We start from the raw sequence: 108,394 nt of genomic DNA on the forward strand, positions 1-108,394 counted from the left end.
TTTCCTCGGTTCAAGAATGGGGAGGTCGTCATGCGTGCTTTTTTCTTGGGTGTCGCCACCGTCGGCCTGATCTGTTCCGTCGAAGCGCCCGCCGTCTCGAGGCCTGAACACGCGGTCCGAAGCGTCCAGCTCATCGCGATGGGCGCCCCGGTGAAGCAAGACGTCGCGGCGCCGGCTGCGCCAGTTCGGGATCTGCCAGATGCGACACTGTTGCCGCCGGTTGGGGACTTTCGGGTGCATGACCTCAGTCGGCAATGGGTGGAATTCCAGATGGCGAACAATTTCATGGACACAAATCCCCGGTCGGCGCCTGCCGATGCCGAAGATCCGTTCGCCCATGTGGGCGTCGCGCAGTTGGGCGCGATGGCGGTCGAAGCACAGCTCCCGCCTGCATCCAGCGTGCCTGTCCCGCTCTGGATGCGAGGCGGCGCCATGTTCGCGTCGGCGGCTTATCATTATGTGCCTGGCTGCTCTTCGCCGGGTTACCGGCCGACCGGATTTCTGACGTCCGATGCCGAGATGCGCCGGGCTAGTTACTACGACATGATGAGCAACATCGCATGCCAATATGGCATTCCGGTTGGCCTGTTCGATGCCATGATCATCCGGGAAAGCCGGTATCGGCCCGACGCTTTCTCGCGCAAGAACGCATTCGGGCTCACACAGTTGATGCCCGACACGGCAGTTGCACTGGGCGTCAACCGTTACAGCATCAATGAGAACCTGCGCGGGGGCGCGAAATATCTGCGCCAGCAGCTCGACCGTTTCGGCCACTATCATCTCGCGCTCGCCGCCTACAATGCAGGACCGGGGCGGATTCGGAATGGCCTGGTCCCGCAGATCCCTGAAACGCAAGCCTATGTGGACAATGTTCTGCTCAACTGGTCGCGATTGAGCGGGATCGGGCGCCAGGCGACAATCATTTCGACGACAGCCGGCCCTAACACGCAGCTGCGCCCAACAATCGGAAGGAAGGCGTCCGTCTCGACATTCTAGCCGCATGGTTTGCTGATCCATGTCCACGAACAGTTCGGCTAGAGGTCGAAATCGTCGCCATGGGTGAGGCGATTTCTGCGCTCATGAATAGCTTGGACCTCCTCGGTCACCTTCTTGATCAATGCGTTTTGGAGCGACGGGCTCCAGGCCAGCCTGATCTCGGTTCCATCGAAGCCACCCAATTCCTCGAGCACATCAATCATTCGCTCAGGCGCGCGCACGCATATGTCGCAGAGCATGAAGACAGCCGTCGAATAACATTTCTGATAATATTCATCGAGACCTTTGAAGGTTTTCAGGCACACATATGCGTGCACTAGATTCATGCCGAGCGCGTGCAATATTGTTTCAAATTCAGGAAGCGTCATGGTGACGCGTTTTTCGGGCTTGCTGTGCAGCAAAACGCCCAGCCTCGATTTGCTGATACCGGTCAGGTGGGCGAGTTTGCGTTGAGTTGCTTTCTTGCAAGCCATCGCCCGCAGGATCAGAGGCACATAGTCCCTCTGCAGCTCGTCGCCTTGGGCGAGCTCCACAACTTACGCCCCTAACTTGGCAAGAGATGTCATATCGATCCCCCAATGCCGTTCGGATGGGGAAGACAATCATAGCAGAAAAGCCAATGCAAGCGTGGTTTCGACCAGATTTGTCCGAACCGAAAGGCTAACGCATTGGTGACCGCGCTTGTTAGTGCCGGGACCCCTTGAATGGGCCGGTCTCGCGAGGTTGATCGAACTCGTCCAACTGGAGCTTGGAAATCACGCGAGCTGCCCGCTGCTCGACTATATAGTTGAATAAAAGGGCAGAAAGAGCGTCCCCAACAGAAATGTTGGTTTCGAGTCTTGTTTCGAGCAATTCTTTTATTCTCTCAAGATTTTTGGCACTCGTCTCCGTAATCTCTAAATGGATCTGAATGCTTCCGCCTGTAGGGACAGCCACCAGATGGCGCTTTAGGTTCTCCGCATCCTCATCATCTATCTTTTCTATTCCTGGAACGCGGCTGTTCACGAGATTTTCGAGCGTCTGATAGCACTTAGTACTATTAGAATGAAGGCGAAGGCTCTCAGTCGTGAGAGCCCGATCCGAAATTAAGTTGAGTGGTATCAGCGGGTTAGCTTGACGCTTGCCGCAGTCGTTGATTCAGGGGTTTTGCAACAAACTTCCGGAGATCAACGATGTGGACCGATACCACTCGGGCGCAATATGCCCGCGCGGGACTGACTTTGCCAAGCGATTTGACCGATGCCGAATGGTCGGTGCTCGAACCTTTCTTGCCGCCACCCTCCCACGTAGGCCGTCCGCGCAAATGGCCGCTGCGACGGATCGTCGAGGCGATCCTGTATCTGCTGCGTGGGGGGCTGCCGTGGCGAATGCTGCCGCCCTGCTTTCCGCCGGTCTCGACGGTTCGGCGCTGGTTTTACCTGTGGCGCGATAACAAACTGTGGCTCTCGCTCAATCATACCCTGCTGTTGATGGCGCGTGAAGCGACAGGCCGCGAGGCTTCGCCCAGTGCTGGCGTGATCGATAGTCAGAGCGTGAAAACAACGGAAAGTGGCGGCCCTCGCGGCTTTGACGCGGGCAAAAAAATCAAGGGGCGCAAGCGCCACATCCTCACCGACACCGAGGGCCATTTGGTTCATGCGGTGATCCATACCGCCGACATTCAGGACCGCGACGGCGCGCCGCTGGTCCTGCGTGAAATCATCCACCGCTTTCCATGGCTGCGCCATGTCTTTGCCGATGGCGGCTATGCTGGCGACAAGCTCAGGGAAGCCCTCCGGCGTACCGGCAAATGGACTGTCGAGATCGTCAAGCGATCCGATGTTGCAAAAGGCTTCGTGGTTCTTCCGCGCCGCTGGGTCGTCGAGCGAACACTGGCTTGGCTGAACCGCAACCGTCGGCTCGCCAAGGACTTTGAACAGACCATCGCATCGGCAACTGCGTGGCTGTTCATAGCTTCCATCCAGCTATTCGCGCGTCGCATCGCAAGACTATGAAATTTCATCGGATAATTATGAATCAGGCTCTGAGATGAAAGAAGCGTTCGGAGATATCCAGTGTAAAGTCTCGTGAGTCAGCGCCCATAGTGCCCACGTCCTGAACTGCCCTCATCCATTAGAGCCCGATCGATGGTCGGTTGCCTTGCCGGGATTATGAACAGGCAATGGTTAATATCTGACGAGTCTTGCGCCGCGAATCTACCGCGAATGAAGCCTGTCCGCAATTGCAGGGCATAACGCCCCGTCAACCCGGCCAATTTGCCCCATATGACGGGGCAGGATGCCCTGATCACCGGGACACGGTGCCCCATTTTCATCACCGACATCGAACATGATCGAAAATTTTCCCGATTCGGGAGGGGGCTGATCCCATACGTCGTTGCGGTGCGGCGATGTGATTGGCCAGCTTTGTTTGGGCGCGGTTCCGTCGCGTCTCCAATCGAAGGAAATCCACATGCAGTCTGTCCTCCAAAAGAGCGGACACGCGGAGCTGGCGATCCTCGCCCTCGCCGTACTCCTGTTCGCTTTTCTCTTCTTCGCCGGTCCCGCCTTCGCCGGCGCCGACACGACGTTCAACACCGCGCTCACTAAGTTCACCGACTTCCTCGAGGGATCCGGCGGCAAGATCATCACGGTGCTCAGCCTCGCCGGCGGCGTGGTCGCCCTCGCTTCGGGTCGCTTCTCGATGGGGCAGATCGCGATCCCGGTCGGCGTCGGCGTCGGTGCCGGAACCGGCGTGCCGATCGTCACGTCCACCGTGACCGCGACGATCTGAACCGATCCCAGGCCTGTGCGGAGTAGCAGCTCCGCCCAGGTCCAGGAGGGGGTGGTGCAATGGCCGCAGACAAGTACGTCATTCCAACTCATCTCGACGATCCCGAGCTGATCGGGCTGTGGACGCTGGATGAGTTCCTGGCGATGGTTATCCCATTCGTCTGGGGGATCCTGTCTCAGCACATCCTTATCGGCATGCTTCTTTCGGGGGCGGGCTGGTGGGGTCTCAGAAAAGCTAAGGCAGGCCGGGCGACGTCCTGGCTGCTTCACCTGGCCTATTGGCATCTTCCGGCCGGCTTCACCGGCCTGAGAGCCACGCCACCCTCATATCTTCGACTGATGGCGGGGTGATATGGAACTTTCCTACAGCCATACGAACAGCCAGCGGATCCTGCGCCAGCGCAACATTCTGGCCGTCGCCGCGGTGGCGCTCGCCGTGATCACCCTGCTGCTCTGCACGGTCAGCCTGTCGCGCGACCGCGAGGTGGTGCTGCAACCAGTGCTGCGTTCTCCGCTGACGGTCAGCTCTGCCGGCGTCAGCCGCGAATATCTGGAGATGATCACGCGCGACACGGTCGTGCTGACGCTCGATCGCAGCCCGCAGAACCTCGAATACTGGATGAATGCGGTGCTCGACATTGCGAGCCCGCGCACGCAGGGCAAGATCAAGGCCGACCTGCTCAAGATCGTCAGCGAGCAGCGCGGCTCCTCGATCTCGCAGTTCTTCACCATCCAGAAGATGGAGATCGACACCAGGAACCTCCGCTCGGAGGTGACCGGCGAACTGCACACGATCGTCGGCAACAAGGTCATCTCCAGCGAGAACCGCACCTTCCGCTACGACTGGGAATATTCCGGCCTGTCGCTGAAGCTGGTGGGCTTCGGGATGGTGAAGACCGGCTCCGCGAAAGACCAACAGGGGAGCTCATCATGATGCCGGTCTATGCTATCGGGAGTGCCGCGCTCGGCACTGCCTTCCTCTCGCGCGTGACTTGCCACGCGAGCCGCTTCATCGGCGCAAGCCTCGTCGCCCTGGCGGTCTTCCTCATCGCCGAGCCGGCCTTCGCCGATCAGACGATCATGGCGAGCGACAGCGCGCAGGTTGATTGCACCGCGTCGGCCAAGGATCTGACCCGCATCAGCCTCGTCGAGGACGAGTTCGCGAGCGTGTCGAAGATCTCGACCGGCAATCCGCAGGACGACTTCTCGGTCGTCAACGAGCCGGTCCGCGGTGACATCTACCTGTCTGTGCCAGACGGGTTTGGCCGACCCGCGCTTTCCTTCTTCGCGACCAGCAAGCGCGGCTACGTCTACAAGTTCGTGTGCCGGATCAGCGGGGACCAGGCCGCCCAGGTCTTTGTTTCGAACCCTGCGATCGCCAACGAAAAGGCGGCCGAGAATGGTCCCGCCAATCAGCTGGGACCCCAGGATGCCGCCGTCGAGCTTGTCCAGGCCATGTATTCGAATGCCGTCGCCGATGGCTACGAGATGCGCCAGCGCACCCTGCGCCCCGTCTATGTTGGCACTCTCAAGGTCCAGATGATCGCCGAATATCGGGGTTCCGAGCTGACCGGCCGGGTGCTTCGGATCGAGAACAAGGGTGACCAGAGCGTCGAGCTTACCACAAGCATGGTCGCTCCTTCGAGCGCGCTCGCCGTCTCGATCGCCGACACCAAGCTCGCACCGGGCAAGGTCACCACGGCCTACCTCGTCTCGCAAAATGGTCCGAGCCCCTTGGCTGGCCAAAATACTCCTACGGGAAGGTGAGGATATGGCTCTTTCCGATTTCCTGAAGCGCAGTCGCCGTCCTCTCGACGGCGGCAGCGAGGGCGGCACCGAAGAGGGAGTTTCCCCGCTGTCGGGCGATCTCGGTGCCAATGACGCAGTCCGCCGCCGCCAGCGTCTGCTCCTCGCCGGCGTCGCGGGCGTGGGCCTGGTCCTTTCGTCCTTCTGGATCTTCGGCGGCGACGGCGACAAATCGAAGGAGACCGACGACGGCGTCAGCGAGGTCGACGTCTCCACCAAGGATCTCGTCAACCGCAACCTCTCCCAGCAGGAATGGATGGCGCTTTCGGAGAACCGCTTTCAGTCGACAGAAAACCAACTCAAGTCGATCGACGGGCAGAATAGCCGGCTCGAGGCGCTGACCGCGCAGGTCGAGGCGCTGAAGGGCCAGAATCAGGCGATGCAGGCCGATGGCCAGCGGGTCCTGTCCGCCTACCAGGCCGAAAACGAGCAACTTCGCCGGCAGGTCGCTGATCGCCGGACTGCCGCAGCACCGGCGCCCGGCCCGGCCGCAATGTACGGGCCCTATGGTCCGCAGGCCTATCAGCGACCGGGCGCGCAGGGCGGAACGCAAGCGGCGGCTCCGATCGCTTCGGCCGCGGAAGTGAAGCTCGTCAACTTCACGACGACGGATAGCGGCAACGCCTCCCGCATTGCCAAGGGCAACACGGTCTATACCGACAGCGTCAACTATCTGCCGCCCAACAGCTTCGCGCGTGCGAAGGTGATCGTGGGCGTGGATGCGAGCGCGGGGGTCAACAGCCAGAGCGATCCCTTGCCCGTCGTGCTGCGTGTGACGGGTCCGGCGCGCTCGGTCTACCAGAACGGCCGCCTGCTCACGACCAAGATAGAGGGCTGCCTCATCAACGGCGCGGCGCGCGGCGACCTCTCGAGCGAGAAGGTCTACGTCAAGCTTCAGAAGATGACCTGCCCGCAGCCCGGCGGCCGCTACGCGGTCTCCGAGGTCAAGGGCTTCATCGCCTTCGGGGGTAAGACGGGCGTGCGTGGCCGGGTGGTGTCCCGCGAAGGCTCGCTCGTGACCCAGGCCTTCCTGGCGGGCCTTGCTGGCGGCTTCGGCCGTGGCTTCTCGGCGAATGCCAACTCGGTCTTCCAGGGCACCAACATCACGACCAACGGCCAGCGCCAGAAGCTCTCGACGGGCGACATCCTCGAGGGCGGTTTCGGCGAGGGCGTCGCCCAGACTGGCGACATGGTCTCCAAATATCTGATCGAACGCGCCGAGCAATACCAGCCCGTGATTGAGATGCCGACCGGCATCGATGTTGAGATTGTCTTCCTGGAGGGTGTCTATGTTCGCAATTGATCGTCTGCGCGCGCTGGGCCGCCCGTCGCGCCTCGTCCTCACCACGCTCCTCGGGCTGAGCGTCGCCGGCATCGCGCTCGCGGCCGACACGAACAGCCCGGAAGACCGGGTCCGGTTGCTCCTAAAGACGCGGCTGCCCAAGACACCGGTCACCGCTATCGATTGCGGCAAGATCAGCGGCCTTTGCGAGATTACCGCGGGCGCCAACCTGTTCTACGTCGATACGGGCGCGCGTTTCCTCGTCATCGGCCGCGTCTATGACATGCAGACCCGGCAGGACATCACGGCCGCCCGTCTGCTCGAGATGAACCCCGACATGCTCGTCGGCGCAGCCGCGAAGGCCAATGCGGCGGCAAATGCGGGCGGCGAAGACGATACTTCACAGCTCGCTGCGGCAACGCCGGGCCGGGTGGAGAAGCCAGTCCGCCCTGCGACGCCGCAGAAGCTCTCGCTCGCCGAGCTGCCCCGAGACGGTGCGATCGTCTGGGGCAATCCTTCGGGCCAGACGATCACGGTCTTCACCGATTTCCGCTGTGGCTATTGCCGGGCGCTCACCAGTGTCCTGAAGGACATGAACGTGCGGGTCGTCGAACGGCCGATCTCGGTGCTCGGAAGCCGCGATGTCGCCGACCGCGTCTACTGCGCCAGGAACCGGGAGGCCGCGCTGCATGCAGCCTATGCCGGAGAGGAAATCAAGGCAGGACCTTCCTGCAACACCTCGGGGCTCGATGCGAACGAGGCCTTCGCCCACCGCCATGGTCTCAGCGGCACGCCGGTCATCGTGCGCGGCGACGGTGCGGTGATCGAGGGCTACCGGCCGCGCGCCTTCCTCGAGAATTGGCTCAAGGGAGGCCAGTCGTGATCCGGCGGTCCTTGGTTGGGCATGGCGGCGGCCGCCGTCGTCTGTGGCTGCCGGGTGTGCTCGGGTTGACCAGTCTCCTGGCGCTCAATGGCTGCGCCAGTTTCGGCGGCAATGTGCGCGGCAGCTTTTCCTGCGCGGCGCCCGACGGCATCTGCGCGCCGAGTTCGACGATCGACGACAGGGCGCTTGCGCTCATCTCGGCGGACCCTTCGGACGGCGATGCTCTGCCCACCGGCAATATGCGGCAGCCGATGCGCGGGAAAACCAATCGCGTGGCGATGGGCCAATCCGCGCGCCTTGCCTCGACCGATGCCGGACGCAGCCAAGAGAAGGTGCTGCGGATCGTCTTTCAGCCCTATATCGACGAGCGTGGCCGGCTCCACGAGGCCAGTGCGGTCCATGCGGTCGTCGCGAGCGGGGAATGGCGGCAGCAGGCTCTGATGCAGGCGTCCATGCCGGCGCGGGCGTCGGCGGTGGCACCAGACATCCAGGAATCGCTTGGTGATGCGGTCGACCGCATCGATCCGCCGCTGACAGGCTTCGCCGACAGCGATCCGAACGGACCGGACCCGGCGGCCGTTGCGGCTGCCCGGGCGCGCAAGCCTGATCCGGCCCCCGATCCGGTCAGTGCGATCAAAGCGGATGTCAGGGCGCGTCTCGCTCCCAGGGCGCCAGCGACATCCGGTTCGGGAACGGCGGCGGCTTTGAGCCATACTCCGCCGGCTGCCGCTTCGACGGTGCCTCATCCCCCCTCTGATGCACCGGCGAGCGGCAGTCCCGAAGCCAAGGCGGCCTCGGCACCCGCTCCGCAGCCTATGAGCGCGACCGGCGCGGCGGCGGTCGCGCGCGTGAAGGCCGATCCCCACTATCAGGAGGTCGCCAATGGCGCGGCTAAGGATGCCCGGGATGCCGGCGTTGCGCAGACCGGAGCGGCAGCCGCGCCGGCGGCGATCGGCGCGACGGTGAAGGCCGCGAACTTCCCTGCTGCCGTGCCGGAGGACAAGTGAGATGGCGGGGAGCTTCTTCGAGAGCCTGCTGTCCGGGATCCTGGGCGACGCCAAGCGGCCCGACGCCGAGCGGCCGGAGTTTGGCGTGCCGATGCTGGCGCATTGGCTGCCCTATCGCAGCTATGATCCCAAGACCGGGATATTCTACAACAGCGCATCGCGCGGCTTCGTGATCGAAGCAGCGCCGCTCGTCGGCGCGGACGAACGCACGGGCGAGATCCTGACCCAGTTTCTCTCGGAGGCGATTCCTGCCCCCGGCTGTCTGCAGTTCCACCAATGGATGAGTCCGCGGATCGGCGAGCGCCTCTCCAAATGGTATCTCCCGCGCTATTCCGCGCGCGGCGTCTATGAGCGCATGGCCAAGCACCGGGTCGACTTCCTGACCGACGGGGTCTGGAAGTCGCTTTCGGCCGACGCGCCCTTTTCGCTTCGCAATCACCGCGTGGCGATCTCCTATTCGACGCCCGAGAGCTCGAGCGTGACGGCAGAGGAGATCGTCGCCGTCATGGACGGCATCATCTCGGCGCTTGCCTCGATCAATGTGTCGGCCAGGACGATGGATCCGCAGGCACTCATTGCCTGGATCGACGACATTACCTCGCCGACTACTGCTGCCGGCGAGGACGTGGTCAGCTATAATCCGCTCGATCCGATCGCGGACCAGGCAATCCGCCGGGACGTCGAATTGCATATCGAGTCTGACCGGATGCTGCTTCGCACCGAGCGATTCCGGCCCACCGGCAAGACCATCGACGAAGCGCCGGAGATCGGTGAAATTCTGCCGGACGTCTTCGACGTCCGCTCGTTCTCGGTGCGCAACCTGCCGGCACGCTGGGCGCCATGGGACGTCGCCCGGCTGATCGGCGACATGTTTACCGACAAGCTGCGCATGCCGTGCCCGGTCGCGACCAATCTCTGTGTCGAATTCCCCGATCCGATGGCCGCGAGCAACAAGGCCAGCTTCAAGTTCATGCGCACAACGAGCCTGGCCGATTCAAAATCGTCGCGCTTCCTGCCGCAGCTGCGCGATCAGAGCCAGGAATGGCGCTATGTGAACGACGAGCTGCGCCAGGGCCGCAAGCTCGTGCGCGTCTTCTTCAGTGTCACCGCCTTCTCCCCGAAGGGCCGGGGGGACGCGAACGAACGGGTACTCAAATCCGTGTACCGGGCAGCGGGCTGGGATCTTCTCGACGATCGCTACCTGCAGATCATGGGTCTGCTCTGCGCGATGCCGATGACGATGGCCAACGGTCTCGCGCGCGATCTCGAGCGCATGAAGCGGATGCGCACATTGCTGACCACGACCGCCGCTAATCTCGCCCCCATTCAGGGCGAGTTCCTCGGGAGCCAGGTGCCCCATCTGATGCTGATCGGCAGACGTGGTCAGCCCTTCTTCTGGAGCCCGTTCGAGAATGCGGCCGGCAACCACAATGTCGCTGTCTTCGGCAAGTCGGGCTCCGGCAAATCGGTGACGCTGCAGGAGCTGTGCGCGTCATTCTGTGGCGCCGGCGCCCGCGTTGTCGTCATCGACGACGGACGCTCGTTCGAGCATTCCGCCAAGCTCCAGGGCGGCGCTTTCGTCGAGTTCACGATGGCTTCGGGCTTTTGTCTCAACCCGTTCAGCATGATCGACGAGGAACTCGCGGCGACCGATGAGGACTATCTCCTCGACTGCATGGCAATGCTCAAGGCCATCGTGAACCAGATGTCGCGCCACATGGATCGGCTCAACGATACCGAGCGCGGCCTGATCGACGGCGCAGTCAACACGGTCTGGGCGGAGAAGGGGCGGGCTGGTTCGATCGATGATATCATCACCGCCCTGGATGCGACCGGCAACCAGCAGGCCACCGATCTTGGCATAGCTATGCGGCCATTCTCCTCCGCCGGCACTTATGGCCGCTTCTTCCAGGGCGAAGTGTCCTTCGAGTTGTCGGCCCAGCTCACCGTTTTCGAACTCTCCGATCTTTCGTCACGTGAGGAACTGCGCAGCGTAGTGCTGGCCGCGATCATGTTCATGTCACAGCAAATGATGCGTAAGGTCGACCGTTCGATCCCCAAGGCGCTATTCCTGGATGAAGCGTGGCAGATGATGCGCGGCGGGGCGATGGCCGAGTTCATCGAGGCCTTTGCGCGTACCTGCCGTAAATATTATGCGTCGCTCATCACCGCGACCCAGTCGCTCAACGACTATTACAAGTCTGCGGGTTCGATCGCCGCCCTTGAGAACAGCGACTGGTTCGTCATTCTCCAGCAGAAGCCGGAGACCATCGCCGACTTCAAGAAGCATGATCGTTTCGAGATGGACGACTATACCGACGCGCTGCTGCGCTCGCTGAAGATCAACGGCCGCGAATATTCCGACATTCTGATCAAGGGGCCAGAGACGTTGGCGGTCGGCCGCCTGGTGCTCGATCCCTTCTCGTCCACGGTCTATTCCTCCAGTCCGGCCGTCTACGCCGCCATTGAGGATCTCGTCACGCAGGGCCTCACCATGGATGAGGCGATCGAGCGGATCGCCTTCCCGGACAACCCGGAAAAATGGGCCTCTCACGAGGATCCCGAGCTCGCGCAAGCGGCGGAGTGAGCCATGGCCAGCAGCACAGAGCCGAGGGTACAGCCATCCGCGCCGCCGTCGATCGACGCGCGCGCGATGCTTCATTTCACCCTGTATTTCGGCGGCTTCCTCGCATCAACGCTGCTCATGACCTGGGGCCTGTTCGCGCTGTTTTTTCTCGCCCTTGGCGGCTTCTCGCTCGATGGCCTGATGAACCAGCTCAACAACCTCAGCACCCGCTACGTCATCGCGACCCCGGATCGGGTCGCATCGTTCAAGACCATCTTCGCCGTCGCACATCTCATCCTTTCCGTGGGGCTCATGGTCCTGCGGAGAGGCAGGATCCTGCCTTCGGCCCGATCGCAGGGAGACCCCCGCCATGGCTGAGCAACCCGAACTCGACCTTCCCGCGCCACCGGTATCGCCAGCAGCGCCAGCGAAGCCCAGACGAACATTCTTCGCTGGCTTCAGCCGTATGCAGATCCTCGCCGGGCTGATCCTTCTGGCCACTGTGGTCTGGGGCATGTGGGTCACCAAGACACTGGTGACGCCCAAGCAGGATCATATCGTCTCGGCGCGGCTCTCCTCGATCGTCGGGGAATATGTGCAGGCGCAGGCGCGCTCGACATCGCCTCCGGCGCAGGTCGAGGCCGAGATGCGGGGCTTCATGGCGTCGCTCGACAAGGAACTGCAGCGGCGCAGTGCTGGCGGCCAGATCGTGCTCGTCGGCGAAGCCGTGCTCACGAAGAACGTGCCCGATATAACCGACAGCCTCAGACAATCGGTCTACGCCTCGGGCGTCCCGCGGCCGCGCCAAGCTTCGGCCGAGGAGCTGCAGCAGATGAATGCCCAGGCGATGGCGGCCGCGAGACCCCAACTTGCAGCCCCGGCTCAGATGCCGGGCCAGATGCCCGGGGCTGCTCCTCCGATCGATCCCATGATGGCCGCACAGGGCATGGCGGCGCCAGGAATGGTGTCTTCAGGGCAGCAGCAGCCGGTTCCGCAATATGCTCCGCCAGCTGCGCAAGTTTCGACCTTCGGAGGCTCCGATGGCATCGGCGGCCAGTGAGGCGCGCCCAAGCTGGCGGCCACGCACGCGGCTATGGCTGTTGTTCGGCCTGTTCATCGCGGGCAGCGTTCTGCTCAGCGCGATCAGCGCATGGCGCGACGATCATCTGCTGCTGATCAACACGACGGGTTCGCTTCCGAACTGGGCCTTCCTCATCCAGCGCCACAAGCTGCCGGCGCGCGGAGACTATGTTTTCTTCGACCCGCCGCCAAGCACGCTCCTGCGTCGCCACTTCGGCGCGAAGCCGCGGATGTTCGGCAAGATCGTCTACGGCATGCCGGGCGACACGATCAGCCACGTTGGCCGCCAGGTTGCGGTGAACGGCCACCTCGTCGCGCAGATGAAACCGCTCACACGCTTTGGTGAACGCCTGACGCCGGGCGCAACCGGCCCGGTGCCGCAGGGATGCTATTTCGCGGCTACGCCGCACAAGGATGGCTTCGACAGCCGCTATGCCGAAATCGGCTTCGTATGCGCGCGCCAGGTCATAGGAACCGGGGAGCCGATCCTATGAGGGTGCTCATCTCAGGCGGGCTGGCCATCGCCGCAACGGTCGGCGGGTTGATCGTCGTTGGGCCGATGCGGTCGGAGGCCAAGGACTATGGCCAGGCCGCGCAGGCGTTCCCGGTCATCGAGCCCGATCTGCTCTCCACCATTGAAAACCGCCTGCGCCGCGCAGAGGCAAGCGGCGAGCTCGCCCGGACCAACGAGATGTTCGCCAAGCGCGTCGAGGCGAAAGTTCGTCGACCCGATCCCGTCACGGGGGTCACCCCGGCCCGGACCGCCCGGAGCTGGGACTTCGATCCGTCGGTCACGATGGAACGCGACATCCGCGACCAGAAGGGCAACCTGATCGCCCCAGCGGGACAGCGGATCAACCCGCTCGACTTCGTCTCGATCCGTCAGGACCTTGTCTTCATCGACGGTGACGATAGCGAGCAGCTCGCTTGGGCCACGACGCGCTACACGGACCTCAAGGCGAAGATAATCTTCGTGCGTGGATCGCCGGTCGAGCAGATGACCGCGAAGAAGCGGCGTTTCTACTTCGATCAGCAAGGCAAGCTCACTTCCCGCTTCGGCATCGAGCATACGCCAGCCGTGGTCACCCAGGCTGGCAAGGTGATGCGCGTCTCCGAGGTGGTGTTGAAGTCCGGGAGCCCGGGCTGATGCCGCTGTGGCTCGACATGCTCCGAACGCCGATGGCGGCACCCGAGACTCGCGATCTTCGGCGGCTGCGCCGGATCTGGCAGGTTCTTTGCCTGCTACTGGCCGCCAGTGTCGCGGGCTTGCAGCCGTTGATGCGGATCAGCGGTCAGGCGGCGCCCTGTGCGATCGCGTCGCTGCTGGCGGCCACGCTGTTGACCACGGCGCTTTACCTCGCGCGCAAGCATCGCGCGGACACCGCCTTTCTCGAACCTGCCGGGGAGGATCAGTGATGCGCGGCTTTCGATCAGCTCTGCGGCTTCTCGTCATGGCGCTGGCAGCCTTCTTTCTGGCGCCGAGCGCACAGGCGGCAGGGCCGACCTGTCACGGGAAGTTCGTCAATCCGATCACCGACGTGTGTTGGTCTTGCCTGTTCCCACTCTCGGTCGGCGGCCTCAAGATCTGGCCGAGCGGCCGGCCGGATACGAGCAATCCCGCTTCCCCGATCTGCTTTTGTGGCAGCCCGCTTCCCAGGATCGGCATCTCGGTCGGCTTCTGGGAGCCGGTGCGGCTCGCGGACGTCACAATGAAGCCCTGGTGCTTTCCTAATCTCGGGGGTGTGCGCATCGCGCCGGGGTTCGACATCGGCCAGGGCTATCTGGCCGGCCCCTCGATGGTGGGCGGCCGCTCGCAGAGCACGGCCAAATGGCACGTGCACTGGTACGTCTATCCGCTGCTCTACTGGATGGAGATCCTGACCGACTTCGTCTGCTTCGAGCAGGCGAGCTTCGACATCGCCTATATGACCGAGGTCGATCCGCTCTGGCAGGACGATAGTCTGACGGCGCTGATCAATCCGGAAGCCGTCGTCTTCGCTAACCCGATCGCCCAGGTCGCCTGCGCCGGCGACTGCATCGCCGGGACCGTCCACCTGCCGCTCGATCCGCTGTTCTGGTGTGCGGGGTGCCAGGGCAGCATGTATCCGCTCAACGGCAACGTGCCGTCCTCGATCGGCCATGTTCAGTCCTCGCGGCTCGCACTGTCGCGCTTCGCCTACAAGATGCACCGCGAAGCTCTTGCCTGGGGGACGATGGGCTCGGCCGGGCTCTGCAAGAAGTACCTCATGCCGATCATGCGCAAGCAGCAATACCGCTTCCAGATGGTCAATCCGATCCCCACCGTGAGCGGCCGCTTCGCCTGCTCCACGATCGGGGCATCCACCATGCCGCCTGACGCAGGTCGCGCCTATCCCGCCGCCGGCGAGGACATGGGCTACCTCGTCTGGCGCAAACGCAATTGCTGCGTGCTGTAGGGGGCCGTCCAATGCGCAAATACCTCTGGGGCTTCGCAGCGATCCTTGGCTTGGCGAGCGTGACGGCCTTGCTCGCGCAGACCGTCGACGGGATCGACGTCCAGGCGATCAAGCAGCGTTCGGCGGACCTACAGGCGGATGCCGAGGCTTTCGTCAACCATGTGAAGGATAGGGGCGACGCCTTCCGCGAGGACGCGCAGACCGTTCGCGACGCTGGCATGGAGAACATGCAGCGGGTCGCCAAGAGCGATCTGCCCAAGGGACCGGCAGGCCCCGTCGATTTCGACGAGATCGTGGCCGGTGCCGCGTCGAACGCGACGGCAGGGAAGGGCGAGGCGCCCCAGTTCATCGTCTTCGCGAGCCTGTCGATGCCACCGCAGTCGCTGCAGAAGCTGATCGGCGACACGGCCAGGGCCGGCGGGGTGGTCGTGTTCCGCGGCTTCCCCAACAATTCGATGAAGGAGTTCGCCACGAGCCTTGGCAAGATCATCGACCGGCAGGACGATTTCGCCAATGTCGGCATCGATCCGCGGCTGTTCCGCGCTTTCGATGTCCAGGCAGTGCCGACATACGTCAGTGTCTCGTCGGACTTCGATCTTTGCGCCGGCTTCTCCTGCCAGACCAAGCTGCCGCCCTATGATCGGCTCGTCGGCAACGTCTCGGTCGAATATGCGCTCGAGCAGTTCGCGGACGGTAATGGCCCGGGCGCACGGGTCGCAGCGGTTGGCCTCGCCAACATGCGCAAGGCCCATCCATGAGGGCGTATCTCGTCCTGGCTGCGCTCTTCGGCGTCGTTATGGCGAGTTCGCCCGCGCTTGCCCAGATGACGCTCGACGAGGCGCGCCAGGAGGGGAAGGCGCTGGGTACGGAGAAGCGCAACGATTCCACGCTGGTGCCGTCCAGCGATGCGCAAGCCGCCGCGGTCCCCGGCTATTCCGGCACGAGCTTGCCCGAAGGATCCTATTTCGACGATCCCGGTAAGCTTGAGTCCGACGCCCAGGCGGCCAAGTCGTCCAACGAGCAATATCGCATCACCACCGATGCCGATCACAGCCGGGCCACGTTCAGCAATTCCGAGATCCTCGCGACCACGGCGCGCGCGACATCGGTCGAAAACGATCCCTCGACCTATCTCGCTGGCGAGGAAATGGGCGGCACCAAGGGCACATGCGTGCCGCTGCCCGCCGCGCCGGGGAGCGCGGGCTATTATGAGGCGAGTTGCAACGCCGGCAGCAAGGTCACCACGGAAGCCCGGACCTGCAACGTCAGCCTTGACGTTCACACCGAGAAGCGGACGATCTACACCTATTACACGGGTCGGTTGAGCTTCCTGCCGACAGATGGCGGGCCCTATCCCGCCCGCGCGGCTTTTGACGACGAGATCGCCACCGGCATCTGCTGGGAAAGCCGCCCGATCGACTATTGCGACAATATGAGCGCCTATGGATATACTGCGGCGCCGACCTGCAAAAGCCTTGGCCACACCGCCGTCGAGGTCAAATGCACCGCCGAGGCCCAGGGGATCACGCCGGGCGAGTATCATCCGGGCTATGTGCTCTCGACCGGCAATTACTGGCTCACGAAGCAGGAAGAACCGGCCGTGCCGGTCATCACGCGCAACGAGGGGCTATGCGCCGCCAATGCCGGCGACCCGAACTGCACGCTCGAGACCGAAGTGTGCACGTCGAGCGACCCGGTCACCCGGATCGTCGACGGCGTTCCTGTCACCCAGCCCTGCTGGGCCTGGCAGCGGACCTATCAATGCCACCGGATCTCAACAGCCAATGACTGCGGTGATCTCGAGGCGAACGGGAGCTGCACCTATCTGCGCACAGAATGCCTTGACGAGGAGCCTGATGGCGGGCCCTGCAAAGTCGAGAACCGCGTCTACAGGTGCCCGACGCCTTCCGGAGGCACGAGCGATGCGCCGCAATATATCTGCGGCGACGACGTCTATTGCATCAACGGCGACTGCGAGCCGATCGTTCGCGAAGCGTCGACCGAGTTCAAGGACGCGCTCGTTGCGCTGCATGCGATCGACCAGGCGGGCAAGGAGTTCAACGAAGCCGATCTCCGGGTCTTCAGCGGCACGCGCGAGACCTGCCACAAGCGGTGTTCGGCCTTATCAACTGCTGTGCGGGCAAGACGTCGGGTTTGTTGACGGTCGGCGCTGGCGCGGCTGCGCTGGCGGGCGGTCCCGCGGCGATCGCCGCGCTCGCGACCCCCTTCCTGGTCCTTTTCGCATGTTCACAGGACGAGATGAGGCTCGACATCAAGGACCGGATGGGCCTGTGCCATAATCTCGGCACCTATTGCTCGTCGAGTTTCCTCGGCATCTGCAGCACGCGGCGCACCGCTTATTGCTGCTTCGAGAGCAAGCTCTCCCGCATCCTCCAGGAGCAGGGCCGTGTGCAGCTCGGCAAGCCGTGGGGGGCGCCGAAAAAGGAACAGTGCATTGGCTTCACGATCGACGAGTTCTCGCGGCTCGACCTGTCGGTAATGGATTTCACCGAGGTTTATGCGGACTTCATGGATGCGGCCAAGCTGCCGGACGAAGTCCAGACCATGACCGAAATCCAGCAGAAAATTCAGAACTACTACGACCTCCACGGCAAGTGAGATGGGCCGATCCGATCTCCTTGCCGCAGGGGCCGCAGCGCAAACCCAAGGAAAGTGACCATGCCTATCCCTGTTCTCGAGCTGCCCCTCGTCCTGGCATCCCTGGCGCTGCAACCGTCGGCCCCAACGCCCCACCATCGTTGCGGTGGCTCTCCCGCGACCGTGGCCGATTGCTGCGTCCACCCCGCAGCCTGGGACAGTCTGACACCCAACCCACCGCTCGCACTCCCTTCCGCGCAAACCGCCTCAGCCGATGAAAGGACGAAGCGTGATGTCCCCCGTCGCTAAACTCTCGATGCTGCTCGCCCTGTCGATTGGGACTGCTGCTCCCCTGTTGGCGCAGGATGCGCCGCCGTCACGCGACACGATCGAGCAGAACCGGCCGGATGCTTTCTACTGCGGCGAGCGGAAGCTCGGACAATGGTTCTATTGCGACAAGCCCAGACCCTTGCCGCGCGAGGCGCAACCGTCGCCGCCGCCGAGCGCGGTCGACCGGATGGCGGCGATCACGAAGCAGCTCGACGAATTGAAGGCCAAGGCGATCCTGGAGCCGACCGAAGAGAACGTCATCGCCTACGTCCGCTTCCAGCGCGAGCAGCTCGACCGCGCCTCGACTTTCTCCGACGTGTGGCAGCGCGCGCTCTGGCAGAACCCCGACATCGACTACACGTTGCAAAGGCCCGTCTCGACGGTCGGCAAGCGTGCCTGGCTCGACAATCGAAAGGCCGATCGCGACGCGGTCCTGACCAACCTGGGGCAGCGCTACGGGCTGTTCTACTTCTTCGCGCAGAGCTGCGGCGCCTGTGAGCTGTTCGCCCCGATCCTTCGCTCGGTGACCGACAGCCACCGGATGGCGGTCATGGCCGTATCGATGGACGGGGGGCCGAGCCGCGATTTTCCGGAACATGTCGTCGATTCCGGGCAGCGGGCGCGCATGGGCGTGCCGGGCAATGAGACACCGGCGCTGGTCCTCTTCGACACGGTGACCAAACGGACCATTCCGGTTGGATACGGCATCCTGAGCGCCGATGAGATCATGGATCGCATCTTCACGCTCACGAACACGAAAGTGGGGAGCGATTACTGATGGGACAGGATCATCGCAAAGGGCGCGCCCGCCGCTTCTTCCGCTCGGCCGCCGGCTCGATGGCCATGATGGCCGCGCTCAATTTTTCCATCGTCGGGGTCGCGCGCGCCGACGTCGCGTCCGAGATGAACAACTTCTTCTCCGACGCGGGCGGCGCTGCCAACGTGACCGGCCCCTCGGCCTATCAGGGTCAGTCGGCCGGCTATTACTCTCTCGGCAATGTCTGGACGCGTTTCCCGCAGAAGAGCGTGCAGCCGTTCAATCTTCAGCTTCCGAGCGCCCGTGCGGGCTGCGGCGGCATCGACCTGTTTTCTGGAAGCTTCTCCTTCATCAATGCGTCCGAGATCGTGGCGATGCTGAAGGCGACGGCCAACAACGCGCTTGGGTTCGCCTTCAAGCTGGCCATCGATTCCGTCTCGCCCGAGATCGGTAAGGTCATGGACGAGTTCAGCCAGAAGGCGCAGCTCCTCAACCAGATGAACATCTCCAGCTGCGAGACCGCTCAGGCGCTGGTCGGCGGAATCTGGCCCCAGATGGATTCGACCCGGGCGACCATTTGCGAGGCGGTCGGCAACAGCCAGGGCGTCTTTTCCGACTGGGCCGCCTCGCGTCAGGGCTGCAACAACGGCAATCGGCGGGATTCGACAATCGCCGGGAACACCGATGCGTCGATGAAGGACCAGCTGGTCGGCGAACCGCACAACTATACCTGGGAGGCGCTGAAGAAGTCCGCCAAGTTCGGGGCGTTCGACCAGTCCTTCTCCGAATATATCATGACGCTCGTTGGTACGGTCGTGACGACGCCGTCGACGGACCCGAGCGTTGGCGGCAAGGTGGTGATGTTCGGTCCGGCGGAAGACGCCGTCGTCACTGCGCTGCTCGACGGCACGGCGGACGCGCCGCCGGTCAAGATGCTGAAGTGCAACGACGAGAATTGCTACGATGTCGGCGAACAGACCCTGTCGGTCCCGGCATCGTCGGCGCTGCGCCCGCGGATCGCCACGATGATCAAGTCGATGAGCGACAAGATCCGGTCGGACACGCCGCTCAACGCCGCCGAAAAGCAGCTCCTCAACCTCGCGACCGTGCCGATCTACAAGATCCTCGCCGTGCAGGCCTATGCCCACTATGCGCTGACCGACGGCGAGATCCAGACGCTGTCCGAGATTGTGGCCGTCGACCTGCTCTCTGCCATGCTCGACAATATGCTGGACCGGGTCGAGCAGGCGAAGGTTCACTACCAGACCTTCGACCAGGAGACCGCGACGCAGTGGAAGCAACAGATCGCGGCCACGCGCGCCAAGTTCAGCCAGCGGGATGTCCGTCTCAACAACAAACTGCAGGTGACGATGCAGATCATCAACCGCAGCATCATGCTGGAGTCTACCCTGCAGAACTCGATGACGCCGGGGATGGCGTCCGCGCTCAACTTCTCGCGCGGGCTGAACGCCCAAGGTCTGAATTAGTGCGGCTGAACTGAAGCGGGAGCGCGTCGATGCTGGAGGTCTTCACGGTCGGGGGCGGCGAGTATCTCGTAAACGTGTTCAACGCCGTCGCTGCCTGGTCAGGGGGAGGGGGCTACCGCTCGCTCCTGCGGGTCGTGATGGTGATGGGCCTCATCTACTCGCTGCTCGTTGTCGCCTTCACGCTTAACTACAAGGCGTGGATGAACTGGTTCCTCCAGGCGACGGCGATCTATCTTTGCCTGATGGTGCCCACGGTGAGCATCAAGGTGACCGACCGGATCAACCCGAGCCTCGCGCCATCGACTATCGACAATGTGCCGATGGGCCTGGGTGTGCTGGCGAGCTTTACGACGCAGGTCGGGGATTGGCTGACGCGGACGGCCGAGACGGTGTTCGTCATGCCCAGCGAGCTCAATTATTCGAGCAATGGCATGGTCTATGGCGCGCGCCTGTTCGACGCGACCCGCAATTTCGTTGTTCGCGACGCGGAGTTCTCGACCAACCTCGAAAACCATTTCAAGAACTGCGTGTTCGGCGACGTGATGCTCTATCAGAAGTCGCTCACGAACCTCGCCAAGGCGCCCGACCTGTGGGCCGCGATCGGGCCGGGCTCGGAAGCGCGCTCGCAGGAATGGCTGGAGCGCCAGGGCGACGGCACCGTTCAGAACTTCATCATCACCTGCCGCCAGGCCTACCAGGCGCTCGACGCGCAATGGGCGCCGATGATCGAGGCCAATGCTCCGATCTGGGGTAAGGAGGTCTATCCCAGGCTCAGCAACGCCCTGGCCGCCGACAAGCTCAAGCATGACGTGCCGATCGCGAACACGGCGTTCACCGGATCGGGGAGCAATTTCACCGAAACGATGCGGCAGAACACAGCGATCAACGCCTTCATGCAAGCACGCAACAGCATGGCTGGTGGGGCAGGCGCGGCCGCGATAGACACCTTCGCCCAGACGCGCGCCGACATCCAGGCGCGCAACACCTATAATTCGATTGCCCAGCAGGCGATGGCCTGGGTGCCGATCCTCAACATCGTCCTGACCGTCGTCTTCTTCGCGATGTTCCCAGTCATCTTCCCGCTGTTCCTCATGCCCCAGACGGGGGTTGGCACGCTCAAGGGCTATGCCATGGGCTTCTTCTACCTGGCTGCCTGGGGCCCGCTCTATGTCATCCTCCACATGATCTGCATGACAAGGGCGGAATCCGCGGCGAACGGCGTGGCCGGGGGAGGCGTGACGCTTGGAAGTTATGCCGGCATCGGCGCGGTCAACGGCGAGACGGCGACGATCGCCGGCTTCATGCTGATGAGCGTGCCTTTCCTCGCGGCCGGTCTTGCTCGCGGCGCGATGTCGATTGCTGGCCAGTCCATGTCGATGCTGGCGCCGGCGCAGAACGCGGCGGAGGCCGCCGCGCTCGAGCAGACCACCGGAAACTACTCCTATGGCAATGTGAGCTGGGCGAACTCGACTTCGAATATGCGGCAGGCCGATCAGTGGACCACGGCGCCGAGCTATATGAGCGGCGCCCCGAGCATGGGCTGGCGCCAGGATAATGGCGCGATGATCAACGGCTTTGGCAATGGTCAGGACGTCTTCGACACGTCGGGGGCCATTTCGCGCCTCGGCTTCACCCCTACCATGACGACCGGGTCGGTCGCGGAATGGCGGGAGATGGCGAGCGAGGCGCACCGACAGTCGCAGGCTTATGAGAATGCCGCGGCCGAGGTCCTGACCGCTACGCATGCCAACCGCAGTGCATTCGGCACCTCGACCGAGCGGTCGTCCGGCTGGGATTCGAGCAGCGGCCGGCAGGCGAACACGTCCGTCGATCAATTCGACCGGCGGACCGGGAGCAGCACGCAGGGTCTGGAGGAACGGGATACGATCTCTCAAGGTCAGCGAATATCTCAGGGCCATGATCGTCAGGCGCAGACGAGCGACCAGATCTCCGGGGTGGTGTCCGCAGGAACGGGACGGCAGACGGCTGGAGGGTCGGGCGGTCGCGGAGGAATTTTGGGCCGCCTTCCCGGCATTGGCGGCAGCGTATCGAAATCAGGGTCTCAGACAGATGCGCTAAGGCATGCGACTGACGAAACCCGCGGCAGCGACAGCGCCAACACATCCTCGAGTGGCGTGCGTGACGAACATTCGAGCGGAAGCGGCGCCTCGATGTCCGATGGGACCTATTCGCGCAGCGGTAGCTTCAGCCGGGCATCCGCCACATCATCGGCGTCGGCGAGTACGGAGGATTCTCTGGCGCTGGCAAAGTCGTACTCTGAGACGGCCCGGCGCCTTGAGGAGCTTTCCCAGCAGCTGTCACGCGACGCCAGCTATGCCGAGACGCATGGCATGCAGCTCAGCGAGAATCTGAGCCAGGATCTTGCGCAATGGTATCGCCGCCAACAGGTCGAAAATCCGGGGCTTGACGCGCCCGAGCTTTGGGCAACCGATCTCACAGACCAGCAGCGGCTTGTGCGCCAGGAGATGATCACGCGCTGGATGCATGACAAGCAGGATGGCATCCGGGCGGAGATTGCGGGGCGCCTCCACGATCCGGACCTGGTCGATGTCAATCGGCCGAGCGTGGGGAACGAGGCGGATGTCAGGGCCTCCTACCGGCCGCATGGTCCTGGGCGGCTGCCCGCCGGTCCTGGCGGCGGCGGGGATGTCGGCGCCGCTGCGATCATCGAGGCCGGCAAGGCAGAGCTGGGGGGCGACCGCGCTGCGGCGCAGACGATGCGAGGGCAGCGGGTTCAAGGGGCCGCTGATCTTGAGCAGGAGGTGAACCGCGACCACGATCGCGGATTCTTCCAAGACCCCAAGCTTCGCGAATAGAGCTTAGAGGATGTAGAACATCGCTCCCACGAGGCCGGCCATGCAAACGTAGGCGAGGGCGTAGCCTATTAGACCGCCACGAGTGGGGTTCCCGTTTTCGTCGGTGATCATTTCGATCTCAGGAATCTCTTCCTCGACAATCGCGTAGATGGGACCGCCGGACAAATCCTTCGTTCGATTATATGTGTCGAGGTCGAATTTTGGGAAGCGCATGCTTTCTCCTGTGACGGAGAATAGCGGTTGGGGCGCTTTTCCGCAACCCTTGAGACGCGACTTATAGCGAGATTATCAAGTTTACAAAAAAACGATAAACCACCATAACCTCGCTATGGATGCTCGTCGTAACCCCTTCGCGCCTGGCGCCGGCACTCGCCCTCCAGAGTTGGCGGGGCGAGATGCGTTGCTTGAACGCAACGCGGTCGCGCTCGACCGAATCCGCGCGGGGCGCGCGGCACGCCCGAGCGTCCTCTATGGACTGCGCGGTGTAGGCAAGACCGTTCTGCTCACGACGATGCGTGACGCAGCCGAGGGGGAGGGCATGGCTATCGTCGCCATCGAGGCTCCCGAGAACCGTTCGCTCCCCGGCATCCTCGTGCCTGCCCTTCGGGCGACGCTGCTGAGGCTCGATCGCATGAAGCAAGCTTCGGACGGCGTTAAGCGCGCGCTTCGCGCGCTGGCCGGGTTCGCAAAGCTCAAGGTCAAATATGACGATCTCGAAGTGGGACTCGATTTCGACGTCGAGCCGGGCCTGGCCGACAGCGGCGACCTTGAAGCTGATCTCGCCGATCTGTTGGTTGCAATCGGCGAGGCGGCGCGAGAGAAGGGGTCAGCTGTGGTACTCGTCATCGACGAGCTCCAATATGTGCCTGAAGAGCAATTGGCCGCATTGATCAGTGCGCTCCACCGGGCCAGCCAGAAGCAGCTTCCCATTACAATGATCGCCGCTGGCTTGCCGCAACTCGTTGGGCAGATGGGCCGGGCCAAGTCCTATGCGGAGCGACTTTTCGAGTTCGTCTCCGTCGGACCGCTCGATGATCACGCCGCGCGCGATGCCATTCGGCTTCCAATCGAGCGGGAAGGCGAAGCTGTCGATGATGCGGCGTTGGACGCGATCTGCGAGCAGACCCAAGGTTACCCTTATTTCCTCCAGGAGTGGGGAAAGCATAGCTGGGATGCAGCTGAGGCGTCGCCGATCACCCAAGACGATGTTGCGGCGGCAACGCGTAGCGCGCTCGCGGAACTTGACGCCAGCTTTTTCCGCGTTCGGTTCGATCGTCTGACCCCTGCCGAGAAGCGCTATCTGCGCGCCATGGCCACTTTGGGCACTGGACCGCACAGGTCGGGAGATGTTGCCGATGCCTTGCACGTGAAGGTTTCAAGCGTGGCGCCGACGCGAAACAGCCTGATCGCGAAAGGAATGCTCTATAGTCCCGCGCATGGAGATACAGCGTTCACCGTGCCCCTGTTCGATGCATTCATGCGAAGAGTGATGCCGGAAGGATGATTTTTGAAGCACCGCCCCGAACGACCGGGGAAGGGCACCAAGCTATGAGTCATCGTTCCCTTTTGTGTCTTGGTTAACGTCAAGAGTGGATTTGACCGCCGCCAAGGAGCGACGTTTGGTGCGAAAATGAACGGGGCTATCTTCATCATCACGAGGTTCACGAGCGAAATTCACCAAGAGGAGCTGAGGGCCTGACCCAACTGCGCCCAACCTGTCTTCGGGGTTTCGCAAGGGGCAGTCGGTGAGGGACATACAGCCGCATCCAATGCAGGTTTCGAGGCGGTCACGCAGCCTCATGAGACTAGCTATCCGCTCGTTCAATAGCGTACTCCACTCGGCACTGAGCCGACGCCAATCCGTTGACGTAACCGGCCCCTCTGGAATCCGGTCAAGAAAATCCTTTAGTTCGGAGAGCGAAAGCCCGACATATTGGGCGGTTCTGATAATGGCGATCCGTCTCAATACGGATCGAGGATACCGCCTTTGATTGCCGGCTGTGCGCTCGCCCTTGATGAGGCCTTTCGCCTCGTAGAAATGGATCGTCGAAACCGCGACTCCGCTACGTTGCGCGATGGCGCCAACAGATAGAGGACGTGTTTTGTCAACAGTCATTGCAAAGACTCGTTACCAAATGTCGGTGCTAGAGCACCGGCAAACTACTTCAGGACTCAGGATGTGGTCATTTCTCGACCGCGCAGACCAAGCCCGTGCCGTGCATCCGCCCCTACATCTACGACGGCGACTATAATCCGGTGCGAGGCGTTTGGTCACTCCCGGCTTTACGGTATCGACGTGCCCGAATTCAGCACTTGCTCTGCGTGCGGGACAATCCCTACGATAGCCGCGAGAATTTGCGTACCTTGCTCGCGAGGGGCAATGTCATGTACCGCCAGCTCGACATCGACCGCTACGAACGACCAATCCTGCAATGCTGGAACATGGATGGCGATCTGTCGTGTCAGCAGGTCCAGGCAGGTCACGCCGTTCGCCGATACAGGCCGTTGCAATGTTCTTCCCGGAGATTATCGCGTCGTTCGATCATTAAAGCCGCGAGTGGCGGTCTTGCGGGAAGCCTCTTGCGGGGAAGGGGGACGCCTCGATCTCTTGGTATCGAGGCGTCAAGCCCGCTTTAGCTGTTGAGCCGGTCCTTGACGGCCTTCGCCACGCTGAAGGAGAGTTTTTTCGACGCTGCGATCTTGATGGTTTCGCCGGTGGCCGGGTTCCGGCCTTCGCGGGCGAGAACGTCCTTGACCTTGAACTTGCCGAAGCCGTTGAGGCTCACCTCTTCGCCTTTGGCGGCGGCGTCAGCTATTGCGGCGAAGACGAGATCGACCGCCTTGCGGGCATCAGCCTTGGTGGCCCCGGTCGCACCGGCGAGATGATCGGCAAGGTCGCTATTGTTCATCATGCTGTTCCTTCTGCAATTTTTCGGGATTCCTCTAATAGTGGCGAGGAGCGTGCGGCGCTATCTCAATGCTCGACCTTATTGAAGGATTCCGGCTTATTGGCCGGACAGGCCATGAGCGATAGTTTTTGCCGGCACCTAGTGGCAAACGCCGGTATCAGGCGTGTCCATAGTTGCGAATTTCGCAGTTGCAATATTCTATGATGCAATGCACAAGAGACGGGCCTTTCAGGCATCCTCTCCCAACTATCAAGCCGCCTCCTTGTGGGCGGCTTTTTTCTACCCGAAACAGAGTCGCCGACTCGACCTGAACGATGTGATCCGGCTGACCATGTCGCAGAACTGCTTCTCGACCTCGAATCGTCTCATCCACGGACCCTATTTGTACATGTCGGGTGGATAGAGCGTCACATACTGAAAATCGCTGTTGCGAAACCGCAAGGCTTCAATCTCCTCGGGATTGCCTGCCTCGTCGACCGCGATCGACATGGCGACGTCGATGGTAAGCTCGATCTCGGTCTCCCCGCTCTCATCCTCGAACGGGATAAGCACCTTGTCCTCGGAATCATACATCGCTTCATCCCAGTTGGGATGAGTGAAAGACACCAATGCTGCGACCTCGATCGTGCCGACCACAAGGATTGATTTACCTGCCTCACTTGGTTTGAAGGCGGTGAGTTTTTTCACTTCGACCGAATTGACGGTGATCTCGTCGATCTCCGCATCCATGACGTCGCTACTGTGCAGTCCCCAATTCGTAAGTTCCTGACTGACGAGGTCGACGATCTGTTCCTCCTGCGTCTCCAGGAAGGGATCGAGTTGCGGCGCGGCCATCTCGAGGCCAAGCGCCGCGAACAGTTCGGGCAACGACTTCACCAGCGAAATATGCTTCGCAGACCCGACCGGGCCATCAAAGTCGCCATCGTTCGAAACGATGATCACCGGGCTATTTCTCGACGCCTCCTTCTTGAGGCACTCGAAGGCAAAGGCGTCGGGGAACTGGTCCTTCTTGCCGTCGCCTGAGAAGAAACCTTCCCCTGCCGCATAGGCGCTGAACACTGCCGACGGCTTCACCTCGTCGATCTGGAGCGTCTTGGCCTCCAGCGCATCGAACATCTGCGTAGTCGACTCATCGTAGATCGATTTCAGCTTTGCGCGAAGCTCCGGCCGCTTGAGCGCGGGAAGCGCAACGCCGGTCGCTCCCTCGACAATCTTCCGGAAATGCGGCTGGCTGATCTCCTTGATCGCGTCGAAATCACTCTGGATGTACTTTTTGGCAACCTCGGTGATGGTGAGATCGGTGGTCAACACCGTTATCAGACCGGCATCGACAAGATCGACGACACGGGCGATTTCAGGCCCGCCTGGTGGTTTGCCGGCACTGATGACGATGTTCGCATCCAGGAAGACCTTCGGCGTTCTTTTGGTCGTTTTCTTCGCCATCGTCAGAGTAGATCCGTGTTGAGGTCATGTTGGGCAGATGCTTGACGGACAGGCAGCATTTTCTGGAACGTAAGGCTTGGTCAGTCCGCCACCCGTCCCCTATCGAAGCATCGCTTTGAACGTGCTGCTCGCCGAGGCTCCCGCATAGGCGTCGCGCGCGAGCTGTCCCAGGATCTCGGCCGCTTTGTCGGTTGCCCGATCGAGCGCAAGTTCCTTCTGCTGCTGGAGCGAAGGCACCCTATCGATGCGGACGTAGCTCGAGCCCAGGACGGACTGCACGAGGTCGAGCGACAGGCTCTCCTGCGCCTTCATCGTCCTCGACACGAGCTCGTCTTTTGCGATCAGCATCACACCGCCGCGGCGCCTGGGCGCACGCGGCACATCCCATCGCAGCTCTCCTGCGGTCCCGACGCTGATGAGGTCGATTTCCTGGGGCGTGCGCCCATAGCGCCCAAGCGCCCGCATCAGGGCGATACTATCCGGAGCGTTCGCGATCAGTCCGCCGTCGACATAGGAATGCCCGTCGATCACATGGTCGGGGAAATAGGTTGGCGCCGCGGAGGTGGCGAGGGCAATGTCCCGTAGCGAGGTTCCTTCGAGCTTCGGTGACATGCCAGTGGTTTCGTATATTGCCGGCGCCCAGGCGCCGAAATCGACCGCGGTCACGATCAGGGGTGTCTTCAGGCCGGACAGGGGCGTCTTTCCCGCTTCGCCAAGAACGGCGTCGATCGTCTGCGCGAGGCCAGCCGCGTCATAGCGCGAGCGCGCCAGCCCCCAGCGACCGAGTAAACCCCGCTTCGGGAAGATCGCCTGGCCGTGCTTCTCAAACGCGGCGCCGATCACGGCTGGGCGAATGCCTTGGGCCAGGCCGATGGCCACGATGCCGCCGATCGAAGTGCCGGCGATGATATCGAAATGGTCTTTGATCGGCTTTCCGATCGTCCGCTCGATCTGTTCGAGGATCCGAACGGTAAAGAGGCCACGATACCCACCTCCGGTCAGCGCCAGAATGCGGAACCGTTTGGCCGGCTGCGCGCGCGCACCTTCCCTGATCCCGACGTCGCTCTCGGTCATATCAAGGGTTCACCACCGTCAGCCCGCTGACGCCGCTATGGTAGGGCTGCGGATAGTCGACGAAGACAAGATTGGTAGCGAGAGCCGAGGCAACGACCATCGTCGTCGCCTCGCTGACCGGGATCACGGCACCGGCCGGGTTGGTGGCGATCAGCTTCTGAGCCCGCAGACCAGGCCACAGCATGGCGGCCTTTTCGTCGAACGGCACGATATTATCGAAGCTGCGCACCATGCCGACATAGCCGCGCAGCGCATCGCGGTGGCCTTGGCGTTCACCCGCCGGGCTTTGCTCGATGGCCAGCAGCGCCTGCCCGAGGGAAACCGCGCTCAGGTGGATCTCTCGGGCAGGCAGCGCATCGATCGAGGCCGGCGCCTGACCCGTGATCCGGTCAAGCAGGCATTGGGTCGAAAGAAGATACATGGCCGCTTAGGCGCTGGCCTGCTGCCAGGAAGCTTCTCCGGATCGGACAGTGAATTCCTGGCTGCTGTCGTCGTCGCTCTCGACATGGACGAGCTTTCCGCGTGACGGCTGGAACTGCGTGGCGGCAAGAAATTCTCCGGCGGAAATACCGCCAGCGGCTGCCTTAATGACATTCGCCAAAGCCGCAACCGAGAGGATCACGGTCTGCTCTCCCTTGTCTTTGCCGACAAGCTGAACCGATCCGTCACGCGCACGCGCAAGCAGCTTGGTGAAGCTGTCACGCGCGGCGCGAATGGTGATAGTGGCCATCGGAGCCCGACCTTCGAGCAGTTTGCCGAGTTCAACCTCTAGCTGATGCTCTGGAAGGGAGCAGATCCTCTCGATTCCGGCTAGAAGCTGCACGTCCATACCAACCAACCTTCGCTGCCAATGACGATGGTTATAGGGCGTGGCCACAAAATGTCAATGATTGTGGCCACGGGGCAGATGCATCGATCAATGACGGCTGCGTCACTTTACCCTTCAGGTACCGGTCGGGTAAAGTGACACGGATGGCAAAACGTCTTTCGGTCGTTTCTGTGAGCGATTGGGGGATTCACAAGAGTCGTGCTTTGTGCTTGATTCGTTCCATGCTTCAGTTCGATCTCTTCGCGCCATCGATCCCAACCCCGGCGCCAGCACCAGTAGTTGGCCTGCCGGATATCGTGCGCATCATCGCGGAGCACTCGGGTCGGCCGCGCTACACCTTCATGGTGCTCGATCTCATCGCCAGGGCCGCCCGGACGAACGGGGAGGCGGGGCCTCTGGTTCGAGAAGGCGAGGTTCTGGTGCCCATCCGCGAATGGCTGGCCGCGGCGATTGCGCCGAGCGGCGCGCGTCACCACCAGCGCCGGGCCACCGCCGATAAGGTCCGGGCTGCGCTCGCAGCCAAAGGAGAATTGCCGGGCGATCCGGTGGAGGCCGCGCGCCGCGTCGACGCGGAACTCAGCGAGCGCATCCGCGAAACCGGCATGACGGCGATCAGCCGGGCGGTGTCGGAGTTGGTGAAGGCAGGACTGATCAGACGGCATTACCAGGGCTTTTTCGTGGACCATGAGAACCGCGGTGCGCAGCGTCATGCGGTCTATACGGTCACGGATGCGGTCCGCGCCGCGCTTCAGCCGAGCATCGTGACCAGCGAAAACCGGCGGCAGCCTTATGTACGAGGCGCACACGCTCAGCCTCGAGCGGCTGCGGCGCGGTAGGATCGCAGCTTCACATTTCTCGGCGACGATCGGTTCCTGCTGGTCTCTCCAAGCGCATTCAATGGGCTTGGCGTGTGCACGACCCAGCTCCACAACGAGCCCGTGGTCTATAATCGCAAACGCCATGGCCGGTTCAAACTGGATGGCCGGATGTACGATTTCCGGATGCGGCCGTCGGTGCCCAGGCGGCTGTCCAAGGAAGTCCTGCTTGTCGACCTCCTCCATAACATCGACAGGCTGCCCGAGGACAAGGTGGCCATCCTGCCGCGTGCGCTTGCCAAGGCAGGGGAGATGAATAGCGCGCAGCTCGCGCGTGCGGTGAAGGAATACGGTTCGGCTCGTGCCGAACGGCTCCTCGCGCCCGTGCTGCGACCGTCTTAATCGGAAAGTGAAGCCCCTAAAATTCGGTGCGTAATCGCCTGCGCCTCTGCGACCAGATGGCTGTTCTTTTCCCTGTACAGCAGCTGGCCAATCACCGTCTCGACAGCCTTCGGGTTGACCTTCTCGACGACTTCCAGCGCCTTGCGGCATCGCTCATGGCCGCATTCACGCAATGCTGACACGACATAGTCGTCACCATGGTGCTCGGCGATGGCAGCAAGATCGAACATGTCGCGTGGCTGCAAGTTCCAGCCCCGGAAGTAAACTTTCTTCGCTGCAATCTCGGCCGGAGTTTCAAGGTCGACCGTCCGCCCCCTCACATCGTGGCGCTCACTGGAAACATCGAGGATGGCGGACGAACAAATGAAGTCGATCTCACCCAGTTCGTCAAAGGCGAGTTTGAGCGCCTGCGTCCCGTCGCTCTTATATTCGTCCGGCCGACGGGTCATTGCGAAATCCTGGATCTCTGGATTGAGAAAAGGCAGGATTTGCGGATCATCAAGGAAGATATCGATGTCGTGGCTTTCACGATGATCGATCTGGAGCATGAGCGCCGTCCCGCCGCCGAAGCTCCACGAGGGCACGAAGCCGACGTTCTCCTCGAATTGGGCGAAGATTTCCATCGCAAGATCGAACAGGACCGGCCACTGGCTTGGGCCGCGCTCGACCATGCGTTACGCCGCCAGCGGGAGCGCGTAGCCCGAGAGGTGGGAGAACTGGTCGGCGACCGCGCAGACCTTGTCGGCGTCGACACCCATTTCCTCGACGAACTGCAGCTGCAGAGCCGGGCTTACTTCCGAGAAGAAGGAAAACACGGGCGCGTTGAAATCGCTCGCGCTCTTTGGGTCGGCGATCAGCGCAGCGAGTTGATGCGCGGAAAGGTTCGCCCCATAAGGAGCGTTCACCGTCGCCAACACCAAGCTTACCGCCTTTGCCATTTCTAACCTGTACCATGATCTCGTGGATCGTTCAGCGCATATAGCGCTTCGGCGTTATCAAAACAAGAACGGCGCCAATCCGCTATCCGGCCAGGCGGGATGTGCAAGGCCGATTCTCCGCGTAAACCGCCCTCCCCGCGTGATTTTCTCACTTACCATAATGGGAGATTATGGTAAGTACAGGGCTGCTGGAACGGCAGGGAAGGGCAAATTTTGCGGATGATGACGAACGGGGAAAAACCATGCGGCACAGATGTGTCGCGCCTTGTGCCGCATGTTTTGAGCAGAACGCCGCCGCTCGCCTCAGTCAGCGCCGATCTCGGGAACCTCGAACAGTTCGATTGCGAAATCGGCGATCTGGTCGGCGGCAAGATGCATCATGGCGATCGGCGCGCTGTCCATGTCGACCCGCTCGATCTTGTCGTCCGTCATCCGGACAATGAAGCGATCGCACTGCTCGAGCACCACCATGCGGATTCCGTCGTCATCGTCGAGCGTCAGGCGCCGGATGCTGCCTTCATAGGCGACCCAGGCACCGTTGTGGCCGCTCGTCGTGCGCACATAACCGACCGCGACATGGCCACCGGCCTCGACCTTCTCGACGATCGGCAGGAGCCATCCGAAGCGCAAGGGCGCGGTTCGGGTCGTAATCGGCTTGGCGCGCGCCATTCTCTCGCAGACCCAGCCGGTCCCAAAGGAAAGCGCCAGGCAGAACAGCAGTTCCAGTTCGATTGCGAGCGCGGAAAGCCCCGATGGGACCTGGCCGGACAGAAGTGCCTTGTAGGGATTGGGATCATAGGGAAGCGAGATCAGCGGCTTCCACGCCGCTATCGCTTCGTTGAAGGCAAAAATTCCCGCCCCGGCGGTGTGCGCAGCGAGCGCCAGCAGCACAATCAGGAAAATGGTGAGATTGGAATTGGGCCGGTCGGGCCGCGGCGACACAAAATCACTCGCCTCGCCAATACGAAGACCGAAATAACCCGCAAACCCGGGAAGCAGAAGAACCAGAGCGCCAAGCAGCGCGTAGCCGAATGTCATTCGAGATCAGGCCGTCTTGGCGAGCTTCTTGGCCTTTTCAGCACGAATCTTCGCCCGATCGATGACATAGACGCCATCGCGCTGGACGGCCGCCTCGCGTGCCTTCTTCCAGCTGCCGAAGGTTTCGCGGACCTCCCGGCCAAGGGCCAGAGCTTTTGCCGAGTTGAGCTGCATCATATCCTCCGGGAAGACATATAGCGAACGATGACCGAGAGTTCCACCAAATCCTCCCCCATGGAAATCATCGTCGTCAGGACGAACGACACTGCTCTGCCGACACGATCGCGCAAGACAGACGCCGAATCCGTCGATGTGCGGCTGCTGCGCACGATCGGGGAAATCATTCCGACCGATCTACCGCCGATCAGTCAGCTCGGTCTCGAGACGACCCTGGCGGCGATGGCCGACGCGACGAAGGCGGCGATAGCCGCCGATCTCGACTGCTGGCGCGACTGGTGCGGTGAAGAAGGCCGCAGGCCATTGCCAGCCGATCCCGAAGATATGGTGCGCTATGTAAACGCGCTGGACGCCAAAGGCAGGAAGCCCGCGACGCTGGCGCGGCGCATCGCCAGCATCGCCTCGGTCCACCGCATGCTGGGCTTGGCCTCGCCCGCCGCGCCGACCGACGCCCCGATGGTTCGCGCCGCGCTGAAGGCCATCCGCCGGCAGAGAGGCGCACTTCAGCGTCAGGCTGCGCCTCTGCGGTTAGGCAAGGCGCTGGATCACCACGCCGCCAAAGGCTTCACCCTGGCTGCGCTACTCGAAGCGTGTGGCGGCGATCTTCAGGGGTTACGGGACGCGGCGTTGCTTTCGCTCGGCTATGACGCAGGGCTCCGGGTCAGCGAGCTCACTAGGGTTGAAGCCACGCATATCGATGCGCAGGACGACGGCTCGGCGACCTTGTTCATCCCCTTCTCCAAAACCGACCAGGAGCAGGAAGGCGCGTGGGCGTGGCTGTCGGCCGAGACGATGCGCAGGGTCGCCTTGTGGCAGGCCGAAAGCGCGATCGAGGACGGGCTGCTGTTTCGCAGGGTTGGTGTCTATCGCCGGCGCGCGCGCGGCTCCGATCCGGAAACGGCACTGGCCCGAACGACCTACACCATCGGCAAGGAGGCCCTCAGTCGGCAGGGGGTCAATGGGATCTACAGGCGCGTGGCGAGTGCCGCCTACGAAATGGGGCTGGTCAACCTGAGCGCCAGCAAGCTGGCCGATGCGGTTCAGGCGCTGTCCACACATTCGCTGCGCGTTGGCCTGACCCAGGACCTCTTCGCCGCCGGAGAGGACGGAGCCGGCATTGCGCAGGCGCTGCGATGGAGTTCACCGACAACCGCGCTACGTTACGGTAGAAAGCTCGCGGTGCGAAGCAATGTCGCCGCACGGGTTCTTTCAAGAGTACGTAGCTGACCTTGACGCCTCGCCGCTCGTGGTTCGGCAGCAGAAGGAGGCATGATCTCTCCCAAATATGGAAGATAGCCTAAATATGGACTGCGCGCCCGAAGGCAGCAAGCACGCTTTCATGCATCGTTTCGGAAATGGTCGGATGCGGAAAAACCGTTTCCATCAGCTCCGCCTCGGTTGTTTCCAGTGTACGACCGATGGTGAAGCCGTGGATCATTTCGGTCACCTCCGGGCCGACCATGTGTGCGCCCAGCAGCTCGCCAGTTTGGGCATCAAATACCGTCTTGACGAAGCCTTCTGGCTCGCCGAGCGCGATAGCCTTGCCATTGCCGATGAAGGGAAAGGTGCCAATCCTCACTTCGTGACCTGCTTCCCTCGCATTTGTTTCGGTGAGGCCGACACTAGCGATCTGCGGGTGGCAATAGGTGCAGCCGGGAATGTTCCTGGGGTCCATTGCGTGCGGATGCTGACCCGCTATGGTTTCTGCCGCGATAACACCTTCATGGCTGGCCTTGTGCGCTAGCCAAGGCGGCGCCGTGGCGTCTCCGATCGCCCAGATTCCCTCGACATTGGTGCGGCATGCGCCATCGGTAACAATGTGGCCACGCTCCGTTTTCACACCCAGTGCCTCAAGCCCAACGGTTTCGGTGTTTGGGACGATCCCGATTGCCACGATGACATGGCTGTATTCGTCCGAAACAAGTTTGCCATCCCGGGCTTTGATCGCGACTGTTACGCCGGTGGCACCGATATCGAGCTTTTGGACACCTGCACCCGTCAAGATCTTCATGCCCTGCTTCACCAACGCTTTTTCCAGGAAGGTCGAGACATCTGCATCCTCGACCGGAACGATCCTGTCCAGCATCTCGACGACTGTCACTTCCGCGCCCATGTCGTTGTAAAAGCTGGCGAACTCGATGCCGATCGCGCCCGAGCCGATAACAAGCAGCTTGTTCGGCATTTCCGGCGGGTTCATCGCGTGGCGATAGGTCCAGACGCGCTTTCCATCGGCTTTCGGGAACGGCAGATCGCGAGCACGCGCGCCCGTGGCGATGATAATATTCTTCGCGGTCAACTCACTGGTCTTACCATCCGGCGCTGTGACAGAAAGCCTCCCTTTGCCGGTGAGCTTCCCCTCACCCATATAAACGGCGATCCCGTTCTTCTTCATCAGGTGCGAGACACCCTGATTAAGCTGCCTGGCAACGCCGCGTGAGCGCTTCACCACTGCATCCAGATCGGCGGTTATCTTCTCCGCGACCAGGCCATAATCCTTGGCATGCCGCATGTAGCGAAAAACCTCCGCCGAGCGCAGCAACGCCTTGGTGGGTATGCAACCCCAGTTGAGGCAGACACCGCCTAGATTCTCGCGCTCGACAATCGCCGTGTTCAACTTGAGCTGAGCGGCGCGGATCGCGGCGACATAGCCGCCGGGGCCTGAGCCAAGGACAATCACGTCGTAACTATCAGCCATGTTCGGAAATTCCTTGAGATTCAGGCCAACAGTGTCAGCGGCTTCTCAACGATGCGCTTGAAAGCGGCCATCAGTTGCGCACCGTCCGCCCCATCGATCGCGCGGTGATCGAAGCTGCCGGTTACCGACATCACCGTGGCAACGGTCAGCGCATTGTTCACTACATAAGGCCGCTTTTCGCCCGCGCCGATCGCCATGATCATGGCCTGGGGCGGGTTAATGACAGCCTCGAACTGCTTGATGCCGAACATGCCCATGTTCGACAGGCTGGCGGTGCCGCCCTGATATTCATGCGGCTGCAATTTACCGTTGCGCGCGCGCTCCGCCCTATCCTTCATCTCGCTGGAGATTGCGGCAACGCCCTTGGCGTTCGCGCCCGCGATGATCGGCGTGATCAGGCCGCCGGGGATCGATACCGCCACCGAAATATCGACGCGGCTGAACCGCAGCAGATTGTCGCCGGCAAACTGCACATTGCAGCTGGGCACTTCGATAAGGGCGGCCGCCAAGGCCTTGACCAGCAGATCGTTGACCGAGAGCTTGACACCGCGTTCGGCAAGCCCGTCGTTGAGATCGGCCCGAAGCTTCAGCAATGGATCGAGGTGGATATCGGCCGTGAGGTAGATGTGCGGAACCTGCTGCTTCGATTCGGTGAGCCGTCGGGCAATGACTTTCCGCATGTTTGACAGCTTGACGACTTCGTGTGGAATGTCGGGTTCGATCGACGGTACTGCGGCGGCAAACGCCGCGGGGACCCCCGGAGCGACGGCCGGCATCGAGGCAGGCGTCGCGCCATCAATGTCAACCTTGACGATGCGGCCATTAGGCCCGGAGCCTCTTATCGTAGAAAGATCGATGGCGCTTGCCTCCGCCAGACGACGGGCAAGCGGGCTGGCCTTGATACGGCTGGCACCAATTGCGGGTGCGGCTGACGACGCGACAGGAACAGCGGCGGGAATGGATGTAGCGACCTTGTCGGCAATCTCGGGGGCCGGCAGAAGCGCGGGAACAGCCCCTTCCCCGATAGCGGTGATATCCTCGCCTTCGGCGGCAAGCATGGCGACGACGGTCCCGACCTTCACGCCTTCTGTACCTTCGGGGATGAGGATTTTCGCGATAATGCCTTCGTCCACCGCCTCGAATTCCATCGTCGCCTTGTCGGTTTCGATTTCGGCCAGCAGGTCGCCAGACTTCACCACATCGCCCTCCTTCACCAGCCATTTGGCGAGCGAACCCTCCTCCATCGTGGGAGACAACGCGGGCATCTTGAGTTCAATCGGCATTTTCGAAACTCCGCAGGCGTCAGCGATAACGGACGCGCTTGACCGCCGCGACCACGTCATCCGCCTTGATGAGCGCGGCCTTTTCCAGATTCGCGGCATACGGCAGCGGCACGTCCTTGTTGGTGACGCGGAGCACCGGGGCGTCGAGGTCGTCGAAGCCTTCCTGCATGGCGATGGCGATGATCTCCGAGGAGATGGAGCAGACCGGCCAGCCTTCCTCCACCACCACCATCCTGTTGGTCTTGGCGAGCGACTTCAGCACGGTTTCCTTATCGAGCGGGCGGAGCGTGCGCAGGTCGATCACCTCCGCGTCAACACCTTCATCTGCCAGCTTGTCGGCGGCTTCCAGCGCGACACCGACACCAATGGAGTAGCTCACCAGGGTCACGTCACGCCCCGCGCGGGCGATGCGGGCCTTGCCAATCGGCAGGACATGATCGTCCAGCTTCGGCACGTCGAAGCTCTGGCCGTAGAGCAACTCGTTTTCCAGGAACACGACCGGATCGGGCGAGCGGATCGCGGCCTTCAGCAGCCCCTTGGCGTCGGCGGCCGAGTAAGGCGCGATCACGATCAGGCCAGGAACGGCAGCATACCAGGGCCCGTAATTCTGGCTGTGCTGGGCGCCGACGCGGCTGGCGGCGCCGTTGGGGCCGCGGAACACCACCGGGCAGCGCATCTGGCCGCCGGACATATAGTTGGTCTTGGCCGCCGAGTTGATGATGTGGTCGATCGCCTGCATGGCGAAGTTGAAGGTCATAAACTCGACGATCGGCTTCAAGCCGCCCATCGCCGCGCCTGTGCCTATGCCGGCAAAACCATACTCGGTGATCGGGGTGTCGATGACGCGGCGATCGCCGAACTCTTCCAGCAGGCCCTGCGTCACCTTGTAGGCGCCCTGATATTGCGCCACTTCCTCGCCCATCACGAAGACGCGGTCGTCGGCGCGCATCTCCTCGGCCATGGCGTCGCGCAACGCCTCGCGCACCGTGGTCTTCACGATCTCGGTGCCGGCGGGAATATCGGGATCGGCAACCGCCGCGCGGGGCGCAGGCGCCGCAACCGGCTGCGGGGCCGGCTCCGCCGCCTTGGGCGCGGGTGCCTCGACCTTGGGAGCGGGGGCGGCGGCTTGGACCGTCACGGCGCTTTCACCCTCGCCAGCGATCAGCGCGATCACCGCGCCCACTTTCACGCCGTCGGTGCCTTCAGGAATGACGATCTTGGCGATGATGCCCTCGTCCACTGCCTCGAATTCCATCGTCGCCTTGTCGGTCTCGATCTCCGCGAGGATGTCGCCGGATTTCACCGCATCGCCTTCCTTGACGAGCCACTTTGCGAGCGTACCCTCCTCCATGGTGGGAGAAAGCGCCGGCATCTTCAGTTCAATCGCCATCAATATTGCCCCACCAGCACATCGGTATAGAGTTCGGCAAGCTCGGGCTCCGGGGCCTGCTCGGCGAAGTCGGCGGCTTCCTGAACGATCTGGCGGATCTCCTTCTCCAGCGCCTTCAACTCATCCTCGGTGACGCCGGCCGCCTCCAACTCCTGCTTGAGATGCTCGATGGCATCGGACTTGTCGCGGACCGCCTGCACTTCCTCGCGCGAGCGGTACTTGGCCGGATCGGACATGGAATGGCCCCGATAGCGGTAGGTCTTCAATTCCAGGAGGATCGGCCCCTTGCCGGACAGCACCCACTGCCGGGCTTCCTCAGCAGCGCCACGGACAGCGAGCACGTCCATGCCGTCCACCTGGATGCCGGGGATGCGGAAGCTCTCGCCGCGCCGATAGAGTTGGTCCTCGGCCGACGCGCGGTTGACGCTGGTTCCCATGGCGTACTGGTTGTTCTCGATCACGAAAATCACCGGCAGCTTCCACAGCTCCGCCATGTTGAAGCTTTCGTAGACCTGTCCCTGATTGGCCGCGCCGTCGCCGAAATAGGTGAGGCAGACGCCGCCATCATCCGCATATTTATGCTTGAAGGCTAGGCCCGTGCCCAGCCCCACCTGCGCGCCGACGATGCCGTGGCCGCCATAGAAGCCATGATCGACCGAGAACATGTGCATCGACCCGCCCTTGCCGCGTGAAATGCCCGCAGCGCGGCCGGTCAGCTCTGCCATGATGACCTTGGGATCGATCCCGTAGGCCAGCATGTGGCCGTGGTCGCGATAGCCGGTGATGACGCTGTCCTTGCCCACCCTCATAGCCGATTGCAGGCCGACGGCGACGGCCTCCTGCCCGATATAAAGATGGCAGAAGCCGCCGATCATGCCGAAGCCGTAAAGCTGGCCGGCCTTTTCCTCGAAACGGCGGATCAGCAGCATCTGGCGGTAGAGTTCCAGCATCTCCGCATTGGTCGCCTGATAGCGGACGGGCTCGGCCGGACGTTCGCGATTGGAGGCGGATCCAGATGAAACCGAAGCCCGCCTTGCCGGCCCGGCTCGGCTCTCTGCCTTCACATGCTGCTCTTTGGCCACGAACCCTTCCCTTCCCCTGCCTGCTGCGCTTTCGGGGTCTGGCCATGAGATAAATGTCACATCAGTTCAAATCATAGTTCATTCGATGTATGTATAACCAATGGTGATGAATCGGATCGCGCTCTACCATCTGGAAACCCTGCTTTGGATCAACCGCCTTGGCTCGTTCAGCGCGGCAGCGAATCGCCTCAACACCACGCAACCGGGCATTTCCGCGCGAATACGCGAACTTGAGAATCACCTGGGAATTCCGTTGTTCGCGCGACAAGGGCGTAACATGATCCTGTCTGTCCAGGGCCGTGAACTGGTGCGCCGATGCGAGCAGGTGTGGCCGTCGCTTCAACAGGCCCTGCTCAATCCGGTGGACCTCAGCAGCGTGGCCGGCATCGTCCGTATCGGATCGGGTGAAATTGCGGCCGCCAGTTGCCTGTCCGCTTTCGTGAATGCGATCCGTCAGGAGATGCCAGGGCTTTCACTGGAGATCGAAATCGACCTGACATCGAAACTGATCGATGGACTTCTAAGTGGCGCGGCCGATCTGGTTTTCGCGATCGGTCCCGTTGAAATGCCCGGCATCAAGACGCGGCGGATCGGCGAGGTCGAGTTGATATGGCTCGCGTCTCCCAGCCTCGCGAACATGCTGGAGCAGCGACTCGTGCCCCCAAAAGACCTGCTGTTCTGGTCATTGGCACGAAGCTCCCCCATGCATGCGATCATGCATGATGCCTTGGGTGGACTGGGATATCATGACGGGAAGATAAACACCTGCAACGACCTGCATTCTCTGATCGATATCATCGTGTCCAGCGGCGGCGTAAGCTTGTTTCCTCTCAACATGGTGGGAGAGAAGATATCTAGTGGCGAGATCGTTCGCGTTTTCGATCAGTCACCGCCTCCTATTCTGTTGCAGGCAGCGATCCGATCTGCTGAGAAGGACCCGATCATTCTTCATATCTTCGAAATTGCCCATGCGCTGAAAACCGAAGAGGTATCGGCGCCCGCCGCTCGATAGGACCGGGTCTTCGGCCGCGCTTCCGCATGATCGTTCGTTACAGGGGCGCTGGACCGCGCCAGTTGGGCCGTGTCGGCAATGTGCCGTTCGGACGCCTGTGCAGGTCGATGCCATTGCCCCGTTGTCTGGTGAACACCATCAGCGGCACGACGGCGTCATAGGTCGTTGACGAACCGAAAAAGTCCACCGGGCCGTGCCAACGCTGCCCTTCCGCCACTTTCATCCGATAGGTTCCAGGTGGAACCGCGATTATCGCCCGATCGTTCTTGCGGACATAGACCGAGATCACATGCCGCCCGCTTTGAGGGTCGAAGAGCTGAACGACGGCGTTCGCATCGGAGGTCGTGACTGCCATCCGCGATGTCGCCCCGGCCGGATCCAATGCGGGGTTGACCGTCACGCTGCCCGTTTCGGGGAAGGGTAATCCGGGTTCACTATCCGCCAGCCAGCCTTCCCGCTTCAGCGAATGCCACACCGGGATAGCGATGAGAAACAGGCTCAACGCGAGCGACATCCAGCGCAGCATCCCGCCGGCATTACCGCGCGATCCCCTCAACCGGCCGCGCTGATAATCGAAACCGCGGTTGACGGGATCGAACCAGGCGCCCTCGACGCGCCCGGCCCGATCGTTCCATCGGGTTCCCTTCGCGCGCGCGCGATAGCGCTCGCGCATATAGTCGCGATCTTTGAGCCCCATGCCGGTTATCCCTGATATGCGGCGCTCGCCGCACCGTCGCGAAGGTCACCCACGAAACCGAGCACCGTCTGTACCGTGGGGCTTGCACCAGCGGGGATCCGCAATGTGTGATAGCCGGCCCGGGCGGTCATCGCGTCACGCTCCCGATCCTTGCCGGGATCGTGCGAACGATCGTCGATCTCGATCAAGGCGACCACCCTTCCCGTCGTGGGATCCTCGACCACAAAGTCGATGATCTTTCGCTGGAAGCGATTCCAGTCCGCTGGGGTCGGCCGCCGGCCCGGCACCGATGGAACCTTGAGGAGGGCTCCCATCGAGACCTGGGCATGGAGGCGGTACATGGGCAGGATGTGCTCGAGCGCGGCCAGCATGGCTTGCTCGCGCTGCGTCATGAATGGCCGCGCCACTGGGTCGAGCGGTTTCTGTGGAGTGAAGCCTCGGGACATTTTCGACCAGCCAAGCGCGACGATGACGCCCACCAGCAGAAGCGAGGCGAGAAATTCAAATGTGCTCATTGTAGCCCTCCGTTCAGCCCCAGCCGTCCCGGCGACCTTCGCCATTGTCGCGCAGCTTACGGCCATCGAGGGCCGACCGGCGGATGTTGAGTTCGACCTCCTCACCCTTGCGGGTCAGCTGGACATCACGCGGATCGATGTTGTTGCGCTTCGCATAGTCTTCGGCTGCCCGTTCGCTCCCGAACTTGCCAGCCTCATCGAATTCCCAACCCATCGTTCGTCTCCTTCTCTTCGCCGCAGGCACCACGCCGGCGACTTCTCCATTCACAAGTCGAGCCCGAGGCTGCGCTCGGGCAGCGGTGGCAGCGGATCGCCGCGATCGGGTTTCAGATCGGGCGGCGCTTGTGGGGCCTTCGCGGCCGGCGCAGATGCCGCGCCATCGGGCAGAGGCGGCAGATCGCTTGGAACGGGAGCAAGATCGGACAGGTTGACGCCGTCGATCGGACCGGGATCGAACTTCTCGCGGGGTTGCGCGCCCGGCCCCTTCCTGCCGTCGATATCGAGGCGGCCGAGCGTCTCGAGCGAGGAGGTCTTGTTGCCGGGATTCATGTCGAGCTGCCGCGCGAGCTTCTCCTTGTCGTCCACGACCATTGTCAGCTCGTCGCGCACGCGCGTGACCCCGACGTTGAAGAGGCGCTGGTTCGAGAGGTTGCGCTCATGCGACGACATGACGGTGATCGCCTTGTCGGTGGTGATCCCCTGGGCCATGTGCATATTAAGGCTATAAGCAAGGTCGAGCCGAGATAGCATCGGGTCACCGAGGCTGAGCGTGAGGAGCACCTTGTCCGCAGTCTCAACCTTCACGCCATCGGCATCGACGCCCACAACGCGCGCAAGCGCGGCATTGTGCAGGCCGCGCTGCTTGTCGTTGGCCGTCCAGCGGATGCGGTCCCCTTCGCGCAGCTGAAGGTCCTTCTTTTCAGAAAGCTGCAGGCGATCGCGCTGCTCGGTCGGCGACAGCTTCTGGGGATCGAAGCGTATCCTGCGCCGACCGTCCGACAGTTCGACCTTCCCGTTGGCGTGGACCTTGAGGACGTCGTAGCGTCCCGCCTTGATCCCGACGTCCTGCGCGCCGCCGCGGCCGACCTCGAGCGTCTGGCCCTGACGGTAGGTCGAGGCATAGCGCAGCTCCTCGCGCGTGGTGTTGACCCGCTCAAAGACAGTGAGATGGATCGCCTGGCCCTTGACGCTCCCTTCCGCGATCAGGCCATCTTGGATGCGCTGGTTGATGACGGCGCGCGCGTCGCGGCCCGAAGCGAAGACAGCGGTCGCCTCCCGTTCGCCAGGGGAGAGCTCGAGCCACATGTCGGCCGCAGCGGCGGCCGGCTCCCCCGCCTCGACGACACGGTCCCCCAGCACTTTCAGCGCCGCGCCGGCCTTGCCGATATTGGCGAGCGCCGCGACGGTGCGCAGTTGGTCGGTGCGTTGGCGGATATTCTGATCCATCCGCGCCATCGTGCCGCCGCCCGCCTGGATCATGGCGAAGGCCTTGCCCGCGTCGATCGAAGAGAGCTGCTGCCGGTCACCGACCAGAACGAGCTTGTCGACGCCCAAGGCTGCTGTGATCTGGTGGAGCTTGAGCATTTCGTTCGACGACACCATCGAGGTTTCGTCGACGAGAAGCATGGTACCGGCGAGCTTCTCGCGCGCAGCCTCATATCCCAGCGTGTCACGCTCGGTCACGAACCGCTCGTTGGCGAGCACGAAGGAAGCGATCGTCTGGGCCTTGATGCCCGCCCCTTCGGCGAGGTCCGCGACCATCTTGTTCTGGAAGGCAAGTCCGGTGATCCGGGCGCCCTCCTCCTCGGCGACCCGCGCGACCGCCTGGAGCATGGTGGACTTGCCCGTGCCGGCGGCGCCCTGCACCGAGACGGTACGATCGGCGGATGACAGGATCATCGTCGCGGCGGCGAGCTGCCCAGGATTGAGCGGCCGTTCGGCGGCATCCTGCAATCGCTGCGGCGCATCGGCGGCCGCCACAATTGGCTCGGACTTCCCTTTCCCCTCCTCGACGGCGGCAAGAATCTTCTCTTCGGTCCGCAGCGCCTCCTGCGTGGTCACCATGCGGCCAGTCCGGTCCGCGGCTGTCGCGACGCCCGGGATGAGCTGACGGTTCTGCACGAGCCGGTCGATCCGCCTCTCGATCAGGTCGACGGTGACGCCCTTGAGACCGAGATCGAGCGCGGTCTTGCCGAGCAGATTGACGGGCCATGCGGCCTCACGTTCGGAGAGGATCCGGACGGCGGACGCGACCGCGAGCTGCGCGCGCGCTTCCGCTGGCGACTTGACCGCGCGGGCGAGCGCATTGTCCACTAAAGGGTCCTGGGGGCGGAGCAGCGCACCCAGCGTCTGGCGGGCACCAGTTACGGCATCGACAATGGCGCGGTAGCCGCGCTCGAGAGCATTTTCCGAAGACGCCATCCCGGCGCGCGCCTCGGCTGCTGCCCGCAGGTCCTTGCCGTCGAAGCCGTGGGCAGCGGCCTGGTCGATCCAGCCCTGCTTCAGCGCGGCGCGGTCCTCGACGTCGAGCTTGGGATCGCGCGAGCGTTTGGTGATTTCGCGCAGGCCCTCCGGCGACTTGATGCCGAGCCGCGTTGCGTGATCGAGGATCTCCTCGCGGCGCTGGCTGAATTCGCCGATGACCGCCTTGGGAACGCCGGCAATCTCAAAGGTGCCATGCTTGCCCTTGAGGTCCACCTGATAGCCGATCCGCTCGAGCCCGGCGCGCAGGAAAGCATGGTAGATCGAGCCGATGATGCTGTTGTGGCTCCAGAGTTTGTCGGCGTGGAGTGCCTGCCATTTGCCATCGGGCATGCGGGTGAGGTTGGCGATGACGGCGTGGATGTGGGCCTGCGGATCGAGCGCCCGGCTCGTGTCGTGCTGGAAGAGCGCGTAGACGAGATTGCCCGTCTGGACCGGGACCTTGCGCCCCTCGATGTCGCGACGCCCTTCCGCGAGGTTCTTCTCGACCCAGGCCATGGTCGCCTTGACCGCGGCCATATTGGCGTCAAGCACGCGCTTGTCGCCGGCGACATAGGCCATGACCGAAGCCGACTTCGGCATGGAGAAGGTGAGGTCGTAGCCGGCGCGCCGGTTCTCGACCTGGGCGACCGCTTCGCCGCTTGGGAGGATACCGTTCAGCACGCCCTCGAAGGCGTCCTTCGAGACTTCTCCGGACAGGCCGATCGCCTCGGCGCCCTCCCCTCCCCAGGCGCTGATCTCGGACGAGCCCTCGACCGTGTAATAGTCGTCCTTCGCGAAATAGTTCGCGGCACCGGAAGCGGAGCGGACGCCGGCGACCGAGAGCATCAGATGCCCATGTCCATGCCGTCATCCTCGCGGCCGGTGGAGAAGTCGTGGCGCAGCTCGATCAGGGTCTGGTCCTCGACCTGTGGGCTCGTCTCCCCGTGCCGGTGGCCATCACGACGATCGTCCCGGTCGCGCGCGGAAACCGGCTGTTCCTCGCCGCTGGCGCGCGCCGCCTGCGCCCTGTCCGCGCTATGCGTGCCAGGCGTCGCCTGTTCGTCCCGGTCGTCCGCCCGCTGCGCCGCGCGGCGGGCGGCATCGTCCTCCTCCTCGACCTCGGCCGACAGGATCCGTGCGGCGAGATCGCGGGCGAGATTGGTGATCTCGGCCACTTCCTCCACGACCTGCAACGAGCCGTCGCGCCCGCCCGCCTCCCCTGCCCCGTCTTCCTCGAACACCTCCTCTCCGCGCCTTGAGCGTACCGGCCCGACATCGGGCCGTTGGACGAAGCCCTGGGCGACCTGGGGATAGTCCTTCCACTCGAGCAGGATGCGCGCGGCGGGGAAGCCGTCGGGGAATTTCACGAAGCCGTGCATCGAGGGCAGGTTGGTGATGTCATCGGCGATGACGAGTGGTTCGACCTGCTTGCGCGGGGTCAGGGTCGAAGCGTCGCGGGTGTTATTGTAGCCGTAGCTATAGGCCTCATCCATCTGGCGAACCTCGCGGTTGCCGATGTAGCGCGCGCACTGCTCGGCCGTGTCGAGATCGGCCGTCGCGAGGATGAGCTTGGAGCGGGCGAGCGAGGCGAGATTGCGTGCCCCTTGCTCGCCATAGACTTCGACCAGCTTCTCGAAGCTGTGGATGCCCAGGATCATCGCGCCGCCAAACGCGCGCGCCGTCTGGAGACCATTCTCGATCGCCGGAAGGCGATGCAGTGCGCCAAGCTCGTCGAACATGAACCAGGTGCGCAAGCTGCGGGTGCGCGGCAGCGTCATCAGCCGGTTGATCGCGAGATCCATCCACAGCGTGAGCAGCGCCCGGTTCATCGGCAGATCGACATAGTTCGACGTCACGAACAGGATCGATCCGGGCTTCTTGTCCCGCGTGATCCAGTCGCGGATCGAGAAGGATTCGCCCTCGTCGGGAAGGAAGCGAAGGACCTGCGCATTGGTGTTGAAGACGGCGCGGATCGATTCCGCCATGCGGGCCGCTTCGGGGGCAGTGAGCGGGTCGGCGATGGTGTTGGCGAGGAAGCGGTGGACGCGCTTCAGGTCGGCCGTCATCAGGTTCTCGGACAGCGCCAGATTGCTGGTCTGCCCCCGCTCCATCAGGCGAATGCACATCTCGATGAAGAGGGTGCGCGCTGCGAGCGCCCAGAAGGGTTCGGACGAACCGCCATCCGAAGGGATTAGCGCCGCCGCGGCGGCCGTGAATTCGCTGTGGGTGCGGCAATCGTTGAAGATCGACCAGGCCGGGCAGCGCGCGTCCATGGGATTGAGGATCGTGTCGCGTGTGGGATCGTAGAAGGCTTCGACATAGGCGCCGGTGAGATCGAAGATGACGGCCGTGTCCTGGCGCTCGCGCATCTGGGTGACGAGGCTTCTGAGCTCGGTCGTCTTGCCTGATCCGGTGGTGCCGATGAGCATCGCATGGGATTGTTCGGTGCGGTGCGGAAAGGGGATGCCCGCGAGCGTGTAGGGATGATGGATGCCGGCTTCCTTGCGCGCTCGGAACGGGAGCGCGAGAACCTGCCGCGAGGACAGGCCGGGGAAGAGGTCGGCCGCCTCCTCTTCGAACTTCACCCGGTTATGCTCGTTGATCTCCACCAGAAGCACGCTGCGATCAACCAGCATGGCGCCGCGTTCATGCCGTTCCTGAAGGATCGAACGGCCGCGCCGATGCGAGATGTCGACGAACCAGATGGCGGCCGGAATGGTGATGAAGACCGAGATCAGGAAAGCGCCGATGAGGCCCCGCATCGCGACGGCCCAGGCTGTGATGACCTCGGGAATATAGGGCACCGCTTTCATCACGGTGCGCATGAGGTCGCCGTTCGGCAGCGTGACGTTGACGCGCTTGTTCGGATTGAGGTCGATCCAGTTCCAGAGGGTCGCATAGACCTTCATGCAGACGAGCTGGAAACCATGCTCGTCGAGCTTGAGCGACATGATGATGAACCAGGCGGCGAGAAAGGCGAAGAACCAGAGGATGAAGGGCAGCTTGGCGCCCGAGAACCACATCAGCATCTCATGGGTGAGTAGCTGGCTGCCGCGGGTGAAATTGCCGGCATTGCGCTGCACGCGGCCGCGCGCCGAATGATGGGTGAGCGGGACGGGACGCCCGTCCGTGCGGATGTCCTCACGCGCCATGATATTGCTCCAGACGTTTGTCGGTTTCCGCGATGATGCGGTCGCGATATTCGGGGAATTGTTCGCGGATGATGATGTCGAGCGCGAGATGCTGGAACTCGCTGATGCGGGCGATCCGACGGTGGCTTGAGGTCAAGAGCTGGCCGGATCCCAGGAAGGCATCGACGGCCGCGCGCAGCAGGTCGGACGGCGTGCATCCGCGCTCCGCGGCGAGCGCTACGAGGCGATCATATTTGCTCCGGTCGAGCCGGACCGAGCAATGCTTGTAGGGAATGGTCAAACCGAGCCTCCTAGCAGGGAGGCTGGTGGGGTCTCAGAAACCGATCCGACTTATAGCGCAATCGTGTCGGTGGAGCAAGAAAATCGCATGCGCGGCGCGGAGCGTGTTCTCGTGTAACACGCTGAAATGGCCGATTTTCGTGTGTTTTGTGGGCAGCGAAATCCTGTCCCACAGCCGCACACGCACCAAGACCGCCATAAGTCGCTGGAATTGTTCCAGAACCCAATGCACCGAGGTGCGTTCGGTGTGCTTCTCTGCACCAGGGCTGATCCACTCCCCGGGGCGTCTTGTGACGCGATCAAATGGCATGGGGAAGCGCCTCCGGCGGGACGCCAGGCCGTCCGGTGGACGGAAGGAAAGCCATGGTTGCGGCAGTTGACCAACCGCTTGGCGGGCGCGCATTCCGTGCTTCCGGCATGGCCGGTGAGCGCTTATAGTGGGCCTGTTCATAGCCCGATCAGCGTGAACCGAGAGGCCCTTCATGGCACGCACATTGGAACAGGAAAGAGCAGCGATAGAAGAGGAAGGCCGCAAGCTCGAGGAGCGACGGCAACGGCTGGAAGAGAAGGAACGCGAGGCCGCGATCCAGGCTCTTGAGAAGACCGGCCTGCTGAAGCTCGACGGCAAGCGATTGGGTGGGCTCGTTGCCCGTATCCGGTCGCTCGGCATCGACGAAGTGGAAAAGCGCCTCACGGCCTGAACAGCCCCCGCCGCGACCCTTGTCGCGGCACGGGCATGGGGGGTTCGATGCCCCCCATGCCCGTAACATCGCCACACAAAAAAAGGGAGAGGCGCGTGCGCGCCCCTCCCCGTCTTGCCTCAATATTCGTCGAGCAGTCCGCCCGGCACGCTGTGGACGATCCGGTCGATGATCGTCATCGGCAGCGCGCCGTAATCGCCCTCGTCGATGGTGATGTAGCCCGCCTCGTCGTCCGCCACGACGTGCTGGTCGAAGTAGCTGTGAAGCGCGCGGCGTTCGGCGTTCGCGATGGCTGCGAAGAAGGCGGCGTTGTCGGCGGCGGCGCTGGTCGAGATCATCTGCATGGATTCGCTCCTGTCTGTCTTGAATGACAGGAGCGGCGCGTCAGGCGGCCGAGGCCGGGTCAAGGACCCGCGAAGCGGGCCGCGAAGCGGCGGTGGGGGTCACGATTTTCTTCGGCGGCCACCACGCCGAAGGACGAGCGCCTCCCCTCGATCCGCCGAAGAAAATCGTGGGGCCCCGCCGTCCTTGAGGCGGCCTCGGACGTCTGACAGAATGGGAAGACTGTGAGAGATGTTCCCTCTCGTCGGGAGACCTCGGCCGAGGCGTAGCGACGTGCGGACCGAAGGGTCCGCATGGCACGCGAGCGAGCCGGGGCATCGAGCCATCTCGTCGAAAGAACGGGACCGAGCGCGTGGCCCGGTCCCGGCTGCCGTCAGGGGTGACGGCCGCAATGGCAATAGTGTTCGTCGATGCCGGTCAGGGAGCATAGGCCGGGTCCGAAGTCGGCATATCGCTCGTCCTCGCCCGCGATGTAGCCGTGGTCATTGGCGATCTTGACGGCGTAGCGGCGCAGGTCCGGATCAAGCTTGTTGATGGCGCGTGCACAGGCCGTGGAGAACTGGCGGGCGTAGAGTTCGTACGTCGCGCCGGCGGTGGCCCGCATCTCCGCTTCGGCGAGCCGTTCCGCGTCGGCACGCAACTGTTCGAGGGTCAGAAACTGCGGCGTCTCCTTGATGCACGAACCCCCGGATAGAGCGATAGGCTGGTTCTGGATCACCACGCGATAGGCCGGGCTATCGTCCGAGAGTGCTCGAAGGATCGCGTAGCCGTTCGATCGGGCGACCTGGCGTGCGATGCGGCAAGTTAGGCGGTAGAGCCGGTCATGCTCGGCCCTGAAGAAATCCCGTTCGGTGGAGGTTTGGGCAACGCTGACTAAGCGCCCGCAGGTCTGGGTAAGTGCGAGATATCTTTCGAGCAGGCGAATGAGCCGGAAGCCAGTCGCTTGCGCTGGCCAGTAGCCCGGCTCGTGCGGTTGGACAATATGGGCGGTATCCGGCCGGACGTCGTCGATGTCGTCATCCGGATTGTCCGGCACATGGTCGTCGGGGATCCGATAGACGGTTCCGCAGTGCGAGCAGCGCGCGCGTTCGTCGACATGATCATATTGCTCGGCGTCGAAGAGGGTCGTGCAGTTTGGACAGAATGGGGTGCTGAACAGCGTGCGCAGGGAGTGGTGAAGATTGTCCATCGAAGCCTCCGTTGATGATGGTGCGCTCCCCATCTCGCATCGATGAGGATGGGCTCATCTGGACGCGGTGTTGAGGCGGTCAGGGACGGCATGGCCGCCGCGTGAGCGGGCAGCGGGGGGAGCCGATTTTGTCGCCGGGAAGCGCAGCGCGCCGGCCGGCAAAATTGGGGGGACCGCTGATCCTTGACGGCCGATCGACACCCAGCGTCATGCTTTGGCGATGAAGCCTCGTCTGATGCCGAGATGTGAGAGAGCTTGGGTCCCGTCTCCCATCTTAGGCACGTGTCCGTGCCTGCCGGCAAGGCACTGTGGCTCGCTGTTCAGACGACCCACCTTGGTGTCTTCCCATGTCTGTGATAGGTGGCTGTTTGCGCCGCGAAGGCCGTGGCGCCGGGACTGGTAATCCCGTCGAGAAAGGCAGCTCGGTGTGATCTCACGCCGGGGTGCCTGCGCATATGTCCAGGTGCCTTGGTGCTAAAAGCGTAGGCGCATGTCTCGACGTGTTACCAGCCCCGGCTCCCGCGCCTCGTGCGCGGGAGTTTTGAGCAAGGGTTCGACCTTTGCGCATTGCGGGGAGCCTGGGGATGACCAATTCGGGACGAGAGATTGTTCCCCGCCGCGCGAAAGCCGCACCGCGCACGCCGGAATCAATCGACATATATGATCCGCAGGGAATCGATTCAAACGTCCGCCGGGCCCTCGCAGTCGTGCTGATGCGTGAGGCGATGGCGGCGCTCGAGCAAGCTGGCGAGCAGATGGCGACCTGTCATTTACAGGCGGCGATCGACAGCCTCATGCGTCGAAGGACCGACAGGATCCCGCCGGAGAAGAATTGCCGGGACTAACGCATGTCAGGCCCATGCGAAGCGGGCAGCCTCGCGCTCCTGCGCGCTCGCGACGAGACGCTCTAGTCGGGGCAGGTAATGACCGACACCGCGCAGCGCCGCGCGGCTCGGCGTGGCCGGATCGGACAGCCGGGCGCGTAGGAGATCGATGGGGATGTCACCGACGCTGTCAGGCTCGATCGCGAGCGCTTCGAGCAGCGCGTAGGCATTGCCGTAGGCGAGATCGAGTTCGACGCCCTGATCGGACGTGAGGGCGACGCGCAGGATGATCTCGGCGCTGCTCGGGCAGTGATGGATCGCGATGCGCTTGCCTCTGAACTGGGCCTCCTCGACGACTGCGATGACAGTGGCCTCGTGGTCGAAAATGCCCGTGATCGCGGCGAGCGCGAGTGGACAGACGCGCGCCTCGAAGCTGTCGCCAAGATATTCGTCGGGTTCGAGCAGCGCGATGCCGATACGATCTCCTTCGGAACGGAGGAACCGGCGGAAAGCCGCAAGCTTGCGGGCTGTGATGATGGCGCTGGGCGAGGCTGTATCGTCGGCCGGCTCGGTGATGCGGAACAGGATGGACACGGGCTTGGTCTCCTCGGCTGAAAGCGCCTCGCCTCTCCCCTCTTTCCTTGGCCCTTTCGGGTATTGTCCGTGCGGCGCGCGCCAGCGCCCGGCGGTGCGCGGGGGTTCGATGCCCCCGCGCACCGCATCCTCGCAGCGAAAAAGCAGGAGAGGCCCCGGCGATTGCCGGAGCCTCTCCCGGACGCGTCACCGACGACGGCGACCACCGCCGTTCACCATGGCGGCGTAATAGTCGTCCTGGGTCCAGGGATCGAATTCGTCCCGCGACTTTGCGGTTCTGCCGGTGGGCTGGGCGGGCTGCGGCTTGGCTGACGGTTCGAGCTTCACGATGTGGAGGGGAACGCCTGCCTGCCGCAGCTTCTGGGCGAGGTTCATCTGGATGCCGGAGCCTTCGCAGACGACAGCTTCGACCGGCTTGAGGGCGAGCAGCCGATCGTTGCGGACGAAGGCGGCCTTGGCCCCCAGCCGGCGGTCGAGGCGGAACATGATGACCTTCACGCCGCGTGCTGCTGCCCATGCCTGCGCGATGGCATCGCAGCCCTTGGTCTGTGCTGTCGTGGCGAGGATCATCTCCGGGATGCGGGCCAGGATCGAGTCCAGACCCTTCCAGAGCATGTCATGATCCTCCCAGACCTGACCGCCCGAGAAGGCAACGACCGGACCTTCCGGAGCGAACTGCTCACGGCGTTCCCGCATCCGGGCGGCGAGATAGTCTCGGGCGTCGATCATCGAGGCGGTGACGCCCTTCGAGACCCGGCTGCCGCGCGTCGGCGAATAGGGCCGTCCGGTCTCGACCCGGTAGACGTCGGCGGCGTGGTCGCGCATGCATTCCATGGCATCCCGGCACCCCTGCAGCGTCTGGCAGAGCAGCTGCGCCTCCTCGATCTGCGATGCGTAGATTTCGCTGGGATCGAAGCTGCGCGCGAGTTCGCCAAGCTCCTTGGCCGCATCGTCCTCGCGGTCGCTGATGCGCTTCGCCACCACATGGAAGCTGTTGACGAAGCCCCAGGCGAGATCGCTCGCGAAGGGTTCGAGGCGGGTGTCGCGGAACACATCGAAGAGCGTCGCCATCACCATTTCGACGGCGGCTCGGCTCTGTTCCGGATCGGGCATTTCCAGTTGCTCGCTCTCGTCGACAGGCGAAAGCTTGGCGCGCTCGTCATGCTCGATGAAGGCGGCTTCGTAGAGCGGGCTACGCTGGTCGGTTCCCGTCTCGCTGGCGATGAAGCTGGCGAAATCGGCGAAGTTCGAGAAGGACTTGGACATGTTGGCCTCCGTGGCTTTTGGATGTCTCATCCACGCGATGAGGCCTTGTTCAGGACATGCGGCGGTCAGGGAGGTCGGGGACGTTAACCGGGAAGCCGGCCGCGGCCGGACCCCGGTTGACGCCGCACCAGCGGGGAGCGGGGGAACCGATTTTTTTCGGGTGGGCGCGGCAGCGGCCGCACGAAAAAATTGGGGGGACCGCTCATCCTCGACGGACTGCCAACCCCGCATGCCAAACTAGGCAGACACAAGAGAGGAATAGGGATTTCAAACCTCACCGGGGGAATCCCGCAAGCGGGTTCGTCACCCGAATGGGCGGAGACGGGCCGAAGGCCTGGCTCCGTGAGCTTGGCCGGGGCACGTGCGGTACGCGCGGGCGGCGGCTTAGCGAATAGAGCCCCGGTCCCGCCCGGCGCGAAGCGTTGGGCGGGATGCGCCGAAACCCTCTTCTCTTCTTCTTGTCCGGGCAAAACCTCGCCGGCCCGCCCGGCACTGGATGGTCACCGCAAACCTCCCCGGTGCCTGACGTCCTGGGGCGTCACGGTATCGATCACCTGGATTGAGGAGCTGGCTGCGAGGCAGTTCGATCGCCGGCTGACACGCTCGCGCCCGCATGTCCGAACGGGGCTGAGCGATAGGGCCCGGGCGCAGTGAACGCGGCTCGCGGCAGGGCGATGAACCTCACGCGGCACAAGGCGCGGCACAACCTGCGGCACGCATGAGAGCCGGGTCACGACAGGAGCCGCCGGCGTCCGGATTTCACCGGGAGGTGGGCACGGCAAGTGGAAAACGCCACCAGCGGTGGTGGCGCCCGGCTGTGCGCTCGCGCGGGCAGATGATAGTCAGGCTCGAGCGAAAGGCAGGGCGAAGCCAACGACACTCGCCGGCTTCGCCGCACGGATCAGATAGGCCTGATCCAGTCGGCCGCCGGCTGCCAGCCGATGATGTCGCTGCCGCTATCGCTGACCGCATCGGCCGAGATGTCGCGCCAGGGCGACCGCGGCCGATAGGTCGGCATATGCCGGGCGGTGAGCAGTTCGAAGGTCGAACAGGTGTAGCCGCTCAACCTGATCGCGAGCACGGGCTGGTTCTCCGGCGGTAGGCCCGTGAAGACTGAGATGAAGCCCGCGGGAACCGGATGCAGTGTCGCATCGATCATCGTGCGCGCGAGCCGGGTCTCGAGTTCACCGGCTTCGCTGCCCCAGGGATGGGCATCGATGTCGATCTGGTCGGCGGCGCCGGCCGCGGGGAGGTAGGAGAATTCGCCGGACCAGCACCGGCTCTGGGGATGGAGCGCAGCGACGTCGGCCGCGAGACCGGCATCGCCGGTCTCGGAGCGGAGCCAGTCGGCCATGCCCGGCGTGAGCTTGCCCGAAAGCTTGCGCGCGGCGGTCGGCGCCGCGTCGAGTTCGGGAAATTCGACCAGCCACCAGGCGAGCCGATGGTGAAGGACGATGCCGTAGCAATGGGCGGCGGCGGTGTTCGAAGGGGCAGGTTTGATCATGACGGTACTCCGTTCGAAAGGCGTGTGACGGGTCAGTGGACCGACCCGTCGTGCGCGAAGATGGAATGGGGAATGGTCAGCTGATGCTCGCTGGCGATCAGCGACCAGGCTGCGGCGAGATCTTCGTAATATTCGCAATCGACGATCGCATCGGCGCTCGCCTCGCCGAACTGCACTTCCTCGAAGTCGCGGACATGCGCGGCGTCGGTCGCCTCGGTGATCGCCTGGCCGAGGTGCGCGGCGATCTCGTGGCGGTTAAGGCTGTCTGCCGCGCGGCGGATGCGCTCGACCATGTTGGGGTTGGTGATCTCGACGCCCTGGGCGATTCCGGCGATGTCGTCGAAGCTGGTGAGAGTGAACATCTTGCTCTCCATCTGAAGGAAGGTGGAGGGCGGCCGCGAGCGACCGCCCGGGAGACGGTCAGAGGAACTCGATTTCCTCGGCGACGATGTCGGTGTTGTAGTAGGTGCGCCCGTCGCGCTCGTTGCGGCTGTAGCGGATCTCGCCGACCACCAGGAGCTTGTCGCCCTTCTTCTTGTTGTTGGCGACCGACTTGCCGAGGCCGTTGAAGGCCTTGACCTGATGGAACTCGTCGTAGGTTTCGGTGTAGCCGTTGTCGTCCTTCTGGACCTGGCCGTCCTTGATCACCGGCTTCGAGGTGACGAGGCTGAAGCTGACGCCGCCCTTGCTGTCCGTGCCGAAGCGGGTGATGTCCGAGGTGATGCGGCCCGAGAGAAAAACCTTGTTCATGGCCTGATGCCTTTCGCGTTTCACGCCAGCGGGCCGATCCCGCTGGGATGAACAATCGCGAAGGCCCGTGATCGAGGGGGCACCGCACCTGCGCTTCAGCGCGGGGAAACCCCCATTTTTCGAGTGGTGCGGGCAGAGGCCGTCAGGCCTCAACACGGTCGGAAAATGGCGGGTTGCGGGGATCCCGCACGGGCGTAGCGTTCATCCAGACAAGCGGATGGCCCCGCGGTGATATCGGCAAGGCGCGCGGCATGGACGGTCTTCACACGGACCCGCCACGGCGAGACACGCCGGCAGCACGACTGCAGCGCGCGTCAGACATTCATCGGTGCCCAAATGGTCGGGGACGGCCTGCGTCGCAGCTTGACATCGGCGCGCCTTCCACGGCGGCGTTACGCCGTCAGGTCATGCCGGGCGGCGCTCGGCTAGCGCCAGACACGAGAAGGGCGCGGCGCCAAGTGGTCGGGCATGATCACCGGCCGCGTGGACGGCGATGGGCGCAGGTTCTGACGCCGTCCACGCAACTCGGTCAGGCTCCATGACCATCGGGCCGCGGGGCACCGGCCTGCTTCGTCCTTGGAGCGGTCGGCGAAGCCTCGCCAGCCATGTCAGTGCTTGCGGACGAATTCCGCGCGCAGGACCAAGCCCTTGATGCCTTCGTAGCGGCAGTCGATTTCCTGAGCGTCGCCGGTCAGCCTTATCGCCTTGATCACGGTACCCTTGCGCGGGGTCTGCCCCGCCCCCTTCACTTTGAGGTCCTTGATCGTGATGATGCTGTCGCCATCGGCGAGGACGTTGCCAACGGCATCGCGGACCTCGATCGTCTCGGCGGTCCGGGCATTCACGGCTGCCTCGGCAGCGGTGATCCAGTCGCCAGAGGCTTCGTCATAGACATAGTCGTCGTTTGCGTCGGTCACGATCGATGGCGCCCTTCACGCCAGACGGGCTTCGAGCGCGCCGAGTTCGGCGGTCAAGGCGGCGGGCAGGCGGTCGCCGAAGCGCGCATAGTCACGGCGGATGCGCTCGGCCTCGGCGCGCCATTCATCGTCATCGACGGCGAGCAAGGCGGTGACCGCGTCATCCGACAGATCGAGCCCCTGCAGATCGAGGTCGTGCCTATTGGGAAGGCGGCCGATGGCCTTGTCTTCCGCCTCGACGCACCCGTCGAGCCGGTCCGCGATCCATTTGAGGACGCGGGCGTTGTCGCCGAAGCCGGGCCAGAGAAAGCGGCCATGGGCATCCTTGCGGAACCAGTTGACGTAGAAGATGCGTGGCAGCTTGGCTGGATCCGCTGCTTCTGCTCCCAGCTTGAGCCAATGCGCGAAGTAGTCGCCCATATTGTAGCCGCAGAAGGGCAGCATCGCGAAGGGGTCGCGGCGGACATCCCCGATCTTGGTCTCGGCCGCAGCCGTACCTTCGGAGGCGACATTCGAGGCCAGGAACACACCGTGCTGCCAGTCGAAGGCCTCGGTGACGAGCGGAGCGGTCGTCGCGCGCCGGCCGCCGAACAGGATCGCCGAGATCGGGACGCCCTTGGGATCCTCCCATTCGGGTGCGATGGCCGGGCACTGGCCGGCGGGACAGGCGAAGCGCGCGTTGGGATGGGCGGCCGGCGTCCCGAGATCGGGAGACCAGGCCTGGCCGCGCCAGTCCGTAAGCCCGTCGGGCGGCTCCTTCGTCAGGCCCTCCCACCAGACATCACCGTCGGCGGTGAGCGCGGTGTTGGTGAAGATCGTGTTGGCGTTGAGGCTGGCCAGGGCATTGGCGTTGGTCGTTGCGCTCGTCCCGGGTGCGACGCCGAAGAATCCGGCCTCGGGATTGATGGCATAGAGCCGGCCATCGTCGCCAAAGCGCATCCAGGCGATGTCGTCGCCGATCGTTTCGGCCTTCCAGCCTGGAATGGTTGGCTGCAGCATGGCGAGGTTGGTCTTGCCGCAGGCCGAGGGAAAAGCGGCGGCGACATAATGCACGCCGCCTTCGGGCGAGGTCAGCTTGAGGATCAGCATATGCTCAGCAAGCCAGCCGTCGTCGCGGGCCATGACCGAGGCGATGCGCAGCGCATAGCATTTCTTGCCTAGCAGGGCGTTGCCGCCATAGCCCGATCCATAGGACCAGATCTCGCGCGTTTCAGGGAAATGGACGATATATTTGGTCTCGTTGCAGGGCCAGGCGACGTCGGCCTGGCCGGGCGCCAGCGGAGCGCCGACCGAGTGGACCGCGGGAACGAATTCGCCGTCATCGCCCAGGGCTGCCAGCGCCGGTGCGCCCATCCTCGTCATCACGCGCATCGAGAGCACCACATAGGTACTGTCGGTGATCTCCACGCCGAGCGCGCTGATGGGCGAGCCGATCGGCCCCATGGAGAAGGGCACGACATACATGGTGCGTCCGCGCATGCAGCCGTCGAATAGGCCGTGGAGCGTATCGCGCATCTCATGCGGTGCGCGCCAATTGTTGGTAGGGCCGGCGTCGGCCTCGTCCTCGGCGCAGATGAAGGTGCGGCTTTCGACGCGCGCGACGTCGCGTGGATCGGATGCGGCCCAGAAGGAGTTGGGACGCTTCGCGGGATCGAGGCGGCGCAGGGTTCCGGCGGCGACGAGCTGCGCGGTAAGCGCGTCCCACTCGGCCTCGGAGCCATCGCACCAGTGGACCCGGTCCGGTTTGGTAAGGGCGGCGATCTCGTCCACCCAGGCGGCGAGGCGACGATGGCGAGTCGGGGCGGCCAGCGTTTCAGCGATAAGGGCGTCCGACATCGAAACTCTCCGAATACCTGGGCGTCGCGTCGAGCGCGCGCGGTTAAAAAGGTGGTTTGGGTGCCTGAGCGTTAGCAGTTTGATGGCGCTGAAAGCAAGTTTAGGATAGCATGATAGATACTCTACAACGCTTTTAAGCGATCCTTGACGTCATTTCTGATGTATTTTACATCATGCCGATGCTCACTCCGGCCCAGCTTCGCGCGGCGCGCGCGCTTCTCGGAATCGACCAGCGCACGCTCGCCGAGCGCGCCGGCGTATCGCTTCCCACGATCCAGCGGATGGAAGCGGCGAGCGATGGCTATGTCCGGGGCGTCGTCGACACCTTGACCAAGGTGGTCGACGCGCTCGAACGCGAGGGCATCGAACTCATCCGGGAAAACAGCGTTAGCACGAGTGGCGGGCGTGGCGTCCGGCTGCGCGATCCCACCAGCCCGACCCTGCGCGAGCCCGTGCGGCGCACGCCGGACAATGCGTCGGCGTCATAGCGATGCCTGACGGAACGGCGACATCGCATCTCTTCCGGCCGAAGCTGCTCACGGTCCTGAGCGAGGGCTACTCCTTCTCGTCGTTTCGCAAGGACGTGCTGGCCGCCGTGACGGTCGCGATCGTCGCTCTGCCGCTGTCGATGGCGATCGCCGTGGCTTCGGGGGTGTCGCCCGAGCGAGGGCTCTATACCGCGATCATCGGCGGATTCCTCGTTTCGGCCTTGGGCGGTAGCCGCTATCAGATTGGGGGTCCCGCCGGGGCTTTCATTGTTCTGGTCGCGGCGACCACGACGAAATTCGGTCTGAACGGCCTCCTCGTCACCGTGATGCTGTCCGGGGCCCTGCTGACGCTGATTGGACTTTCGCGGCTGGGCTCATTGATCCGCCATATTCCCCATCCGGTGACGGTGGGCTTCACCTGCGGCATTGCGGTGACGATCTTCTCCGGAGAAATCCGGGACCTCTTCGGTCTTCATCTCGACGGAGCGGAACCTGGCCCCCTCATCCCCAAGCTGGTGGGGCTGGGCAACGCGGCTTCGACGGTGACGCCCGCGGCCGCGGTGCTCGGCCTGGGATGCGCCGCGCTGATTTTCGTGGTGCGCCGGTTCCGGCCGAACTGGCCCGGTATGCTGATCGCGGTCGTCCTGGCCTCGATAGCTGCCGCCTGGCTGCAGCTTCCGGCAGAGACGATCGGCAGCCGTTTCGGAGAGATCCCGCGTGGGCTTCCGACGCCGCAGGCGCCGCAGCTGTCGTGGGCGCTGGTTCTCCAGCTGCTGCCGTCGGCCCTGTCGTTTACGCTGCTCGGCGGCGTCGAAAGTCTGCTGTCAGCGAAGGTCGCCGACAGCATGTCCGGGCGCAAGCATCGCTCCAACATGGAGCTTGTTGCGCAGGGGCTTGCCAATATCGTGTCCGCCTTGTTCGGAGGGATCAGCGTCACCGGCACGATCGCACGCACAGCAACCAACATTCGGGCCGGCGCGATCAGTCCGCTGTCGGGCATGATGCACGCGCTGTTCGTCCTGCTCTTCATGCTCGTCGCGGCACCGCTCGCACGGTACGTTCCGCTCTCCGCGCTCGCCGGCGTCCTTCTGGTGGTGTGCTGGAACATGGCCGAGAAGGCGGAGTTTCTGCGCCTGATCCGCAGCTGGCCCACGGCCTTGGTGCTCCTGGCGACCTTTGGGCTGACCCTGGTCAAGGACCTGACCTTCGGGATCGTCGCGGGATGCGTCGTCGCTGCGCTGCTGGCCATGGCACGACGACGGGTTCCGCAAGAGGGAGACTGAAGCCGGAATGCAGACGTGCGGGCTGCCGGGTAAATGAAAACAGGGCCCGCTTCGCGAGAAGCGAAGCGAGCCCAGCGGGAGGGTGTGCCCGGCCTGGAGGTGTGGGACCGGGCACGGGGAGGTTCAGACGGTTTCGGGCTCCTCCGCCTGCTCCGGCGCGCGCTGACGACGCTGCCGGCGTCCGCCTTCCTGCTGCTGTTCCTGCTGCGGCTCGCAGCCGAAGGCATGGCTTGCGGAGGACTGTCCGAGGCCGGCTTCGGTGCCCTGTGTGGCGGGGCCGGCGGTCTCGTCGGCGCCGGGCAGCGGCGGCAGGCCCTCGTCGGCCTTGGGCGCCATCTCCGAGGCGAGGTCGCGGCGGCGCGTCGGGCGCGACCACACGACGTTGTAGCTGCCGTCCTCCTGACGGAACGCCGACACGTAGAGCGGCGCGGCCAGGCTCGGATCCTCGATCTTGCCGTTGAGGAACGCCTCGCCCGTGCCGTTAGAGAAAAGCTCGAACAGCGCACCCACCTGCACCCACGCCCGCGATGCCGACAGCGCCAGCACCTCGTACTTCGGCGCCTTCGGATTGGCCGAGTGCACCTCGCGCAGCGCGATCGTCATGGCAATCGTCAGCGTCGCGATCTTGCCGACGAAAATGCCGGCGTCATTCTGCTTGATCGAACCGATATTCATGGGAAAGTCTCCTGAAAGCCGGTCTCGAACACTGTGTCCGAGCCAACTTCCTCCTTCCCCACTCCCCTCCTCGGCCGTTCGGCCGAGCAGGCGCGCAAGCGCCACATCCGAGGCCCGCTTCCGCGGCCTCGGGGCGAAAATGGATCTGTGAGGGGATGCCGCTGATCGCCTTAAAGCGGTCAGGCCGCCCCGGGCCGCCGGTACTGGCTGGGCGATGACAGCTACAAGGAAGCAGGCCGCTCGCTCGCGGTCCTGCTGCGGTCGAAGGCCTCGACATGGCGACGGGCGAGGTCGCGCTTTGCGATGCCGTGCCAGTAATGGTCGTCATGGCCGTCATAGTCGCCGCGACCATTGAGCCGGATCGTGTCGCCATATTGCTCGATCCGCTGGCCGTTATAGGTCAGCAGCACTTCGCCTTGGGTGACGCTGAAACGCTTGCGCTCGATGACCAGCTTGTCGGAATCATAAGGCGGCGGCTGACGCAGATAGTCGGCGCGCTGCCTGTTGGCCGCGATCGCCGTGCAGAGCCGGTCGACATGATCCGGATCGTTCGAGACGATGCTGAAGATATGAGAGCGATCGAAGAAGTTGCCGAAGAAGCTGACGGCATTCTCGACGCCTTCCAGCCATTCGCCGCGCAGATTGCGGGCGTCGCGTTCGACAAAGTCGCCATATTTTTCGAACAGACGGTTGAGCGGATGATCGCGCAGGATCTCGATCAGCGCGTCGATCGCCGCGTCGGCGGTCTCTGTGCGCAAATGGCCGTTGCTCAGGACGATGGTGGTCATGGTCGTTCCCCTTGGGACTGAACGTGGTCGGACGAGGGAGAGCCGACCGGCTTGGCCAGCTCGGCCGCGCGGCGCTCGAAGATGTCGGCGAGCTGCGCGGGATCGCTGCCGGGCCGGGCTTCGATGATGTTGTCGCGGAAGCTGACGTCGATGCCGACCCTCAAGGCGTTGCAGTGTTCGACGGCCTCGCGGCATACATCTGCCGGGTCGCAGCAGGCTGGGGCGCTGGCTGCCAGGACCTTCCATCGCAGGCCTGAAATTACGATCATGTGATCCTCCATGTCGGAAGCGGTAGGTCAGCGGGCCGCGACCGATGGCATGCGGTCACAGCAACGATCGCGGTAGCGCGTGGGCGAGTGCTACGTGCGTGACCCCGGTCAGACTTCAAGATAGCAATCATGGGCGAGGCAGAAGGCCTCGGCGACGGATTCGCCCTCGCACAGCAGCCGCGGTTTCCGCGAACCGCCCCAGACAGGGCGCGGTAGGTCGTCGCCCATGGCGAAGCGCCAGCGGGTCGGACCGTTGGCGGCCTCGAGGATGAAGCCGGTCTCGCTCGCGTCGAACCGCAGGATTGTGGGCCTTTCGGCTCCGAAGTCAGGCATGTCGAGGATCTGATGTTGACCGGCATAGCGATGCTCCCAGGGCGGGAAGTCCGCGAGCTGATCGGGATGCACACCGAGGATTCGCTGATCGACAGCGATCGCAAGTGACCGATGGTCCGGCGCTGGCCGTATCTCCTCGCGCGTGAGCCAGATCCATCCGTCGGAGTAGGTCAGCGGCAGCACCATCCATGATCCCCCGTTGCATTGCCAGCCCGCGAGGCCGACCCCGCCTTGTCCATAGCTCCCCAGATGGCTCGAAAAGGCGGTCAGCGTCCGGTCGATGGGCCACTGCGGCGGCATCGGTCCAATCAGCGAACTGCCGCGCACGGCGCGAAACGAGCCGCGGTCCAGAACGTCCCAGCGGTCGGCCTTGCGGCACAGCGAGTCACGGCGGCGGGACAGATCGAGCACGCGGCGCGCTTTGTGGATCGGATCCTCGCCATGGCGAACGCCTACCTTGACGGTGAACGCGAACGAGGCGGCGCTGGGCCTGTCGGTTTCGGGACAATCGAGATCGAGAATGACCTCATGGCGTATCGGGGAGTGGGCCTTGTCCGGTTCCACCGTAAGCGTGGCGTTCCATTCGAGCCTGCGGCGCTCATACCAGCCTTGCAAGAGGATCCAGCTGCGCGCACGGTCCGTGTTCCCGGCCTCGGCGTGCTCGAGAATCCAGTGAGGGACACGCGCCGTGAAGGCGACATGATAGGTCGACATGGAGAATCCTCCTTGGGATGGTCGGTCTGGGGGGTCAGGAGGGAGCAGGCGCGGACCGGTTGCCTGCGCGTGCGTGGTCAGGCGTATTGCGGCCGGACTTCGGGAAATGCCGGCGGCGCCGTCCATTCGAAGACGATGGCGGCATAGCGCCCACCGTCGTAGAGGACGGAATCGACGCGGCGGCGGTGGCGCTGTAACCGCTCGAGCAGGCGATTGGCGCGATCGGCAAGCTGGACGGCGCGGGTCTCGGTGGGCGCGAGCGCCAGCAATCGAGCCAGTTCGCCGGTATCGTACCACCAGGCACCTTCTTCAGGCCCACCATAGGCGCGGTCGATCTCGTAGAGAGCGATGATGAAGCGCATGGGCGGGCTCCTTCAGGAGATCGGCGCCGGCATGGCCAGCCATTCCGGCTGATCATGGGCGATGGGAACGTCGAAACGGCCGGCCTCGGCTTCGGAGAACACGGTTGCGGTGCTTAGCTCGCCAAAGCCCGTGTCATTGTTCCAGAACAGCAGACCCTCTTCAGCATCTCGCGTGGTGAGGACGTAGCCGTCGGCGCCTTCACGGTGCTCGCGCGAAAGCGCCCGCTCGAGGAGCTGGGCCGATGAGGCGAATTCGAAGCGATCCTCGCGGATCACGACATAGCCGCCGCCGAATTCGCCAGGGCGCAGGCGGTCGCAATCGAGGCAATATTCGAAGCCGGCCGGCAGCGCGGATTTCGCGACCTTCTGGATCAGTTGCGCGGCGGTTTCTACGTCGAACTGATCGCCATGGAGCCAGACCTTGCACCGCCCTGTCCCATCCGACGGATCGACCTGGACGGAGAAGCCGAGCCGTGGATAATCGGGATCGCTCAAGATCGCGAGGAAGCCGCCGAAGGGATCGGAGTCGATCGGGGGAAAACAGGCGGCGAAGCCCGCGCCAAGGTCGGCATAGGCTGCAGCGCGCTGATCGGGTGCGAGGCGGGAATCGCCAACGATCTCGGCAGCCTCGCCGACATGCCGGAAGATTTCGGCCTCGGCATCGGTGACAGCGAAGGTGAAGCTCGCCTTGGTAAAATGGTTGGCCATAATGGCTCCTCAGGAAGGGCGTGCGGCGCAAGGCCGGTCCCCGGCCTCGGAGACAGGCCCGGCCGCCATCCTCTTCCCCCCTTCCCTCCCCGTGCGCGGAGCGCGGACGGCAGAAGACGTGCGGAGAAGCTTCTCGGCCTCGGTCAGCGATGGTCGGAAGGCCCGGCCGGCGTCACCGCCGGGTTGGCGCGTTCAGCTCGTACGCTTGCGCCGGCGGGGAGGCCCGACATGGTCGGCCGACACTTCGAGATCCACCGCGAGCTGGGTGAGCGTACGGTGCGCACCCAACCGCTGGAGCCCGTCCATGCGCCCGTCGAGCTTTATGGTCTCGATCCGCGAGCGAACGAGCGAAGCGGCGACGCGCAGCGTGTGGGGATCAAGCTCGGCCATGGGACTCGACAATAGCGCCGATAGCGTCCCGATGCGAGCGCTCAGCCATCCTCGTCGGCGAAGTCGCGCCAGCGCCCGACCAGTTCGATCATCTCGGCCTTGCGACCGAAGGCATCGGGGTAGATCGCACCTTCATGCTGGCCAAGAAATCCAATGATGGTCGTGATATGGGTCGCGATCGTCGCATCGACACCGAAGAGATCGGCGATGGGAAAATGACCGCAATCCTCGCCATTCCACCAGGCGAGCAGGAAGTTGGCGGCGCGGCGCGCCTGGCCCGTGTCGGACCGGGCAAGATCGATCAGGCGATCGAGAGCTTTTCCCGCAGCGGCCTTGCCGAAGGGTGCCGCGGTCACGCCGGCCGCGTTTCTTCATTGAAAGCGTCCGCTGCTACCGGAGGACGAGCAGCTGCAACATTTTTGCGATCATCTGCATTGAAGTCGGGGAGGCGCAGCACTTCCCGCCTGGATGTGTCGCCTGCTTTCGGATCTTTGTGCCGAGACTTCATGGTCTGTCACCTCAAATCAACTTCGGCTCAGCGCCAGTTCAATGCCAGGGATTTAGGAGGTTGGCCGGCGTGCGCTCGAAATCCGCAACGTTGCGGGTAACAAGCGTCATCGAATGCACAACCGCCGTCGCGGCGATCAGACCATCCCGCTCCGGTTGGGGATCCGGCACATGCAATGCGGCGCACCGCATCGCGACTTCGGTGTCGATCGGGATGATGCGATCATCGAACGCCGCCAGCACGTCGGTTTGAAACCATGTCCGCAAAATGCGGCCGGTAGAAGCATCGACGCGCTCCTTGGCTAAAATGCCTAGTTCAATTTCGAGGACCGATATGACCGAAATGTAGCACTGGTCGACATCGGCTTCGTCCGCCCAGGATGTCACCTCGGGAGGCAGCCGTTCAGGTCTGCGAAGCGCGGAGATGACGTTCGTATCTAGGAGAAACATCAATCCAGATCCGCCGGTCGGACGATATGATCCAGCTTGCTGGGTTCGAAGTCAAAGTCAGCATCGTCGCCGGCTTGCGCCAAGGTCGCGAGCAAGCTGCGGGGCTTCTTGCCCTGCCGTCGATGATAATCCTCGATCGTCATGAGCACATGGGTGGGCCTGCCCCGTTCGGTGATATAGACAGGGCCCTTGCGGGCAGCTTTCTTTGCCCGGCTCGCACCTTGGTTGAAGTCACGACTTGAAATGGTTGTCATGTTCATAAGAGCCTCGCACTTGGGCATGTAGCCATGTTACTACAATTGCGTCGCTGGAGCAACCCGGCACATGTTTTCAACATCTGGATCCAATCCCGGTGACCCGGCCGGGTTGCCCCGAAGAATCCACGGCATCGGCTGGATGAGCCGCGCCCAGTCAGCGAAGGAGGGAATACGGCCAAGATCCTCTTGGACGTGCTGTTCCCCGATCAACCGCACCGGGATATCCCGTCCATCAGCGTTTCGGATCGTCACGCCGAAGACCGTCTCGAGCATGAATATGCCCTCTGCATGGTGGCGCAAGGAACGGTGGCGGGGGTCCGCGACGATCTTCTTCGACTCGTCGAACCATTGGTGGAGGGGCAGATAGTCCTCGGCCTCGCCGCCCCAGCGCTTCACGGAGCTGAGCGCGTGATAATAGCAGTGCGACATCGCCTATAGCTCCGCCTCGGTCGTGTCATAGTCGATGAACCGGCTGTTGTGCGTGAGGGTCACCGCGCCGCTGGCGACGTCTATGGCGATGGTGCCATAAGCGCCCTCCCCGTCCTCCCAGCCGGCGTGCCGCGCGCAGATGGCGTTGTCGACGAAGGCGCTCAGAGCATCCTCGAGGTCGATCGTGCGGGTCGACACTTCGCCGCTATAGGCGAGGCTATGGTGATCGCAGAGGATGCGCGGCAGCGCGATCTCGCCTTCCAGCGTGTAGGCATTGACATCACCGACGCTGCCTTGGTCGCCGCCGCCATCGTAGTGGATTTCGACACGGACAATGCCATGATCGAGCAGATGCGGGAGGAAGGCATCCTTGCAGCGCGCCTCGACTGTCCGCACGGCGGACAGGGCCGCCTGCAACTCGGCCTCGATCGGATCGGTGATGGCGGCATCGGCAGATTGATCTGTCGCGGTCATGGTCAAATCTCCTCGGGGAGGCGCTGTGCGGCCTCGGCGCTGCGGGGATAGCCTGCAGCCAGATTGCGGTGGAGTATCGCGAAGTCGGCGACCGGGAAGTGTCCGTCGGGGCCGGGCCGCGTGGCGAGGAGCGCCCCCATGACGATGTCGTCGATCGAGCTTCGCTCGACCTTGGGGGCCTCCCCGTCCTCATAGCAGACCGGCGCGGCGAAGCCGGCCTCGATCCAGCTGCCAAGGCCGTTCTCGACGGTCTCCGCATAGGTGGCGACGGTGGAATCGCGCCGCGTGGCGCTTGCATCGACCTTGAGACCGAGCGTGTAATAGACGCCGAAATCGTGCCGGTTGGTCAATGTGAGCAGCGCGCAGCCGTCAGGCGGCGGACCGAAACGGGCGATGATTGCCGCGCGGTAGGTGGCGACCTCAAGGCGGTTCAATCGCTCGAAGTCGGATGTGTGCCCGAGCTGGGCGCAATCCTCGTTCGCTGGCGCGCCGCCCAGATCGATGATGTCGGACATGGCCTTCTCCAATTCGGTGAGCAACCAGCCCAAGCCCCCTCTCCTCTGCGGCCGCACGGCCGGGGAAATTGCGAAAAGCCCCCGCTCCGCGAAGAGCGAGGGCCTTTCGTGACTTGGCGTGTGCGATCAGCCAGCGAAGGCATGGCTTGCGGAGGACTGTCCGAGGCCGGCTTCGGTGCCCTGTGTGGCGGGGCCGGCGGTCTCGTCGGCACCGGGCAGCGGCGGCAGGCCCTCGTCGGCCTTGGGCGCCATCTCCGAGGCGAGGTCGCGGCGGCGCGTCGGGCGCGACCACACGACGTTGTAGCTGCCGTCCTCCTGACGGAACGCCGACACGTAGAGCGGCGCGGCCAGGCTCGGATCCTCGATCTTGCCGTTGAGGAACGCCTCGCCGGTGCTGTTGGAGGCAAGCTCGAACAGAGCACCCACCTGCACCCACGCCCGCGATGCCGACAGCGCCAGCACCTCGTACTTCGGCGCCTTCGGATTGGCCGAGTGCACCTCGCGCAGCGCAATCGTCATCGCGATCGCCAGCGTCGCGATCTTGCCGACGAAAATGCCGGCGTCATTCTGCTTGATCGAACCGATATTCATGGGAAAGTCTCCTGAAAGCCGGTCTCGAACACTGTGTCCGAGCCAACTTCCTCCTTCCCCACTCCCCTCCTCGGCCGTTCGGCCGAGCAGGCGCGCAAGCGCCATTTCCGAGGCCCGCTTCAGCGGCCTCGGGGGTTTAGGAGCGAGTGCCGAAGAGACTCAATTTGGCTCGCGTCTGGTGGACGCCGTCCACCATCCCGATGGTCGCGTGCCGGTCGGCGGCGAGGGACGCCGCCAGCGTTTCGGGAATGTCCGCATAGGCTTCGACGACGCGGATCGCGGCCTCGGGGGTCGGCAGTTCCCCCGGCTCCGTGCCGAGCCAGATCGTTGCTTCGCCCTCGTCGGGCTCGTCTTCGGTGGGCGTGAAGACTTGCGCGAAGAAGCTCTGCAGCGGGCGATCCCATCCGATCACCGCCTTGATGACACCGTTTCCGGGCCTCGGCTTCAGTTCGTAGCGGCTCATGTCTGGCTCCTGCGGATACGATGGTTGACGTGCCGGGCCGCGCCTTCGGCGCTGCGCAGTGCCTTGCGAACGGCCCTGGCGGCACGCGGGGCGCCGCTCCTGGCGAGAAGGTTACGCGCGGCGCGCAGATGGTCAATCGCCTCCGCCACGGCGGCGCGATCGGCCGGCGCCGCTCGTTTGATGGATCGCATGGCTTGGTCCTCCAATTATGCCGTCAGGATGCCGCCACCTGGTTGGTGGGCTGGAGCTCGATGGCGATCGCGTCGCGGCCGATCACCGCCGAGAACTGCCGGCCTTCGGGCACGAACCATTGGGCGCGATAAGCGATGATCGCCCGCAGGCGCTCGACGAGCGCGGCATCGTCGCCGAGCAGAAGGCGGGTAGCCATTTCCCTGGCGTCGAGAAGGAAGCGGTCGTTTTGGGTCTCCCAGCTATCAGCGTCGCGATCGTCGCTCGCGCAGAAGCAAGCGGCTTCCAGCAGATCAACCAGCTCCTCGGGCGAGACGGCGTCGCGAGAGCCCAGCAGGATATTCGCATCTTCGAAGGTCCAGAACAGGCCATCGTCATATTCGATGACGACAGGTGCCGGGACGGTAATCGTTTCGGGCTGCGGACCTGTGATTTCAAGCACGAGGTCGAGCCGTTCGACCGGGCCGCTTTCGAGACCGGGTAGCTCGGTGCAGTCGAAGACATGGGCGCGGCCATCGCGCTCGATCTCGAAGCGGAGCGCGGCGATGCGCTGCAGTGCGTCGTACCAGCTATATCCGGCCATGGCAGTGTCGGGGTCAGCCAAGCGTCCTCTCAGACGGCCATCGCGGGCAAGCGCGAACGCCGCGCATTGTTCGAGTGGCGGACCGAAGTCATCGACGAGCATCAGGTTATCGGCGGGGATGAGCCCCTGACTCTCGCGCCCGCTGTTCTGGTCGGCAGTCGCCGGGATCCATGCCCGCAAGAGCGGCGTCGCCTCGGGCAGATCGACGCCAAGCTGGGCGGCCTCGGTCCACTGCGCATGAGACAGTCGATGGCTGCCGAGCGAGGCGATGTGCCGGTAGATCGTCTTGAGCACCCTATTGCGAAGCGCTTCGAGGGCGGCGTTTTCGACCATCTCCTTGCGGGCCGGCAGGACGAGCTGCAGGGCCGGCGCATCGACGATATCGACCCGGGCCCACCAATGGCGATCCTTCTCGTCGACTGACGGCAGGACGCAAGGAACCGTGAGGCCGTGAAAATTGATGCGCGGTTGATGGGGCGTCGTGCGCCCGTCGGTGAACAGGCCGATCCGCACGCCATCGACCTCCTCGACCACATCGGCCCCGGCGAGCCAGTCGGCTTGCGTAAGGGGTACGCCGTTGAAACGGATCGGTGTGGGACAATAGCGCGCCGCGCCGCTGGCCACTGCTTCGAGATTCCTAGTGCAATCGTCGTCGAGCAGAAGACGGATTGCAGTTCCGAAGCCATGATCGCAGGGGGCGACAGCTATCGGTGCGCCCGATTCCCAATGGTCTGGTCCGATGGTGATAGCCCAGCCCTCGCCCGGACCGCGCGGGCAGGAGCGGATTTCGACATGGCGACCGGCAAGGCTGAAGACGCCCATGCCGGCAGGGTCTTCGCGCCGCGCGATGTTGTCGTCCCAGCCCGAGCGCCCGAGCGCCAGGATCACGGCGGGATCGGCGATACCCGCGCCGTCATCCGCGATGACAAGCCAGCTCTGCCCGTCGGCCTCGGCAACATCGAGATCGATGACCGTCGCGCCGGCTCTGCGCGAATTCTGGATGAGCTCAGCCAGGGTGTCGACCAGCGTGTTGTTGAAGAGGCGCGTCACCTTGGTGATCGCGGCGGGATCGACCTGGCTGTGGATGACGGTGGGAAGGGGCATCGGGGTCTCCTGGACAAGAGCGGACCTGCTCCCCCGGCCCTCCCCTTCTCCCCTTTCGCAACCGATCAGGCACAGCGGCGCTGGTCTCGGCCTCGGTCTCGATGTGGACGTAGCGCTCGCCGTTCGGACGCCGCTTGCGGATATGGAGTTTCCTCGGGACGGCGATTTCGGATGGGAGGACCAGAGCGCGCGGTCAGGTGCCGGACGCGATCTGGTTATCGTACAGTGGCCGGTCGTCCGGACGCCACTCGCCTGGAAGCCAGATACGGCCGTTGTAGCTGATGCGGCCGACAGGCATGTGTTCGAGGAGCAGGGTGGCTTCAGGGAACATACTTGCGCCCAGGCCGTTCATGTCCCGCCGATCGCAGTAAAGGCGCGAGGCGTCAGCCCAGTCAGCCGCCCAGATGTCGGGATAGCCCTTCTGCACGATACGGAATGGTCGGCGCCGACGCGGAGGGCTCTGGCAGACGGCGCCGCCCTTGACGATGAGGGCCATGTCTCACGCGGCCTTTTGCACTATCCACTCGTACAGCAGATGGGCGTCCGGCTCATATTCCGATCCGATCGAGATGCGAACGAACTTGCCATCGCACGCGAAAGCCGACGCCCGCGGGAAACCGAGATAGGATTTGCCTTCGAGGATCAGATCGCCCGAGCGCACCTTGGTGATCGTCCGCGTGGTCCCAATTGCGCGATGCCCTGCCGGCGCATCGACCAGTTTGAGGGCGTCGCCCGCTTTTACGCGCTTCTTGAAGGCGGCCAGCGATACGATCGCGTCGACCGGATTCTTCAGTCCGTTGCGTTTCGCGAGCGCCGACCAATAAACCTGTCCAATGCGCGCTTCGCAGTAGAAGGAGCAGGACCAGAAGTCCTGTAGAGGGTTGGTGCGGGTAGTTCCGAACCGCTCCATCTGGTCGCGGATCGCGACCTGCGCGGCCTCCTGAGCGTCACGCCCGGTCAGATCCTCGGGCCAGTCGAGGATCTCAGCGGTGATCTTGCGTCCTCCCGCGAATTTCTGGGTCTGGATCGCAAAGGACGCGTTCGGAAAGCACCGCGCCAGATGCGGTTCGATGCGGCCAGCGAGGGTCGCAAGATTATCACTGGGACGATAGAGATCGCCCTGATAATGGAAGTTGCCTCGATCGTCATATGGGGTCTGGCTATAGAGGCGCGCGGGCGCGCCCGACGAAGTGGTGTCGGTCATTACATATTTCCTCGGATGATTGGTTTTCCGCCGTTCGCGGGCGGAGAATGTCAGGCGCCCGGAAGAGACGCCTCGATTTCGTTGGTGAGAGGCTCTTCACTCAATGCAGCTTCATTTGCTTGAGCAGGTGAAGGAGAAAGAGCCCCTCAACGAAGCTGTCCGCCATAAATTTTCTCGATGAGACAGTTGCGCGGCCCAATCGCCACGCCATCCATGAGTTTCTTTCTCCCTCCCTTTGACTTGCACGCCGAATGACGGCACGTATCTGTTTACGCTTGCGCAATCACGCATGGGTCAAGACCAGTCTATCCAAACAAAAGAAGGAACCTGCATGGCCGAGGCCGAACAGTCGGACGTGATGTCTCTGACCGTGGCGCTGCTCAGCGCCTATTTTGCGAACAACACCGTGCCGAGCAGCGAACTGCCCGCGCTGGTCGAGGGAACTCGAAAAGCCTTGTTGGGCGATGCACCAGTGGTGTCGCCAGCCCCTGAAGAGACAGTGTCCGCGCCGGTGTCAGTTGAACCAGCGGCTGTGCCGCCGACACCAGCCCCCGAGTTCAAGCCAGCGGTGACGGTAGATGCAAGCCTTGCGTCGCCCGATCAGATACTGAGCCTGATCGACGGCAAGCCTTATAAGTCCCTGAAACGCCATCTCTCGACTCACGGCCTGACGCCCGCAGAATATCGCGCGCGCTATGATCTGCCCGCGGACTATCCCATGGTCGCACCCGGTTATTCCGCCGCGCGCCGGGAGGCCGCCCTGAAACTTGGTCTTGGCGGCAAGCGGAAGGACGTCGCCGCTAATCCGGCGCTAGCCGAGGCGGGCAGCGAAGCCCCGGCAGCCGAAGTGGCGCCTGCGGAAGTGGTCGCGGAAGTGCCCGCGCCGGTGCGCAAGGCTCGAGTGAATGCCTCTGCCCCGGCAACTAAGGCGAAGCCCAATGCCGTAGCCGGGAAGGGCAAGCCCAGCGCTGTCGCCGAGACCGTTGCGGCGCCGGCAGGCGAGCCGGCCCCAACGCCCGAAGCGACTGCCAGCGAAGCTGCGCAAGTGAAGGCGACGCCCGCTCGCGGGCCGCGCGCGAAGGCAGCCCCTGCAAAGGCCTCGCCAAAAACGTCGAACGCCAAGGCCGCCATCGGCAAAGGGAAACCGGCAGCGGCTGTCGAGCCTGCAAAGCCAAAGCGCAGCCGTGCGACGAAAGCTGACACCCCGCCGACAGCACCGGTCGAAATCGCTCCTGCTGAAACGGCCTCGGCAGAATAATGCTATGGTCCGAGCGCGGTGACGCAACCGGACCATCACCGTTCACAGGGGTGGCGAGCCACCTGCTTTAGCACAGGGAAACGACCTTCATAGGTAGCGGGATCGGAACGCTGTACCCGGTGGCAAGATTCACGAAGGCGCCGGCGTGGCCAATCGACCCGCGTCCGAGCAGATCGAACAGGAGCGCCAGCGCGTGGCTCGCAAGCACCCGGTTGACGAAGAGCGACTGGCGCTCGAGCGCCTCGGCGACCGAACAGGAGGGCGCATCGTCTTCGGCCAGGCCCTCGTCGGCGAGTTCGGGAAAAGCCTCGAGCACCGTTGGAAGGCGATTATCGTCGCGGCCGGTTCCACGGCCCGGGCATCCGATCAGATATTGGCCGTCGCTGGCGCGGTTGCCGAGGTCCAACCAATAGATGGGCGGGTTCCGCGCATCCTGCAGCGCCGCGCCCAGCGCGCGGCGGGCCGAGGCCGTGTCGACGCAGCTGATGAGCACATGGCTGTTGTCGACGCCGATCGCTCCGGGTGCGCGGCCGTGGACCGCCTTCCAGGCCAGACCATGGGCAAGGTTGATCCGTTCGGTCAGCGTCCTCGCCTTCGAATTGCCGAGATCGCAGCGGTAGAAGGGCTGGCGGCCGAGATTCGCCTCGGTGACGATGTCTTCGTCGACCACGGTGACCTCGAGCGAGCGTGAGGAAATTGCGCGCAATGCGGTATCGAGCGAGGCGAGCCCCATCAGCATTTGCGCTCCGTTTCCACCGCATCCCACGAGCAGGATTCGGACAGCGCTGTTGTCGAAGGCGGCGGGAAGATAGTGGCGCTTGGGGCTCTCAGGCTGCATGGATTGTCTCCGGAAAATGGACTGCGCGGTACGGCCAGGAACATGCCGCCCGCGCAGAGCCGCGCTGCCATGACCGGGCCAGCGGGATCGTGGAGCCGGCCGATGACGAGCGAAATTTTCGTAGCGTGGGCGTCGTCCGCATCGTCGGTCGCGCTGAAATAGGCGGGCCCCCGCCCGTGGCTGTGGATGTCGCAGACCATGTGCCAGCCCGGCTCGCAGACCGGGGGGCGATAGACGAGGCGTGTCGGCGTGGCGTCGTCGATTGCCGGAAAATCGACCGCGAACGTGTTGGTCGTCTCGTTCCAGAGGATGAAGGCCGCAGCCTCGTTGGGCAGAGCCGCCCGGAAGTGATCGAGGATCGCAGCCAGATGCTCGCCAGGGATCAGTCCGCAGCGCAGGTCGGCCTTGGGTGACCCGATGCTGCCATAAGGAAGATAGGCGGCGATCGGCGGCGTCACCGGCGCATCGAGAGCAAGCCATGGCCGGCGCAGGATGAGCATTACGCCATCCTTGCCCACCGCAAGGCCGTGGCCGGCACGGCTGCCGCGAAGCGCGTCGAGTGCCGGCGAGCCACCGCTCGATGGCACCGGATAGCAGGGCACGACAGCGAGCAGTGCCGCCGCGGTCGGATCTTCGGCGATCATGATCATCTCCCTGCCGCTGCGGCAACGAGCATACCGACCGTGACCGCATCAGCGGCGGGACGGACTTGCCGCTGGCCGGCGGCAGGATGGAAGGATCGGAGCCGCTTCACCGGAAAACGACGCGCGCCGCGCGCGGCAAGATCGTCCCAGAGCCTGACCAGGCCGCCCTTCCCCGTGACCGTCCGCTCCTGGCCGGGGTTGGGGTGAGTTGACCAGCTGTCGAACACCGCGCGCTCGAATTCCGAGATGGCGGCAACGCCCAGTGTTTTCGGCCTCGGGATGTTGCCCCAGCACAGCCGGCCTTGGATGAAGACGTTGAGGATCGGCGAATGGAGCACCGGCGTGTCGGCGGCAGGGCGCTCGCTTGCGGCAAGCGCGTAAACGCCGAGGCCGGAGCGCGTGGCGACGAACAGATGGGCCGGGTATGGCACCGCGACGGTAGTGCGCCGTGCGAGCGCCCGAAGGCCATCGGGGGGCGACGACAGCGCAAAATAGGCTTGGCGCACCTGCTCCGGCACCCACCAGGCGAGGACGTCCGGGTGGGAGACAAGCACATTGGCCGGCAGGATCTCTGGAACCGCGGTCCGGCCCAGCGCCTCTGTCCATTGGCGCAGCTGTGCCCGCGACAGGGGCACGCCGGCGGCGATCGTCGGACGCCCGTCCGCATCGTGCTCGACGGCATGCATGCTGGCGAAGGCCGCCGCATCCGGCCTTGGAGCGCCATAAGGGCTGGGCGTGCGGGGCGTTCCCGCCTGATAGAGCAGAACGGCGTTGGTCAGGACGAGACCGCCGCCAGTGGTTTCGAAGTGGCTGCTGTGATCGGACATGACGGCCTCACGGATTGGGTGGGTCGAAGCGGACGAGGTCCTGGGCGGCGAGCAGGAACTGGACGCCGAGGCGCAGGCTTGCGAACCAGTCGTCGATCCGGCTGACATCGGGCAGCGGGCAGATGCCGCAGACGTCCATGAAGCCCATTTCCATGCCGTGGCGGGCGACATCGTCGAGCTCGCGCGCGAACTCATCGAAAGGCACGAGCGTCAACGGCGGCAGGGACGAGCATTCCTCGATCCCCGGCACATATTCGTAGAGAATGTCGGTATCGAAGTGCCAGGCGTTGCGGTCCGATGGCAGCCGCTTGAGCGCCTTGTGCGCGTCGCGAAGCTGGCAGAGCGCCTCGCGCAGGCCCTTCGGAAGGGCGGCCGGTTTCGCCGCGTTCGCGCCGATCATCCAGTCAGGCCGGCGCGCGTTCATCTCCGAAGGCATGGTCTGCTCTTCGAGTTCCTCGGCGCTGAGGCCGTGATAGGCGATCAGGCTCTGGCGCGCGCCCTCGTCGTCGATCTCCCCGTCCCAGTAATACATGGAGATTTCGTCGAAGAGGTCCTGGTAGCCGAAGATCGGGAGCGCGGTGCCGAGGGTTTCGCCGAGCGCCGCATAGGCCGCGGCACGCCAGGGGGTGGGCGCCTCGCCGGTTTCGATCCAGCCGAGATCCAGCTGTCCGAGGCTGTCACACGCGACCGCGATCGCCGGCGGGTTGGCGTCTTCGCCGGTGAGGACCGCGATCCGCAGGTCGACGATTTCGATCGGGTCCAGGATCTCGAGCACGGCAGCGTTGAAAACCTGCTCGATGCGGCGGCGGGCACTCACACGGGTGTATTGCTTGGCGCTCGGCTCTCGCCCCGCGACCCAGCGGCCGATCAGCTTGTGGTGATTGCTGAGGGGCTGGTCGAAGGTCGCGGGAATGTCGGCCGATAACGCGACCGTTCGCCCCGCGAGGTCAACCGAGGGGCGCGAGCCTGAGACCGGGAGGAGGCTGGAGCGGCTCCGGCGCTTCGCCTTTGCCGTTGTCGGGATCGGGGAGGATCCGCGCGTGAAGCGCCTTGGCCTGGGCGCTGCAGGAAGGCTGGGGGAACTCGCTCGTGTTGCCATCGTCGTGCTCGATCCATTCGAGGAGCGTCTTGCGCGGTGCGGCGGGGATCGGCGCGTCGTTGCCGCAGGGCACGATCAGCCCTTGGTGCCGACGGCGCGGCGATATTCGGTGACGTGGGCGGTGCCCGACACGCCGGCGTCCACCGCCTCGGCAGTGAGAATCGCCGGGTAGAGGGTAGCATGATAGGCGCGCAGAGCTTGGCGGTCGTCCGCAAGGTGCGGCGGCACGGGCAGGTCGATGCCGTCGTAGCGATAGGCGCGGGTGAGCTGGTTGATCTGCATGGCTGGCCTTCCGGGCTGGTGGTGATCGGGAAGTTCAAGGGCGGCGCGTCACCAGAGGCTGGCGGGCTCCTCGGCCTTGGCATCGACCGGCGGGCTGCTGGGAGCCGGCGTCTTCGGTGAGGCTGCAGGCGCGGGCGTCTTGGGCGCAGCCGCCTTGGCTTTGGCTGCCTCGGCGGCGGCCGCCCGTGCGGCTTCGGCAGCCTGTCGCTGCTCCGCGATCTGATCGGCAAGGGTGCGGCGCGAGGCGATGAGCTGGCCGAGCGCGCCGTCAGGGCCCCGGGCGAGCTCCGCATCGATTTCTGCGGCGGTCGCCGTGATCGAGATCGGCCGGGTTTCGCTGGCCTCGAGATTGTCCTTTGCGCCTTCGGCCTTGCGCGGAAGGATGGTCAGGGTGACCGTGTCGTTGGCGCCGGCGACAAGATCGAAGCCGAGCGAGTAGCGGGCGAGCATAGGAAGAAGGCTGGAGATCAGCATGGCGTTCGGTCCTTGTGTGAGATTGGAGAAGCGGGTCAGGCGGCTTGTCGGGAGAGCGGCTCTTCGGCTTGGGCCGGCACGGGGGGCGGGCCATATTGGCCGTCGAGCGTCATCGAGCTCGGCAGGCGGCCGGCCCAGTCGAAGCCGGTGGCGTTGAGCATGCCAGCGATCAGGTCGGCCTTCTTCGCACTGAGCAGCTTGGCGAACGCCTTTTCGCTTACATGCGCGACGAGGCCGCACTCCTGGGCGATGAACCTGAGTTCGTCCTTGGTGTAGCGCTCGAGGAATGTCTTATCGACCTGCCAGACATCGCGCAGGTCGACGTCGAAGGTCCGGGCGAGGTCGGCGACATGGCCGAAGGTGAGCACATCCTTGGCATAAGCGGCGCCGATCGCGGAAAGCACCTTCTCGGCCTGAGCCTCGGGCAACGCGCGGATCTCCGCGATCTTGGCGCTGTAGGCGAGCTCCGGGAACGAGGCGCCCACCAGCAGGCCGGCGCGGGCCTTCAGCGTCTCCGGTTTGATCTGCGAGAGCGTGCCCGACATCGCGGCGACCAGGATCGCGGTCTGGGCGTGCGCGGCATTGCCGGCGAGCGCACGGGCGAGCGCGGTGCGCCACGTCGCCTCGCGCAGGTCGCTGGTGCGGCCGGCGATCGACTTGACGGTGACCGTTGGCTTGTGCGCCTGGACTATACTGCCCTTGGATTGAACGACAGTGGGCGGCGTGGATGCGGGCGTGGCTGCCGTGCCCGAAGGCGAGGCGCGGTCGCCTGCCTCTTCCTGATCGTCCGCTTCCGGCGGGCTCTGGTCGATGGCGTCGTCTTCGTCGTCATCCTGTTCCTCGTCCTCGATGTCGTCTGCGGGCGGCGGCGCCGCTGCCTTGGCCGCGGCAGCGGCGCGCTCCTGCTCCTCGCGTTGGGCGGTTTCCCACGCCTCGGTCTTGAGCTGGAAGCAGCCCGGATTGGTGCAATGGCCGTCATCGACATGGGTTTCGAACAGGGTTCGCTGTGCGGCCGAGTTGAACGGACAGGTGGTGCAGTCGGTCTTGTCGAAGCACGCCGCGCCGAGATTCTGGGTGACGCGCATGAGGAGGTCGCGGGTCTTGCTGACATCGAGACCGGAGCCCAGGATGGTCTCGAGGGCCTTGTCCTGCTTGTCGGCGGGGATCGCGGCGAGGAGTTCAGCATGGCCGACCTTGATCCGCCGTTCGTCGAGCGCAAGTTTGACCGCCTCGGAGAGTTCGGCGAGCGCCAGGCGGCGATCGAGCTTGGCCCGCGACCAGCCCAGACGCCGCGCGGCCTCGGCGCGATCGTTACGGCATGCGGCGAGCACGCGAACGGCCGCGTCCGCTTGTTCCGTCTCCGAGGCGTCGTCGCGATTGTCGTTCTCGTCGATTGCCGCCTCGAGGGCCTCCTGGTCGGTCATCTCGCGGATGATCGCGGGCACCTCGCCGTCGGAACCGAACGCTTCCAGCGCCGCCCTGTACCGGCGCTCGCCGGCGACGATGGCGTAGCTATCGTCCGAGCTGGGTGCCGGACGAACCAGGATCGGCTGCAGGATGCCACGAATGCGGATCGAAGCGACGAGATCGTCGTGCTTTTTCCGGTCGAAATAGCGACGCGGATTGTCGCCCTTGACGATGCGCGAGAGCGGCAGCGTGGCGCAGCTCGGTTCTGGAGTGCTCAAGACGGATCTCCTCGTGGAATGGGAAGGCCGGGTCGGCCGGGGTCGCGTGCCTTCGGTTCTGCGAGCCTCACGCTCGCCTTCCCCCTCCCCTCGCGCGGCCCGGAGGGCTGGAAGAGCGCGCAGTCGATTTCGAAAGGTTGGATTTGCCCGCGGACGCGGTCAGTAATCGTCGGCGAGCATGACGGTGAGGACGCGCCGAGTGATCGAGGCATCTGCCGGGTCTTCGGAGCCGCACTCGAGCGCCATGTCGTAATAATCGATCTTGAAGAGGACTCGCTGCCCCTGCAGGTCGAAGGCGCCGAAGTCGCGTTCGGGGCCATCACCCGGCTGGAACGCGTAACGGCGCACGGCCGCAAGCAACGCGGCCTGGGCGAGTACCTCAGCGATCCCCTCGCCGTCGCCTGAAAGCCGGGCGAGACAGTTGCGCGTGACCATGATCCGCGCGTTGGGGTCGAGGCCGTGCCGGCAGCGATCGTTGAGCTGGGTGATGCGTTCGGTGACGGGGACTGTCATGCTGCCTCCAACAGGCCGGCGTTGAACATGTCGAGCCACTCCGCCATTGTCGGTCGTTCGGGGAGCGGGACGTGCCCTGCCACGTCCTGGAAGCGGATGAGATCGGCCGGCGCATCGCGGATGATCGCGTCGATGTCGGCCGCAGGGAGCAGTTCTTCGGCGCGGATGAAGTCGGTCATTCGGCCCGGGCGGGTCGCAGTCGAACGGCGCCAGAGGCCTTCGACCGTGCGCAGGCGTGGAGCTGCGCGCGCTTCGACAAGGACGATGAGCCTGAGGCACCAGGAAGGCAGCGCTCGGACCTCGTCGGGCTTCATCGCCCCGCAGATGAAACAGCTCGATTTTGGTGGCACCGGCAGACCTGCGGCCTCTATGCGCGCGATGCAGGCGGCGCGGTTCCAGCCCCATTCGCGCAAGGGGTAGCGGCATTCGAACAGATCGTTCGCGATGGCGGACGCATGGTTATAGCGGCGCGTGTCGGCGGGCGAGGCATCATACCCGATGAGGCGTATGACCTTCTGGCCTCTGGCCCAGGCGGCCTTTGCCGGCTCCCATTGCTTCAGGAAAGCGTCCTGCGGAGCCACTTTCCACTTAAGACTGCAGCTGTGGCGCCCGAGGCTGATGCTGGGGAGTGTGGCATTGGTGAGGACATTGGCCAGCAGGTCGTAATAGGGCGGCCAGTGCTTGAAGCGCTTTGGCGTGTAGCGGACGGTCTCGTAGCGGATGCCGCGCGCGGCCATCCACGCCGCCATCATCTCCTGATAGACATAGGTCTCCGGCTTCTCGATGCCCGGGTCACCGGTGATCACGAGATCAGGCGGCGTGCCGCGGCTTTCGAGCTCGACGAGGAGCGCCGTGCTGTCGACGCCGATGCCATAGGCAAGCACGACGGGAGCCGGCTCGGCGACGCGGATATAGTCGATGTCACGGGGCCGCGCGGACGGCGCGGGGCGATCGCTGGCCAGCATGGGAGTCGCTCCGGTCTCGCGCAGCCATTCTGCGCGCCCGGCTCCCTTCCCCTCACCTCTCTGCCGTAGTCGCCGCCCGCTTTAGTCGCTGTCCTGCAGGCAAGATGTGCGATCGTAGAGGTCGAGATGACCCCCGAACTCGGCCGTTTGCGCCGTTGTCAGGTCGCGGTGGTCGTCGGCCTCTGCGGTGCTGGCCATCTCGATCATTGGATGGACGGACACGGGCGATGGCTCGTTTCGGGACGGCAATTTTACGTCGGGCTGCCCTAAGATAATGCATGTATCAAATGATGCCGGAATCGATGGATGACCGGCCTTCGCTGTCCTATAGAACTTTGTGCGAAGCGCCGAGTGCGTAGTTTGTGTGTCGGTTTGAACAAGTCCGCCGAGATGAGCATAGATGGCTGAACGTAGAATGAGCTAAGCGGCTCGATAGCGTTGCGTCAACCTGGGGCGCTTGACGTCTCGATTGTCGCAGAAGCGGTCGTTCAAGGGCTAGGATAGACCGGTAGAGAGGACCCGGCTCTTTGGACAACTCTATTATTGCAGTCCGAACCTCTAACCACGACTTGTCTGGCTAACTCGCCTGTGCCCATCAACCGGAAGTCGAAATCGAGGAGATGCTCATTGCCGCTTTTGAGCCTTTCAGGCTGCGTTGTCTCGAAAATCAGCGTTTCCGAGACCAAGCGATATATCAACGATTTTCGCCCTCGCCCGTAAACTGATCTGCTCGTCCAACCGGCATCAGGTTTTGATAGGATGAGGCATGGCTAACGAACATGAGTTGGTTGCCGATTCAAGAGTTGTGGCGACTTGGATCGAAGGATGGACCATTGCCCGCGAAACGCCGCCTCCGGTCGAAGATCACGGTGGTTTCAGAGTCGATGTGGGATGGCCGCAACAACGGACGCGCTATGTCTTTACCGATATCTCGCCGGCCCTGCACGAATTGGCCACCACGATCGAGGAGCCGTGGGTTTTTTTGAAAGCTTGTGTCTCGGCGACAGCAATGCGCGTCGCCTTACCAGAACACTGGGTAATACAGCCACCGGGCTTCATGATGAAATATCGGCGCATCATGCCCGGCGATTCCGCGCCTCCTGACGGCTATCTGCTCGATGCGGCTGAACCTCGCCCCATTGTAATCGTGCGGGCGCTTACTCCGAGCGGCGCGCTGGTCGCAATCGGACGTGTCGTTCGCGTCGGTGAGTTTGCCATATACGATCGGATCGAAACCAACGCCGCTCATAGACGGCGCGGCCTCGCGCGAACCGTCATGAAGAAACTTGAATCCATCGCGCGCATCATGGTGCGACGCGGGAGGTGTTGGTCGCCACTGCAGAGGGTCGCGGTCTCTATGCATCCTTAGGATGGGAATTGCATTCCCTCTACACCACAGCAGTCATTTTACGGGCTGACTGATATCCACAAATCGGCACGTAGGTGTTAGTCAAACGCTCTGTTCGTTCGCCTTTGCAGTAGAGGCGGGTACTTCCGGTATGGGCCGAAGCCATTGCAGCGCGACAAACGCCGTCAGCAGCAGCGCGCCAGCGGCAAATACCACATCGCCGGGGGTGCGCATCCACACGAGGAAATGGATCAGCGGCCGATCCATAAACGCGGCCGACCGCGCATAGGCGTAGCCATGATCGAGCGCCGCCTGAAGTTGCAGCACGCCCATCGGCAGCAGCGTGAGCAGGGCCATCAGGGCAAGCCCGATGTTGAAGCACCAGAAGCTCGCGCGTAGCCAGCCTTCGTTCCAATGGATATGATCGCGCAGGCCGCGCAGGCAGAAGAGCATCAGGCCGATGCCGAGCATCCCATAGACGCCGAAGAGCGCGGTATGGCCGTGCAGCGGGGTCAGGTTGAGTCCCTGGACGTAATAGAGCGCGATCGGCGTGTTGATGAGGAAGCCGAACAGGCCGGCGCCGACCAGATTCCAGAAGCTCACCGCGAGGAAAAACATGATCGGCCATTTGTAGCGCGCCATCCACGGCGTCGCGCGACTGTGCGACCAGGTGTCCATCGCCTCGAGGCCGATTAACGCGAGCGGGACCACCTCAAGCGCGGAGAAACTGGCGCCGAGCGCCACGCCCGCCATCGACGTGCCGACGAAATAGAGATGGTGGAACATGCCAAGCACGCCGCCCGACAGGAAGACGATCGTCGCGAACAGCACATTGACCGTGGCCGTGCGGCCGCGCACCAGCCCCAGCTTTACGAACAGGAAGCTGATGACGGCGACCGCGAAAATCTCGAAGAAGCCCTCGACCCAGAGATGGACCACCCACCAACGCCAATACTCAACCTCGGACAGGTGGCTGCGCGCGCCATACATGAGCCCCGCGCCATAGAAGAGACCGATCGCCACCGTGGAGAGGAACAGCAGGCCGACGATCGAGGACATCTCATCCCGGCGCCGGATCGCGGGCCAGAGCGCGCGACCCACGAGGAAGAGCCACAGCAGCAGGCCGATGAAGAGGTATATCTGCCAGAACCGGCCAAGATCGACATATTCCCAGCCTTGATGCCCGAACCAGAAGTTTTCGGTGAGGCCCATCTTCTGCATCACCGCCAGCCATTGTCCGGCGAACGCGCCGACGACGATGACGATCAGGCTGACGAACAGGAAGTTGACACCGGCGCGCTGCCACGGCGGCTCATGGCCGGAGATGGCGGGCGCGATATAGAGGCCGGTGCCGAGCCAGGCCGTCGCGATCCACAGCACCGCGAGCTGGGTGTGCCAGCTTCGAGTCAGGCTGTAGGGTAGCCAGTCGGCGAGGTTGATGCCGTAGAAATGCTGGCCCTCGACCTGATAATGCGCGGTCGCCGCCCCCAGGCCGATCTGCGCGAGCAGGAGCGCGATGACGATCCAGAAATATTTGGCGCTGGCACGCATCGAGGGTGTCAGAACGATCCCCTTGAGCGGATCGGCCGCGGGCGGGGTGAGCGGCGGTTCCTTGCCGTGCCAGACCGCATAGTGCCACGCGAGAAGGCCGATGCCGGCGAGCATGAAGAGGATGCTGAAAAGCGACCACATGAAGGTGCCGGACGTGGGCACGTTGCCGACCAGCGGTTCGGAGGGCCAGTTGTTGGTAAAGCTCACCATATCGCCGGGCCGATCGGTCACGGTCGCCCAGGCTGTCCAGAAGAAGAAGGCCGCGAGTTCCCTGCGCCGCGCCGGATCGGGAAGTGTGTTCTCCTTCATGGCGTAGGCGACGCGCAAATCGCGCGTTGCCGGGTCAGCGGAGAACAGGCTGTCATAATGCCTTGCCACGCCGGCGATCGCTGCAGCGCGCGCGTCGCTGATCGTCAGCGTGCCGGTCGCAGCGTCATAGGTGTTGGCACGGAAGCCGGGACGTAGCTCGGCCTGCAAAGCCGCCTTATCTGCCAGCGACAGCATGTCGAAGCTGGCCGCGCCCTTCGTGCGGGCAACGGCGTCGAGCTGGGCCAGCGCCTCCCGGTGCAGCCAGTCGGCGGACCAGTCGGGCGCGATCAATGCGCCGTGACCCCACACGCTGCCGAGCTGCTGGCCGCCCATCGACTGCCAAACCTGTTGGCCGGTCTCGATATCGTCGCGTGTGAAGACGGTGCGCCCGGAAGCGGTCACGACCCGTTCGGGGATCGGCGGCGCGGTACGCATAAGGTCCGACCCGAGCCACAGCATCACCGCGAATCCTGCGAAGATGACGGCAGCCAGGCCGATCCACAGCCGTTTCGTCGTCGACATCGTTCCCCGTCCCTCTTCCTTTAGAAAAGCCCGTGACTGCCGCCGACGGCGCCGATCAGCGCGATGACCGATGCCGCCAGCAGCAGACGGTGCATACGCTCCATGCGTGCGAAGTCGGCCGCCGGATCGGGGGAAGCGGCCATGCGGCGGTGCAGATAAAGCGGCTCGATGACGAACAGCATGGCGACGAACACCAGCCAGATCGCCACCATCGCTTGCATCCACCAGAGGCGGGGATCGGCGAAACGCTCCCACAGGTCCGCCCGCCAGGTCATCCAGAAGCCGCTAGCGCCGGCAAGGAGAACCCACAGCCGAGCCTGCGGCGCGAAGCGGCCTTCGATCCGGTGAAATGCCGCCAGCCTCTCAGCGGGCGGATTGCCGGCACGCACGGCCGGCATCAGCACCAGCGTCACGAAGGCGACGCCGCCGATCCAGAACAGGACGGCGACGACATGGATCACGCGCGCAAGAGTGAAATCGTCCGCGATCATCAGCTCTTCGGGGGCGGCTCATGGTAAAATTCGACCTGCATCCGCATCGGACCCAGCGGGGTCACGAAATGCGGCTGCTGCGGTTCGATCAGACCGGGATGACCGGGCTTCAGGATGACTTCCGACGCCGGCTCGAGATAGGTGAGCTTCAGTTCACCTTCGAGGACGCGGATCAGTCCCCACACCCCCGCCTTGGTGTCATGGCGCGCGCGCAGCGCCGCCGGCAATGTGTCCTGATCGAACACCGGCGACGAGCTGTAGGGCGCCGGCCCCGTCATGCGGCCTGGGCCTCGTCATAAAGCTCGGCCTCGCGCGCGATCAGAATGTCGGCGAGGAACCAATAGGCTTCGCCCCATGCCGCCAGGATTTCGTCCGTCGCGGCCTCGCCCAGGATGTCGCGAATGGCCGGCAGCAAGGCATTGGCGACCGCAGGATAATGCTCTGGTTTGATATGGGTATCGACGTGCCGCCCGGCGATCCGCTCGATCGCCGGTTTCAGGACGTCGAGCTTGTCCACATTCTGGGCGAACGCCAGGATCGCCGCCGCAAGGCGCTTGGGTTGCGCGCCCGACTCCTGCGCGGCCATGTCGAACAGCGCCTTGATCTCGGGATCGACAAATAGCCGCTGATACATGCGCGTGGTGATGTCCACGCCATGCTGTTGAAGGGCTGGCGCCGTCGCTTTGACCAACGTCATGGTTTGGGGAGACAATGCTTTGGTCACGACGATCCTCTTCATGATAACAGTTTGCTTGTAGAGGCTGTCGGTGCGAGCCGGTTTGCGCTGGCGCAAACTCGGCTCTGTTATTTCGACTAGATCGACCCGAACGAGAGAAGGCAGGAGGCAAATCATCGTTCAGACCCGAGGCCTTGCTTCACACCTGAAGATTATCGGCGCGGTGGAGCTATTTCGCGATCTGCCTCACGAAGCGCTGGTGCATGCCCATGCCTGCGCACGCATCGAACGATTGCCAAAACATGCGAGGATTTTCGAGCAAGGAGCCCGTGCCGAGCGGGCCTATGCGGTGGCGAAGGGCAGCGTGAGAATCATCCAGACCGGCAGTGATGGCGGGCAGGCGATCATTCGCTTTATCGGCTCCGGCGAAATGTTCGGAACAGTGCCTCTCTTCACTGACCACCTTCTTCCGGCGGACGCGATCACAGCGGAGGCGTCGGTCGTCCTCAGTTGGAGCGAGGCGGATATAGTAGTGCTGATCGGCATATATCCGCAGGTGTCGCTGAACGTCATTCGAGTGATCGGGACGCGGCTTATCGAACTTCAGGATCGGGTCCGCGAGTTGGCCACCCAGCGCGCCGATCAGCGTCTCGCCCGTGCGCTCCTGCGCCTGATCCGTAACGATGGTGGCGACGAGGTAGCGTTCCCGCTACGTCGTAAGGACCTGGCGGAGTTCTCGGGAACGACCCTTCACACTGCGAGCCGAATGCTCTCCGCCTGGGCCAGGGCCGGCCTGCTCACAAGTATCGGACGACGCATCCTAATCCATGATCGTACTGCTCTGGACTCCCTCGCAGAGGGCAGGCCACTCCTCTAGCAATTGGGGCGTTAACTTGATGAAAACCGCACCCCGGCCAATTTGCCTCACTGTGGCCCGCATAGAATTATTGGCTTTGGCGGCGACAGCCGCGCTCACGATCGGCGCGACTGCGCCGATAGCCGCGCAGTCCTCTGACCAGAAGCCGGCAGCCCCGCAACCGCGCATGTTATATCTGCCAGGCCGCGGCACTGTTCTTGTTCAGCCCGCGCCGACAGACGATCCTCGCGCGGTTGCGCGCACGGTCATCGTGCCGGGCTACGGCGAGGTCTATACCGTGCCTGTGCGGCCGAAAGACACTCGAAGCCCGAGGCAGCGTTGCGTTGACGAGGAGATAGCGCGCGAGGGAGGTTCTCCCTCCGCGTTGGCGATGGGCGCAATCGACCTGAAATACAGCCAGCGGTAACGGCCTAACCTGGGGAGCGGATAGCTCATGTAGGCCGCATGCGTCTCGAAATTCGAGCGTTTTAGAGACGGGTTGGTTTAATTGTGCAGCCTCAGAGTCACCCCGATCAGCCGGGGTTCGCTCGGAGTGCCGACGATCAGGCCGCTATTGCCCGCCTGAACTGTCAGGTTCTGCATGTAGACCTTGTGGAACAGGTTGCGCGCAGAGCACGAGCCCGCTCCGCGGGAGGGTCGCTTGGGGTGACGTAGCCATCGGGTCAGCGATTTCGTGGCGCATCAGTTTGGCGCCGACCGCGAGAAAGTAATGCCCAACGCCCATTTCATTGATGATCTCGGGGCAGACAGCCTGGATGTCGTCGAGCTGGTCATGGCGATCGAGGAAGAAATTCGGAATCGCGATCCCCGATGCCGACGCGGAGAAGAACCAGACGGTCGGTGAGGCGATCACCTATGTCGAAGGCGTCAAGGCCTGAGAGCGATCACGGCCCCGGCAATAGTTTAGGATAGGGCAACCGCGGGAGTGCGCGGCCCTGTCGGCGCGCGTTGCGGGTGAGCTCGAAGCAGTAGGTGAAGAGTCCGGATTGGCGGTGGCGGGTCAGGAGCTGCTCGGCCTGAAGGCGGGCGAGCCATGCGGCTGGGCTCTCGCGCAGGCCGGGCGCCGGTAGACCGAGGCGGACGATCTGGTCGATGGCGCCATCCATCCCGCGTTCGCGGAGCCGGATCTTCGAAAGCGTCCGATCGGAGATCGTCTGGCCTGCGGCGCGAAGGACTGTACGCGGGCGCGTGGTGCCCCGGTGCGCCCCGGAAAGAGCGGCGTAAACCCGGCCGGTATGCCCGAATTCGGGGTCGCTGTAGGAAACGACGGCTTCGATCGCTGGCCGCGCCTGGCGAAGCAGTCGGAAGGCCCGTGCGCAAAAGAAGCTTTCCCCGTTCTGCGGGACCCGGTCGAGAAGAATCAGGCGTGCGAGAACGCATCCCTTTGCCGGATCGGTGAAGCCCGTGTGCCGGGTGATGACGGCGTCGGTCGCGGGAACCGCGAAGACGGCCACGCCTGCCAGGACCGCGCGGAGTCCAAAGAGGCCGACTGCGACCTGGGCTGCCGGATAGCTCGGCAGATAATGATGCTCGGCGATGAACGTACGCGCTACGGCGTGATCGATGATGTCGACCGAATAGGCCTTCGGATTGATGATGAGAGAGTCCGTCGCCCATAAGGCGCGGCGTTCCCGCCATCGCTGGCTTCGTGAGGTCTCCATGTCCTGGCTCCCGGGTGGAAGGGGTCGAAGGCGCTTGGCCTCCGACCGGTCTCCCCGGCCCATTCCCCTCTTCTTTGGACATGAATCGACATGAAGGGATTTACGGAATGTTCGGGTTTGGACGCGATCAGATATCGTACGTCCCTGTTTGGCGCGGGTGAATAGGTGCTCCTGTGAGCCTTTGGGAACTTCACAGGGCGCCATGTTCCCGGTAGCGAATAGTCTTCCGGGTTCTTCAACCAGAGAAGGCAAGATCATCATGAGCGACGTATCGGAAAACGATAGCACGCTGATTACCCTGACCGCTGATATCGTCGCGGCGCATGTGACGAACAACAGCGTGGCGGTGGCGGATTTGCCGTCCCTGATCCAGAATGTTCACGGAGCGTTGAGCAATCTCGGCAAAAGTGAAACGGCGCCCGAGACAAAGCAGGAGCCGGCGGTATCCGTGCGTGCCTCGGTGAAACCTGACTACATCGTCTGCCTGGAAGACGGCAAAAAGCTCAAGATGCTCAAGCGTCATCTCATGACGCACTATCAGATGACGCCGGCGGACTATCGTTCGAAGTGGAATCTTCCGGCCGACTATCCGATGGTCGCGCCCAATTACGCCGAGCAGCGTCGCACGCTCGCCAAGAGCATCGGACTTGGCCGCAAGCCCAAGGGGTCCAGCGCTGCCGCATCGGCAAAGGCGACGAAATCTGCGCCGGTTCGTCGCGGAAGTCCGAAATCCACCGAAGGGCAGCCCGCCTAATAGGACTTCCTCTGGGGAGACGGCCGGTTTGGAAAAGGGACCATCGGATCAAGATATTTCGACGCGGCGCTCGACAACACCTCCGGGGCTGATCGAGACTCGCACCCCGTCCTATCCCGGCACGGAGGCGTCGGTTGGTACGGTCATGACCTTGGCCGACGCCTACTGGGATGCCGCGCACAGGCTGCTGCCGCAGATCGAGAAAGGCCGGAGTGTCTCGTCCACCCCGGCTAGGCTGTGCGCCATTCAGTCGATCGAGACTTACCTCAATGCGTTTCTGCTCTTTCATTCGGTCGATCGAAAGCAGGTCCGGGGATTGCAGCATGATCTCGCCGAACGGACGCGGTTGGCTGTCGAGAAGGGATTGTCTCTCCGGCGCCGTACCGCGGAGCATCTGGTCCGATTGAGCGATCAGCGCGATTATCTCATGGTGAGATATGGGCCGGAACAGCTCAGCGATCTGTCCGAAATCAATCGGATGTTCGCCACGCTCAAAGAGATCGCGGAGAAGGTGCGGGCAGCGATTTTCGAACAGCCCTATGATCGCTCTGACCGGAGGTTCCGGGTATATTGGTGATCCAGAGCCCGCCTCAGAGTGTGATGTCCAGAGCCGAGGCGCGCTGGCGGGATTGCAATTCAGAATAGGGTCAACTGCTCGCCGACCGTTCTGGTCCTTGGCTCTTGGGCTTGCTTATCGTGGGTTGTGCGTTCCGGTGTCGTTTCAGTAAAAAATCGCGGGGGTTGTTCGACCAAGCGTTCCTGGCTGGCAAGCCTGGCGCCCCAGCCGCCGAGGATGTGGGCCGGCGTGAACCAGTGTTCGCGGACCTCGTTGCTGAGAGAGTTACCAACGATCACGTGGGCCGGAATGTGGAGCAGCGAGAACTGGATATAGCCCATGTGTACGGCGCGTTGGTCGATATCGATCGCCGTCACGTGGAGATGGCGCTGATAGTTGATCCCGGCGGCGCGCATCGCTTCGGCGAGAGCAATGACCATGGCGCCGGCACCGCAGGCGGGTTCCATCGCGCTGACGAAACCCTTGTCGTCGATCAGCGCCAGGGCGTCCTTGGCATCGCCAAGCGTGACCTGTGCCATCATCTGGCAAACCGGATAGGGCGTGAAGAATTGCCCACGGTTCTTGTTGTGGATCTCGAGCGCGGTGAAGATGCTCCCGAGGACGTCCCCTGGCGCTTCCTCCAGTGCCATTGTGATCTCTCCGAAGACGCGAGGGAACATCTCGATGGTGTGCTGCTCATATCGTCCCACGATCTCGAGATAGCGCGCCTCGCGCGTTTCCCGGGATCGGCTGTCGACGCTGTTCGAGATGCTGATCGCTATGAGCTCCATGCAGTCGGAGAAGAGCGTGTAGCGGTCGTGACGATAGCAATGCGCATCGAAGAGTTTCAGGACGTTCCTGATGTGTCGATCCTGCGGCGGCATGAGAGATCCCCGGTCACGGGGCCGCTTCGCGCGGCATCGCGACGTTCTGATTGGCGGGCGTGGAAGGGCTCGGGCGAATGGCTCGGCGCCCGAGCCCGGGTCAGTTCGTGGCCAAGAGCGCTTCGAGCGTCACGGCGCGGCGCGGCCGGCGGCCGAACTGATAGCCATGGTTGGTCGCGTATTTGCTGAGCGACATGGCCTTGCGGTTGAGCGCCACCGCGAGATCGGCGAGCGACACACCGGTGTTGAAGGCGACGTCGAGCGCGCGCGTTTCATCGTCGCTGAAAGGCCGAATGTAGCCGTGGACAAGGCCGAGGCTATTCGCGCGCGAGGTGAGCGCAGCTTTGGTCCGTCCCAGGCTTGCCGCCAGGACCTTGGTCGGGACACGGCCATAGTCCGCACGAAGGCGCGCCTCGTCGGCCTCGGTCCAGTCCGGACCAAGCCGCCAGCCATTGCGGTTGGCATGAAGCCCGCGCAGGCCCAGATATTCGGCGCGGTGGCGCAGCGATCCAGCGGTGCGGCCAAGCTGGCGGCGCAGCGGGGTGAGACTCGTACCGTCGATGTAGGCCTTGCGCAGCAGGGCGTCTTCTTCCGGCGTCCAGGCCCTGCCCCAGCCGCGGCCATAGCCCAGCTTGCGGATGGCGAGGCCGAAGCCGCGGACCGTGCGTTGGGGAAAGCCTTCCTGGCCGAGCATCCCGACGATCGCCGTGTAGCGATGACCCGCTTCGGCCAGGTCGAGAGCCCTCGCCGTTTCCGCCTCCGACCAGTCCGGCGGATGGTTCGCATGCACGATGCCGAGAGCTCCGGCCCGGCTGGATAGGCCGCCGAACGGCCGGCCGATAAGGGTGGCGATCTGCGCCAACGGCACGCCGCGGCGATAGCCTTCGACGAGCTGGGCGTCCTCCCAGGGCGTCCATTCCGCCGGATTACCCTCGGTTAGGTCGAGGATCCTGGCGCGGGCATAGACCGCCGAGCAGGATCGACCGAGGTCGGAAGCTATGGCCGCCGTGGGTTCGCCGCCGTAGCGCCGCGACAGTTCCGCATCATCGAGTTCGGTCCATGTCCGCGTGGAATTGCGGCGGAGCCCGAGCAGCGCAATACGTTCGGCGATCGCTGCCCTGCCCCGGCCGATTGCCAGCGCGATGTCGGCGATCGCGGTGTCCTCGAGGAAGAGCGCGCGCAGCCGTTCGCTCTCCTGCGGTGTCCATGCATCGGCCCGATAGGCCATCTCGCGCAGCGGCGTGGCAGGCAATACCAGCCTTGGCGCGGGTACCAGCTCGACGATGTCGGCATCCAGATCGAGCGGTTTCATGCCAGCGCCACCACGGGGATGTCGCTGATCTTGGCGCGGAGGCGGGCATGAAGCCGGGCGATGCGATCCTCGCCTCGAGGCATCGTGTCCACCGCGGAGATGGCGGCGAGCATGTCGAGGGCGTTGTCGACGGCTTCGCGCGGGGCACCGATATGGCCCGCAAGATCGTTGGCGGTCGTGGCGTTCGGCGCGATGCTCTTGAGCGCGCCGATGATCGAGGCCGCGTGCGGCGCGGAAGGATCGAGGAGGAAGGCATCGAGCGCCCGGGTGCCCTTGAGCGTCAGAGCCGCATCGCGCGAGCCGTTCGAGACCTCGCGGAGAGCCGACAGGTCGAGCAGCTTCTCCGCTTCTTCACTGTCGACCGCAGCGGCCGCGGTGAGCCTTGGCGTCGCGCCGAGATGCTCGGTGATCGTCTCTTCCATATGGGCGAGGACAGGCAGCGGCGACATCGCTGGGCCCATCGCGAAGAACTCACCGGGCGCGAGCTTTCGCAGGGCATCGGCCTCCTTCGCCGAGAAACCGAGGAGATCGGCCGCGCGCGCGATGTCGCGATCGAACACGTTGAGGCCAACGAGGAAGTTCTGCAGCTCCGAGATCACCGAGGATGAGAGCTTGGCGAGGCGCTGCGTGGCGATGACCGGGGCGATGCCGCGCTTGCGGCCGCGGGCACAGAGGTCGGTCAGCGTGGCAACGCCAAGGCGCCGGGTCTCGGCATCGCGGGCCGATCCGGCATGATGTGGCGCGAGCAGATGGCCCTCGTCGATGCAGACCAGGACGGTATGCGCCCAGTACTCGCGCGGCGCGCCGATCAGTCCGGCGAAGAGCGCCGCCGCCTTGATGATCCGCTGGTCGGGATCGAGATCGGTGAGGTCGACGTGAAGCGACAGGCGGTGCTGCCTGGCGCGGGCCGCGGCTGCCGTCAGGCCATCGGAGGTCAGCTCGCAGCCCTTTAGGGAGGTTGCGCCGATGTGGGCGGCGAGATTGCCGAATTCGCCTTCGGGATCGACGAGCACGATTGTCGTGAAATCGAAGGCCTCCTCGATAATCTTGCGCAGGGTTCTGCTCTTGCCCGCGCCGCTGCTGCCCTGGATGAGCAGCCGCCCGGCGAGCAGGCGTTCGAGGTTCAGCATGAGCGAGCCACGGCTGTGCCTGCCGATCGGCACGGACCATTGGTCGGCGGAGGGGTCGATCTGTACGACTGTTGCCATGGTGGGATCTCCTGGGGCTTGGCCTGTCTGGCCACCACCCAATCGCTCCCCCTTCCCTTTGCCTGCTGGTGCTACGAGCTGGCAATCGGCGCAGCGTTGTCGCCGCGGCCGCGCAGGCCCCAGTCAGGCTCGTAGTCCGGTCCGTAGTTAGCGCTCCGCATGAATTCCGGGTCACCCGCTTCATCGACGAGATAGCCGGTCACTTCCCCGGCATAGTCCGCATCGAGCGCGCCTTCTGCGGTCGGGATAAGCCGCACACCGAAGCCCCTGGCGAAGAGTGCGGCATCTGCTGCGAGCATCGCTTCGTGATGATCGTCGGCGGAAACGGCCATCTTGACCCTGACGGTCGCATAGACGTGGACGAAGTGGGTCGGCTCGGACATCATCTGTCTCCGGTCTTGGAATGTGGGGGGCCGCCGCCGCGATCAGGCAAGCGGCACGTCGTATCCGGGCTCGCAGCCCGGCTCGCCGGGATAGGTGCCGCCCGGATCGCAGAGCAGGATCTGCAGCACGTCGTATTCCTCGTGGCGGAAGTAACGTCCTGCCTGGAGCGTATAGGCCTGCCGGGCCCCTGCGGAGGCTCGGCGCACGCGAACCGGGAAGCGGCCGCCCACGTCGATGTCCCCTTCGAGCGGCCTGCCTGCCTCGCGCATGCGCTGGCCGAGCTCGTTCACGATGCCGCCGGCAACGCGCGGGGGGAAATTGCCAATGAGAAGCAGCTCCGGCGGTCCCCGCAGCGCGTTGCCGATGGTGTAGGCGAACGCCGGCGTTTCCCCATCGGCGAAGATCAGGAAGAGATGCTGGCCGCTTTGCGCGATATTGCGCTCGATCGCAGCGTAGAACTCTCGGTTGTCGGGGATATTGGGTTGATGAGTGCGTCGCACTGATACCTCCTCACGACAGGATATCGGGTTGATTTTGCTCGAGGCATGCCCTGATCAGCGGGAGGTGGACCCAGTAACGCTGGGCGCCAGCCAGGCTGTCGACCTTAGGATCATTCGTGCCTCGCGCCTGGTAGCCCCACTTCGTGCGGTAAGCCGCGCTCTCACGATCATAGCGCTTGTAGGCGGCGTCGCTGCGCTTGGCCCATTCGGGCCATCTCCGGGCGATCTGCTCGGTAGTCATGGAGGAGCCGGACGCAATGAATGCCAAAAGGTCGAGAGGGTCGATCTTGGCCATTACAGGTCTTCCGGCTTGAACCCGTGGTGCTCGACGAGCGAATGCATCACCGCATCCCACAGCAGCTCCTTGAAGGCTGCGCGGTTTTCCAGGTCGGTGTCGTAGACGTAGAGGTCGGCCAGCTCCTGGGCCGCCTTGCCGATTCCCTGATAAAACCGGCTCCGCATCGTGTACGTTTTTGGCGAAGGTTTTAGGCATGTACGCCTCCATATCGGTTGGAGCGGTTCAAATGGCAGAGGCCGGAGCCAGAACTTCGAGATAGGCCGCTTCGACCAGTTCGGTCTTCTGACTGCGTTCGCGGGGCGTCATGTCGAGCTTCACATAAAAGCCCGCGAAATGCGTCTTCACGATCACGCCCTCGCGGCCCGCAAATCGGTCCCCGCCAACGCGCGGACGTACCCGGATGCGCACGCGGTCGCGGATCCCCGGTTCACGCACCGCGTCAATCGGCGTGGATCGCTCGGCGAGGAACAGCGCGAGCCGCGCTGTGTCGTCCAATCGGTCGGATGCGGGAGCACAGGCCCGGGCAAGGATCCGCCAGGCCCGCAGGCTCATCGCGTCGCCGGCGAGGTGACGGTCACGTGGCTCGCCTTGGCCATGATCGAGGTGCCCGGCGGAGACGTGAGCGTCGGGATCGAAGGCGAGGATCGTCGCGGCGTGATATTCGGTCTCGGTCAGTGCCACGGTTAGCCGGTCGAGCTGATCAATGAGATCGGAATCGGCGGCAACGGGGACGCGAGAGGGGGCAAGCGTATCGGACATGGTGAGTTCCCGTGTTTGAGGGGGCGAAGATCCGGTCTGTCAGCCTGCCGGCTCTTCTCTCGCGCTCCCCCTTCCCTCACCCCAGCGCCGGCTCAGGCGGCGAGCGCATCGAGAAGATCGGAAATTGGAGCGGCGGACAGGCGCGTGGCGCCGCCGAAGGCCCGCAACCGCGCGGCCATTTCCTTGCGGAGATGCGATCGATTGCCGATCACGGTTTCGGGTGAGAGCGGTTCGCCCTGCGGCGTCACATAGCGATGGGCGGGCTCGCCATCCTCAGTCTCGACCACGATACGATGGCCGCCGGCGGGCGACTTGCCGGCATAGCGGGCGGTGAATTCGCCGAGCTTGCCGGTCAGACCCTTGGCCGCCTTGCCCCACCGAATGTGACCGGCGCCGACGCTCTCGCCCGCCGACAGGCCGCGATCGAGCCATATCCGGAAATGGGCGCGCTGCTGGAGGACGGTGTTGCGCGTGCGTTCCATGGTCCGGCAGAGCGGCAGCGCACTCGCATGGGCGTCAAGGAGCGCGAGATAGCCTTCCTGGGCGGCAATCAGGACATCATCGAAGTCGCGGCCGGCAAGCAGTGCGCGGAGCTGGCGATCCAGTCGCGGATCGGATCCCGACACAACGCCGGAAGCGGCTTCCAACGGTCGAGCGTCCGGCGGCTGATTGCCGAACGCATGGAAACCGGCGCCGGAAATGATGATGACGAAGAGTTCGCCATAGCCCTGACAGGCCTGCAATGTCGGGAGGAGCACGGCGACGTCGGGCTTCGCGTCACCGCTCGGCGGGACCAGGCCTGCCTCGGGCGCGCCGAGCAGGAGCAGCCGCCGGCTCCAGCGGGCGGGCAAAGGCTCGTCGGTCGGTTTCGGCCACTCACTCGGGCGCGGCCGGCCGGTGGCAAGCAAGGGCGGCTCGATCTGGGGCGCGGCCGCTTCGAAGGCGCGCCGGGCGGTATCGAAAAGATCGTCGCGGTTGCCGCCGCCCTCAGCAAAGCCCTGATCGTAGGCGATCGTCGCGGCCGTCGAACATCCCGGCCGGCGCACCCGCGGTTCCCATCCAGCGATCGCAGCATACCAGCCATAAGCGTACTGCACCGCCCGATCCCAATCGTAGCCGTGGAGGCTGCGCGCAGACAGGATCGCGCGATCGCGATCGTCGCCCTCCCCTTTGGCGATGCGGGCTTCGGTGAAGGCGAAGTTCCGCGCCTGGCGCTCTTCCTCGGCGGCGCGCGACATAGATTCCATCACGGGCCGCAGCGCCAACGCGCGCTGTCGCATGCGCGCGAGGCGATCTTCCGGTGCCGCCGCCGCTGGCAGATCCGGAAAGTGGCGCCAGGCCTCGGCGATGACGGCGGCATGCTCCGGCCTGCGTCCTCGGGCGATCCAGGTGCCAGCATCGGCCGGGTCGAACGGCTCCGAGATCATCGGTCGGTCTCCAACCGGAAGCCGAGGCTCGCGGCGGTGAGGCTATCGCGCGCCTGGACGAGCATCTCGTAGCGTCCTGCGAGGTTTTCGCTTCGCCCGAACCGCCGCGCGTTGGGCGGCACGGACGCGACATCCAGGCGGAACGGAAGGATCCGTTCCGTCATCTCGGGAAAGGCTGCACCGAGGAGGACGGCAGCGAGACGATCGGCAACGCCATCGATGGCCTTCGCGACGTTGTGCTTGTCGAGACCGGACGCGGCCTCGAGGTGCGCCATTGGCGCGATAACATCGGGCAGACGAGCGAGGAGCCCGGCGCCGTGGCCATAGTCCGAGTGCATCGAGATCAAGGCCTGACGTTCGAGCGAGATCTCGGTGAAGGGGACATAGGTGCGGTAAGAATAGCTCGGCACGTCCACGCCGATCCTGATGCGGGTGAGAAGGATGCGCATGATTTGCCCCCTTCAGGCGACGAGCCGCGGCGCGGTGGGCGCCGCCGCGGGGAGCTTGAGTTCGCGGCGAACACGCGCGGCGAAACGATCCGGCTCGACCAGCTCGCGAACCGATGCCCAGTGGTTGCGCTCGCCGATATGATCCTGCCGGCCCTGCACCTTGCGAAAGCAGACCTCGCGGTCGGGTCCGAACGGCCCGATCGAGAGCTGCACCCACAGCGTTTCGCCGTGCAGGGTGATCTCGCCGGATACGGCCGGCCCGGCCTTGTTGGAGCGGATATCGAAGCTGCCCTCTTCAAGGCCGAGCGCCTCGGCGAGTCGTCGCAGCGCGGCGCGGCCCTCGGAGTGGAAGAGACGCTTTGCCGGTTCGTCATAGGCGACACCGCGCAAGGCGAGGGTCTTGAGCATGGGACGGTTCCGCAAATCGGCGATACGCGCCATGCAGTCCCGGCGGAGATCGGCGTCTGTGCCGCGATCGGCGCAGACCTGCGACAGATGCCGCACCAGCAGGATGACGGCGGGGTCGGTTTCGACATCGATGCCGGCGTTGCGGCAATCCGTGATCGCCGCCTGCACGGCGTGCAAGGTGGTACCGATGGTGATCAGCGCGCTGGGGTCGAGCGCTTGGCTATAGCGAAACGCCACGTCGTAGCTCATGGGGTCCTCCGGAAATCTCGAGCGGTCTTTCCACTCGCGACCCCGGCCCCCCTTCCCTTTTCAGCCTTGCCGCATGGCTTCGCGATTGGTCCGTCGCCGGAGCGCACAGATCAAGCTTGTGATGACGATAGCGACGCGCACTGCGGCAAAGCCCAGTCCCTCGCCGCCATGATCACGGCAATGATTACTGCAGCAAATCTCGGCGCGAAGGCAAAGAGATCGGGTCAAACATGCTGCACTTCATAGCGAGGGTCACAGTTCTCCTCGCCAGGGTAGCGGCCGAGCGGATCGGCAAACAGGAGCTGCACAACCGCATAGTCGGCGTGACCAAGATATTTACCCGCGCTGTCGGTATAAAACGTCATTGCCGCCGGCCCTGCGATACGTGTTTTGATCGGATAGGTACGACCCAGATCGATGTACATTCCCGGCGGCTTTCCCGCCTTGCGCATTTCGTGACCGATCTGGGCAAGGATTGTGAAAATGCGCTGTGGCATGAAGGCGCCAAGCCCGAGAAGCTCGGGGAGGCCGCGATTGGCGTTGCCGATAGTGTGGGCCTGAGAAGGTGTTCCTTCACCGTTTACGACCGCGACGACGCCTTGGCCGCAACGATCGACGCTCTCTCTGACCGCGCGGAGCAACGGTGTATCATGATGATCAATCATACGATTTTCTCCGGGAAATAGTGCTAGAAGCTGCTGCAATCAGGTGAGCGGAAGGTCACAGCGGGCGTCACAGTCGGTCTTGCCTGGACAGCTACCACGCGCTTCATGAGGAATAACCGGACAGCTCCTAAGGGGCTTTGGACAACTTACGCTCGCTTTCCGCGCCGGCGGCCGACGCCCGCCCCGATGGCGCGAGCGATGTGGCCTGCATAGACGCCGCAGGCTGCCCAATATGCTGCGACCGGCGGCTTGCGCCGCCGCCAGCTCGTCTCCGCGCGCGCCCTAGCGTCCTGCTGCAGATCCAGCAGCAGTTCCTGCAGGGCGACACGGACTTCAGGATCGAGTTCCCGTAGTCGCGCAATGGCGGGGAGCGCGAGGATGGGGTTGCGGATTTCTGCGCGGTTCGAGCGTTCGGTTGCCCGGTGCGTGACGATCGTTCCGAAGTGCATGAGGGTTCCCCAAGGCTGCAGGAGCCTTCAGGCCCCAGTTTCGTCGTCCCCGCCTTCCCGCTCTCCTTTCATGCGCGCTTCCAGGTTCTGGCGATTGAGGATGACGGGACCATTCAGCGCGTCATGCGTTCGCGATAAATGTCAGCCGCCCATTGCTCGATCCAAGGAGCGGTGGTTTCGTCATGATCGAGGTCTTAGGTCCGGTTAGATGTGTCCGATTAGGCGCACCGGATTGATCCTGAAGGGTTTTCAGCCGTGGTGGCTAACAGGACGTCTCGTTAGCGGCGTGCAGGCTATTCCTCGGTCTTGCTCAACCCTGCGGCCGGCATGACCGTCACCTTGCGCTGTGCTCTGAGTTGGCGGACGAGGTCGGCATTTCGCTCCTCCAACCGTTTGACGCGCGTCTCTGCGATCAACGCACGCCGCAGCAGTGAAGCATTCTCCGTGGCTAACGCCCGGACTCGCACTTCCCCATCCCCCTTTCCTCCACCTTCATCGGGTGCACCGTTCGGACATCGCATCGGAGACCGCTCAGCCTGGAGGTCGCGTAGATCGTCAAGCGCGGACCGGTGATTGGTGTACAGAGCATTACGGCCGATGCCGGCACGCCGGGCCAGTGCTGAGGCGGTGAGCTCCGCGGCAGGATCGGCGCGCAGCGCGGCGAGTGCCTCTTGCAGGCGCGCAGCGATCCGCTCGCGGCGCCGTCCCTGCGGCGTATCAGCCAGGGTTGCCATCGTCGGCCTGCGGATCGAGCTCGCAGATCACGCGCCGGCTCTCCTCGACGCGCATCATCGCCAGATTTCGGCTTTCGGGATCGAGATCGGGCCTTTCCAGAAGAGCGAGATTTCGCCGCAGACGGGCATCCCACACCGGTTTGTGATGCTGACTCACCGCGAAGTTCGCACAGGTGACGCATGTGCCCTGCGTGCGAAGAACAGGATTGGGCTCCTTGTCCGACCCGATGCAGGCCGAGGTTTCCCGTCGGTAGAGGCAGTACCCCCAGTCGCAGACCCCGAGCCTGACGTCCGTCTCGGCGAGAAGGCGGGTTATATACGCATCGAGATCGCCATCCTGCGTGCGGCCGCGGAACGGAGAGCGCGCAGCGAGCTCCCGACCCGCTTTGCCGGCAAGGCGAGGTGCGACCAACAGTTCTTCGAGCGCGGCGCGGGTTTCGCGGGCTGCCTGTGCATCGACCAGTTCCGAGAGTTCGAAGTCGGTGCCGACATAGGCGCGGTCGGTCATGGCACGGGTGACATGGCCGAGATGCTTGGCAAGTGCCGCGAGGCCGGTCCGGTCACGGCGGCCGACGAACCGCGCGAACGTCTTGCGCCCCTGATGCGTGGTCAGCTTCCAGCCCTCGCCTTCGATCGCGGGAAGACGCAGCGTCGCGCCGATGCCGTCGTTCAGGCGTATGTTCATCGCCGGTGCGGTGAGCGGCTCGATCGGCAACGCCGAGGATCGGATTGCGCTGCCCGGACGTGTTTGGATTTGCCAGAGGTACGGTCGGTCGGTGATCGCTCGCCACGGCGCGGAGAGGCGTTCGAGGATTTCGATCGCGCGCACCGCGGGCTGCGGCGCTACCCAGCGGTGCGGTATCCCGCTCCCCGGCGCATCCTTCCGGATCGTACCGTTCAGATAGCCGAACATTTCCTGCTGCTCACCCTGCACCATTTCGATGCAGCCGGCCTCGAGCGATAGTATCTCGGAAGCGCGCGGACCGACGAGGTAGGCGATGATGACGAAGCACGCCTCGTACAACCGGGCAACCATGCCATTGAAGGCGAGCATCGGCTGGATCGTCAGCGGCATGGCTTGCCCTGGGACGAGTTCGACCGGCGCCGCCGCGCGCAGGTATCTGCGGATGCGCCTCGAACGCGCGGGCTTGGCATTCCCCTTGGCACGTGCCGCATCGTGCAGCGCCTGTAGATCGTCCCTCATGCGAAGGATGATGTCGGCCGGTTCACCGATGAGGTGGAGTGCCCCCGCAACGAGCGGTATGGCGACCTCGTCAGGTGTGTACGGCCACCGCTCGACCGGTCGCCACCGGCCCAGCTCGTTGAGTGCCGGTGGCGCCGCCCCTGGCGTGTCAGGGAGCTTCTCGCGCTGCTGATAAAAGGCGCGTAGCAGCGTGCGATAGTTTCCGGCGGTCGATAGCGCCATCGTGGGATTGATGCGTGGCCGCTCGGCGAGATCGTCGAACAGGCGCCGGATGGCCTCGTCATCCAGCTCCGACCATCGGGTAATGCCTTGGCCCGCCATCCACTCCAGCACAACGCGCAGCAGGGTTCCCTGCGTCGCGAGCGAGCGCAACGATAGCGCCGGGCGACCAGGAGGCGGATCGCTATGCAATGACCACAGCAAGTGCTTGCTTGCATCGCGCAGCATCCGCCAGTGCAGTTCGCTGAACCGGCTTCCGTCGGGCAAGGTGAAGGACCAGTCGACCCGGAAGGTCGTGTCACGCTGGCCGACGACTCCCATCGCCATTTGCCAATGATCGTCGCCGAACAGCGAGTGCGGGGAGACGCGAACCGAAGCGTCCGGCAAAGCGAGAAGCGGGACGCTCATTCGAGGTCCGGGAGATCGGGCAACAAAGCAGCTTGGTGCTCCGCCTGCTCTCTCAGTCCGGCCGGGAACGCAGGAAGGAGATCATGCTCGAGCACATGCAGGCTCGGCCCATAGAACAACGCCCAGCGTACCGGATCGATCTGGTCCCGGGCAGCGAGGAGATGCCCGCGGGCCTGTAGCACGCGCGCGAACCGCTCGACGTCGAGCGGTACGATCAGCCCCGGACAGGCAAGACAGCCGCGTAGTCTCGGACAGAGACGCGGATTCCCGTCTCCCCCCTTTTCGACGGGCGCCAGGCAGCGATGGCCGAACAATGCCGTCACCGACCCATGCCGGGCGGGCTCTTTCCTGTCAGGCCCGCTGACCCATGCGACCATGAGCGTCTGCAGCCGCGCGATTGTTTCCTGCTCCAGTTTCCGCGCGGCAGATCCCTCGACATAGCGATCGGTCGTGACGAGGCTCGCGTGATTGAGGACCGCGCCCGCCGCGCGCAGATCGCCTCCGGACGCCACATAATGTTCGGTGGCGACGCTGCCGCGCAGCTGCGACGCCGTAAACTTCGGCACCAGCGGTTTCGGGCGCGCCGGATGGGCGGCATTCCAGCGTTCGATCCGGTGGTTGGTGCGACGGATGAATCGGTTGATGAACCCTGGGATGCTGTCGGGTGCAATGAGTCCGGCGGGATAATCATGCCGCCGCCAATAGGCCGCGGACGGGTAGCGGATCAGGAACAGGCTCTCGCGTTCATCGGGCGGCGCATGCGCGATCAGCGGTTCGGTCATTTCCAGCAGCATCTCGATCAGGCGGGGCGCTGACCGCGGTCTACGCGGATCGAAGGAGCGGCGTTGCATCTTCGGGTTTCGACCAGTCCGCCGTTTCAGCCATTCCACCATGACTCGATTGTCATCGAGCGGATGGGGCACCAGGCAGTCGCGCCGGATCGCGCGAAGCGGCTGGGGATTGGCCGCGAGCTGGATCGCCAGGGCAACATAGAACGGCGCCATGGTGTGCGATGTCAGGTGGTAATGCTGGGCGATCGCCTCCTGGCGTCCATAGTGCTCAAGCGAGTTCGGGTTGATGCCAGCGGCGCGTATTGCCTCGCCGCTCGGAGCGATGCCGCCGCCGATCCGGTGGAGTTTCCACACCCAGCGCGCGAGCGCCTGCCCTGGGCCATTCCCCTCGGGCGGCAGCGGCGCCGCGATGATCTCCTGGCCGCGTCGGAATCGCGCCCACGCCATGTCGATCTCGTCATAGGCGGCCGCCAGGATCGTTTTCATCTCGGTCGCGGTGAGGCGGACCTTGGCCTCGGGTGACCATCCCACGCTGGGGAACGGGCTGTACGGGATGGCGAGCGCACTTCCGAACAGATCGGGATAGGCCTGCTCGACGCGCTCCAGCAGCGGCTTCAAGGCCGCAATACGCTGGGCCATGGTGGCGCGGCTGAGCTGGCGGCCGCTCGCCGGGGTCGCCAGCGCATCGATATAGCGCCGGATCGTGCCGGCGTTGACATCGCGGGCGCAGGCTACCCCTTCGGTGCGGAGAAAGCGACCGAAGCGCCGAAGCACGCGCCACCGTCCCCGCCTCGTCGTGGCGGAAGAGCCCGCATCGTGAACGCGAAACGCCTCGACAAAAACGCGGGAGACATCATTCGGCATATCGAGCGCGCGGGGATCGAACGTCTGAACGATTTGGCCCCATTCGTCGCGGAAGATGATTTGCCGGTCGTCTTGCTGCTCCACGGCGGGCGGGCGCTCGATCACGATCCGGCGATCGATACGATTCTCAGTCGGCATCGGCGATGACCTCACCGTAGAGCCAGTCCAGGCTTTCGCTGATGTCCGGCTCATAGAGTTCGACGCACCGAAGATAGATGGCGGTTGTCGTGATCGAGGCATGGCCCAGCAGAACCTGCACGATCTTCAACGGATTCAGCGCTGGATTGGTACGCGCCTGGATCTGAAGGCGGGTGAGCATCACCATCGCGAAGGTGTGGCGGAGCCAATGCAGCGTGCCCGGCAACCCGGCTGCTGCGAACCCCTCTGAGAGCAGTGCCGTCATGCGCTTGCGCGTGAGCGGATGGCCCAGGCTATTCAGGAAGAGGTTGGGAGATGCTCTATAGCGACCGTCAGATTTGCGCGCGCGCCCCACGATGCGCACCCGCTCCTCGCCGACATACCAATGGGTGCGATCGAGCAGGCGCACCGGCGGATAGACCGTCCGGGGTCGGTCGCCCTTGGTGATGCTGAGCGGCACGCCCACCAATGGCGTCTCTTCCGGGTGAAGTGACCAGCTGTCGGGAATCTGCTCGACGGCAAGGGCGCAAAGTTCCTTGCGTCGAAGGCCGGCACACAACGCCCATTCGGCCGCAAGCCGTGCGGTCGGCGCGAGCTGCGCGAAGAGTCTTGCCAACTCGTCCGCGCGCATCGGCCGTGGAAGCTGCTCAGGAACCGAGATCGTCAGATCGCCGGTCGGATAGCGCCCGAAGCGCGGAACGGGAGTAGGTCTGACACCGTGCCGCGCTTGGAGCGGACGCGGGAACACGCGATGCGTGATGAAGCCATGGTCAAGGGCCCAGGCGTAGAAACGATAGACGGTCGCGATCCGGGCATTGATCGTCGAACGAGCGAACGGGCGACCGGTATGCTGGCTCGGCCCTTCGAGCATTCGCGCCCGATACGCGGCGAGCACAGGCTCATCGGCCGCATCCCAGTCGATGCCCGACTGCTCGAGCGCGTCGAACCATTCGTAGAGATGCTCACCGTAGGTTCGAACGGTTTCCGAAGCCTGCGGGCGACCATGAGCTTGGGCGTGCTCGAGCAGATAGGCGAACGTGGGCTCGATGATCGCCATCCCGGCGTCGAACAGGATTGGGAAGCCGACCGGAATGCCCGCCTCGCCTGCACCTGCCCGAATGATCGTCACCACGATGTCGGATCCCCTCGCCTTGGGGTTCCTGAGGACAATACAGGCATCGGGTAATGGACCGGGCATGCTTTCGGCGAAGCGATGCGCTTTCGGGACGCATCGCTTCGCCGGACCGTTTGAAGTGACTCAGCCAGATGCAATCGCCACCGGGCGAAGCACCGTCCGGTGGCGATCGTCTTGCGCGACTATCGCTTTGGCTGCTTTTGGATGCCCACTTTCAATGCCGGTCGAGCGTCAACACTGTCTCGCCGAGCTTTCGGAGGCGACGCGGAAGATCTGCCGCGATCTGGCGTTGCTGGTGCGGTTGCGCCTTCTTCCAGACACGGCACTCCTCCTTTGTCCGGCCGCACGCGCGGCACCATCCTGTGCGGCCGTCGAAGGCGCAGATGTCGACACAGGGGGACTTCATGCGGGCTGCATATCGATGGTGAGGTGACGCAGTTCATGCACGGGACCGAGACGACGCTCGACGGTCGCGCGATCGACGTTGGGTCCGGCGATCACGGAGACGATGCCGGCATGGGCGTCTGGGCCGATGCGCCAGACATGAAGATCGGCAATGCGGGCGTCGCCCGGGGTCTCGATCAATTCGCGGATCTCGTCGGCGACATGATCGTCGGTACGATCCAGCAGCATCCATGCCGTGTCGCGCATCAGCGAGACCGACCAACGGGCGATGACGATCGCACCGACAATTCCCATCACCGGGTCCAGCCATACCCAACCGAGATACCGGCCGGCCAGCAAGGCGGTGATGGCGAGTACCGATGTCAGGGCATCGGCGAGCACGTGAACATAGGCAGCGCGCAGATTATTGTCCTGGTCGCGGCCGCCGTCATGGTCGTGGTGATGGTCGCCGTGGCCATGGCCATGGCCATGACCGTGATCATGCGAGTGGCTGCCTGCGAGCAGAGCGGCGCTCGCCAGATTGACGCCCAGTCCGGCGATCGCGATGATCGTCGCTTCGCCGAAAGCCACGGTGACGGGCTGGAGCATCCGTAACATCGACTCCACGCCGATGCCGATCGCGATCACCGCCAGGACCAAGGCAGAGGCAAAGCCGGCAAGCTCACCGACCTTGCCGGTGCCGAAGCTGAAACGACGATCGGACGCATGCCGTCTCGCATAAGCGTAGGCCAGAGCTGCAACGCCCAGCGCGCCGGCATGGGTCGCCATATGGAAACCGTCCGCCAGCAGCGCCATCGAGCCGGTCCAGTAGCCGGCGAATACCTCGGCGACCATCATCACCGCGGTCAGCAGCACGACCCATAAGGTGCGGCGCGCATTCGCATCGTGCGAGGCACCCAGGAAAAAATGGTCGTGCGAGAACCGCTCGATTTCAGGAAGGCTTGCCACGGAACGTCCTATTTGGAGTAACGGCGGATGACCTCCTTGAGCTCTTCGGCTGCCTGCGTGCGCGCCTCTTCCCTCAGACCCGGCGCGGCTACATGCTCGTCGAGGTGCTCGACGATGATTTCGTCCATCAGACCATTGATCGCCCCGCGCACCGCGGCAACGAGCTGCAGAATCTCGCTGCAGCTCGCGTCGCTTTCGAGCGCGCGTTCAACCGCGCCGATCTGCCCGCCGATGCGCCGAACGCGCGCAATCAGTTGCGACGATGATTTGTTGAGATGAGCCATACTATACTCCCCTATGGTATAGCGGTGAGCAGGACAAGGGTCCCGTACTGGCCCTTTCCGAACGGCGTTGACGCGAACGGCGCATGAGAGGGGCTGCGTCGACTCCCAAATATCCAATGCGATTTCCACCTCGGCGCAGTCTGTGGTTGACAGTCAGGGGCTCAAGCGCATTATCGCCGCATGGGGATCGCGATCACCCCATGAGGCGACAGGCTGAAGTATCGCGTCCTGCTTAAAACCCAAGGACGCATCATGCCTGCGCTAAACACGATTCCCGTAGATAAGCTCGTTCGCCTGATCGGTACGCCCAAGGCGCCGACAATCATTGATGTGCGCACCGACGACGACTTCGCGGCGGAGCCACGCTTCATCCCGGGCGCAGTTCGTCGGCCATGGGCGGACGTCGCCGGCTGGGCTGCCGAATATCGGGGCAAATCGATCGTCGTAGCCTGCGCGCAGGGCCACAAGCTGAGCCAGGGCGCCGCTGCCTGGCTGCGCCAGGAAGGCGCCGACGCAGACGCCCTCGACGGAGGCGTCCGCGCGTGGATCGACGCTGGTCATCCCCTCATCCCCGAAGCGGTGCTGCCGGCCCGCAATCCGCAAGGCAGGACCGTCTGGGTCACGCGCGCCCGACCCAAGGTCGATCGTATCGCCTGCCCTTGGCTGATCCGGCGGTTCGTCGATCCCAACGCCATGTTCCTGTTCGTAGCACCCGGCGAGGTGGTCGGCGTCGCCGAACGATTCGGCGGCGCGCCCTTCGATATCGAGGGCGATGGCATCACCTGGAGCCATGATGGCGAGCGCTGTACGTTCGACGTCATGCTCGAGGGTTTCGGCCTCTCCGAGGTGCAGCCGCTTGCCCATCTGGCCCTGATCGTCCGCGGGGCCGACACCGGCCGACCGGAGATCGTGCCGGAGGCAGCAGGGCTCGTGGCGATGTCGCTCGGCCTGTCGCGCATGTATGCCGATGACCTGGAGCAGCTTGAGGCCGGGATGCTCCTTTACGATGCCTTCTATCGCTGGTGCCGCGATGCGACCGGCGAGACTCATGATTGGGTATCCCATCAGCCCAAGGGCGCACGCACGAAGCCGGTGACGGCATGAGCACCGTCCCGATGGAAGTGGGCGCCGCGTCAGCGCCGCGGCCTGCTCCGATCGCGCCAGTCTCGCTTGGCGAGGCTTTCTGGGTCTGGCTCAGGATCGCTGCTCTCTCGTTCGGTGGCCCGGCCGGGCAGATCGCGGTGATGCACCGCATCCTCGTCGACGAGAAGCGCTGGATCGGCGAGCATCGGTTCCTGCACGCCCTCAACTATTGCATGCTGCTGCCCGGCCCCGAAGCGCAGCAGCTCGCCACCTATATCGGCTGGCTAATGCATAAGACACGCGGCGGAATCGTCGCGGGCGCACTGTTCGTCCTGCCCGGCGCGATCTCGATCATGGCCTTGAGCTGGATTTATGCGCTCTACGGACGTGTCGGCATTGTCTCGGCCTTGTTCTTCGGGCTGAAGTGCGCGGTGCTCGCGGTCGTGCTGCAAGCGGTGGTGCGGATCGGCAGCCGGGCGCTCAAGAACACTATCATGCGTGGCTTGGCGGCGGCGGCGTTCATCTTCATTTTCTTCCTCGGCGTGCCCTTCCCGGTCATCGTGCTCGCCGCCGGGCTGATCGGCTATTTCGGCGGCCGCGCTGGCATTTCGGCATTCCAGGTCGGTGGCGGACACGGGGCCACCAAGGGCGCGATCGTCGAGGACGCCGACACCTTGCTCGGCGAGGAACTGCCCGATCATGCCAACCCGACGCTCGGGCAGTCGCTCCGCCAGGCGCTTGTCTGGCTTGTGCTGTGGCTTGCGCCCGTGGCAGCCTTGCTGCTGCTTCTCGGCGGCACCAACGTCTTCACACAGATCGCGACCTTCTTCTCGACCATGGCGGTGGTGACGTTCGGCGGCGCCTATGCAGTGCTGGCTTATGTCGCACAGCAGGCCGTCGAGAACTATCACTGGCTGCAGCCAAGAGAGATGCTCGACGGGCTCGGCATGGCCGAGACCACGCCGGGACCGCTCATCATGGTGCTGCAGTTCGTTGGATTCATGGGCGCCTATCGCCATCCCGGTATGCTGTCGCCGCTGCTCGCGGGGACTTTGGGCGGGCTGCTCGCCACTTGGGTGACGTTCATTCCCTGCTTCCTGTGGATATTCCTCGGTGCGCCGTTCATCGAGCGGATGCGCGGCAACAAGGCGCTGTCGGGCGCGCTGTCGGCAATCACAGCTGCGGTCGTCGGCGTAGTGCTTAACCTCGCCATCTGGTTTGCGATCCACACGATCTTTCGCGCTGTGCTGCCGTTCCACGCCGGGCCGATCCGTTTCGACATGCCGGTAATGGCCAGCATCGACCTGTGGGCGCTCGCCATCTCGGTCGCGGCGATCATCGCCATGTTTCGCCTGAAGATCGGCATCTTCACAACGCTCGGCGGCGCCTCGGCAGCCGGCGTAGCCCTCTATTTCGCCGGCATCCTCGCATGACCGGACAGTCCCACATTTCAACCAACCTTCGACCGGAGAAGACGATGAGCGACCCGATGATCGACCGCCGCAACCTTCTCGCTGCTGGCGCCATGATGACGGTGGGTGCTGCGGCGCTCGCATCGACCGACGCTGTCGCGCAAACACCTGCCGGGGCGGTTGCGCCGGCAGGGCGCGCCTTCGCGCCGCAACCGGTGGCGCTGCCGTTCGATCCAAAGACGATCACCGGCTTGTCCGAGCGGCTGCTCGTCAGTCATCACGACAACAATTATGTCGGCGCAGTGAAGCGGCTCGGTGCCATCACGACCCAGTTCGCCAGTCTCGATGCAGCCAAAGCGCCGGGCTTCACGATCAACGGACTGAAGCGCGAGGAGTTGATCGCCTGGAATTCGATGATCCTGCACGAACTCTATTTCGCCGGGCTCGGTGCGGCTTCGCAGCCTGGCCGACCGCTCGCGCAAGCAATCGAGCGGGATTTCGGGAGCCATGATCGCTGGGGGGCCGAGTTCGCCGGCATGGGCAAGGCGCTGGGCGGCGGTTCCGGCTGGGTGCTGCTGCAATGGAGCCACCGCGACAACCGCCTGACCAACCAATGGGCGGCCGATCACACGGCGACGCTCGCTGGTGCTACGCCAATCCTCGCCCTCGACATGTACGAACATGCCTATGCGATGGATTTCGGGGCAAAGGCTGGGGACTATGTCGATACCTTCATGCGCTCGATTGCGTGGGCCAATGCGGACCGACTGGCCGCAAGACTTGTGACAAGCTGACATGGCCATCTTCAAGCGCCACCGGGCGCCTCGTTTTCGGCGCACCGCCCCGGTCGCCGTATCGGGACTGCTCGCCCTTGCCGGTCCGGCATATGCGCAGCACACCCCGACCTCGACGGCTGTCGAAGGGCTCGATGTCAGCGGATCGATGCGCCTGCGCTACGAGACGGTTGATGGACAGGTTCGCCCGGGGTTCAACCCGAGCGACGAACTCATCGACCTGCGCACGATTGTCACCGCGACCTACAAGGCGGGGCCGTTCCGCATCGGCGGCGAAGTCTATGATAGCCGGTCCTGGCTCGCCAACACGCGCACGCCGATCTCGACCAACGAAGTCAACGCACTCGACCTGGTTCAGGCCTGGGTCGGCGCCGATATCGAGCACCCATTCGGCCCGGGCACATCACTCGGTCTTCGGGCTGGCCGGATGCAAATCGACCTTGGCTCGCGTCGGCTGGTCGCGGCCGATGACTATCGCAACACCACCAACGGCTTCACCGGCCTGCGTGCGGACCTTGGCCTCAAGACCCTCAAGGCGACATTGATCTACGTTCTGCCGCAGCAGCGCCGCCCTGATGACCAGACTGCCATTCTCGATAACAAAATAGGCTTCGATCATGAGGGATTCGACCAGGTGCTTTGGGGCGGCATCGTGTCGCGTCCGAAAACGCTCGGCGCGGCAACGGTCGAACTGGGCTTCTTTCATCTCGGCGAACACGACACGGCCGGTCGTCCGACGCGCGACCGATCGCTCAACACTTTCGACGCGCGCGTGATCCGCGATCCAAAGGCCGGCATCATCGACTATGAGCTTGAGGGCATCTATCAATCAGGCCGGATCAGCACGACCATCGCGGCCGGCGCGCCACGCGTCCCGGTCAGCGCCTGGTTCGTCCACGCCGACTTCGGCTATACATTGCCGGGCGTCTGGAAGCCGCATGTCTCGGCCGAGTTCGATTATGCTTCGGGTGATCGCGCGGGCGGCACGTACACGCGGTTCGACAGCCTGTTCGGGATGCGCCGCGCCGATCTCGGGCCGGTCGGCCTGTACAATGTGGTGGCGCGCACCAATGTCTTGACGCCGGGGCTACGCGTCGAGGCAACGCCGAACAAGCGGCTCGACCTGATGCTCAGCTACCGGCTACTCTGGCTTGCCCAGGCGACCGACAGCTTCTCGGGCACAGGGGTCCGTGACGCATCGGCGCGCGCGGGCAGCTTCGCCGGCCAGCAGCTCGACGCCCGTGTTCGGGCCTGGATCGTCCCGCAAAGGCTGCGGTTTGAAGTGGACGGCGTATGGTTGGCAAAAGGGCGCTTCCTCACCGATGCGCCCAACGCACCGCCAACGGGGGACAGCAAATATCTCTCGCTCAACCTGACCGCCAGCCTGTGAGACAAAGGACGAAAGGGATCGAGCATGCTCGTATGGCGAAAAGCCCTTCAGTTCGTCGGTATCGTATCGGCGCTCTCGCTCGCGCCCGGTTGCAGCGCAGCCCCGCGCATGGTCGCCGCAACCGACCCATCGTCACCGCTGAAACTCGAGCGAGCCATTTCATTGCCCGACGTCGCCGGGCGGATCGACCATCTTGCGCTCGATGTGGCTCATGGCCGGCTATTCGTCGCGGAATATGGCAACGGCACGGTCGATGAAATCGATCTGGCCAGTGGTCGCCGGCTCGGCCGGATCGTCGGACTGCACGAACCGCAGGGTGTCGCCTATCTCGATCGCCTTGACGAGATCGTCGTCGCTTGCGGTGATGGATCCATCCATTTATATACCGCAGCCGATCGCCATGAAGTGGCGAAACTCGACCTCGGCGACGATGCTGACAATGTCCGGATCGACAGTCGCAATGGGCATGTCATTATCGGCTATGGCGGTGGCGGTCTGGCGATCATCGATCCCGCGAAACACGCAATTCTGAGCCG

At 63.9% G+C, this 108,394-nt stretch carries 128 protein-coding genes and 2 pseudogenes (1 of these 130 running past the window's edge); 42 read left to right on the forward strand and 88 right to left on the reverse strand.

The window, feature by feature from the left end; genetic code table 11:
- The first annotated feature begins 30 nt into the window (after positions 1 to 30).
- Entirely contained in the window at positions 31 to 996 is a 966-nt protein-coding gene (locus tag CJD35_RS19690; RefSeq protein WP_037515329.1) for a lytic transglycosylase domain-containing protein, read from the forward strand.
- Between the two features lie 38 nt (positions 997 to 1,034).
- Here CJD35_RS19690 and CJD35_RS19695 read toward each other — a convergent pair whose 3' ends face one another.
- Both CJD35_RS19695 and CJD35_RS19700 read right to left on the reverse strand, forming a co-directional pair.
- On the reverse strand, positions 1,035 to 1,529 hold the full coding sequence (locus CJD35_RS19695) for a hypothetical protein (protein ID WP_017184784.1): 495 nt from the start codon (positions 1,527 to 1,529) through the stop codon (positions 1,035 to 1,037).
- Between the two features lie 151 nt (positions 1,530 to 1,680).
- Positions 1,681 to 2,001: a hypothetical protein gene (locus tag CJD35_RS19700; protein WP_230461512.1), complete on the reverse strand. Its 321-nt coding sequence runs from the start codon at positions 1,999 to 2,001 to the stop codon at positions 1,681 to 1,683.
- Positions 2,002 to 2,168: 167 nt separating this feature from the next.
- Between CJD35_RS19700 and CJD35_RS19705 the strand changes: the two genes are divergently transcribed.
- From CJD35_RS19705 to CJD35_RS19800, 20 genes and pseudogenes are all read left to right on the forward strand, one after another.
- Positions 2,169 to 2,990, forward strand: a complete 822-nt coding sequence (locus CJD35_RS19705; RefSeq protein WP_043153120.1) for an IS5 family transposase — start codon at positions 2,169 to 2,171, stop codon at positions 2,988 to 2,990.
- 457 nt (positions 2,991 to 3,447) lie between these two features.
- Positions 3,448 to 3,768 (forward strand): TrbC/VirB2 family protein, encoded by a 321-nt coding sequence (locus tag CJD35_RS19710; RefSeq protein ID WP_017184782.1) that lies wholly within the window; start codon positions 3,448 to 3,450, stop codon positions 3,766 to 3,768.
- A 59-nt stretch (positions 3,769 to 3,827) separates the two neighbouring features.
- Entirely contained in the window at positions 3,828 to 4,118 is a 291-nt protein-coding gene (gene traL / locus CJD35_RS19715; protein ID WP_017184781.1) for a type IV conjugative transfer system protein TraL, read from the forward strand.
- Between the two features lies 1 nt (position 4,119).
- Positions 4,120 to 4,701, forward strand: coding sequence for a type IV conjugative transfer system protein TraE (locus tag CJD35_RS19720; RefSeq protein ID WP_017184780.1), 582 nt, complete (start codon positions 4,120 to 4,122; stop codon positions 4,699 to 4,701).
- Positions 4,698 to 5,534, forward strand: a complete 837-nt coding sequence (locus CJD35_RS19725) for a type-F conjugative transfer system secretin TraK (protein WP_017184779.1) — start codon at positions 4,698 to 4,700, stop codon at positions 5,532 to 5,534. The genes CJD35_RS19720 and CJD35_RS19725 overlap by 4 nt, the downstream gene beginning before the upstream one ends.
- A 4-nt stretch (positions 5,535 to 5,538) precedes the next feature.
- On the forward strand, positions 5,539 to 6,876 hold the full coding sequence (locus CJD35_RS19730; protein WP_017184778.1) for a TraB/VirB10 family protein: 1,338 nt from the start codon (positions 5,539 to 5,541) through the stop codon (positions 6,874 to 6,876).
- Complete coding sequence (locus CJD35_RS19735) at positions 6,863 to 7,738, forward strand: DsbC family protein (RefSeq protein ID WP_017184777.1); 876 nt, start codon at positions 6,863 to 6,865, stop codon at positions 7,736 to 7,738. Before CJD35_RS19730 ends, CJD35_RS19735 begins: the two co-directional genes overlap by 14 nt.
- Positions 7,735 to 8,745 carry a TraV family lipoprotein gene (locus tag CJD35_RS19740; protein WP_017184776.1) on the forward strand — a complete coding sequence of 337 codons (1,011 nt, stop codon included), beginning with the start codon at positions 7,735 to 7,737 and terminating at the stop codon, positions 8,743 to 8,745. Before CJD35_RS19735 ends, CJD35_RS19740 begins: the two co-directional genes overlap by 4 nt.
- A gap of 1 nt (position 8,746) precedes the next feature.
- Positions 8,747 to 11,332, forward strand: a complete 2,586-nt coding sequence (traC, locus tag CJD35_RS19745; protein WP_017184775.1) for a type IV secretion system protein TraC — start codon at positions 8,747 to 8,749, stop codon at positions 11,330 to 11,332.
- A 3-nt stretch (positions 11,333 to 11,335) separates the two neighbouring features.
- A complete protein-coding gene (locus CJD35_RS19750; protein ID WP_017184774.1) occupies positions 11,336 to 11,689 on the forward strand; it encodes a hypothetical protein in 354 nt (117 codons plus the stop codon).
- Complete coding sequence (locus tag CJD35_RS19755; protein WP_026002700.1) at positions 11,682 to 12,371, forward strand: type-F conjugative transfer system protein TrbI; 690 nt, start codon at positions 11,682 to 11,684, stop codon at positions 12,369 to 12,371. Before CJD35_RS19750 ends, CJD35_RS19755 begins: the two co-directional genes overlap by 8 nt.
- A complete protein-coding gene (locus CJD35_RS19760; RefSeq protein WP_017184772.1) occupies positions 12,352 to 12,885 on the forward strand; it encodes a S26 family signal peptidase in 534 nt (177 codons plus the stop codon). Before CJD35_RS19755 ends, CJD35_RS19760 begins: the two co-directional genes overlap by 20 nt.
- On the forward strand, positions 12,882 to 13,538 hold the full coding sequence (gene traW, locus CJD35_RS19765) for a type-F conjugative transfer system protein TraW (protein WP_017184771.1): 657 nt from the start codon (positions 12,882 to 12,884) through the stop codon (positions 13,536 to 13,538). Before CJD35_RS19760 ends, traW begins: the two co-directional genes overlap by 4 nt.
- Entirely contained in the window at positions 13,538 to 13,807 is a 270-nt protein-coding gene (locus CJD35_RS19770; protein ID WP_017184770.1) for a hypothetical protein, read from the forward strand. The genes traW and CJD35_RS19770 overlap by 1 nt, the downstream gene beginning before the upstream one ends.
- A complete protein-coding gene (gene traU / locus CJD35_RS19775) occupies positions 13,807 to 14,826 on the forward strand; it encodes a conjugal transfer pilus assembly protein TraU (protein ID WP_026002699.1) in 1,020 nt (339 codons plus the stop codon). Before CJD35_RS19770 ends, traU begins: the two co-directional genes overlap by 1 nt.
- A gap of 11 nt (positions 14,827 to 14,837) precedes the next feature.
- The gene (gene trbC / locus CJD35_RS19780) at positions 14,838 to 15,584 is read left to right on the forward strand and encodes a type-F conjugative transfer system pilin assembly protein TrbC (protein WP_017184767.1); all 747 of its coding nucleotides are present in this window, start codon (positions 14,838 to 14,840) and stop codon (positions 15,582 to 15,584) included.
- Positions 15,581 to 17,445: pseudogene (locus tag CJD35_RS19785) on the forward strand (conjugal transfer protein TraN). The gene trbC and the pseudogene CJD35_RS19785 overlap by 4 nt, the downstream one beginning before the upstream one ends.
- Positions 17,446 to 17,740: 295 nt before the next feature.
- Positions 17,741 to 18,532, forward strand: coding sequence for a conjugal transfer protein TraF (locus CJD35_RS19790; protein ID WP_017184765.1), 792 nt, complete (start codon positions 17,741 to 17,743; stop codon positions 18,530 to 18,532).
- Between the two features lie 65 nt (positions 18,533 to 18,597).
- Positions 18,598 to 19,998 (forward strand): conjugal transfer protein TraH, encoded by a 1,401-nt coding sequence (locus CJD35_RS19795; protein WP_037515325.1) that lies wholly within the window; start codon positions 18,598 to 18,600, stop codon positions 19,996 to 19,998.
- Between the two features lie 29 nt (positions 19,999 to 20,027).
- Positions 20,028 to 22,835 (forward strand): conjugal transfer protein TraG N-terminal domain-containing protein, encoded by a 2,808-nt coding sequence (locus CJD35_RS19800; protein WP_017184763.1) that lies wholly within the window; start codon positions 20,028 to 20,030, stop codon positions 22,833 to 22,835.
- A gap of 3 nt (positions 22,836 to 22,838) precedes the next feature.
- On the opposite strand, the gene CJD35_RS19805 is transcribed toward CJD35_RS19800, so the two are convergent.
- Positions 22,839 to 23,048 (reverse strand): hypothetical protein, encoded by a 210-nt coding sequence (locus CJD35_RS19805; protein ID WP_017184762.1) that lies wholly within the window; start codon positions 23,046 to 23,048, stop codon positions 22,839 to 22,841.
- 115 nt (positions 23,049 to 23,163) lie between these two features.
- Between CJD35_RS19805 and CJD35_RS19810 the strand changes: the two genes are divergently transcribed.
- Positions 23,164 to 24,339 carry an AAA family ATPase gene (locus CJD35_RS19810; protein ID WP_026002697.1) on the forward strand — a complete coding sequence of 392 codons (1,176 nt, stop codon included), beginning with the start codon at positions 23,164 to 23,166 and terminating at the stop codon, positions 24,337 to 24,339.
- Between the two features lie 42 nt (positions 24,340 to 24,381).
- Here the strand turns inward: CJD35_RS19810 and soxR are convergent, their stop codons facing one another.
- The 7 genes from soxR to CJD35_RS19845 all read right to left on the reverse strand — a co-directional run bounded on the left by soxR (position 24,382) and on the right by CJD35_RS19845 (position 28,991).
- Positions 24,382 to 24,951, reverse strand: a complete 570-nt coding sequence (gene soxR, locus CJD35_RS19815; RefSeq protein ID WP_081095122.1) for a redox-sensitive transcriptional activator SoxR — start codon at positions 24,949 to 24,951, stop codon at positions 24,382 to 24,384.
- Positions 24,952 to 25,118: 167 nt separating this feature from the next.
- The gene (locus CJD35_RS19820; protein WP_017184759.1) at positions 25,119 to 25,319 is read right to left on the reverse strand and encodes a hypothetical protein; all 201 of its coding nucleotides are present in this window, start codon (positions 25,317 to 25,319) and stop codon (positions 25,119 to 25,121) included.
- 149 nt (positions 25,320 to 25,468) lie between these two features.
- Positions 25,469 to 25,744 carry an HU family DNA-binding protein gene (locus CJD35_RS19825; protein ID WP_017184758.1) on the reverse strand — a complete coding sequence of 92 codons (276 nt, stop codon included), beginning with the start codon at positions 25,742 to 25,744 and terminating at the stop codon, positions 25,469 to 25,471.
- Positions 25,745 to 26,122: 378 nt separating this feature from the next.
- Positions 26,123 to 27,187, reverse strand: a complete 1,065-nt coding sequence (locus CJD35_RS19830; protein ID WP_011950412.1) for a PIN domain-containing protein — start codon at positions 27,185 to 27,187, stop codon at positions 26,123 to 26,125.
- A gap of 99 nt (positions 27,188 to 27,286) precedes the next feature.
- Positions 27,287 to 28,261, reverse strand: coding sequence for a CBASS cGAMP-activated phospholipase (locus CJD35_RS19835; protein WP_011950413.1), 975 nt, complete (start codon positions 28,259 to 28,261; stop codon positions 27,287 to 27,289).
- Position 28,262: 1 nt separating this feature from the next.
- Complete coding sequence (locus tag CJD35_RS19840; RefSeq protein ID WP_011950414.1) at positions 28,263 to 28,682, reverse strand: PIN domain-containing protein; 420 nt, start codon at positions 28,680 to 28,682, stop codon at positions 28,263 to 28,265.
- Positions 28,683 to 28,688: 6 nt separating this feature from the next.
- On the reverse strand, positions 28,689 to 28,991 hold the full coding sequence (locus tag CJD35_RS19845) for a hypothetical protein (RefSeq protein WP_156842021.1): 303 nt from the start codon (positions 28,989 to 28,991) through the stop codon (positions 28,689 to 28,691).
- A gap of 320 nt (positions 28,992 to 29,311) precedes the next feature.
- Between CJD35_RS19845 and CJD35_RS19850 the strand changes: the two genes are divergently transcribed.
- Positions 29,312 to 29,926 (forward strand): hypothetical protein, encoded by a 615-nt coding sequence (locus tag CJD35_RS19850; protein WP_017184756.1) that lies wholly within the window; start codon positions 29,312 to 29,314, stop codon positions 29,924 to 29,926.
- A gap of 102 nt (positions 29,927 to 30,028) precedes the next feature.
- Positions 30,029 to 30,307 (forward strand): hypothetical protein, encoded by a 279-nt coding sequence (locus CJD35_RS19855; protein ID WP_226952285.1) that lies wholly within the window; start codon positions 30,029 to 30,031, stop codon positions 30,305 to 30,307.
- Here CJD35_RS19855 and CJD35_RS19860 read toward each other — a convergent pair.
- From CJD35_RS19860 to CJD35_RS22785, 4 genes are all read right to left on the reverse strand, one after another.
- Entirely contained in the window at positions 30,304 to 30,978 is a 675-nt protein-coding gene (locus CJD35_RS19860; RefSeq protein WP_011950417.1) for a nucleotidyl transferase AbiEii/AbiGii toxin family protein, read from the reverse strand. The two genes, CJD35_RS19855 and CJD35_RS19860, sit on opposite strands and share 4 nt — an antisense overlap.
- 3 nt (positions 30,979 to 30,981) lie before the next feature.
- Positions 30,982 to 31,224 carry a hypothetical protein gene (locus CJD35_RS19865; RefSeq protein ID WP_242496070.1) on the reverse strand — a complete coding sequence of 81 codons (243 nt, stop codon included), beginning with the start codon at positions 31,222 to 31,224 and terminating at the stop codon, positions 30,982 to 30,984.
- A gap of 324 nt (positions 31,225 to 31,548) precedes the next feature.
- A complete protein-coding gene (locus CJD35_RS19870) occupies positions 31,549 to 32,283 on the reverse strand; it encodes a hypothetical protein (protein ID WP_011950419.1) in 735 nt (244 codons plus the stop codon).
- A gap of 6 nt (positions 32,284 to 32,289) precedes the next feature.
- Positions 32,290 to 32,460: a hypothetical protein gene (locus CJD35_RS22785; RefSeq protein WP_017184755.1), complete on the reverse strand. Its 171-nt coding sequence runs from the start codon at positions 32,458 to 32,460 to the stop codon at positions 32,290 to 32,292.
- Between the two features lie 57 nt (positions 32,461 to 32,517).
- Between CJD35_RS22785 and CJD35_RS19875 the strand changes: the two genes are divergently transcribed.
- A complete protein-coding gene (locus CJD35_RS19875; protein WP_017184754.1) occupies positions 32,518 to 33,687 on the forward strand; it encodes a tyrosine-type recombinase/integrase in 1,170 nt (389 codons plus the stop codon).
- 70 nt (positions 33,688 to 33,757) lie between these two features.
- On the opposite strand, the gene lpdA is transcribed toward CJD35_RS19875, so the two are convergent.
- Genes lpdA through pdhA form a run of 4 tightly spaced genes read right to left on the reverse strand, consistent with a single transcriptional unit; the run spans position 33,758 to position 38,910 of the window.
- Complete coding sequence (gene lpdA, locus CJD35_RS19880) at positions 33,758 to 35,155, reverse strand: dihydrolipoyl dehydrogenase (protein WP_011950421.1); 1,398 nt, start codon at positions 35,153 to 35,155, stop codon at positions 33,758 to 33,760.
- Positions 35,156 to 35,175: 20 nt separating this feature from the next.
- On the reverse strand, positions 35,176 to 36,438 hold the full coding sequence (locus CJD35_RS19885) for a pyruvate dehydrogenase complex dihydrolipoamide acetyltransferase (RefSeq protein ID WP_011950422.1): 1,263 nt from the start codon (positions 36,436 to 36,438) through the stop codon (positions 35,176 to 35,178).
- A 19-nt stretch (positions 36,439 to 36,457) separates the two neighbouring features.
- Entirely contained in the window at positions 36,458 to 37,828 is a 1,371-nt protein-coding gene (locus CJD35_RS19890; protein ID WP_011950423.1) for a pyruvate dehydrogenase complex E1 component subunit beta, read from the reverse strand.
- Complete coding sequence (gene pdhA, locus CJD35_RS19895; RefSeq protein ID WP_011950424.1) at positions 37,828 to 38,910, reverse strand: pyruvate dehydrogenase (acetyl-transferring) E1 component subunit alpha; 1,083 nt, start codon at positions 38,908 to 38,910, stop codon at positions 37,828 to 37,830. The genes CJD35_RS19890 and pdhA overlap by 1 nt, the downstream gene beginning before the upstream one ends.
- A gap of 106 nt (positions 38,911 to 39,016) precedes the next feature.
- Between pdhA and CJD35_RS19900 the strand changes: the two genes are divergently transcribed.
- On the forward strand, positions 39,017 to 39,922 hold the full coding sequence (locus CJD35_RS19900) for a LysR family transcriptional regulator (protein WP_226952286.1): 906 nt from the start codon (positions 39,017 to 39,019) through the stop codon (positions 39,920 to 39,922).
- Between the two features lie 37 nt (positions 39,923 to 39,959).
- Here the strand turns inward: CJD35_RS19900 and CJD35_RS19905 are convergent, their stop codons facing one another.
- From CJD35_RS19905 to CJD35_RS19930, 6 genes are read right to left on the reverse strand one after another with little or no spacing between them, the layout of a single operon-like run.
- Positions 39,960 to 40,619 carry a hypothetical protein gene (locus CJD35_RS19905; protein ID WP_011950426.1) on the reverse strand — a complete coding sequence of 220 codons (660 nt, stop codon included), beginning with the start codon at positions 40,617 to 40,619 and terminating at the stop codon, positions 39,960 to 39,962.
- A 5-nt stretch (positions 40,620 to 40,624) separates the two neighbouring features.
- A complete protein-coding gene (locus CJD35_RS19910) occupies positions 40,625 to 41,134 on the reverse strand; it encodes a DUF2726 domain-containing protein (RefSeq protein WP_011950427.1) in 510 nt (169 codons plus the stop codon).
- A gap of 13 nt (positions 41,135 to 41,147) precedes the next feature.
- Entirely contained in the window at positions 41,148 to 41,348 is a 201-nt protein-coding gene (locus CJD35_RS19915) for a hypothetical protein (protein WP_011950428.1), read from the reverse strand.
- 50 nt (positions 41,349 to 41,398) lie between these two features.
- A complete protein-coding gene (gene mobF / locus CJD35_RS19920; RefSeq protein ID WP_011950429.1) occupies positions 41,399 to 44,443 on the reverse strand; it encodes a MobF family relaxase in 3,045 nt (1,014 codons plus the stop codon).
- The gene (locus CJD35_RS19925; RefSeq protein WP_011950430.1) at positions 44,443 to 46,749 is read right to left on the reverse strand and encodes a type IV secretion system DNA-binding domain-containing protein; all 2,307 of its coding nucleotides are present in this window, start codon (positions 46,747 to 46,749) and stop codon (positions 44,443 to 44,445) included. Before CJD35_RS19925 ends, mobF begins: the two co-directional genes overlap by 1 nt.
- Positions 46,739 to 47,029, reverse strand: a complete 291-nt coding sequence (locus CJD35_RS19930; RefSeq protein ID WP_011950431.1) for a hypothetical protein — start codon at positions 47,027 to 47,029, stop codon at positions 46,739 to 46,741. The genes CJD35_RS19925 and CJD35_RS19930 overlap by 11 nt, the downstream gene beginning before the upstream one ends.
- Before the next feature lie 481 nt (positions 47,030 to 47,510).
- Here CJD35_RS19930 and CJD35_RS19940 point away from each other — a divergent pair, with 481 nt between their 5' ends.
- On the forward strand, positions 47,511 to 47,729 hold the full coding sequence (locus tag CJD35_RS19940) for a hypothetical protein (protein ID WP_026002696.1): 219 nt from the start codon (positions 47,511 to 47,513) through the stop codon (positions 47,727 to 47,729).
- A 119-nt stretch (positions 47,730 to 47,848) separates the two neighbouring features.
- On the opposite strand, the gene CJD35_RS19945 is transcribed toward CJD35_RS19940, so the two are convergent.
- A complete protein-coding gene (locus CJD35_RS19945) occupies positions 47,849 to 48,073 on the reverse strand; it encodes a hypothetical protein (protein ID WP_011950432.1) in 225 nt (74 codons plus the stop codon).
- Positions 48,074 to 48,444: 371 nt separating this feature from the next.
- Positions 48,445 to 49,260: a hypothetical protein gene (locus CJD35_RS19950; protein WP_011950433.1), complete on the reverse strand. Its 816-nt coding sequence runs from the start codon at positions 49,258 to 49,260 to the stop codon at positions 48,445 to 48,447.
- 560 nt (positions 49,261 to 49,820) lie between these two features.
- Between CJD35_RS19950 and CJD35_RS19955 the strand changes: the two genes are divergently transcribed.
- Positions 49,821 to 50,105: a hypothetical protein gene (locus tag CJD35_RS19955; protein WP_011950434.1), complete on the forward strand. Its 285-nt coding sequence runs from the start codon at positions 49,821 to 49,823 to the stop codon at positions 50,103 to 50,105.
- Between the two features lie 6 nt (positions 50,106 to 50,111).
- On the opposite strand, the gene CJD35_RS19960 is transcribed toward CJD35_RS19955, so the two are convergent.
- The 7 genes from CJD35_RS19960 to CJD35_RS19990 all read right to left on the reverse strand — a co-directional run bounded on the left by CJD35_RS19960 (position 50,112) and on the right by CJD35_RS19990 (position 56,951).
- Entirely contained in the window at positions 50,112 to 50,678 is a 567-nt protein-coding gene (locus tag CJD35_RS19960; protein ID WP_017184750.1) for a hypothetical protein, read from the reverse strand.
- A 186-nt stretch (positions 50,679 to 50,864) separates the two neighbouring features.
- A complete protein-coding gene (locus tag CJD35_RS19965; protein WP_011950436.1) occupies positions 50,865 to 51,944 on the reverse strand; it encodes a DUF2493 domain-containing protein in 1,080 nt (359 codons plus the stop codon).
- Between the two features lie 901 nt (positions 51,945 to 52,845).
- Positions 52,846 to 53,448, reverse strand: coding sequence for a hypothetical protein (locus tag CJD35_RS19970; protein WP_011950437.1), 603 nt, complete (start codon positions 53,446 to 53,448; stop codon positions 52,846 to 52,848).
- A 32-nt stretch (positions 53,449 to 53,480) separates the two neighbouring features.
- Complete coding sequence (locus CJD35_RS19975; protein WP_011950438.1) at positions 53,481 to 53,810, reverse strand: hypothetical protein; 330 nt, start codon at positions 53,808 to 53,810, stop codon at positions 53,481 to 53,483.
- A gap of 58 nt (positions 53,811 to 53,868) precedes the next feature.
- On the reverse strand, positions 53,869 to 54,198 hold the full coding sequence (locus tag CJD35_RS19980; RefSeq protein WP_011950439.1) for a single-stranded DNA-binding protein: 330 nt from the start codon (positions 54,196 to 54,198) through the stop codon (positions 53,869 to 53,871).
- Positions 54,199 to 54,806: 608 nt separating this feature from the next.
- The gene (locus CJD35_RS19985) at positions 54,807 to 55,115 is read right to left on the reverse strand and encodes an alkylphosphonate utilization protein (RefSeq protein WP_095687526.1); all 309 of its coding nucleotides are present in this window, start codon (positions 55,113 to 55,115) and stop codon (positions 54,807 to 54,809) included.
- 15 nt (positions 55,116 to 55,130) lie between these two features.
- Positions 55,131 to 56,951, reverse strand: a complete 1,821-nt coding sequence (locus CJD35_RS19990; RefSeq protein ID WP_011950441.1) for a phosphoenolpyruvate carboxykinase (GTP) — start codon at positions 56,949 to 56,951, stop codon at positions 55,131 to 55,133.
- A gap of 179 nt (positions 56,952 to 57,130) precedes the next feature.
- Here CJD35_RS19990 and CJD35_RS19995 point away from each other — a divergent pair, with 179 nt between their 5' ends.
- Together CJD35_RS19995 and CJD35_RS20000 are read left to right on the forward strand one after the other, a co-directional pair.
- Positions 57,131 to 57,439 carry a helix-turn-helix domain-containing protein gene (locus CJD35_RS19995; protein WP_049771328.1) on the forward strand — a complete coding sequence of 103 codons (309 nt, stop codon included), beginning with the start codon at positions 57,131 to 57,133 and terminating at the stop codon, positions 57,437 to 57,439.
- A 2-nt stretch (positions 57,440 to 57,441) separates the two neighbouring features.
- Entirely contained in the window at positions 57,442 to 58,722 is a 1,281-nt protein-coding gene (locus tag CJD35_RS20000) for a SulP family inorganic anion transporter (RefSeq protein ID WP_011950443.1), read from the forward strand.
- 123 nt (positions 58,723 to 58,845) lie between these two features.
- Here the strand turns inward: CJD35_RS20000 and CJD35_RS20005 are convergent, their stop codons facing one another.
- The 19 genes from CJD35_RS20005 to CJD35_RS20095 form a co-directional block, all read right to left on the reverse strand.
- Positions 58,846 to 59,397, reverse strand: coding sequence for a DUF736 domain-containing protein (locus CJD35_RS20005; RefSeq protein ID WP_011950444.1), 552 nt, complete (start codon positions 59,395 to 59,397; stop codon positions 58,846 to 58,848).
- Positions 59,398 to 59,618: 221 nt separating this feature from the next.
- On the reverse strand, positions 59,619 to 60,185 hold the full coding sequence (locus tag CJD35_RS20010) for a hypothetical protein (protein ID WP_011950445.1): 567 nt from the start codon (positions 60,183 to 60,185) through the stop codon (positions 59,619 to 59,621).
- Complete coding sequence (locus tag CJD35_RS20015; protein WP_011950446.1) at positions 60,182 to 60,454, reverse strand: hypothetical protein; 273 nt, start codon at positions 60,452 to 60,454, stop codon at positions 60,182 to 60,184. The genes CJD35_RS20010 and CJD35_RS20015 overlap by 4 nt, the downstream gene beginning before the upstream one ends.
- A gap of 108 nt (positions 60,455 to 60,562) precedes the next feature.
- Positions 60,563 to 61,501 (reverse strand): hypothetical protein, encoded by a 939-nt coding sequence (locus CJD35_RS20020; RefSeq protein ID WP_011950447.1) that lies wholly within the window; start codon positions 61,499 to 61,501, stop codon positions 60,563 to 60,565.
- Between the two features lie 77 nt (positions 61,502 to 61,578).
- Complete coding sequence (locus tag CJD35_RS20025; protein ID WP_011950448.1) at positions 61,579 to 61,863, reverse strand: hypothetical protein; 285 nt, start codon at positions 61,861 to 61,863, stop codon at positions 61,579 to 61,581.
- Positions 61,864 to 61,875: 12 nt separating this feature from the next.
- Positions 61,876 to 62,571 carry a hypothetical protein gene (locus tag CJD35_RS20030; RefSeq protein ID WP_011950449.1) on the reverse strand — a complete coding sequence of 232 codons (696 nt, stop codon included), beginning with the start codon at positions 62,569 to 62,571 and terminating at the stop codon, positions 61,876 to 61,878.
- Positions 62,572 to 62,763: 192 nt separating this feature from the next.
- Positions 62,764 to 62,961, reverse strand: coding sequence for a hypothetical protein (locus CJD35_RS20035; protein WP_017183644.1), 198 nt, complete (start codon positions 62,959 to 62,961; stop codon positions 62,764 to 62,766).
- 41 nt (positions 62,962 to 63,002) lie between these two features.
- Positions 63,003 to 63,317 carry a DUF7673 family protein gene (locus CJD35_RS20040; protein ID WP_011950450.1) on the reverse strand — a complete coding sequence of 105 codons (315 nt, stop codon included), beginning with the start codon at positions 63,315 to 63,317 and terminating at the stop codon, positions 63,003 to 63,005.
- Between the two features lie 190 nt (positions 63,318 to 63,507).
- Positions 63,508 to 63,918 (reverse strand): type II toxin-antitoxin system VapC family toxin, encoded by a 411-nt coding sequence (locus tag CJD35_RS20045; protein ID WP_011950451.1) that lies wholly within the window; start codon positions 63,916 to 63,918, stop codon positions 63,508 to 63,510.
- A complete protein-coding gene (locus tag CJD35_RS20050; RefSeq protein ID WP_011950452.1) occupies positions 63,918 to 64,199 on the reverse strand; it encodes a type II toxin-antitoxin system Phd/YefM family antitoxin in 282 nt (93 codons plus the stop codon). Before CJD35_RS20050 ends, CJD35_RS20045 begins: the two co-directional genes overlap by 1 nt.
- 12 nt (positions 64,200 to 64,211) lie before the next feature.
- Positions 64,212 to 64,604 (reverse strand): DUF6915 family protein, encoded by a 393-nt coding sequence (locus CJD35_RS20055; protein ID WP_017183642.1) that lies wholly within the window; start codon positions 64,602 to 64,604, stop codon positions 64,212 to 64,214.
- Between the two features lie 3 nt (positions 64,605 to 64,607).
- Positions 64,608 to 65,078 (reverse strand): DUF6878 family protein, encoded by a 471-nt coding sequence (locus tag CJD35_RS20060; protein ID WP_011950454.1) that lies wholly within the window; start codon positions 65,076 to 65,078, stop codon positions 64,608 to 64,610.
- A 2-nt stretch (positions 65,079 to 65,080) separates the two neighbouring features.
- Positions 65,081 to 65,593, reverse strand: coding sequence for a hypothetical protein (locus CJD35_RS20065; RefSeq protein WP_026002487.1), 513 nt, complete (start codon positions 65,591 to 65,593; stop codon positions 65,081 to 65,083).
- Between the two features lie 126 nt (positions 65,594 to 65,719).
- Complete coding sequence (locus tag CJD35_RS20070; RefSeq protein WP_011950456.1) at positions 65,720 to 66,184, reverse strand: DUF736 domain-containing protein; 465 nt, start codon at positions 66,182 to 66,184, stop codon at positions 65,720 to 65,722.
- A 136-nt stretch (positions 66,185 to 66,320) separates the two neighbouring features.
- Entirely contained in the window at positions 66,321 to 66,647 is a 327-nt protein-coding gene (locus CJD35_RS20075; protein ID WP_011950457.1) for a hypothetical protein, read from the reverse strand.
- Positions 66,644 to 66,838, reverse strand: a complete 195-nt coding sequence (locus CJD35_RS20080; protein WP_017183246.1) for a hypothetical protein — start codon at positions 66,836 to 66,838, stop codon at positions 66,644 to 66,646. The genes CJD35_RS20075 and CJD35_RS20080 overlap by 4 nt, the downstream gene beginning before the upstream one ends.
- 23 nt (positions 66,839 to 66,861) lie before the next feature.
- Positions 66,862 to 68,523: an ATP-binding protein gene (locus CJD35_RS20085; RefSeq protein ID WP_011950458.1), complete on the reverse strand. Its 1,662-nt coding sequence runs from the start codon at positions 68,521 to 68,523 to the stop codon at positions 66,862 to 66,864.
- Between the two features lie 193 nt (positions 68,524 to 68,716).
- On the reverse strand, positions 68,717 to 69,019 hold the full coding sequence (locus CJD35_RS20090; RefSeq protein WP_017183247.1) for a hypothetical protein: 303 nt from the start codon (positions 69,017 to 69,019) through the stop codon (positions 68,717 to 68,719).
- Positions 69,020 to 69,022: 3 nt separating this feature from the next.
- Positions 69,023 to 69,727 carry a hypothetical protein gene (locus CJD35_RS20095; RefSeq protein ID WP_011950459.1) on the reverse strand — a complete coding sequence of 235 codons (705 nt, stop codon included), beginning with the start codon at positions 69,725 to 69,727 and terminating at the stop codon, positions 69,023 to 69,025.
- Between the two features lie 331 nt (positions 69,728 to 70,058).
- Between CJD35_RS20095 and CJD35_RS20100 the strand changes: the two genes are divergently transcribed.
- Positions 70,059 to 70,985 carry a Ros/MucR family transcriptional regulator gene (locus CJD35_RS20100; protein WP_011950460.1) on the forward strand — a complete coding sequence of 309 codons (927 nt, stop codon included), beginning with the start codon at positions 70,059 to 70,061 and terminating at the stop codon, positions 70,983 to 70,985.
- A gap of 67 nt (positions 70,986 to 71,052) precedes the next feature.
- On the opposite strand, the gene CJD35_RS20105 is transcribed toward CJD35_RS20100, so the two are convergent.
- From CJD35_RS20105 to CJD35_RS22790, 11 genes are all read right to left on the reverse strand, one after another.
- On the reverse strand, positions 71,053 to 71,823 hold the full coding sequence (locus CJD35_RS20105) for a PRTRC system ThiF family protein (protein ID WP_011950461.1): 771 nt from the start codon (positions 71,821 to 71,823) through the stop codon (positions 71,053 to 71,055).
- Positions 71,718 to 72,473, reverse strand: a complete 756-nt coding sequence (locus tag CJD35_RS20110) for a PRTRC system protein A (protein WP_017183250.1) — start codon at positions 72,471 to 72,473, stop codon at positions 71,718 to 71,720. The genes CJD35_RS20105 and CJD35_RS20110 overlap by 106 nt, the downstream gene beginning before the upstream one ends.
- Positions 72,470 to 73,294: a PRTRC system protein B gene (locus CJD35_RS20115; RefSeq protein WP_011950463.1), complete on the reverse strand. Its 825-nt coding sequence runs from the start codon at positions 73,292 to 73,294 to the stop codon at positions 72,470 to 72,472. The genes CJD35_RS20110 and CJD35_RS20115 overlap by 4 nt, the downstream gene beginning before the upstream one ends.
- A 7-nt stretch (positions 73,295 to 73,301) precedes the next feature.
- Complete coding sequence (locus CJD35_RS20120) at positions 73,302 to 74,111, reverse strand: hypothetical protein (RefSeq protein WP_230461523.1); 810 nt, start codon at positions 74,109 to 74,111, stop codon at positions 73,302 to 73,304.
- A gap of 130 nt (positions 74,112 to 74,241) precedes the next feature.
- Entirely contained in the window at positions 74,242 to 74,466 is a 225-nt protein-coding gene (locus CJD35_RS22535; RefSeq protein ID WP_129927365.1) for a hypothetical protein, read from the reverse strand.
- A gap of 2 nt (positions 74,467 to 74,468) precedes the next feature.
- Entirely contained in the window at positions 74,469 to 74,675 is a 207-nt protein-coding gene (locus tag CJD35_RS20125) for a PRTRC system protein C (protein WP_041380136.1), read from the reverse strand.
- A 48-nt stretch (positions 74,676 to 74,723) separates the two neighbouring features.
- Positions 74,724 to 75,149 carry a PRTRC system protein E gene (locus tag CJD35_RS20130; RefSeq protein ID WP_011950465.1) on the reverse strand — a complete coding sequence of 142 codons (426 nt, stop codon included), beginning with the start codon at positions 75,147 to 75,149 and terminating at the stop codon, positions 74,724 to 74,726.
- A gap of 35 nt (positions 75,150 to 75,184) precedes the next feature.
- Entirely contained in the window at positions 75,185 to 76,834 is a 1,650-nt protein-coding gene (locus CJD35_RS20135) for a PRTRC system ParB family protein (protein ID WP_011950466.1), read from the reverse strand.
- A 159-nt stretch (positions 76,835 to 76,993) separates the two neighbouring features.
- Positions 76,994 to 77,347 (reverse strand): DUF3768 domain-containing protein, encoded by a 354-nt coding sequence (locus CJD35_RS20140; RefSeq protein ID WP_017183254.1) that lies wholly within the window; start codon positions 77,345 to 77,347, stop codon positions 76,994 to 76,996.
- A complete protein-coding gene (locus CJD35_RS20145; protein WP_011950468.1) occupies positions 77,344 to 78,312 on the reverse strand; it encodes a hypothetical protein in 969 nt (322 codons plus the stop codon). The genes CJD35_RS20140 and CJD35_RS20145 overlap by 4 nt, the downstream gene beginning before the upstream one ends.
- An 81-nt stretch (positions 78,313 to 78,393) precedes the next feature.
- Complete coding sequence (locus tag CJD35_RS22790) at positions 78,394 to 78,534, reverse strand: hypothetical protein (RefSeq protein WP_174703678.1); 141 nt, start codon at positions 78,532 to 78,534, stop codon at positions 78,394 to 78,396.
- A gap of 544 nt (positions 78,535 to 79,078) precedes the next feature.
- On the opposite strand from CJD35_RS22790, the gene CJD35_RS20150 reads away from it, so the two are divergent.
- Complete coding sequence (locus tag CJD35_RS20150) at positions 79,079 to 79,681, forward strand: GNAT family N-acetyltransferase (RefSeq protein ID WP_011950469.1); 603 nt, start codon at positions 79,079 to 79,081, stop codon at positions 79,679 to 79,681.
- An 81-nt stretch (positions 79,682 to 79,762) separates the two neighbouring features.
- Here the strand turns inward: CJD35_RS20150 and CJD35_RS20155 are convergent, their stop codons facing one another.
- From CJD35_RS20155 to CJD35_RS20170, 4 genes are read right to left on the reverse strand one after another with little or no spacing between them, the layout of a single operon-like run.
- Positions 79,763 to 82,042 (reverse strand): nitric-oxide reductase large subunit, encoded by a 2,280-nt coding sequence (locus CJD35_RS20155; protein ID WP_011950470.1) that lies wholly within the window; start codon positions 82,040 to 82,042, stop codon positions 79,763 to 79,765.
- Between the two features lie 20 nt (positions 82,043 to 82,062).
- Positions 82,063 to 82,533 (reverse strand): membrane protein, encoded by a 471-nt coding sequence (locus CJD35_RS20160; RefSeq protein ID WP_011950471.1) that lies wholly within the window; start codon positions 82,531 to 82,533, stop codon positions 82,063 to 82,065.
- Entirely contained in the window at positions 82,533 to 82,811 is a 279-nt protein-coding gene (locus CJD35_RS20165) for a TehB family protein (RefSeq protein ID WP_011950472.1), read from the reverse strand. Before CJD35_RS20165 ends, CJD35_RS20160 begins: the two co-directional genes overlap by 1 nt.
- Positions 82,808 to 83,230 (reverse strand): globin domain-containing protein, encoded by a 423-nt coding sequence (locus tag CJD35_RS20170; RefSeq protein ID WP_017183257.1) that lies wholly within the window; start codon positions 83,228 to 83,230, stop codon positions 82,808 to 82,810. Before CJD35_RS20170 ends, CJD35_RS20165 begins: the two co-directional genes overlap by 4 nt.
- Positions 83,231 to 83,432: 202 nt before the next feature.
- On the opposite strand from CJD35_RS20170, the gene CJD35_RS20175 reads away from it, so the two are divergent.
- The 3 genes and pseudogenes from CJD35_RS20175 to acpP all read left to right on the forward strand — a co-directional run bounded on the left by CJD35_RS20175 (position 83,433) and on the right by acpP (position 84,964).
- On the forward strand, positions 83,433 to 84,086 hold the full coding sequence (locus tag CJD35_RS20175) for a Crp/Fnr family transcriptional regulator (RefSeq protein ID WP_129927364.1): 654 nt from the start codon (positions 83,433 to 83,435) through the stop codon (positions 84,084 to 84,086).
- Positions 84,087 to 84,138: 52 nt separating this feature from the next.
- On the forward strand, positions 84,139 to 84,492 hold the full coding sequence (locus CJD35_RS22795) for a hypothetical protein (RefSeq protein ID WP_017183259.1): 354 nt from the start codon (positions 84,139 to 84,141) through the stop codon (positions 84,490 to 84,492).
- 267 nt (positions 84,493 to 84,759) lie between these two features.
- A pseudogene (gene acpP / locus CJD35_RS20185) lies at positions 84,760 to 84,964 on the forward strand (acyl carrier protein).
- Positions 84,965 to 84,970: 6 nt separating this feature from the next.
- Here acpP and CJD35_RS20190 read toward each other — a convergent pair.
- Positions 84,971 to 85,747, reverse strand: coding sequence for a Mom family adenine methylcarbamoylation protein (locus CJD35_RS20190; protein ID WP_011950475.1), 777 nt, complete (start codon positions 85,745 to 85,747; stop codon positions 84,971 to 84,973).
- 259 nt (positions 85,748 to 86,006) lie between these two features.
- Between CJD35_RS20190 and CJD35_RS20195 the strand changes: the two genes are divergently transcribed.
- Positions 86,007 to 86,501: a Ros/MucR family transcriptional regulator gene (locus CJD35_RS20195; protein WP_017183261.1), complete on the forward strand. Its 495-nt coding sequence runs from the start codon at positions 86,007 to 86,009 to the stop codon at positions 86,499 to 86,501.
- A 145-nt stretch (positions 86,502 to 86,646) separates the two neighbouring features.
- The gene (locus CJD35_RS20200) at positions 86,647 to 87,078 is read left to right on the forward strand and encodes a hypothetical protein (RefSeq protein ID WP_017183262.1); all 432 of its coding nucleotides are present in this window, start codon (positions 86,647 to 86,649) and stop codon (positions 87,076 to 87,078) included.
- 59 nt (positions 87,079 to 87,137) lie between these two features.
- On the opposite strand, the gene CJD35_RS20205 is transcribed toward CJD35_RS20200, so the two are convergent.
- From CJD35_RS20205 to CJD35_RS20295, 20 genes are all read right to left on the reverse strand, one after another.
- Positions 87,138 to 87,941 (reverse strand): N-6 DNA methylase, encoded by an 804-nt coding sequence (locus CJD35_RS20205; RefSeq protein WP_011950478.1) that lies wholly within the window; start codon positions 87,939 to 87,941, stop codon positions 87,138 to 87,140.
- 100 nt (positions 87,942 to 88,041) lie between these two features.
- Complete coding sequence (locus CJD35_RS20210) at positions 88,042 to 89,253, reverse strand: hypothetical protein (protein WP_095687527.1); 1,212 nt, start codon at positions 89,251 to 89,253, stop codon at positions 88,042 to 88,044.
- A complete protein-coding gene (locus tag CJD35_RS20215) occupies positions 89,250 to 90,461 on the reverse strand; it encodes a helicase HerA domain-containing protein (protein ID WP_017183264.1) in 1,212 nt (403 codons plus the stop codon). Before CJD35_RS20215 ends, CJD35_RS20210 begins: the two co-directional genes overlap by 4 nt.
- A gap of 71 nt (positions 90,462 to 90,532) precedes the next feature.
- Positions 90,533 to 90,847 (reverse strand): hypothetical protein, encoded by a 315-nt coding sequence (locus CJD35_RS20220; protein WP_017183265.1) that lies wholly within the window; start codon positions 90,845 to 90,847, stop codon positions 90,533 to 90,535.
- Between the two features lie 39 nt (positions 90,848 to 90,886).
- The gene (locus tag CJD35_RS20225; protein WP_017183266.1) at positions 90,887 to 91,345 is read right to left on the reverse strand and encodes a DUF4262 domain-containing protein; all 459 of its coding nucleotides are present in this window, start codon (positions 91,343 to 91,345) and stop codon (positions 90,887 to 90,889) included.
- Positions 91,346 to 91,355: 10 nt separating this feature from the next.
- Positions 91,356 to 91,640, reverse strand: coding sequence for a hypothetical protein (locus CJD35_RS20230; RefSeq protein ID WP_017183267.1), 285 nt, complete (start codon positions 91,638 to 91,640; stop codon positions 91,356 to 91,358).
- Positions 91,640 to 91,807: a hypothetical protein gene (locus CJD35_RS22800; protein WP_017183268.1), complete on the reverse strand. Its 168-nt coding sequence runs from the start codon at positions 91,805 to 91,807 to the stop codon at positions 91,640 to 91,642. The genes CJD35_RS20230 and CJD35_RS22800 overlap by 1 nt, the downstream gene beginning before the upstream one ends.
- 58 nt (positions 91,808 to 91,865) lie before the next feature.
- A complete protein-coding gene (locus CJD35_RS20235) occupies positions 91,866 to 92,402 on the reverse strand; it encodes a hypothetical protein (protein WP_017183269.1) in 537 nt (178 codons plus the stop codon).
- A 92-nt stretch (positions 92,403 to 92,494) separates the two neighbouring features.
- Positions 92,495 to 93,829 (reverse strand): hypothetical protein, encoded by a 1,335-nt coding sequence (locus CJD35_RS20240; protein ID WP_017183270.1) that lies wholly within the window; start codon positions 93,827 to 93,829, stop codon positions 92,495 to 92,497.
- Positions 93,826 to 94,278, reverse strand: coding sequence for a hypothetical protein (locus CJD35_RS20245; RefSeq protein WP_017183271.1), 453 nt, complete (start codon positions 94,276 to 94,278; stop codon positions 93,826 to 93,828). The genes CJD35_RS20240 and CJD35_RS20245 overlap by 4 nt, the downstream gene beginning before the upstream one ends.
- A gap of 12 nt (positions 94,279 to 94,290) precedes the next feature.
- A complete protein-coding gene (locus CJD35_RS20250) occupies positions 94,291 to 94,935 on the reverse strand; it encodes a hypothetical protein (RefSeq protein ID WP_017183272.1) in 645 nt (214 codons plus the stop codon).
- A 224-nt stretch (positions 94,936 to 95,159) separates the two neighbouring features.
- Entirely contained in the window at positions 95,160 to 95,600 is a 441-nt protein-coding gene (locus CJD35_RS20255; protein ID WP_081490916.1) for a DUF4262 domain-containing protein, read from the reverse strand.
- Positions 95,601 to 95,746: 146 nt separating this feature from the next.
- The gene (locus CJD35_RS20260) at positions 95,747 to 96,049 is read right to left on the reverse strand and encodes a hypothetical protein (protein WP_017183274.1); all 303 of its coding nucleotides are present in this window, start codon (positions 96,047 to 96,049) and stop codon (positions 95,747 to 95,749) included.
- 293 nt (positions 96,050 to 96,342) lie between these two features.
- Positions 96,343 to 96,783 (reverse strand): hypothetical protein, encoded by a 441-nt coding sequence (locus tag CJD35_RS20265; RefSeq protein ID WP_095687446.1) that lies wholly within the window; start codon positions 96,781 to 96,783, stop codon positions 96,343 to 96,345.
- Complete coding sequence (locus CJD35_RS20270) at positions 96,767 to 98,614, reverse strand: integrase (RefSeq protein ID WP_244917320.1); 1,848 nt, start codon at positions 98,612 to 98,614, stop codon at positions 96,767 to 96,769. Before CJD35_RS20270 ends, CJD35_RS20265 begins: the two co-directional genes overlap by 17 nt.
- Positions 98,611 to 100,407, reverse strand: a complete 1,797-nt coding sequence (locus CJD35_RS20275; protein WP_095687447.1) for a site-specific integrase — start codon at positions 100,405 to 100,407, stop codon at positions 98,611 to 98,613. Before CJD35_RS20275 ends, CJD35_RS20270 begins: the two co-directional genes overlap by 4 nt.
- The gene (locus CJD35_RS20280) at positions 100,397 to 101,539 is read right to left on the reverse strand and encodes a tyrosine-type recombinase/integrase (protein WP_095687448.1); all 1,143 of its coding nucleotides are present in this window, start codon (positions 101,537 to 101,539) and stop codon (positions 100,397 to 100,399) included. Before CJD35_RS20280 ends, CJD35_RS20275 begins: the two co-directional genes overlap by 11 nt.
- A gap of 217 nt (positions 101,540 to 101,756) precedes the next feature.
- Positions 101,757 to 101,948: a DUF1289 domain-containing protein gene (locus tag CJD35_RS20285; protein WP_095687449.1), complete on the reverse strand. Its 192-nt coding sequence runs from the start codon at positions 101,946 to 101,948 to the stop codon at positions 101,757 to 101,759.
- Entirely contained in the window at positions 101,945 to 102,895 is a 951-nt protein-coding gene (dmeF, locus tag CJD35_RS20290; protein WP_095687450.1) for a CDF family Co(II)/Ni(II) efflux transporter DmeF, read from the reverse strand. Before dmeF ends, CJD35_RS20285 begins: the two co-directional genes overlap by 4 nt.
- Positions 102,896 to 102,903: 8 nt before the next feature.
- The gene (locus CJD35_RS20295) at positions 102,904 to 103,179 is read right to left on the reverse strand and encodes a metal/formaldehyde-sensitive transcriptional repressor (RefSeq protein WP_095687451.1); all 276 of its coding nucleotides are present in this window, start codon (positions 103,177 to 103,179) and stop codon (positions 102,904 to 102,906) included.
- Between the two features lie 252 nt (positions 103,180 to 103,431).
- Between CJD35_RS20295 and CJD35_RS20300 the strand changes: the two genes are divergently transcribed.
- The 5 genes in view from CJD35_RS20300 to CJD35_RS23240 are tightly spaced (at most 44 nt apart) and all read left to right on the forward strand, a layout consistent with a single transcriptional unit that may run on beyond the window.
- Entirely contained in the window at positions 103,432 to 104,283 is an 852-nt protein-coding gene (locus CJD35_RS20300; protein WP_095687452.1) for a chromate resistance protein ChrB domain-containing protein, read from the forward strand.
- Complete coding sequence (gene chrA / locus CJD35_RS20305; RefSeq protein WP_420876376.1) at positions 104,280 to 105,695, forward strand: chromate efflux transporter; 1,416 nt, start codon at positions 104,280 to 104,282, stop codon at positions 105,693 to 105,695. The genes CJD35_RS20300 and chrA overlap by 4 nt, the downstream gene beginning before the upstream one ends.
- 44 nt (positions 105,696 to 105,739) lie before the next feature.
- Positions 105,740 to 106,468: a superoxide dismutase gene (locus CJD35_RS20310; RefSeq protein ID WP_095687453.1), complete on the forward strand. Its 729-nt coding sequence runs from the start codon at positions 105,740 to 105,742 to the stop codon at positions 106,466 to 106,468.
- A gap of 1 nt (position 106,469) precedes the next feature.
- Positions 106,470 to 107,858, forward strand: a complete 1,389-nt coding sequence (locus tag CJD35_RS20315) for an alginate export family protein (RefSeq protein ID WP_095687454.1) — start codon at positions 106,470 to 106,472, stop codon at positions 107,856 to 107,858.
- A gap of 24 nt (positions 107,859 to 107,882) precedes the next feature.
- Positions 107,883 to 108,394 carry the 5' portion of a YncE family protein gene (locus tag CJD35_RS23240; protein WP_244917321.1) on the forward strand. 145 nt of this gene lie beyond the right edge of the window, so the window shows 512 of its 657 coding nt (coding positions 1-512); the start codon lies at positions 107,883 to 107,885; its stop codon lies beyond the right edge, outside the window.

The organism is Sphingobium xenophagum, from assembly GCF_002288285.1.
GTDB lineage: Bacteria > Pseudomonadota > Alphaproteobacteria > Sphingomonadales > Sphingomonadaceae > Sphingobium > Sphingobium xenophagum.

Coding starts and splice junctions, on each gene's coding strand:
- CJD35_RS19910 (WP_011950427.1), bottom strand. CDS start 41,134: ATGAGCACATTTGAATTTCTCGCCTCGCTTCTGCTGGTGGGCGTCATC.
- CJD35_RS20170 (WP_017183257.1), bottom strand. CDS start 83,230: ATGACGTTGGTCAAAGCGACGGCGCCAGCCCTTCAACAGCATGGCGTG.
- CJD35_RS19870 (WP_011950419.1), bottom strand. CDS start 32,283: ATGACATTCGGCTACGCGCTGCTTGGCGCTCTGGTTCTTCTGCTTCCC.
- mobF (WP_011950429.1), bottom strand. CDS start 44,443: ATGCTCTCGGTCGCCGGCGTCCGCTCCGCTTCCGGTGCCGCGAACTAT.
- CJD35_RS20210 (WP_095687527.1), bottom strand. CDS start 89,253: ATGAAACCGCTCGATCTGGATGCCGACATCGTCGAGCTGGTACCCGCG.
- CJD35_RS20060 (WP_011950454.1), bottom strand. CDS start 65,078: ATGACCGCGACAGATCAATCTGCCGATGCCGCCATCACCGATCCGATC.
- CJD35_RS19805 (WP_017184762.1), bottom strand. CDS start 23,048: ATGCGCTTCCCAAAATTCGACCTCGACACATATAATCGAACGAAGGAT.
- CJD35_RS20310 (WP_095687453.1), top strand. CDS start 105,740: ATGAGCGACCCGATGATCGACCGCCGCAACCTTCTCGCTGCTGGCGCC.
- CJD35_RS19970 (WP_011950437.1), bottom strand. CDS start 53,448: ATGATCAAACCTGCCCCTTCGAACACCGCCGCCGCCCATTGCTACGGC.
- CJD35_RS20250 (WP_017183272.1), bottom strand. CDS start 94,935: ATGAGCTACGACGTGGCGTTTCGCTATAGCCAAGCGCTCGACCCCAGC.
- CJD35_RS20065 (WP_026002487.1), bottom strand. CDS start 65,593: ATGTCCGACATCATCGATCTGGGCGGCGCGCCAGCGAACGAGGATTGC.
- lpdA (WP_011950421.1), bottom strand. CDS start 35,155: ATGGCTGATAGTTACGACGTGATTGTCCTTGGCTCAGGCCCCGGCGGC.
- CJD35_RS20245 (WP_017183271.1), bottom strand. CDS start 94,278: ATGCGCATCCTTCTCACCCGCATCAGGATCGGCGTGGACGTGCCGAGC.
- CJD35_RS19795 (WP_037515325.1), top strand. CDS start 18,598: ATGATGGCCGCGCTCAATTTTTCCATCGTCGGGGTCGCGCGCGCCGAC.
- CJD35_RS19825 (WP_017184758.1), bottom strand. CDS start 25,744: ATGAACAATAGCGACCTTGCCGATCATCTCGCCGGTGCGACCGGGGCC.
- CJD35_RS20150 (WP_011950469.1), top strand. CDS start 79,079: ATGGCTAACGAACATGAGTTGGTTGCCGATTCAAGAGTTGTGGCGACT.
- CJD35_RS19925 (WP_011950430.1), bottom strand. CDS start 46,749: ATGGCGCGTGAGGACATCCGCACGGACGGGCGTCCCGTCCCGCTCACC.
- CJD35_RS19810 (WP_026002697.1), top strand. CDS start 23,164: ATGGATGCTCGTCGTAACCCCTTCGCGCCTGGCGCCGGCACTCGCCCT.
- CJD35_RS19890 (WP_011950423.1), bottom strand. CDS start 37,828: ATGGCGATTGAACTGAAGATGCCGGCGCTTTCTCCCACCATGGAGGAG.
- CJD35_RS20030 (WP_011950449.1), bottom strand. CDS start 62,571: ATGGCCAACCATTTTACCAAGGCGAGCTTCACCTTCGCTGTCACCGAT.
- CJD35_RS20270 (WP_244917320.1), bottom strand. CDS start 98,614: ATGAGCGTCCCGCTTCTCGCTTTGCCGGACGCTTCGGTTCGCGTCTCC.
- CJD35_RS22785 (WP_017184755.1), bottom strand. CDS start 32,460: ATGATGCAGCTCAACTCGGCAAAAGCTCTGGCCCTTGGCCGGGAGGTC.
- CJD35_RS19830 (WP_011950412.1), bottom strand. CDS start 27,187: ATGGCGAAGAAAACGACCAAAAGAACGCCGAAGGTCTTCCTGGATGCG.
- CJD35_RS19800 (WP_017184763.1), top strand. CDS start 20,028: ATGCTGGAGGTCTTCACGGTCGGGGGCGGCGAGTATCTCGTAAACGTG.
- CJD35_RS20070 (WP_011950456.1), bottom strand. CDS start 66,184: ATGAATATCGGTTCGATCAAGCAGAATGACGCCGGCATTTTCGTCGGC.
- CJD35_RS20035 (WP_017183644.1), bottom strand. CDS start 62,961: ATGGCCGAGCTTGATCCCCACACGCTGCGCGTCGCCGCTTCGCTCGTT.
- CJD35_RS19945 (WP_011950432.1), bottom strand. CDS start 48,073: ATGCAGATGATCTCGACCAGCGCCGCCGCCGACAACGCCGCCTTCTTC.
- CJD35_RS20110 (WP_017183250.1), bottom strand. CDS start 72,473: ATGATCATGATCGCCGAAGATCCGACCGCGGCGGCACTGCTCGCTGTC.
- CJD35_RS19940 (WP_026002696.1), top strand. CDS start 47,511: ATGGCACGCACATTGGAACAGGAAAGAGCAGCGATAGAAGAGGAAGGC.
- traC (WP_017184775.1), top strand. CDS start 8,747: ATGGCGGGGAGCTTCTTCGAGAGCCTGCTGTCCGGGATCCTGGGCGAC.
- CJD35_RS19755 (WP_026002700.1), top strand. CDS start 11,682: ATGGCTGAGCAACCCGAACTCGACCTTCCCGCGCCACCGGTATCGCCA.
- CJD35_RS19730 (WP_017184778.1), top strand. CDS start 5,539: ATGGCTCTTTCCGATTTCCTGAAGCGCAGTCGCCGTCCTCTCGACGGC.
- CJD35_RS20190 (WP_011950475.1), bottom strand. CDS start 85,747: ATGGAGACCTCACGAAGCCAGCGATGGCGGGAACGCCGCGCCTTATGG.
- CJD35_RS20100 (WP_011950460.1), top strand. CDS start 70,059: ATGGCCGAGGCCGAACAGTCGGACGTGATGTCTCTGACCGTGGCGCTG.
- CJD35_RS20240 (WP_017183270.1), bottom strand. CDS start 93,829: ATGATCTCGGAGCCGTTCGACCCGGCCGATGCTGGCACCTGGATCGCC.
- CJD35_RS20220 (WP_017183265.1), bottom strand. CDS start 90,847: ATGATGTCCGAGCCGACCCACTTCGTCCACGTCTATGCGACCGTCAGG.
- CJD35_RS20045 (WP_011950451.1), bottom strand. CDS start 63,918: ATGTTTCTCCTAGATACGAACGTCATCTCCGCGCTTCGCAGACCTGAA.
- CJD35_RS20300 (WP_095687452.1), top strand. CDS start 103,432: ATGCCTGCGCTAAACACGATTCCCGTAGATAAGCTCGTTCGCCTGATC.
- CJD35_RS20020 (WP_011950447.1), bottom strand. CDS start 61,501: ATGTCGACCTATCATGTCGCCTTCACGGCGCGTGTCCCTCACTGGATT.
- CJD35_RS20105 (WP_011950461.1), bottom strand. CDS start 71,823: ATGCAGCCTGAGAGCCCCAAGCGCCACTATCTTCCCGCCGCCTTCGAC.
- CJD35_RS19770 (WP_017184770.1), top strand. CDS start 13,538: ATGCCGCTGTGGCTCGACATGCTCCGAACGCCGATGGCGGCACCCGAG.
- CJD35_RS19965 (WP_011950436.1), bottom strand. CDS start 51,944: ATGTCCAAGTCCTTCTCGAACTTCGCCGATTTCGCCAGCTTCATCGCC.
- CJD35_RS19900 (WP_226952286.1), top strand. CDS start 39,017: ATGAATCGGATCGCGCTCTACCATCTGGAAACCCTGCTTTGGATCAAC.
- CJD35_RS19980 (WP_011950439.1), bottom strand. CDS start 54,198: ATGAACAAGGTTTTTCTCTCGGGCCGCATCACCTCGGACATCACCCGC.
- CJD35_RS19725 (WP_017184779.1), top strand. CDS start 4,698: ATGATGCCGGTCTATGCTATCGGGAGTGCCGCGCTCGGCACTGCCTTC.
- traL (WP_017184781.1), top strand. CDS start 3,828: ATGGCCGCAGACAAGTACGTCATTCCAACTCATCTCGACGATCCCGAG.
- CJD35_RS19995 (WP_049771328.1), top strand. CDS start 57,131: ATGCTCACTCCGGCCCAGCTTCGCGCGGCGCGCGCGCTTCTCGGAATC.
- CJD35_RS20205 (WP_011950478.1), bottom strand. CDS start 87,941: ATGCCGCCGCAGGATCGACACATCAGGAACGTCCTGAAACTCTTCGAT.
- CJD35_RS20015 (WP_011950446.1), bottom strand. CDS start 60,454: ATGATCGTAATTTCAGGCCTGCGATGGAAGGTCCTGGCAGCCAGCGCC.
- soxR (WP_081095122.1), bottom strand. CDS start 24,951: ATGACTGTTGACAAAACACGTCCTCTATCTGTTGGCGCCATCGCGCAA.
- CJD35_RS20165 (WP_011950472.1), bottom strand. CDS start 82,811: ATGACGGGGCCGGCGCCCTACAGCTCGTCGCCGGTGTTCGATCAGGAC.
- CJD35_RS19905 (WP_011950426.1), bottom strand. CDS start 40,619: ATGGGGCTCAAAGATCGCGACTATATGCGCGAGCGCTATCGCGCGCGC.
- CJD35_RS19835 (WP_011950413.1), bottom strand. CDS start 28,261: ATGACCGAGAGCGACGTCGGGATCAGGGAAGGTGCGCGCGCGCAGCCG.
- CJD35_RS20255 (WP_081490916.1), bottom strand. CDS start 95,600: ATGATTGATCATCATGATACACCGTTGCTCCGCGCGGTCAGAGAGAGC.
- CJD35_RS20090 (WP_017183247.1), bottom strand. CDS start 69,019: ATGGCCCTCATCGTCAAGGGCGGCGCCGTCTGCCAGAGCCCTCCGCGT.
- CJD35_RS19845 (WP_156842021.1), bottom strand. CDS start 28,991: ATGGCCACTATCACCATTCGCGCCGCGCGTGACAGCTTCACCAAGCTG.
- CJD35_RS19885 (WP_011950422.1), bottom strand. CDS start 36,438: ATGCCGATTGAACTCAAGATGCCCGCGTTGTCTCCCACGATGGAGGAG.
- CJD35_RS20130 (WP_011950465.1), bottom strand. CDS start 75,149: ATGCTGATCTCCAGCCTTCTTCCTATGCTCGCCCGCTACTCGCTCGGC.
- CJD35_RS22800 (WP_017183268.1), bottom strand. CDS start 91,807: ATGCGGAGCCGGTTTTATCAGGGAATCGGCAAGGCGGCCCAGGAGCTG.
- CJD35_RS19840 (WP_011950414.1), bottom strand. CDS start 28,682: ATGTATCTTCTTTCGACCCAATGCCTGCTTGACCGGATCACGGGTCAG.
- CJD35_RS19750 (WP_017184774.1), top strand. CDS start 11,336: ATGGCCAGCAGCACAGAGCCGAGGGTACAGCCATCCGCGCCGCCGTCG.
- CJD35_RS20145 (WP_011950468.1), bottom strand. CDS start 78,312: ATGCTGGCCAGCGATCGCCCCGCGCCGTCCGCGCGGCCCCGTGACATC.
- CJD35_RS20260 (WP_017183274.1), bottom strand. CDS start 96,049: ATGCACTTCGGAACGATCGTCACGCACCGGGCAACCGAACGCTCGAAC.
- CJD35_RS20055 (WP_017183642.1), bottom strand. CDS start 64,604: ATGTCGCACTGCTATTATCACGCGCTCAGCTCCGTGAAGCGCTGGGGC.
- CJD35_RS19975 (WP_011950438.1), bottom strand. CDS start 53,810: ATGTTCACTCTCACCAGCTTCGACGACATCGCCGGAATCGCCCAGGGC.
- CJD35_RS20075 (WP_011950457.1), bottom strand. CDS start 66,647: ATGAGCCGCTACGAACTGAAGCCGAGGCCCGGAAACGGTGTCATCAAG.
- CJD35_RS20080 (WP_017183246.1), bottom strand. CDS start 66,838: ATGCGATCCATCAAACGAGCGGCGCCGGCCGATCGCGCCGCCGTGGCG.
- CJD35_RS20160 (WP_011950471.1), bottom strand. CDS start 82,533: ATGATCGCGGACGATTTCACTCTTGCGCGCGTGATCCATGTCGTCGCC.
- CJD35_RS19915 (WP_011950428.1), bottom strand. CDS start 41,348: ATGGGTTGGGAATTCGATGAGGCTGGCAAGTTCGGGAGCGAACGGGCA.
- CJD35_RS19735 (WP_017184777.1), top strand. CDS start 6,863: ATGTTCGCAATTGATCGTCTGCGCGCGCTGGGCCGCCCGTCGCGCCTC.
- CJD35_RS20010 (WP_011950445.1), bottom strand. CDS start 60,185: ATGACCACCATCGTCCTGAGCAACGGCCATTTGCGCACAGAGACCGCC.
- CJD35_RS20200 (WP_017183262.1), top strand. CDS start 86,647: ATGACCTTGGCCGACGCCTACTGGGATGCCGCGCACAGGCTGCTGCCG.
- CJD35_RS20275 (WP_095687447.1), bottom strand. CDS start 100,407: ATGCCGACTGAGAATCGTATCGATCGCCGGATCGTGATCGAGCGCCCG.
- traU (WP_026002699.1), top strand. CDS start 13,807: ATGCGCGGCTTTCGATCAGCTCTGCGGCTTCTCGTCATGGCGCTGGCA.
- CJD35_RS20215 (WP_017183264.1), bottom strand. CDS start 90,461: ATGGCAACAGTCGTACAGATCGACCCCTCCGCCGACCAATGGTCCGTG.
- CJD35_RS19720 (WP_017184780.1), top strand. CDS start 4,120: ATGGAACTTTCCTACAGCCATACGAACAGCCAGCGGATCCTGCGCCAG.
- CJD35_RS20295 (WP_095687451.1), bottom strand. CDS start 103,179: ATGGCTCATCTCAACAAATCATCGTCGCAACTGATTGCGCGCGTTCGG.
- CJD35_RS19950 (WP_011950433.1), bottom strand. CDS start 49,260: ATGGACAATCTTCACCACTCCCTGCGCACGCTGTTCAGCACCCCATTC.
- CJD35_RS20005 (WP_011950444.1), bottom strand. CDS start 59,397: ATGAATATCGGTTCGATCAAGCAGAATGACGCCGGCATTTTCGTCGGC.
- CJD35_RS20230 (WP_017183267.1), bottom strand. CDS start 91,640: ATGGCCAAGATCGACCCTCTCGACCTTTTGGCATTCATTGCGTCCGGC.
- CJD35_RS19860 (WP_011950417.1), bottom strand. CDS start 30,978: ATGGTCGAGCGCGGCCCAAGCCAGTGGCCGGTCCTGTTCGATCTTGCG.
- CJD35_RS20095 (WP_011950459.1), bottom strand. CDS start 69,727: ATGACCGACACCACTTCGTCGGGCGCGCCCGCGCGCCTCTATAGCCAG.
- traW (WP_017184771.1), top strand. CDS start 12,882: ATGAGGGTGCTCATCTCAGGCGGGCTGGCCATCGCCGCAACGGTCGGC.
- CJD35_RS20115 (WP_011950463.1), bottom strand. CDS start 73,294: ATGTCCGATCACAGCAGCCACTTCGAAACCACTGGCGGCGGTCTCGTC.
- CJD35_RS20000 (WP_011950443.1), top strand. CDS start 57,442: ATGCCTGACGGAACGGCGACATCGCATCTCTTCCGGCCGAAGCTGCTC.
- CJD35_RS19760 (WP_017184772.1), top strand. CDS start 12,352: ATGGCATCGGCGGCCAGTGAGGCGCGCCCAAGCTGGCGGCCACGCACG.
- CJD35_RS19690 (WP_037515329.1), top strand. CDS start 31: ATGCGTGCTTTTTTCTTGGGTGTCGCCACCGTCGGCCTGATCTGTTCC.
- CJD35_RS20265 (WP_095687446.1), bottom strand. CDS start 96,783: ATGGCAACCCTGGCTGATACGCCGCAGGGACGGCGCCGCGAGCGGATC.
- CJD35_RS19790 (WP_017184765.1), top strand. CDS start 17,741: ATGCTGCTCGCCCTGTCGATTGGGACTGCTGCTCCCCTGTTGGCGCAG.
- CJD35_RS19710 (WP_017184782.1), top strand. CDS start 3,448: ATGCAGTCTGTCCTCCAAAAGAGCGGACACGCGGAGCTGGCGATCCTC.
- CJD35_RS20315 (WP_095687454.1), top strand. CDS start 106,470: ATGGCCATCTTCAAGCGCCACCGGGCGCCTCGTTTTCGGCGCACCGCC.
- CJD35_RS20285 (WP_095687449.1), bottom strand. CDS start 101,948: ATGAAGTCCCCCTGTGTCGACATCTGCGCCTTCGACGGCCGCACAGGA.
- CJD35_RS19705 (WP_043153120.1), top strand. CDS start 2,169: ATGTGGACCGATACCACTCGGGCGCAATATGCCCGCGCGGGACTGACT.
- trbC (WP_017184767.1), top strand. CDS start 14,838: ATGCGCAAATACCTCTGGGGCTTCGCAGCGATCCTTGGCTTGGCGAGC.
- CJD35_RS20140 (WP_017183254.1), bottom strand. CDS start 77,347: ATGACAGTCCCCGTCACCGAACGCATCACCCAGCTCAACGATCGCTGC.
- CJD35_RS19850 (WP_017184756.1), top strand. CDS start 29,312: ATGCTTCAGTTCGATCTCTTCGCGCCATCGATCCCAACCCCGGCGCCA.
- CJD35_RS20155 (WP_011950470.1), bottom strand. CDS start 82,042: ATGTCGACGACGAAACGGCTGTGGATCGGCCTGGCTGCCGTCATCTTC.
- CJD35_RS19875 (WP_017184754.1), top strand. CDS start 32,518: ATGGAAATCATCGTCGTCAGGACGAACGACACTGCTCTGCCGACACGA.
- CJD35_RS19990 (WP_011950441.1), bottom strand. CDS start 56,951: ATGTCGGACGCCCTTATCGCTGAAACGCTGGCCGCCCCGACTCGCCAT.
- CJD35_RS20125 (WP_041380136.1), bottom strand. CDS start 74,675: ATGCAGATCAACCAGCTCACCCGCGCCTATCGCTACGACGGCATCGAC.
- CJD35_RS20050 (WP_011950452.1), bottom strand. CDS start 64,199: ATGCCCAAGTGCGAGGCTCTTATGAACATGACAACCATTTCAAGTCGT.
- CJD35_RS20085 (WP_011950458.1), bottom strand. CDS start 68,523: ATGCCCCTTCCCACCGTCATCCACAGCCAGGTCGATCCCGCCGCGATC.
- chrA (WP_420876376.1), top strand. CDS start 104,280: ATGAGCACCGTCCCGATGGAAGTGGGCGCCGCGTCAGCGCCGCGGCCT.
- CJD35_RS20235 (WP_017183269.1), bottom strand. CDS start 92,402: ATGTCCGATACGCTTGCCCCCTCTCGCGTCCCCGTTGCCGCCGATTCC.
- CJD35_RS20195 (WP_017183261.1), top strand. CDS start 86,007: ATGAGCGACGTATCGGAAAACGATAGCACGCTGATTACCCTGACCGCT.
- CJD35_RS20025 (WP_011950448.1), bottom strand. CDS start 61,863: ATGCGCTTCATCATCGCTCTCTACGAGATCGACCGCGCCTATGGTGGG.